109 protein-coding genes and 1 tRNA gene (1 of these 110 cut by a window edge) are annotated in these 114,217 nt (G+C 61.3%); 54 read left to right on the top strand and 56 right to left on the bottom strand.

Translation table 11 applies throughout. The features are described from left to right. A protein-coding gene (locus tag B1781_RS16680; RefSeq protein WP_078120742.1) for a PEP-CTERM/exosortase system-associated acyltransferase crosses the window boundary here: on the bottom strand, positions 1-582 show its 5' portion. It extends 150 nt beyond the left edge of the window; only the first 582 of its 732 coding nucleotides appear in the window; it begins with the start codon at positions 580-582; its stop codon lies beyond the left edge, outside the window. 163 nt (positions 583-745) lie between these two features. Between B1781_RS16680 and B1781_RS16675 the strand changes: the two genes are divergently transcribed. Further along, positions 746-1,627 carry a PEP-CTERM/exosortase system-associated acyltransferase gene (locus B1781_RS16675; protein WP_078120741.1) on the top strand — a complete coding sequence of 294 codons (882 nt, stop codon included), beginning with the start codon at positions 746-748 and terminating at the stop codon, positions 1,625-1,627. Here the strand turns inward: B1781_RS16675 and B1781_RS16670 are convergent. From B1781_RS16670 to B1781_RS16660, 3 genes are all read right to left on the bottom strand, one after another. After that, complete coding sequence (locus B1781_RS16670) at positions 1,596-3,116, bottom strand: fumarate hydratase (RefSeq protein WP_078120740.1); 1,521 nt, start codon at positions 3,114-3,116, stop codon at positions 1,596-1,598. The two genes, B1781_RS16675 and B1781_RS16670, sit on opposite strands and share 32 nt — an antisense overlap. A 93-nt stretch (positions 3,117-3,209) precedes the next feature. Continuing rightward, a complete protein-coding gene (gene odhB, locus B1781_RS16665) occupies positions 3,210-4,472 on the bottom strand; it encodes a 2-oxoglutarate dehydrogenase complex dihydrolipoyllysine-residue succinyltransferase (protein WP_078120739.1) in 1,263 nt (420 codons plus the stop codon). Positions 4,473-4,474: 2 nt separating this feature from the next. Beyond that, positions 4,475-7,333 (bottom strand): 2-oxoglutarate dehydrogenase E1 component, encoded by a 2,859-nt coding sequence (locus B1781_RS16660; RefSeq protein WP_078120738.1) that lies wholly within the window; start codon positions 7,331-7,333, stop codon positions 4,475-4,477. Positions 7,334-7,492: 159 nt separating this feature from the next. Here B1781_RS16660 and B1781_RS16655 point away from each other — a divergent pair, with 159 nt between their 5' ends. Further along, positions 7,493-7,789 carry a hypothetical protein gene (locus tag B1781_RS16655; RefSeq protein WP_125932141.1) on the top strand — a complete coding sequence of 99 codons (297 nt, stop codon included), beginning with the start codon at positions 7,493-7,495 and terminating at the stop codon, positions 7,787-7,789. A 43-nt stretch (positions 7,790-7,832) separates the two neighbouring features. On the opposite strand, the gene B1781_RS16650 is transcribed toward B1781_RS16655, so the two are convergent. The 5 genes from B1781_RS16650 to B1781_RS16630 all read right to left on the bottom strand — a co-directional run bounded on the left by B1781_RS16650 (position 7,833) and on the right by B1781_RS16630 (position 15,383). After that, positions 7,833-10,964 (bottom strand): efflux RND transporter permease subunit, encoded by a 3,132-nt coding sequence (locus tag B1781_RS16650; protein WP_164513433.1) that lies wholly within the window; start codon positions 10,962-10,964, stop codon positions 7,833-7,835. Further along, positions 10,957-12,156 carry an efflux RND transporter periplasmic adaptor subunit gene (locus B1781_RS16645; RefSeq protein ID WP_078120735.1) on the bottom strand — a complete coding sequence of 400 codons (1,200 nt, stop codon included), beginning with the start codon at positions 12,154-12,156 and terminating at the stop codon, positions 10,957-10,959. Before B1781_RS16645 ends, B1781_RS16650 begins: the two co-directional genes overlap by 8 nt. Beyond that, positions 12,153-13,529: a TolC family protein gene (locus B1781_RS16640; RefSeq protein ID WP_078120734.1), complete on the bottom strand. Its 1,377-nt coding sequence runs from the start codon at positions 13,527-13,529 to the stop codon at positions 12,153-12,155. Before B1781_RS16640 ends, B1781_RS16645 begins: the two co-directional genes overlap by 4 nt. A gap of 69 nt (positions 13,530-13,598) precedes the next feature. Then, the gene (locus B1781_RS16635; protein ID WP_078120733.1) at positions 13,599-14,345 is read right to left on the bottom strand and encodes a sulfite exporter TauE/SafE family protein; all 747 of its coding nucleotides are present in this window, start codon (positions 14,343-14,345) and stop codon (positions 13,599-13,601) included. Positions 14,346-14,405: 60 nt separating this feature from the next. Continuing rightward, entirely contained in the window at positions 14,406-15,383 is a 978-nt protein-coding gene (locus B1781_RS16630) for an AraC family transcriptional regulator (RefSeq protein WP_078120732.1), read from the bottom strand. A gap of 180 nt (positions 15,384-15,563) precedes the next feature. On the opposite strand from B1781_RS16630, the gene B1781_RS16625 reads away from it, so the two are divergent. From B1781_RS16625 to B1781_RS16615, 3 genes are read left to right on the top strand one after another with little or no spacing between them, the layout of a single operon-like run. Further along, positions 15,564-16,022 (top strand): (2Fe-2S)-binding protein, encoded by a 459-nt coding sequence (locus B1781_RS16625; protein WP_078120731.1) that lies wholly within the window; start codon positions 15,564-15,566, stop codon positions 16,020-16,022. A 10-nt stretch (positions 16,023-16,032) separates the two neighbouring features. Next, a complete protein-coding gene (locus B1781_RS16620) occupies positions 16,033-18,249 on the top strand; it encodes a xanthine dehydrogenase family protein molybdopterin-binding subunit (RefSeq protein WP_078122107.1) in 2,217 nt (738 codons plus the stop codon). A gap of 13 nt (positions 18,250-18,262) precedes the next feature. Then, on the top strand, positions 18,263-19,270 hold the full coding sequence (locus tag B1781_RS16615; protein WP_078120730.1) for an XdhC family protein: 1,008 nt from the start codon (positions 18,263-18,265) through the stop codon (positions 19,268-19,270). 127 nt (positions 19,271-19,397) lie between these two features. Here B1781_RS16615 and B1781_RS16610 read toward each other — a convergent pair whose 3' ends face one another. The 7 genes from B1781_RS16610 to flgA all read right to left on the bottom strand — a co-directional run bounded on the left by B1781_RS16610 (position 19,398) and on the right by flgA (position 28,169). Beyond that, a complete protein-coding gene (locus B1781_RS16610; protein ID WP_164513432.1) occupies positions 19,398-22,256 on the bottom strand; it encodes a WG repeat-containing protein in 2,859 nt (952 codons plus the stop codon). A 19-nt stretch (positions 22,257-22,275) separates the two neighbouring features. Further along, positions 22,276-23,565 (bottom strand): hypothetical protein, encoded by a 1,290-nt coding sequence (locus B1781_RS16605; protein WP_078120728.1) that lies wholly within the window; start codon positions 23,563-23,565, stop codon positions 22,276-22,278. A 40-nt stretch (positions 23,566-23,605) separates the two neighbouring features. Then, positions 23,606-25,894: an NHL repeat-containing protein gene (locus B1781_RS16600; RefSeq protein ID WP_078120727.1), complete on the bottom strand. Its 2,289-nt coding sequence runs from the start codon at positions 25,892-25,894 to the stop codon at positions 23,606-23,608. Positions 25,895-26,268: 374 nt separating this feature from the next. Then, positions 26,269-26,345: transfer RNA gene (locus B1781_RS16595), tRNA-Arg, on the bottom strand. Positions 26,346-26,472: 127 nt separating this feature from the next. Beyond that, complete coding sequence (locus B1781_RS16590) at positions 26,473-26,952, bottom strand: flagella synthesis protein FlgN (RefSeq protein WP_078120726.1); 480 nt, start codon at positions 26,950-26,952, stop codon at positions 26,473-26,475. Positions 26,953-26,962: 10 nt separating this feature from the next. Beyond that, complete coding sequence (gene flgM, locus B1781_RS16585) at positions 26,963-27,304, bottom strand: flagellar biosynthesis anti-sigma factor FlgM (RefSeq protein ID WP_125932140.1); 342 nt, start codon at positions 27,302-27,304, stop codon at positions 26,963-26,965. A gap of 148 nt (positions 27,305-27,452) precedes the next feature. Next, positions 27,453-28,169 carry a flagellar basal body P-ring formation chaperone FlgA gene (gene flgA, locus B1781_RS16580; RefSeq protein WP_164513431.1) on the bottom strand — a complete coding sequence of 239 codons (717 nt, stop codon included), beginning with the start codon at positions 28,167-28,169 and terminating at the stop codon, positions 27,453-27,455. A gap of 111 nt (positions 28,170-28,280) precedes the next feature. Between flgA and B1781_RS16575 the strand changes: the two genes are divergently transcribed. The 14 genes from B1781_RS16575 to B1781_RS23255 all read left to right on the top strand — a co-directional run bounded on the left by B1781_RS16575 (position 28,281) and on the right by B1781_RS23255 (position 40,756). Beyond that, positions 28,281-29,225, top strand: a complete 945-nt coding sequence (locus B1781_RS16575) for a chemotaxis protein CheV (protein ID WP_078120723.1) — start codon at positions 28,281-28,283, stop codon at positions 29,223-29,225. Between the two features lie 37 nt (positions 29,226-29,262). Further along, positions 29,263-30,084 carry a CheR family methyltransferase gene (locus B1781_RS16570; protein ID WP_164513430.1) on the top strand — a complete coding sequence of 274 codons (822 nt, stop codon included), beginning with the start codon at positions 29,263-29,265 and terminating at the stop codon, positions 30,082-30,084. Between the two features lie 204 nt (positions 30,085-30,288). Further along, a complete protein-coding gene (gene flgB / locus B1781_RS16565; protein WP_078120721.1) occupies positions 30,289-30,684 on the top strand; it encodes a flagellar basal body rod protein FlgB in 396 nt (131 codons plus the stop codon). Continuing rightward, positions 30,681-31,094, top strand: coding sequence for a flagellar basal body rod protein FlgC (flgC, locus tag B1781_RS16560; protein ID WP_078120720.1), 414 nt, complete (start codon positions 30,681-30,683; stop codon positions 31,092-31,094). Before flgB ends, flgC begins: the two co-directional genes overlap by 4 nt. Positions 31,095-31,100: 6 nt before the next feature. After that, positions 31,101-31,784, top strand: a complete 684-nt coding sequence (locus B1781_RS16555) for a flagellar hook assembly protein FlgD (RefSeq protein ID WP_078120719.1) — start codon at positions 31,101-31,103, stop codon at positions 31,782-31,784. 14 nt (positions 31,785-31,798) lie between these two features. Beyond that, positions 31,799-33,055, top strand: coding sequence for a flagellar hook protein FlgE (flgE, locus tag B1781_RS16550; protein WP_078120718.1), 1,257 nt, complete (start codon positions 31,799-31,801; stop codon positions 33,053-33,055). An 89-nt stretch (positions 33,056-33,144) separates the two neighbouring features. After that, positions 33,145-33,885, top strand: coding sequence for a flagellar basal body rod protein FlgF (locus tag B1781_RS16545; protein WP_078120717.1), 741 nt, complete (start codon positions 33,145-33,147; stop codon positions 33,883-33,885). Positions 33,886-33,997: 112 nt separating this feature from the next. Continuing rightward, on the top strand, positions 33,998-34,783 hold the full coding sequence (gene flgG, locus B1781_RS16540) for a flagellar basal-body rod protein FlgG (RefSeq protein WP_078120716.1): 786 nt from the start codon (positions 33,998-34,000) through the stop codon (positions 34,781-34,783). 30 nt (positions 34,784-34,813) lie between these two features. Continuing rightward, positions 34,814-35,512, top strand: coding sequence for a flagellar basal body L-ring protein FlgH (locus tag B1781_RS16535; RefSeq protein WP_078120715.1), 699 nt, complete (start codon positions 34,814-34,816; stop codon positions 35,510-35,512). 56 nt (positions 35,513-35,568) lie between these two features. After that, positions 35,569-36,657, top strand: a complete 1,089-nt coding sequence (locus tag B1781_RS16530; RefSeq protein ID WP_125932285.1) for a flagellar basal body P-ring protein FlgI — start codon at positions 35,569-35,571, stop codon at positions 36,655-36,657. An 8-nt stretch (positions 36,658-36,665) separates the two neighbouring features. After that, positions 36,666-37,595 (top strand): flagellar assembly peptidoglycan hydrolase FlgJ, encoded by a 930-nt coding sequence (gene flgJ / locus B1781_RS16525; RefSeq protein ID WP_078120713.1) that lies wholly within the window; start codon positions 36,666-36,668, stop codon positions 37,593-37,595. A gap of 26 nt (positions 37,596-37,621) precedes the next feature. Then, positions 37,622-39,571 (top strand): flagellar hook-associated protein FlgK, encoded by a 1,950-nt coding sequence (gene flgK / locus B1781_RS16520; protein WP_078120712.1) that lies wholly within the window; start codon positions 37,622-37,624, stop codon positions 39,569-39,571. 2 nt (positions 39,572-39,573) lie between these two features. Continuing rightward, positions 39,574-40,476 (top strand): flagellar hook-associated protein FlgL, encoded by a 903-nt coding sequence (gene flgL, locus B1781_RS16515; RefSeq protein WP_078120711.1) that lies wholly within the window; start codon positions 39,574-39,576, stop codon positions 40,474-40,476. Between the two features lie 115 nt (positions 40,477-40,591). After that, entirely contained in the window at positions 40,592-40,756 is a 165-nt protein-coding gene (locus tag B1781_RS23255) for a hypothetical protein (RefSeq protein WP_164513429.1), read from the top strand. Positions 40,757-40,828: 72 nt separating this feature from the next. On the opposite strand, the gene B1781_RS16510 is transcribed toward B1781_RS23255, so the two are convergent. Next, positions 40,829-42,775 carry an OmpA family protein gene (locus B1781_RS16510; RefSeq protein WP_078120710.1) on the bottom strand — a complete coding sequence of 649 codons (1,947 nt, stop codon included), beginning with the start codon at positions 42,773-42,775 and terminating at the stop codon, positions 40,829-40,831. A 318-nt stretch (positions 42,776-43,093) separates the two neighbouring features. On the opposite strand from B1781_RS16510, the gene B1781_RS16505 reads away from it, so the two are divergent. Together B1781_RS16505 and B1781_RS16500 are read left to right on the top strand one after the other, a co-directional pair. Beyond that, on the top strand, positions 43,094-44,674 hold the full coding sequence (locus B1781_RS16505) for a CHAD domain-containing protein (RefSeq protein ID WP_078120709.1): 1,581 nt from the start codon (positions 43,094-43,096) through the stop codon (positions 44,672-44,674). Continuing rightward, positions 44,671-45,444, top strand: coding sequence for a ParA family protein (locus B1781_RS16500; RefSeq protein WP_078120708.1), 774 nt, complete (start codon positions 44,671-44,673; stop codon positions 45,442-45,444). Before B1781_RS16505 ends, B1781_RS16500 begins: the two co-directional genes overlap by 4 nt. Positions 45,445-45,453: 9 nt before the next feature. Here B1781_RS16500 and B1781_RS16495 read toward each other — a convergent pair whose 3' ends face one another. From B1781_RS16495 to B1781_RS16485, 3 genes are all read right to left on the bottom strand, one after another. Further along, on the bottom strand, positions 45,454-47,154 hold the full coding sequence (locus tag B1781_RS16495) for a GMC family oxidoreductase (protein WP_078120707.1): 1,701 nt from the start codon (positions 47,152-47,154) through the stop codon (positions 45,454-45,456). Then, on the bottom strand, positions 47,151-47,774 hold the full coding sequence (locus B1781_RS16490) for a gluconate 2-dehydrogenase subunit 3 family protein (RefSeq protein ID WP_078120706.1): 624 nt from the start codon (positions 47,772-47,774) through the stop codon (positions 47,151-47,153). Before B1781_RS16490 ends, B1781_RS16495 begins: the two co-directional genes overlap by 4 nt. 146 nt (positions 47,775-47,920) lie before the next feature. Then, complete coding sequence (locus B1781_RS16485; RefSeq protein WP_078120705.1) at positions 47,921-49,978, bottom strand: FimV/HubP family polar landmark protein; 2,058 nt, start codon at positions 49,976-49,978, stop codon at positions 47,921-47,923. A 347-nt stretch (positions 49,979-50,325) separates the two neighbouring features. Here B1781_RS16485 and pseB point away from each other — a divergent pair, with 347 nt between their 5' ends. The 8 genes from pseB (at position 50,326) to B1781_RS16445 (ending at position 59,111) form a co-directional block, all read left to right on the top strand. Next, on the top strand, positions 50,326-51,324 hold the full coding sequence (pseB, locus tag B1781_RS16480; protein WP_078120704.1) for a UDP-N-acetylglucosamine 4,6-dehydratase (inverting): 999 nt from the start codon (positions 50,326-50,328) through the stop codon (positions 51,322-51,324). Then, on the top strand, positions 51,321-52,472 hold the full coding sequence (gene pseC / locus B1781_RS16475; RefSeq protein ID WP_078120703.1) for a UDP-4-amino-4,6-dideoxy-N-acetyl-beta-L-altrosamine transaminase: 1,152 nt from the start codon (positions 51,321-51,323) through the stop codon (positions 52,470-52,472). The genes pseB and pseC overlap by 4 nt, the downstream gene beginning before the upstream one ends. Positions 52,473-52,552: 80 nt before the next feature. Continuing rightward, positions 52,553-53,680, top strand: a complete 1,128-nt coding sequence (locus tag B1781_RS16470; protein WP_078120702.1) for an exo-alpha-sialidase — start codon at positions 52,553-52,555, stop codon at positions 53,678-53,680. Beyond that, a complete protein-coding gene (gene pseI, locus B1781_RS16465; protein WP_078120701.1) occupies positions 53,680-54,771 on the top strand; it encodes a pseudaminic acid synthase in 1,092 nt (363 codons plus the stop codon). Before B1781_RS16470 ends, pseI begins: the two co-directional genes overlap by 1 nt. Beyond that, positions 54,768-56,456, top strand: coding sequence for a cytidylyltransferase domain-containing protein (locus B1781_RS16460; protein ID WP_078120700.1), 1,689 nt, complete (start codon positions 54,768-54,770; stop codon positions 56,454-56,456). Before pseI ends, B1781_RS16460 begins: the two co-directional genes overlap by 4 nt. Next, positions 56,453-57,160 (top strand): HAD family hydrolase, encoded by a 708-nt coding sequence (locus tag B1781_RS16455; protein WP_078120699.1) that lies wholly within the window; start codon positions 56,453-56,455, stop codon positions 57,158-57,160. The genes B1781_RS16460 and B1781_RS16455 overlap by 4 nt, the downstream gene beginning before the upstream one ends. A 7-nt stretch (positions 57,161-57,167) precedes the next feature. Further along, a complete protein-coding gene (locus B1781_RS16450) occupies positions 57,168-57,971 on the top strand; it encodes an ATP-grasp domain-containing protein (protein ID WP_164513428.1) in 804 nt (267 codons plus the stop codon). A gap of 183 nt (positions 57,972-58,154) precedes the next feature. Further along, positions 58,155-59,111, top strand: coding sequence for a UDP-glucuronic acid decarboxylase family protein (locus tag B1781_RS16445; protein WP_078120697.1), 957 nt, complete (start codon positions 58,155-58,157; stop codon positions 59,109-59,111). A gap of 88 nt (positions 59,112-59,199) precedes the next feature. On the opposite strand, the gene B1781_RS16440 is transcribed toward B1781_RS16445, so the two are convergent. The 9 genes from B1781_RS16440 to fliW all read right to left on the bottom strand — a co-directional run bounded on the left by B1781_RS16440 (position 59,200) and on the right by fliW (position 69,714). Further along, positions 59,200-60,381 carry a glycosyltransferase gene (locus B1781_RS16440; RefSeq protein ID WP_078120696.1) on the bottom strand — a complete coding sequence of 394 codons (1,182 nt, stop codon included), beginning with the start codon at positions 60,379-60,381 and terminating at the stop codon, positions 59,200-59,202. 69 nt (positions 60,382-60,450) lie between these two features. Further along, positions 60,451-62,037 carry a class I SAM-dependent methyltransferase gene (locus tag B1781_RS16435; protein WP_164513427.1) on the bottom strand — a complete coding sequence of 529 codons (1,587 nt, stop codon included), beginning with the start codon at positions 62,035-62,037 and terminating at the stop codon, positions 60,451-60,453. Positions 62,038-62,154: 117 nt separating this feature from the next. Beyond that, on the bottom strand, positions 62,155-63,123 hold the full coding sequence (locus tag B1781_RS16430; RefSeq protein WP_078120694.1) for a glycosyltransferase family 2 protein: 969 nt from the start codon (positions 63,121-63,123) through the stop codon (positions 62,155-62,157). A gap of 10 nt (positions 63,124-63,133) precedes the next feature. Then, complete coding sequence (locus B1781_RS16425; RefSeq protein WP_078120693.1) at positions 63,134-64,165, bottom strand: glycosyltransferase family 2 protein; 1,032 nt, start codon at positions 64,163-64,165, stop codon at positions 63,134-63,136. 151 nt (positions 64,166-64,316) lie between these two features. Beyond that, complete coding sequence (locus B1781_RS16420; protein WP_078120692.1) at positions 64,317-65,252, bottom strand: radical SAM protein; 936 nt, start codon at positions 65,250-65,252, stop codon at positions 64,317-64,319. 39 nt (positions 65,253-65,291) lie between these two features. Continuing rightward, on the bottom strand, positions 65,292-66,656 hold the full coding sequence (locus tag B1781_RS16415) for a hypothetical protein (protein ID WP_078120691.1): 1,365 nt from the start codon (positions 66,654-66,656) through the stop codon (positions 65,292-65,294). Continuing rightward, positions 66,653-67,951, bottom strand: a complete 1,299-nt coding sequence (locus B1781_RS16410; protein ID WP_078120690.1) for a motility associated factor glycosyltransferase family protein — start codon at positions 67,949-67,951, stop codon at positions 66,653-66,655. Before B1781_RS16410 ends, B1781_RS16415 begins: the two co-directional genes overlap by 4 nt. Positions 67,952-68,167: 216 nt before the next feature. Continuing rightward, positions 68,168-68,983, bottom strand: a complete 816-nt coding sequence (locus tag B1781_RS16405; RefSeq protein WP_078120689.1) for a flagellin N-terminal helical domain-containing protein — start codon at positions 68,981-68,983, stop codon at positions 68,168-68,170. 266 nt (positions 68,984-69,249) lie between these two features. Further along, the gene (gene fliW, locus B1781_RS23250) at positions 69,250-69,714 is read right to left on the bottom strand and encodes a flagellar assembly protein FliW (RefSeq protein ID WP_164513426.1); all 465 of its coding nucleotides are present in this window, start codon (positions 69,712-69,714) and stop codon (positions 69,250-69,252) included. Positions 69,715-70,138: 424 nt separating this feature from the next. Here fliW and B1781_RS16395 point away from each other — a divergent pair, with 424 nt between their 5' ends. From B1781_RS16395 to B1781_RS16375, 5 genes are all read left to right on the top strand, one after another. Then, positions 70,139-70,939 (top strand): flagellin N-terminal helical domain-containing protein, encoded by an 801-nt coding sequence (locus B1781_RS16395; protein WP_078120687.1) that lies wholly within the window; start codon positions 70,139-70,141, stop codon positions 70,937-70,939. Positions 70,940-71,133: 194 nt separating this feature from the next. Beyond that, positions 71,134-71,499, top strand: coding sequence for a flagellar protein FlaG (locus B1781_RS16390; protein ID WP_078120686.1), 366 nt, complete (start codon positions 71,134-71,136; stop codon positions 71,497-71,499). A gap of 45 nt (positions 71,500-71,544) precedes the next feature. Further along, entirely contained in the window at positions 71,545-72,891 is a 1,347-nt protein-coding gene (fliD, locus tag B1781_RS16385) for a flagellar filament capping protein FliD (protein ID WP_078120685.1), read from the top strand. Positions 72,892-72,984: 93 nt separating this feature from the next. Then, positions 72,985-73,425: a flagellar export chaperone FliS gene (gene fliS, locus B1781_RS16380; RefSeq protein WP_078120684.1), complete on the top strand. Its 441-nt coding sequence runs from the start codon at positions 72,985-72,987 to the stop codon at positions 73,423-73,425. A gap of 3 nt (positions 73,426-73,428) precedes the next feature. After that, positions 73,429-73,740 carry a flagellar protein FliT gene (locus B1781_RS16375; protein ID WP_078120683.1) on the top strand — a complete coding sequence of 104 codons (312 nt, stop codon included), beginning with the start codon at positions 73,429-73,431 and terminating at the stop codon, positions 73,738-73,740. Positions 73,741-73,774: 34 nt separating this feature from the next. Here the strand turns inward: B1781_RS16375 and B1781_RS16370 are convergent, their stop codons facing one another. Further along, on the bottom strand, positions 73,775-74,584 hold the full coding sequence (locus tag B1781_RS16370; RefSeq protein WP_078120682.1) for a cytochrome C assembly family protein: 810 nt from the start codon (positions 74,582-74,584) through the stop codon (positions 73,775-73,777). Between the two features lie 89 nt (positions 74,585-74,673). On the opposite strand from B1781_RS16370, the gene ffh reads away from it, so the two are divergent. Together ffh and B1781_RS16360 are read left to right on the top strand one after the other, a co-directional pair. Further along, entirely contained in the window at positions 74,674-76,068 is a 1,395-nt protein-coding gene (gene ffh, locus B1781_RS16365) for a signal recognition particle protein (protein ID WP_078120681.1), read from the top strand. A 3-nt stretch (positions 76,069-76,071) separates the two neighbouring features. Continuing rightward, the gene (locus tag B1781_RS16360; protein ID WP_078120680.1) at positions 76,072-76,821 is read left to right on the top strand and encodes an OmpA family protein; all 750 of its coding nucleotides are present in this window, start codon (positions 76,072-76,074) and stop codon (positions 76,819-76,821) included. Between the two features lie 3 nt (positions 76,822-76,824). Here the strand turns inward: B1781_RS16360 and B1781_RS16355 are convergent, their stop codons facing one another. Then, positions 76,825-77,325 carry a DUF2452 domain-containing protein gene (locus B1781_RS16355; protein WP_078120679.1) on the bottom strand — a complete coding sequence of 167 codons (501 nt, stop codon included), beginning with the start codon at positions 77,323-77,325 and terminating at the stop codon, positions 76,825-76,827. A 137-nt stretch (positions 77,326-77,462) separates the two neighbouring features. Between B1781_RS16355 and rpsP the strand changes: the two genes are divergently transcribed. The 4 genes from rpsP to rplS all read left to right on the top strand — a co-directional run bounded on the left by rpsP (position 77,463) and on the right by rplS (position 79,440). Then, a complete protein-coding gene (gene rpsP, locus B1781_RS16350; RefSeq protein ID WP_078120678.1) occupies positions 77,463-77,717 on the top strand; it encodes a 30S ribosomal protein S16 in 255 nt (84 codons plus the stop codon). Between the two features lie 76 nt (positions 77,718-77,793). Then, entirely contained in the window at positions 77,794-78,315 is a 522-nt protein-coding gene (gene rimM, locus B1781_RS16345) for a ribosome maturation factor RimM (protein WP_078120677.1), read from the top strand. A 10-nt stretch (positions 78,316-78,325) separates the two neighbouring features. Next, a complete protein-coding gene (gene trmD, locus B1781_RS16340; RefSeq protein WP_078120676.1) occupies positions 78,326-79,063 on the top strand; it encodes a tRNA (guanosine(37)-N1)-methyltransferase TrmD in 738 nt (245 codons plus the stop codon). A gap of 20 nt (positions 79,064-79,083) precedes the next feature. After that, positions 79,084-79,440 (top strand): 50S ribosomal protein L19, encoded by a 357-nt coding sequence (rplS, locus tag B1781_RS16335; RefSeq protein ID WP_078120675.1) that lies wholly within the window; start codon positions 79,084-79,086, stop codon positions 79,438-79,440. A gap of 146 nt (positions 79,441-79,586) precedes the next feature. On the opposite strand, the gene B1781_RS16330 is transcribed toward rplS, so the two are convergent. From B1781_RS16330 to B1781_RS16280, 11 genes are all read right to left on the bottom strand, one after another. Then, a complete protein-coding gene (locus B1781_RS16330) occupies positions 79,587-80,354 on the bottom strand; it encodes a hypothetical protein (protein WP_078120674.1) in 768 nt (255 codons plus the stop codon). Positions 80,355-80,401: 47 nt separating this feature from the next. Continuing rightward, the gene (locus B1781_RS16325) at positions 80,402-81,685 is read right to left on the bottom strand and encodes a hypothetical protein (RefSeq protein ID WP_125932139.1); all 1,284 of its coding nucleotides are present in this window, start codon (positions 81,683-81,685) and stop codon (positions 80,402-80,404) included. A 161-nt stretch (positions 81,686-81,846) separates the two neighbouring features. Beyond that, the gene (locus B1781_RS16320; RefSeq protein ID WP_125932138.1) at positions 81,847-82,383 is read right to left on the bottom strand and encodes a hypothetical protein; all 537 of its coding nucleotides are present in this window, start codon (positions 82,381-82,383) and stop codon (positions 81,847-81,849) included. A gap of 165 nt (positions 82,384-82,548) precedes the next feature. Continuing rightward, entirely contained in the window at positions 82,549-83,673 is a 1,125-nt protein-coding gene (locus B1781_RS16315; RefSeq protein WP_334223757.1) for a glycoside hydrolase 5 family protein, read from the bottom strand. A gap of 348 nt (positions 83,674-84,021) precedes the next feature. Further along, complete coding sequence (locus B1781_RS16310) at positions 84,022-84,534, bottom strand: hypothetical protein (protein ID WP_125932136.1); 513 nt, start codon at positions 84,532-84,534, stop codon at positions 84,022-84,024. After that, positions 84,500-84,790 carry a hypothetical protein gene (locus B1781_RS16305; protein WP_078120670.1) on the bottom strand — a complete coding sequence of 97 codons (291 nt, stop codon included), beginning with the start codon at positions 84,788-84,790 and terminating at the stop codon, positions 84,500-84,502. Before B1781_RS16305 ends, B1781_RS16310 begins: the two co-directional genes overlap by 35 nt. 208 nt (positions 84,791-84,998) lie before the next feature. Beyond that, positions 84,999-85,385 carry a hypothetical protein gene (locus tag B1781_RS16300; protein ID WP_125932135.1) on the bottom strand — a complete coding sequence of 129 codons (387 nt, stop codon included), beginning with the start codon at positions 85,383-85,385 and terminating at the stop codon, positions 84,999-85,001. A gap of 114 nt (positions 85,386-85,499) precedes the next feature. Further along, on the bottom strand, positions 85,500-86,015 hold the full coding sequence (locus tag B1781_RS16295; RefSeq protein WP_125932134.1) for a hypothetical protein: 516 nt from the start codon (positions 86,013-86,015) through the stop codon (positions 85,500-85,502). 56 nt (positions 86,016-86,071) lie between these two features. Further along, positions 86,072-87,061, bottom strand: coding sequence for a CobW family GTP-binding protein (locus B1781_RS16290; RefSeq protein ID WP_078120667.1), 990 nt, complete (start codon positions 87,059-87,061; stop codon positions 86,072-86,074). Between the two features lie 7 nt (positions 87,062-87,068). After that, complete coding sequence (locus B1781_RS16285; protein ID WP_078120666.1) at positions 87,069-88,088, bottom strand: hypothetical protein; 1,020 nt, start codon at positions 88,086-88,088, stop codon at positions 87,069-87,071. After that, entirely contained in the window at positions 88,085-89,017 is a 933-nt protein-coding gene (locus B1781_RS16280; RefSeq protein ID WP_078120665.1) for a hypothetical protein, read from the bottom strand. The genes B1781_RS16285 and B1781_RS16280 overlap by 4 nt, the downstream gene beginning before the upstream one ends. 111 nt (positions 89,018-89,128) lie before the next feature. Here B1781_RS16280 and B1781_RS16275 point away from each other — a divergent pair, with 111 nt between their 5' ends. From B1781_RS16275 to B1781_RS16265, 3 genes are read left to right on the top strand one after another with little or no spacing between them, the layout of a single operon-like run. Continuing rightward, positions 89,129-90,376, top strand: coding sequence for a glycerate kinase type-2 family protein (locus B1781_RS16275; protein ID WP_078120664.1), 1,248 nt, complete (start codon positions 89,129-89,131; stop codon positions 90,374-90,376). 9 nt (positions 90,377-90,385) lie between these two features. Then, positions 90,386-91,195 (top strand): ferritin-like domain-containing protein, encoded by an 810-nt coding sequence (locus B1781_RS16270; RefSeq protein ID WP_078120663.1) that lies wholly within the window; start codon positions 90,386-90,388, stop codon positions 91,193-91,195. Next, positions 91,180-91,875 (top strand): hypothetical protein, encoded by a 696-nt coding sequence (locus B1781_RS16265; RefSeq protein ID WP_078120662.1) that lies wholly within the window; start codon positions 91,180-91,182, stop codon positions 91,873-91,875. The genes B1781_RS16270 and B1781_RS16265 overlap by 16 nt, the downstream gene beginning before the upstream one ends. Positions 91,876-91,914: 39 nt before the next feature. On the opposite strand, the gene B1781_RS16260 is transcribed toward B1781_RS16265, so the two are convergent. Together B1781_RS16260 and B1781_RS16255 are read right to left on the bottom strand one after the other, a co-directional pair. Then, complete coding sequence (locus tag B1781_RS16260; protein WP_078120661.1) at positions 91,915-92,283, bottom strand: VOC family protein; 369 nt, start codon at positions 92,281-92,283, stop codon at positions 91,915-91,917. Between the two features lie 18 nt (positions 92,284-92,301). Further along, entirely contained in the window at positions 92,302-93,141 is an 840-nt protein-coding gene (locus tag B1781_RS16255; protein ID WP_334223756.1) for a UDP-2,3-diacylglucosamine diphosphatase, read from the bottom strand. Between the two features lie 55 nt (positions 93,142-93,196). Here B1781_RS16255 and B1781_RS16250 point away from each other — a divergent pair, with 55 nt between their 5' ends. After that, a complete protein-coding gene (locus tag B1781_RS16250; protein WP_078120660.1) occupies positions 93,197-94,066 on the top strand; it encodes an AEC family transporter in 870 nt (289 codons plus the stop codon). Between the two features lie 39 nt (positions 94,067-94,105). Here the strand turns inward: B1781_RS16250 and B1781_RS16245 are convergent, their stop codons facing one another. From B1781_RS16245 to B1781_RS16235, 3 genes are all read right to left on the bottom strand, one after another. Then, the gene (locus B1781_RS16245; RefSeq protein WP_078120659.1) at positions 94,106-94,594 is read right to left on the bottom strand and encodes a peptidylprolyl isomerase; all 489 of its coding nucleotides are present in this window, start codon (positions 94,592-94,594) and stop codon (positions 94,106-94,108) included. A 47-nt stretch (positions 94,595-94,641) separates the two neighbouring features. Beyond that, a complete protein-coding gene (locus tag B1781_RS16240; protein WP_078120658.1) occupies positions 94,642-95,226 on the bottom strand; it encodes a peptidylprolyl isomerase in 585 nt (194 codons plus the stop codon). A 79-nt stretch (positions 95,227-95,305) separates the two neighbouring features. Beyond that, complete coding sequence (locus B1781_RS16235; RefSeq protein WP_078120657.1) at positions 95,306-96,553, bottom strand: diguanylate cyclase domain-containing protein; 1,248 nt, start codon at positions 96,551-96,553, stop codon at positions 95,306-95,308. A gap of 206 nt (positions 96,554-96,759) precedes the next feature. Here B1781_RS16235 and cysS point away from each other — a divergent pair, with 206 nt between their 5' ends. Genes cysS through B1781_RS16220 form a run of 3 tightly spaced genes read left to right on the top strand, consistent with a single transcriptional unit; the run spans position 96,760 to position 99,468 of the window. Beyond that, the gene (gene cysS, locus B1781_RS16230) at positions 96,760-98,145 is read left to right on the top strand and encodes a cysteine--tRNA ligase (RefSeq protein ID WP_078120656.1); all 1,386 of its coding nucleotides are present in this window, start codon (positions 96,760-96,762) and stop codon (positions 98,143-98,145) included. Then, on the top strand, positions 98,142-98,495 hold the full coding sequence (locus B1781_RS16225; RefSeq protein ID WP_078120655.1) for a hypothetical protein: 354 nt from the start codon (positions 98,142-98,144) through the stop codon (positions 98,493-98,495). Before cysS ends, B1781_RS16225 begins: the two co-directional genes overlap by 4 nt. Next, positions 98,488-99,468, top strand: coding sequence for a DUF3616 domain-containing protein (locus B1781_RS16220; protein ID WP_078120654.1), 981 nt, complete (start codon positions 98,488-98,490; stop codon positions 99,466-99,468). The genes B1781_RS16225 and B1781_RS16220 overlap by 8 nt, the downstream gene beginning before the upstream one ends. 7 nt (positions 99,469-99,475) lie before the next feature. Here the strand turns inward: B1781_RS16220 and B1781_RS16215 are convergent, their stop codons facing one another. From B1781_RS16215 to B1781_RS16195, 6 genes are all read right to left on the bottom strand, one after another. Then, entirely contained in the window at positions 99,476-100,345 is an 870-nt protein-coding gene (locus tag B1781_RS16215; protein ID WP_078120653.1) for a sulfurtransferase, read from the bottom strand. A 33-nt stretch (positions 100,346-100,378) separates the two neighbouring features. Further along, complete coding sequence (locus B1781_RS16210; RefSeq protein WP_078120652.1) at positions 100,379-100,843, bottom strand: EVE domain-containing protein; 465 nt, start codon at positions 100,841-100,843, stop codon at positions 100,379-100,381. A 221-nt stretch (positions 100,844-101,064) separates the two neighbouring features. Then, complete coding sequence (locus B1781_RS23460) at positions 101,065-101,193, bottom strand: hypothetical protein (RefSeq protein ID WP_334223755.1); 129 nt, start codon at positions 101,191-101,193, stop codon at positions 101,065-101,067. A 174-nt stretch (positions 101,194-101,367) separates the two neighbouring features. After that, positions 101,368-102,375: a small ribosomal subunit biogenesis GTPase RsgA gene (gene rsgA / locus B1781_RS16205; protein ID WP_078120651.1), complete on the bottom strand. Its 1,008-nt coding sequence runs from the start codon at positions 102,373-102,375 to the stop codon at positions 101,368-101,370. Positions 102,376-102,379: 4 nt separating this feature from the next. Further along, entirely contained in the window at positions 102,380-102,661 is a 282-nt protein-coding gene (locus tag B1781_RS16200) for a cytochrome c (RefSeq protein WP_125932132.1), read from the bottom strand. Positions 102,662-102,684: 23 nt separating this feature from the next. Continuing rightward, positions 102,685-103,932 carry a M48 family metallopeptidase gene (locus tag B1781_RS16195; protein WP_078120649.1) on the bottom strand — a complete coding sequence of 416 codons (1,248 nt, stop codon included), beginning with the start codon at positions 103,930-103,932 and terminating at the stop codon, positions 102,685-102,687. Between the two features lie 132 nt (positions 103,933-104,064). On the opposite strand from B1781_RS16195, the gene orn reads away from it, so the two are divergent. Both orn and B1781_RS16185 read left to right on the top strand, forming a co-directional pair. Next, on the top strand, positions 104,065-104,610 hold the full coding sequence (orn, locus tag B1781_RS16190; RefSeq protein WP_078120648.1) for an oligoribonuclease: 546 nt from the start codon (positions 104,065-104,067) through the stop codon (positions 104,608-104,610). Between the two features lie 68 nt (positions 104,611-104,678). Next, positions 104,679-105,590: a DMT family transporter gene (locus B1781_RS16185; RefSeq protein ID WP_078120647.1), complete on the top strand. Its 912-nt coding sequence runs from the start codon at positions 104,679-104,681 to the stop codon at positions 105,588-105,590. Here B1781_RS16185 and B1781_RS16180 read toward each other — a convergent pair. Together B1781_RS16180 and B1781_RS16175 are read right to left on the bottom strand one after the other, a co-directional pair. Further along, the gene (locus B1781_RS16180) at positions 105,584-106,048 is read right to left on the bottom strand and encodes a tetratricopeptide repeat protein (protein WP_078120646.1); all 465 of its coding nucleotides are present in this window, start codon (positions 106,046-106,048) and stop codon (positions 105,584-105,586) included. The two genes, B1781_RS16185 and B1781_RS16180, sit on opposite strands and share 7 nt — an antisense overlap. Positions 106,049-106,114: 66 nt before the next feature. Next, entirely contained in the window at positions 106,115-107,617 is a 1,503-nt protein-coding gene (locus B1781_RS16175) for a multiheme c-type cytochrome (protein ID WP_078120645.1), read from the bottom strand. A 337-nt stretch (positions 107,618-107,954) separates the two neighbouring features. Here B1781_RS16175 and B1781_RS16170 point away from each other — a divergent pair, with 337 nt between their 5' ends. Further along, complete coding sequence (locus B1781_RS16170; protein WP_078120644.1) at positions 107,955-108,668, top strand: Crp/Fnr family transcriptional regulator; 714 nt, start codon at positions 107,955-107,957, stop codon at positions 108,666-108,668. Positions 108,669-108,708: 40 nt separating this feature from the next. On the opposite strand, the gene queG is transcribed toward B1781_RS16170, so the two are convergent. Then, positions 108,709-109,785 (bottom strand): tRNA epoxyqueuosine(34) reductase QueG, encoded by a 1,077-nt coding sequence (queG, locus tag B1781_RS16165; RefSeq protein WP_078120643.1) that lies wholly within the window; start codon positions 109,783-109,785, stop codon positions 108,709-108,711. A 462-nt stretch (positions 109,786-110,247) separates the two neighbouring features. Between queG and B1781_RS16160 the strand changes: the two genes are divergently transcribed. The 4 genes from B1781_RS16160 (at position 110,248) to B1781_RS16145 (ending at position 114,172) form a co-directional block, all read left to right on the top strand. Then, positions 110,248-111,765 (top strand): NAD(P)H-hydrate dehydratase, encoded by a 1,518-nt coding sequence (locus tag B1781_RS16160; RefSeq protein WP_078120642.1) that lies wholly within the window; start codon positions 110,248-110,250, stop codon positions 111,763-111,765. Continuing rightward, the gene (gene tsaE, locus B1781_RS16155; RefSeq protein WP_078122104.1) at positions 111,762-112,244 is read left to right on the top strand and encodes a tRNA (adenosine(37)-N6)-threonylcarbamoyltransferase complex ATPase subunit type 1 TsaE; all 483 of its coding nucleotides are present in this window, start codon (positions 111,762-111,764) and stop codon (positions 112,242-112,244) included. The genes B1781_RS16160 and tsaE overlap by 4 nt, the downstream gene beginning before the upstream one ends. A 95-nt stretch (positions 112,245-112,339) precedes the next feature. Further along, positions 112,340-113,650: an N-acetylmuramoyl-L-alanine amidase gene (locus B1781_RS16150; protein ID WP_078120641.1), complete on the top strand. Its 1,311-nt coding sequence runs from the start codon at positions 112,340-112,342 to the stop codon at positions 113,648-113,650. 96 nt (positions 113,651-113,746) lie between these two features. Further along, complete coding sequence (locus tag B1781_RS16145; protein WP_334223754.1) at positions 113,747-114,172, top strand: DsrE family protein; 426 nt, start codon at positions 113,747-113,749, stop codon at positions 114,170-114,172. Positions 114,173-114,217 lie beyond the last annotated feature (45 nt).

The following is a 114,217-nucleotide window of genomic DNA, read 5'->3' as shown; positions in this document are numbered from 1 at the left end:
GCCGGCAAACCGTAGGTGTCGGGCCAGACGCGGTTCCATCATTGCGTAGACGCCTTCGGCACCTGCGGCCAGACCGACCGCCGAAGCCCCGAGGTACAGCCCCAGTGCAATGTGCGGGAATCGGCGTCGTTCGGTCTGCGTCCATTCGAACAATTGTTCACCCTGGCCTTCCGGGTCGAGCTGTTCTGAGGCACGCCGGCGGAACTCGCTATGGAGCGCCAGCCGCGAGATCTCTCCATAACTACCGACGCTCAGGCGGTCCGGCCGGAACGGCCCGTCGAACAAGGTGTCTCCGCAGTGTTCGACCATCGGGACCGGCGGGCGGTTGGGCGGCGACCGGTCCGTCATCACCATGCGCACGGTACCGGCGTACACCCCCGTTCTTTTGTGTTTGAGCAGGCAGTGCCGCGAGCAATCGTCATAGATGTCTTTTTCGAGCCCGTCGGGGAAACTGTTTGGATCTTCCCAACCAAGTTCGCGGCAATACACCTCATAACGCAACTTATAAACTTCTTTGCGTAATTCGTCGGTATCTGCCATGGTTATGGAAAAATACTCGCGGTAAGGCGAGACAAGATCCATCCTGGCAAGATTCCACAGCTTGGCGAGTTTTGGGATAGGATTCGCTAAATGCACTGAAATTAGACTTACAATAAAACTGCGTTTATTCCCTTTATAACGGACTTGAGGGCATGAACTTGAGTGCCGAGCCACGACGACAACAATTACGTGCGGAGCTATTTGAATGTTCGATGAGACGTTTCGCGTCTGCTTTGCGGATACCGCGTTCGGCGTGGCGTTGCATCAAAGGATTCGATATCAAGTCTTCTGCCTCGATAAGGGATTCGAAGACCCCGAGGCTTTTTCGGCGGCGCGCGAAACTGATGCCTGGGATGACCACTCGGCGCACTTCATCGTTCAGGACAAGAGTTCGCAGCAGTGGGTGGCGGCGACGCGGCTGGTGTTACCGCGACCTGATAGTCCCTTGCCCGTTGACAGTCTGGGCGCATTCGACCGGCACCTCCTTGATGATCCCAATACCAAGGTAGGCGAGATCTCGCGGTTTTGCATCATCAACAACCGTTCCCAGGTTGAAGTAAACGATTACCTTGAACCGGAACCGGACTCGTTGGATGCGTGGGGTATCGGAGCGATAGGCCGCCGCCAGCAGTTCGAGGTTACGCTGGGGATGATCCGCGCCGCCGGAATCTACGCCCTCAAGCGTGGCATCAATTACTGCATCATGCTGATCACCGATGCCTTCGCCCGCATGCTGCGTACCTTGGGTATCAAACTGAAGCAGGCGGGGCCGCCGACCGAGCACCGCGGCATGCGCACCGCCTATCTCGTCGATATGCGTGAAAGCGTGGTGCTGATGGCGCAGAAATCCACGGCAGTGAAGCGCTTCTTCCGCCGCTCCAAGCACGCCTACGTGCGCATCTCGTCAGTGGCCATGGACGATACGGTCGACTGCGTCAGCGAATACACGCCCGATCACTCGCTGTTCAATGAAACGATCTTCCGCGAATCGGTGCTGCTGCCCGCCGAGTCCGATTCGGACCTGCAGCCCAATCTCAATCTGAAGAAAGACAAGACTAACCCGCCTTTGTCAGTTCCTCGATCCTGATCCGCCATTCGGCCGGCCCGGTGTTGTGCACCGATTCACCGCTGCTGTCGACGGCGACAGTCACCGGCATATCGACCACGTCGAACTCGTAGATTGCTTCCATGCCGAGGTCTTCGAACGCAATGACCTTGGCCGAGCGAATCGCCTGTGACACCAGGTAGGCTGCGCCGCCAACCGCCATCAGATAGGCGGCCTTGTGCTTCTTGATCGCCTCGATCGCTACCGGGCCACGTTCGGCCTTGCCGACCATGCCGATCAATCCGGTCTTGGCGAGCATCATCTCGGTGAACTTGTCCATGCGTGTCGCCGTGGTCGGGCCGGCAGGACCGACCGCCTCGTTACGCACCGGATCGACCGGACCGACGTAATAGATCAGTCGATTGGTGAAGTCGACGCCGTCCGGCAAACCTTGGCCGCTATCTAACAGTTCCTGGATACGCTTGTGGGCGGCGTCGCGGCCGGTCAGCAGTTTGCCGTTGAGCAGCAGCCGGTCACCCGGCGCCCAACTACGCACCTCGTCGGCCGTCAGAGTGTCGAGGTTCACGCGTTTGGACTGTTCGCTGATCTCCCAGGTGACGTCCGGCCAGTCTTCGAGGCGTGGCGGCGTCAGCACAGCCGGGCCGCTGCCGTCGAGGTGAAACTCGACGTGGCGCGTGGCGGCACAGTTCGGGATCATGCCGATCGGCAGTGATGCGGCGTGGGTAGGGTATTCGGCGATCTTGATGTCGACCACCGTGGTCAGCCCGCCCAGGCCCTGCGCACCGATGCCCAGCGCATTGACCTTGTCGAAGATCTCGACGCGCAGTTCCTCGGTCGGGGTTTGCGGTCCGCGGGCCTTCAGTTCGTCCATGTCGATTGGTGCCATCAGCGACTCTTTTGCCAGCAGCATGGCCTTCTCGGCAGTGCCGCCGATGCCGATGCCGAGCACGCCGGGCGGACACCAGCCGGCGCCCATGGTCGGGAGCGTTTTGACCACCCAGTCGACCAGGCTGTCGCTCGGATTGAGAATCGTGAACTTCGACTTGTTTTCCGAGCCGCCACCCTTGGCGGCCAACGCGATGTCGACGCGGTCGCCGGGGACCAAATCGGTGTAGATGATCGCCGGCGTGTTGTCGCGGGTGTTCTTACGCGCGCCGATTGGCGGATCGACCATCGATGCACGCAGCTTGTTGTCGGGATGCAGGTAGGCACGACGCACGCCCTCGTTGATCATGTCGTTGAGGCTCATGTCGCCTTCGAAACGCACGTTCATACCCACCTTCAGAAAGGCGACCACGGCGCCCGTATCCTGACAAATCGGCCGGTGCCCTTCGGCGCACATGCGCGAGTTGGTCAGGATCTGCGCGAGTGCATCCTTGGCAGCCGGCGACTGCTCGCGATCATAGGCGCGACCCACTGCCTGGATATAGTCGAGCGGGTGGTAGTAAGAGATGAATTGCAGCGCATCGGCGACGCTCTGAATCAGGTCTTCCTGCTTGATCGTGGTCATAGGAGTCAACTCGTTGGTTTGCGTTCTACAACAGAAACGGGCGGGAGCAGGGTGCTCGCCGCCCGTTTGTTACCGGTCCATGCGCCGTGGCGATCAGACCTGCAGCAGCATGCGAGCGGGGTCTTCCATGCAGTTCTTGATCGTGACCAGGAACTGCACCGCCTCGCGGCCATCGATGATGCGGTGATCGTATGACAACGCCAGGTACATCATCGGACGGATGACGATCTCGCCGTTCTCGACCACCGGCCGGTCGACGATGTTGTGCATGCCGAGGATGGCGCTCTGCGGCGGATTGAGGATCGGCGTCGACAACATCGAACCGAACACCCCGCCGTTGGAAATCGTGAAGGTACCACCGGTCAGTTCATCGTAGCTCAGGCTGCCGTCTTTAGCCTTCTGGCCGAACGCCTTGATCGTACCTTCGATCTCGGCAAACGACATCTGATCAGCGTTGCGCAGGATGGGTACGACCAGGCCGCGCGGTGACCCGACGGCGACGCCGATATCGAAGTAGTTGTGGTACACGATATCGTTGCCGTCGACCGACGCGTTGACGACCGGGAACTTCTTAAGCGCCTCTACAGCTGCGCGCACAAAGAACGACATGAAGCCGAGGCGCACATCGTGGGCCTTCTCGAATGCGTCTTTGTGCTTGGCGCGCAGGTCCATTGCCTCTTTGAGGTTGACCTCGTTGAAGGTTGTCAGGATCGCCGCATTCTGCTGTGCTTCGAGCAGGCGTTCGGCGATGCGCGAACGCAGACGCGTCATGGGTACGCGCTTTTCCTGGCGCAGCCCGGCATCCTGTTCGCCACTGCTGGGTACCGATGCCCTGACGTCTGCGTCGTCCTCGGTCTGCTGCGCGCTGTCGAGGAAGGCCATGACGTCCGATTTCAGGATGCGTCCGTTCTTGCCGGTGCCCTTGATCTTGCTGGCATCGACGTTCAGTTCCTTGACCAGGCGGCGCACCGCCGGCGTCAGCACTTGGTCGCCGGCATCTTCACCGGCGGACGCTGCAGGCGAAGCTGCTGCCGGTGCAGGTTCTGCTGCTGCGGCAGTCTCTTCGACCTTGTCAGGCGATGTCGGCGGCTCGGTGACCGGCTCAACCGCTGCTTCGGCGCCGGCCTCGACGATCGCCAACAGTTCATCGGCAGTCACTACGGCGCCTTCGTCGACCTTGGCCTCACGCAATACGCCGGCTACCGGCGACGGGACTTCGAGTACGACCTTGTCGGTTTCCAGGTCGACGAGGTTTTCATCGCGTGCGATGGCCTCGCCGGGTTTTTTGTGCCAGGTAAGTACCGTCGCATCGCTGACGGATTCCGGCAATGTAGGTACACGTACTTCGGTCGACATATTCAGCCCCTTCGGTTCATTTTCGGATCGCGGCGCCCGGTCAGCGCATCGTCCACGAGTTTCTCTTGCTCTTCTTGGTGCACCTGGAAGTAACCGGTTGCCGGTGCAGCGGCAGACGGCCTGCCGACATAGATCAGTTCACGTTTGCCATTGTGCAGCGTATGGAAACGGTGCTTGATCTGATCCCATGCACCTTGGTTTTGCGGTTCTTCCTGACACCAGACAAACAACTTGGCGTTGGGATAACGTGCCACCATGGCCTCGAAGTCATCCCGCGGAAATGGATACAACTGCTCGACGCGAACCAGCGCAACGTGGTTCAGTTCACGCGTGCGGCGTGCCTGCAGCAAGTCGTAGTACACCTTGCCGGTACACAGCACTACCTGCGTAATCTGGCTTTCGTCGATCGGATCGATTTCGTCGATCACGTTTTCGAAGCGACCATGGGTCAACGAATCGAGCGATGAGGTTGCCAATGGATGACGCAGCAGGCTCTTCGGCGTCATCACTATCAGCGGATGACGGAACGGTCGCAGCATCTGGCGGCGTAGCAGGTGATAGATCTGCGCCGGCGTCGTCGGTACGCACACCTGGATGTTGTGCTCGGCGCACAATTGCATGTAGCGCTCGAGGCGGGCAGAGGAGTGTTCCGGCCCCTGGCCTTCATAGCCGTGCGGCAACAACATCACCAGCCCGCAGTAAAGGCCCCACTTGGCGCCGGCCGACGTGATGAACTGATCGATCACTACCTGGGCACCATTGGCGAAATCGCCGAACTGGCCTTCCCAGATCGTCAGCGCCTTCGGGTCGGCTGTGGCGTAGCCGTATTCGTAGGCAAGCACTGCTTCTTCGGACAGCACCGAGTCGATCACGGTGAAGTTCGGCTGACCTTTGTGTAGGTGGCGCAGCGGTATATAGCTGGCGCCGGTGTCCTGGTTACGCAGCATCGCGTGGCGATGGAAGAAGGTGCCGCGACGGCAGTCTTGTCCGGAGATACGAATCGGCACGCCCTGGTCGAGCAGCGTGGCGTAGGCCATGTTTTCGGCGAAACCCCAGTCGGCGAGCTTGTCGCCTTGTGCCATCAAGCGACGGTCTTCCATGATGCGTTTGACCCGCGGGTGCAGGTTGAAATCACCTGGCGGGGTGACGATCTGGCCGGCGAGCGCCTCGAAGCGTTCGGCATCGAATCCGGTATCGGCCGGATCCGTCCAACGTACGCCACGATACTTCGTCCAGTCGACGTGCAACGGGTTGTCGACCCTACACACCGTTGGGCGGCCAACGCAGTGACCGCGCTCGAACTCGGCGCGAATGTCTTCGACGTATTTCTGAGCTTCTGCCGGCGTGACCAGTTGGTCGGCGATCAGCTGATCGGCATAGGCTGCGCGCGTCGGCTGATGGTTGCGGATCTTCTGATACATCATCGGCTGCGTAACCGCCGGTTCGTCGGCCTCGTTGTGGCCGTGGCGACGGTACGAAATCAGGTCAATCACGACATCCTTGCGGAACCGGTTGCGGTAGTCGATCGCCATCCGGGTGACGAAGATAACCGCTTCCGGGTCATCGCCGTTCACATGGAAGATCGGTGCCTGAACCATCTTCGCCACGTCGGTGCAGTACGCGGTCGAGCGGCTGTCCAGCGTGTTGCTGGTGGTGAAACCGATCTGGTTGTTGATCACGATGTGCACGGTGCCGCCGACCGTATAGCCACGCGCCTGCGACATGTTGAACATTTCCATGTTCACGCCCTGTCCGGCGAAGGCCGCATCACCATGCAGGATGATCGGCAATACCTGTTCGCCTTTGCGGTCGCGCCGGCGTTGCTGGCGTGCGCGTACCGAGCCGTGGATAACCGGGCTGATGATCTCCAGGTGCGAGGGGTTGAAGCCGAGCGTGATGTGCACCAGGCCTCCGGGGGTGTCGACGTCGTTTGAGAAACCTTTGTGGTACTTCACGTCGCCCGACGACAGGATGCCTTCATCGATCGCCTGACGGCGCCCCTCGAACTCATCGAATATCTGCGCCGGCGGTTTGCCGATGATATTCGTCAGTACATTGAGGCGGCCGCGGTGCGCCATGCCGATCACGACTTCACGCGATCCGTCGCGGCCGGCGCGCTGAATCAGCTCGTCGAGCATCGGGATCAGAGACTCGCTGCCCTCAAGAGAGAAGCGCTTCTGGCCGACATAACGGGCATGCATGAACTTTTCGATGCCTTCCGCCGCGGTCAGCAGGTGCAGAATCCAGCGGCGCTGGTCGTCGTCCAGCTCCGGTTTGACACGGTAGAACTCGAGCCGCTGTTGAATCCAGCGTTTCTCTTCCGTGTTGGTGATATGCATGTACTCGGAACCAACGTTGCCGGTATAGGCTTCGCGCACCAGGTCGAGAATGTCTTTCAGCGGCAGCTGGTCGGGGGCGAACAGTGAACCGGTGTTGAACACCGCGTCCATGTCGTCTTGCGCGAGCCCGTAGTACGAGGGCTGCAGGTCGGGTAGCGGGAAGTTCTGTTTGAGATTCAGGGGGTCGAGGTTGGCATTCTGGTGGCCGCGTACGCGGTAGGCGTTGATCAGCCGCAGCACCTTGGCCTGGCGTTCGGCGGCAGCCGCAGATAGCCCGCTGCTGCACGGCATACGCGATTTGGCGTCGGTGGCCAGTTGAAGGAAGTCTTCCTGGACCCGACGGTGCGAGAAATCGGGCGTATCCCCGCCGTTGACCGGGGGCAGCTTCTCGAATGTTTTGCGCCAGTTTTCAGGAACACTGTTCGGATCTTCGAGGAACGCTTCGAACAGATCTTCGATAAAAGGCGCATTGGCGCCGTAAAACGCAGACGAGCGGCGTAGACGGTCGAGAAACTCGGACATTTTAGGACGACCACCCAAAGTTGTGGCAAAAAAGCGAAAATTCCCGGGTGACCGGGAGGTTACAAGGAGTCTAGCACAGCGATTTTCCGCCAATAGGTCGATAAATTTTTATTAGGACCATTGTCTGAACGGGGGGATACTGTTTTTTTTAAACAGATCATGGATTGGCCGGATTTCATTGCTAAAATCAGTCACATGGGAACTCAGGCGCCAATGTTGTTTGGAGGACGAGTGGACATTTTTTCGCTCGAGGCGGATTTGGCATTTTTTGAGGCCAGGCTATCGCTGGCCAGAGATACCGAAGACACCTGTTATCAGCGCGCGCAGATCAAGACCTACCAGACGTTGGGTAAACTGATCGGCGAGACGCTGGATACCTTGCGGCCGCAGAAACCGGCGAAGCCGAAAGCGACGCGGCGTCGCAAGCCTGCCGGCAAGGCCAAGGCCACCGGCTGAGCCGGTCGGCATAGCCTCTACATGCGGTGCGAGGCGCCGCGCTTCACCCTTTGTCGCCCAGTGGCGGTGACAACCCCAGCAGGTTGCGGATGTCGGCCCATATGGCATGCAGTGCCGGTATCAGCAACAGCACCACGAAGGTCGACGCGATCGTTCCGAAGCTCAGCGCAATCGCCATAGGCACCAGGAACAGCGCCTGTGTCGAGGTCTCGAACAACATCGGGAACAAGCCGGCGGTAGTGGTCAGTGAGGTCAGCACGATCGGACGAAAGCGGCCGCGGGCCGCGTCGCGTAATGCGTTGGCCGGGTCGATCGGTCGCAGCTCGTTGTAACGCAAAGTCAGCACCAATGCGCCGTTCACAACGAGTCCGCCCAACGCGATCATGCCGAATACGCTCACGGAGCTCAGGTCGAAACCCAACATGATGTGCCCGGCCACGGCGGCCGCGACCGAGTAGGGGATGGTCAACATGATGATCACCGCCTGGGCATAGCTGCGGAACAAGGCAGCGGTCAGTGCGAAGATGGCCAGCAGCGACCACATCAAGCCGTCAAGAATGCCGTTGAGTGCCTGCTCCCTGTCGCGGCGGCCACCGCTGAATCCCCATTCCAGGCCGGGAAAGCGCGCGCTTATTTCCGGCAGGATCTGAGATTCGAGCAGGTTGCGTATCACGCGGGTGTTGGCGGTCTTGCTGTCGAAGCTGCCTGTGACCGTCAGCGTGCGTTTTCCGCCTTCGCGATAGATGGCGTTGTACGCTTTGCCTTCGCTGAAGGTGGCCGCGACGCTTAACGGCATTTCCACCCCGTCGCGGCCGCGCACGATCAGTCGCCCGATATCTTCCACAGTTCGGCGGTTGGCGTGGGCCAGGCGCACCATCACTTTGAGTTCGTAGCCGTCGCGAATAAAGCGAAACGCTTCGGCCCCATAAAAGGCGTTGCGGATCTGTCGCCCCAACGAGGCTTCGGTCAGGCCGATTGCCCGGCCTTGAGGTGTCAGCTTGAACTCGATCTGACGCTTGCCTTCGCCGGTTCCGTCACTGATATCGACCACGCCGGATATCTGGCTTAGCTCATCGGCGAGTTCTCGCGCGGCGGCCTCCAGCAAAGGCGTTGAGACGTGCGACAGATTGATTCGCAGTCCTTGATTCCCGCCGGGCCCGACCAGGTATTCAAAGAACAGCGACTTGGCTTCCGGCAGGTCGCCCACTTCTTCTCGCCAGATACGCGTGAACTCTTCTTGGGTGAATGGGCGTTGATCGTCGGGAACCAGGTAGACGTTGACATCGCCGTAGCTCGCGCGTCGCCAGCCAGCACGGGTAAACCAGCTCTCGATATGTTCTTCTCGATTGCCGAGCCGGTCGACCGCGCGCAATGCAGCGGCTTCGATGCGCGCGACCACGGCGCGTGTTTCGTTGAGCGAGACATCCACCGGGAGCTCGACCTCTGCGTCGACCCGGTTTCCCGGGATCTGCGGATTCCATGACAGATCGATGCGCCCTGACTGGAACCAGATGACAACGATCGCCATCAGACCGCTGAACACGAGCACTGTCAGATAGCGTTCGCGGATCGCCAGGTTGAGCGTGCGCATGAACAGGCCATCGCGCAGATGATCGAGACTGTCCGCAATGCGATCGTGGAAACGCTTGGTTCGCTTGAAACGACCAACGAACGATTGCCATGCCGACGGCTTGGCACGTTGCGGCGAGTTCAGGTGCGCCGGCAAGACGAGCAGCGCCTCGATGACCGACACGGCGAACACCACGCTGGCGACGATCGGCAGGTGTCTGAGGTACTGGCCGGTCGAACCCGGCACGAAGATCAACGGTACGAACGCGATGATGTTGGTGCCGACAGCGTACAGCACGGGCACCACCATCTCGCGCACACCATCGGCAACGGCCTCGCGTATCGGCACGCCGATCTCGCGTTTGGCGAAGATGTTTTCGCCGACGATGATGGCATCGTCGACGACGATGCCCAAGGTCAGGATGAACGCGAACATCGAGATCATGTTCAGGGTCACATCGACTTCGGGCAGCAAGGCGAAACTGCCGATGAAGACGACCGGGATCGATACCGCAACCCAGAACGCCAGGCGTGCGTTCAGGAAGATGCCGAGCGTCAGCACCACCAGCGCCAGGCCGATAGCGCCGTTCTTCAATAGAATGTCGCGACGCTCGGCATAGCGTTCCGAGCGGTCATTGTGAATGCTGACCTCAATGCTGTCCGGCAGCTCGCGGTTCCATGCCTCAACCATCTCGCGCAGCTTTGCGGCGAGCACCACCGGGCGTTCCTTCTCTGTCTGATAGACATCGAGCCGGCTGCCCGGCCGGCCATTGAACTGAAACAGCAGGCCGGTACCGGCGAAGCCGTCGACCAGTCGGGCGATATCGCCCAGCACGACATTCGAGCCGTCGTCCAACACTTTGACCGGGATGGTGGCGAACTCCTGCGCGCGAATCCGTCGACCTTCGGTCCTCAACAAGATGGCACCGTCGTTGGTGTAGATCTGTCCGGCAGGTATATCGCGCGCGGAATCGCGCACGGTTCTGGCGATCTCCGCCAACGTCAGATCGAGTGCCCGCAGCTGCTGTTGATCGATATTGATGTTGATCTGTGGGTCACGACGACCGCGGATATCGATCTCGGAAACCCCGGGCAGCAGCTGGATTTCGCGCCGCAGTTTCTCGCTCAGTTCGAACATGTCGTTGGGCGAAATGTCGGCGGCGATGGCAATGCTGACGACATAGATGCCGTGTTCCCGCAGACTGACCTGCGGCGGTTCGATGTCGTCGGGAAACGAGGTGATGCGAGAAACGGCGCTTCGCACATCCTGCAACACTTCGGTCGGTTCCGCGTCATCGCTGAGTTCCGCCGTCACGCTGCCTGCCGCGACGTTCGCCGTCGACTCCACTTTCGCAATACCGCTGATGCCGGCGATCTCTTTTTCGATCGCGACTACGATCCCTTCTTCGACCTCTTTGGGGGTGGCGCCCGGGTAACGTACGGTGACCTGCACCGAATTCAGTGAGAAGTCCGGGGTGATCTCTTGGCGAATCTCCGAAAAGCCGAGGATGCCACCGAGGAGCAATGCAAACATCAACAGGTTGGCGGCGACGGGGTTGCCCGCCATCCAGGTCACCAGTGCAAAACGGCGATCCGGTTCAGTCATCCCTTGAGCCTTCGGACGCAGCGTCATCGAGCAACTCGCCGGTTTCCACGTCGACCTGTCTGGAGCGTACCTGCGCACCCGTGATCAAGCCGCCGATTCGACTGACGACGACGCGATCGCCGGGCTCTACAGTGTTTACGTCGAGCAGAAAGTGCTGCCCCGACTCCCAGCGTACCTCGGCCGCACGCACCTGCAGTCGGTCTTCGGCATCCACGACCCACACCTTTCGGTTGTCGCGCAAGGCGCGCCGCGGCACCTTGATCACCTGCGGCATGTCACCGGCCTCTATCGTCGCCTCGACATAGCTGCCCAACAGCAGCTTGTCGCGCGACTGCGCGTCGATCGGCACGGATGCGATGGCCCCGGCCAAGCGGGAGTCGGCAGCAAGATCGGCACGGATGCGGATGATTTCGCCAAGCACTTCGCCGTCGTGGGTCCGCACACGCACGGTGGAACCCGGTGCGCCGTTGCTGCGCGCCTTCAGGTAAGCGATCCTTGCGGGTAACGAACGCAGCTCGATCCAATACTCGTCGGCCCTGGCAACGCGTCCCACCAGTTCGCGCGCGGCAACGACTTCGCCGGTGACGCGGACGCGCTCGAGAACGATCACATCGTAGGGCAGGGACAGGGTCGTGCGTTGCAGGTCGAGTTCGGCCTGTTCGAGTTGATTGCGTGCCGCCTCGAGTTCCGCCTGGACCTGGCGCAATTGAGGTTGGCGCAGCGCGAGCGCCTCGGACTCGGCATCGAACTTGAGGCTGCCGCCGAGGCTGGCCAATTCCTCCTGCGCCACGACACGCCGGCCCTTCTCCAAGGCCATGTCGGCCTGCGCCTTGGCGATCTCGGCCTTGGCGGCGTCAACCGCGAGTTCGTAGTCGGCACGCTCGATCTGCAGCACCTGCGTGTTTGCGGCGATGTGGCCGCCGGGTTCGAAGTCCGGGTGCATCTGCACTATTCGCCCGCCTACCTGGGGGCGGATCTCCAGTTGCAGTGCGCTGCCCACGGTGCCTGCGGCTTCGAGCGTAAGCGGATAGGCATTGGGCGAGGAGTCGATGACATCGACCAACGGCGTCGGCGCGGTCGGTCGCTCGCGTTTGCTGGTCGGCGCCGTCTGCAACAGCTGCCAGCCGATAAACACAAAGCCGACGGCCAACGCAGCGAATACGACAAGGCGTGCGAGGGTCGTCGATTTCATGTCGGCTCCTGTGGCTGCGGACTGCCCAGCGCATGATGCAAGCGAAGCCGCGTGCGTGCCAGTTCCGCCTGCAAGGCCAGGTGATCACGCTGTTGTTGCTGCAGGCTGCGCAGTGCCTCGAGCACCGGCAGATAATCGCTGACGCCACGGCGGTAGCGGCGCTGGGTGGCATCGAGCAGGGCCTTCGCCGTCTGCAATCGCTGCAACGACAACTCGATGCGTTGTCGCAGGCTGGCTTCCTCGTGCAACAGGTCGTCGATGCCGAGAACGATCTCGATCCAGTCGCGCAGGTAGCGTTCGCCGGCGGCTACCAGGTCGGCACGACGCTCGGCAGCGATGGCGTGTTTGCTGCCACTGTCGAACAGGGTCAACGCGGCAGCAATCGCCGCCGATACGATGCGCTCGAAGTCACCCGACACGGTCCTGGCGATGGCGCTACCGGAAAGCGACAGTGTCGGCCATCGATCCGCCAGTGCCGCCGCAAAACGCGCATCGGCGGCTTCCAGGCGCGCGCGCTGCGCACGCAGATCGGCGCGTTCGTCGAGCAGGTCAACGGGTTGTAGCGGGGGAAATGTCGACACGATCGTCGGCAGGTTGTCATCGGTGTAGGGCAGCTCTTGGTCAGGTGTCGTGCTGGCGACACGCCGTAGTGCATTGCCGGCGAGCCGACGGTCGCGGTTGGCGACCGGGATATCCTGACGCAGGCCGGCCAGTTGGTCGCGCTGCTGCAATACATCGACGCTGGATGTCAGCCCCTGGGTGAAACGCAGCTCGATCAGGCGCAGCAGTTCCTGCGCAATGTCGATCTGCTTGTTCAACAGTATCAGGCGTTGCGTGGCTTCGGCATCGTCGATCGCAGCCAGGGCAAAATCCAGTGCGAGGTCGGAGCGGTTCTGCACGAGATCGGCTTCGGCGGCGGTTAGTTCGCGTTGCGCAGCGCGCACACGGTCGCCCAGCGCCCCGTTGATGTCGATCGGCAGGTCGGCATCGATGCCGACCGCTTGACGATCTGAGCCGTCGCCTGATTGATCTTCAATCGAGGCATTGGCGAAGCCGTCGACGGTCAGGCCGCGGTTGGCGCGTGCCTGATCGAGTCGCGCCCGGGCTGCGTCGCGCTCGGCCTGCAGGCGTCGCAGTTCGGCGTTGGCTGCCAGGGCCCGTTCGACAGCGTTGGCCAGATCATCCGCCAACGCACGCTGCCACCACGCGATGCGTTTGTCGCTGTTGTCGGGCGGCGCAAGCTCGATGCTGAAAGTTGCCTCGTCGCCCGGCTGCGGCAAAGCCGGGCGTTCCAGGCCGGAAGAGCAGGCGCCGAGCGCCACCACGACGATGATGGCCGTTGCCGGGAGGTGCAGATGTCGGCGCGGCGACAAGTCAGCGGGTCTCCATGGTTGTTCGGTGTTCTCGTTCTTGTGGCCTGCGCATCCGTTGCAGCCCTGCGATTACAGAAACAGCAATTTGATGATAAAGGCTGACAGCGCGACGTACAGCACCCGGCGGATCAGGGTTTCGCCGTGCGAAATCGTGGTATGTGCGCCCAGCCAGCCGCCGATCGAATTGCCGACCGCCAGGCCGAGGCCGGTCCACCACAGGAGTTCGAGTTGCGAGGCGAACACCGCCAGCGCGATCACGGTGTAGACCAGCACGATGAACACTTTGTGCATGTTCACCCGTACCAGGTCGAGCCCCATGACCTTGTGCAGGATCGGCATCAGGATGAATCCGACTCCGATCTGAATGAAGCCACCCCAGAAACCGGCACCGATCATCAGCACATGGCCCCACACCAGGTTTTTCGGCTGCTGCGCGGTATCGGTCGGCTTGACCTTGTCGTGCCCGGTGGCCATCAGGATCAGCACTGCGATCATCACCAGTGCGACCACGCGGTCGAACCATTCGCCCTGCAGTTTTACCCCGACCGAGGCGCCGCCCAGCGCACCGAGCGCCGCGGCCGCCGCCAGGCTCAGGCCCAGTTTGAAATCGGCATATCCGCGGCGCTTGAAGGTGGTCACCGCGGTGACGTTCTGCGCCAGGATGGCGATGCGGTTGGTGCCGTTGGCGACCGGGCCGGGGATGCCCATGAACAGCATGATGGGTACGGTCAGCAGCGAACCGCCGCCGGCCATGACGTTCAACCAGCCGGCGAGGATGCCGACCAGGGCGAGAATCAATATCTGCCAGATTTCCACGGGTGTTACTCAAAGACCTTCGATAGAGCGGAATGGGGTACGGGGATCGATCGTGCAGCGTCAGTCAGGGTCGTCTGCGATGCAACGCGTCTCTCCCTGTTCGTTGCGCAGCTGGGCGATATCGCGCGCCGGCGGTGCGCCGAACATGCGGCGGTACTCGCGGCTGAATTGTGAAGCACTTTCGTAGCCGACGCGATGCGCGGCGGAGGCGGCATCCTCGAGGTTGGCCAGCATCAGCCGGCGTGCCTCCTGCAGCCGCAGTTGCTTGTGATACTGCAACGGTGTCATGCCGGTCATCTGTTTGAAGTGCTGGTGCAACGACGACTTGCTCATGCCGGCCACATCGGTCAGCACGGTCATGCTGAACGGTTGATCGAGATGGTCCTTCAGCCAGCCGATGGCGCGCACGATCTGATGGCTGTGGCTATCGGCTGCGGCGGCCTGACGCAGTCTCGCACCGAGCGATCCGGTCAACACCCGGTACAGCAGTTCGCGTTCGACGATAGGTGCCAGTACCGGGATGTCGTCCGGCGTATCGAGCAAGCGCAGCAGACGCAGCGCCGCGTTCTGGATATCGACGTTCAGGCTATCGACCCCGATCGCACGACTGAGCGGCTCGCTGCGGTAAGACTGCGGCAGCGCCGCGGTCAGTTCACCGATCTTCAGCGGATCGATGTCGAGTGCCAGGCCGAGATACGGCCGTTGCGGACTGGCCTCACTGATCCGCGCGAGTATCGGCAGGTCGACCGACGAAACCAGGTAGTGGCGGGCGTCGTAGTCGTAGGCGTCGTCGGCGACCAGCAGGCGCTTGGCGCCCTGGGCGAGCATGGCGAACACCGAGCTGATGATCGAGCAACTCGGGGCGCCGGTCGATGAACCGCGAAACAAGTGCAGGCCGGCGATCGGCGTGTCGAAGGTGCCGTCGTGCGGACAGTGTCGCGCAATGATCTGCGCGAGTTCGGCACGCTGGCTTTCGTGGGTCTGCGCCTGGGCTGCCGGGAGGGGTGCCGGCGCGGGGCATGTGGCAAGGGTGGTCATGTCGGCAGCGTACCGGATTTACGATGCGGCGACGAGCGTTCGCCCCCGTTGTTGTGGAGGATCAGGCAATAAGTTCGCAGTTTTGGGTAGTTGCGTGGCGCGCGGTTCGGCACAGACTGGCCGTACCTTCCTGCCAGGCGATTTATCGTCTGTTACCCGACTGCAACCAGGAGTTGTCTGATGATCGGATTGACAGTGAACGGCGAACGGCGCGATGTCGACGTCGACCCGGATACCCCCCTGCTGTGGGTGTTGCGTGACAGCCTGCAGCTCACCGGCACCAAGTATGGCTGCGGCAAGGGCCTGTGCGGCGCCTGCACGGTGCACATGAACGGCTCGCCGGTGCGCTCCTGCTCGATACCGCTGTCGGCGGCCGCGGGTGCCGATATCACCACCATCGAGACCATCGCGAACGACCCGGTCGGCCAGGTCGTGCAGACCGCCTGGCGGGCGCGCGACGTCGTGCAATGCGGTTACTGCCAGTCGGGCCAGATCATGAGCGCGGTCGCGCTGCTCAAGCGCAACCGGCAACCGAGCGACAGCGATATCGACACCGCGATGAACGGCAACATCTGCCGCTGCGCGACCTATGTGCGGATCCGTGCCGCGATCCATGATGCCGCCAAGGCGCTGGGCTGAGGAGATCACGATGCGAGCCAAGACAACTTCGATCGAAAACGTCAGTCGCCGTCGCTTCCTGCAGGCAGGCGCAGGCTTGACTCTCGGTCTGTTCATGCCCGGCATCGTCGGCGCCGAGGTGCAGGCGGGGCCAGGCAAGGCAGGCAGCGCGGCGGTCGGCGACATGATCTTCGAACCCAACGCGTTCCTGCGCATCGGCAGCGACAACACCGTCACGGTGATCTCGAAACATCTCGAGATGGGGCAGGGTGCCTATACCGGCTTGGCGACGCTGGTCGCCGAAGAACTCGATGCCGACTGGTCTCAGATCCGCGTTGAGGGTGCGCCGGCCGATGCTGCACGTTACAACAACCTGTTCTGGGGGCAGGCGCAGGGCACCGGCGGCAGTACCGCGATGGCGAACTCCTGGGAGCAGATGCGCAAGGCAGGCGCCGCAGCGCGCGCGATGCTGATCGCTGCGGCCGCCAGCCTGTGGCAGGTGTCGGCAACACAGATCAGTGTGCGCGATGGCGTCGTGCAGCATGCGGCTTCGGGCAAGTCGGCAACGTTCGGCGAACTAGCCGAAGCGGCGGCCGGGCAGCCGGTGCCGAGCGAAGTCACGCTCAAGGCACCGCAAGACTTCCGCCTGATCGGCAAATCGGCGCCGCGTGTCGATAGCGACGCCAAGACCGACGGCACGGCGCAGTTCACCCAGGATGTGCAGCTGCCGGGCATGTTGGTCGCCGTGGTTGCCCATTCGCCGCGCTTCGGCGGCAGGGTCAAGGCGTTCGATGCCGCTAAAGCCAAGGGCATCAACGGCGTCGTCGATGTCGTGCAGATACCGCAAGGTGTTGCCGTATTGGCCAACGACACCTGGTCGGCGAAGAAAGGTCGCGATGCCTTGCAGATCGAGTGGGACGACAGCGGTGCCTTTGCACTCGGCAGCGACGCACTCATGGCGCAGTACCGTGAAACCGCCGAACAGCCGGGCCTCAACGCGCGCAACGATGGCGATATCGCTGCGGCGTTTTCCGCTGCTGCCGAAACCGTTGAGGCCGCGTTCGAGTTTCCGTATCTCGCGCATGCGGCGATGGAGCCGATGAACTGCGTGATGCAGCTGAGCGAGCAGGGATGTGAAATCTGGAATGGCGAGCAACTGCACACCGGCGATCAGCATGCCGTGGCTGCAGTGTTCGGCCTCAAACCCGAACAGGTCACGATTCATACCTTGTATGCCGGTGGCAGCTTCGGCCGTCGTGCCTGCAAGGATTCGGACTACCTGGTCGAGTCTGCGCAGATCGTCAAGGCTCATGGCGGCAGTGCGCCGGTCAAGCTGGTGTGGTTGCGCGAAGACGATATGCATGGCGGTTACTACCGACCGGCGTTCTATCACACCCTGAAGGCGTCGCTGGGCAAGGACGGTGAACTGACCGGCTGGCATCACCGGCTGGTCGGCCAATCGATCGTTACCGGCTCGCCGTTCGAGAAGATGTTGTTGAAGGACGGAATCGATGCGGTGTCGGTCGAGGGCGCATCGACCCTGCCTTACGCGATACCGAACCTGTGGGTCGATCTGCATTCACCGACCGATGTGGGTGTGCCGGTGCTGTGGTGGCGCTCGGTGGGCTCGTCACATACCGCGTTCTCGACCGAAGCGTTCTTCGACGAGGTTGCGCAAAAGGCCGGTAAGGACCCGGTCGAATGGCGGCTTGCGATGCTCGACAAGCATCCGCGCCATGCCGGGGTGTTGAAGCTGGCGGCCGAGAAGGCCGGTTGGGGAACGCCTTTGCCTGCTGCAGACGGTGTGCGTCGCGGTCGCGGTATCGCGGTGCACGAGTCGTTCAACAGCTTCGTTGCACAGGTTGCCGAGGTATCGGTCAAACCGGATGGCTCGGTCAGAGTCGATCGAATCGTGTCGGCAGTCGACTGCGGTATCGCGATCAACCCGGACAATGTGCGTGCCCAGGTCGAAGGTGGTGTCGGTTTTGCGTTGTCGTCCGTATTGCACGGTGCCATCACGCTCAAAGACGGCGTCGTCGAGCAGGACAACTTCGATAGCTATGCGCCGATCCGTATCGACGAGATGCCGCAGGTCGAGGTGCACATCATGCCGTCTGCCGAACCACCGACCGGCATCGGCGAACCCGGTGTGCCGCCGGTCGCGCCGGCTGTGGTCAATGCGATCGCGGCGGCAACCGGCAAACGTCTGTACAGCCTGCCGATCGATAGCGCTTCTTTGGCCGCCTGAGCGGAGCTCTGCAATGGATACGCTCGATTCACAGGTCCTGGATGCCACCCGCCGCTGGGCGGCCGAAGGGTGTCGCTTCGTGTTGGTCAGCGTCGTTCGCACCTGGGGTTCGGCGCCGCGCCAGCCCGGCGCATGGATGGCGATCGATCAACGCGGTCGCGTGCATGGTTCGGTCTCCGGCGGTTGTGTCGAAGAAGATCTGATTGCACGCATCCGCAGCGGCGAGTTCAGCGACGGAAGGACGCAGTTGATTCGATACGGCGTCACCCGCGATGAGGCGTTGCGTTTCGGTCTGCCATGCGGCGGTACGCTCGAACTGTTGATCGAAGCGGCACCGGATGTTGATCTGCTGGAAGCGATGAGCAAGCGCATCGCAAACGGCGAACGGCTGCAACGGCGTGTCGATCTGCTCAGCGGAGAGGTATCGCTGCAACCTGCCGACGGTCGATCGCGAACAACCTGGGATGGGCGCGTATTCAGCACACCGCATGGTCCGGCGCTACGCCTGCTGTTGGTTGGGGCGGGGCAGATCGCACGTTTCCTGGTGCCGATGGCACAGGCGCTCGGTTACCGGGTCACCGTCTGCGATCCACGTGAAGAATACACGTCGGAATGGGATGTGCCGGGATGCGAGTTGCTGCGCGCAATGCCGGACGACGTGATTATCGAACGCGGTCTGGATGCCGGTAGTGCGGTCGTTACCTTGACCCACGATCCCAAGCTCGACGACATGGCGCTGATCGAGGCTTTGCGCTCGCCGGCTTTCTTTGTCGGTGCACTGGGCTCGCGTAAGACCAATGCCACGCGGCGTGCGCGCTTGCGTGACTATTGCGAACTGTCGCAGCAGCAGGTCGATCGTTTGCATGGGCCGGTGGGGCTGCCGATCGGCAGCCATACTCCGCCCGAGATCGCGGTGTCGATCATCGCCGAGATCACGGCAGTCAAGAACTCAGTGAGTGATGGTATTGCGCAGTCTTCCGCCGGCGCCGAAGACGCCGTGCGATACCGGCTTGCGACCTAGCGCAATGCGTGTCGAATATCCCGCGTCGCCAGGCGGCGTTGTTTCGGCATTGCGCCCAGGCCGTCTGCTGAACCGTTGCTTTGTCGGGCCGTTCTCGAACGCATCGTCAGTAGGGGGTTGATCACCCTCAGTTCTCGGCCGGGCATTCAGTGATTTTGGCCTCTTCTTCCGGCCAGACGATGCGTTCATCGGCATCGATCACGACCGGATACTTGCCGCAGCGCCATGCACTGTGAAACAGCAGCTTGCCCGCCGCATCGATAGCGCCGTAGTTGCCGTGCTTGACGATGATGGCGCGTTGTTCGGAAAAACTGTCGGCACGCTCATAGTCGGCAGGGATCACGAGTGCGCCGGTCTTATCGACGAAGCCGTAGCGTGCTGTGCGGTCATCTTGACTGAACGGTTTGGCGACAGCGAGTCCACCGACCATGGGCTCAATCGTTTCGTAGGGCAGCAATGCGCTGCGCTTGCCGCTGCTGTCGATCAGTTGCACACCGGGATTGTCGTAGCTGCCAGCTGTAACCGTGACGGTGCCTTCGGAGAACGGTTTATCGATACGTCCCGGCAGCGTCACGCGCGGTTTCCAGTCGAAGCCGTAGTAGACGGTTTGGTCTTCACCCTTGTCGTTGCTTTCGACGCGGTAGAGCCAGTAGTCCGGGTTGTCATCGAGCGGGGAAAGCGGCATGTCGGCACTCGACACGCGCCCCGCGGTATCGATCAACACGTCTTCATCGGCAATGATCTCGCGGGAGATCGGCGAGCGGCTCAGGTCGTGGAACTTGAAAAAGCCCGGCTGTACCAGCCATTCGCCGTCTGTGCCCATCAACCCGACCTGTTCGTCCGTGGTCAGTTCGAACCACCCGTTGTCGGTATAACGGATGTTCTTGTAGATCGGCGGCAGCAGGATCTTGCCGTCGACCGACATCAGGCCGGTCCGGTACGCGCCCTGCGCGGTGATCAGCAACAGTCCGGTTTCGCGTTGCACCGATATCTTGTCATACCGGGGTGCGGACAGGACTTCGCCGGTCGGCGACAGCAAGCCGTAGAGGCTGTGGTTCCAGCCATCATTATTCTTTTCGTTCTGGCTGATCTTCCAACCGAGAAAGCTATTGTTCCACTTGAGTGCTTCCGGGGTACGGTCGTAGGTGGCGGGCACGACCCAGCTACCGAGTGTGTCGACCAATCCCCATTTATTGCCGTCTTCCGCCGGCTTGAGTCCAGCGTGTGTCTTGGAATAACCGAAGTAGCCGGGTTGCTCGATGGATTGGTACTGCTCGCCGGTGGCGAGGTTGAGTTCGATGCGCTCGCGCTCGCCGTTCTCACGGTCTTTGACAATGGCGGCCCGGTTGGCGGTGACCACGCCGGCGAAACGGAAACCTTCCGGGATCTCCCGTGTGTTGCCCTTGGCGCCGACCAGCAATTCCTTCTCACCGTTGCGCGCGCGTGCCACGCCCTTGACGAAGGGTTGAAGGCGCGTGAACGTCGGGGCAAGCAGCCAGTTGCCGGATGCATCGATGCTGCCGTAGCCGCCGGCCGTCTTCATTACCATCGGCCCATACACTTCGGGCAGTGTGCTGCCATATTCCAGGAGCAGCGGGTCGTAGCGCCATTCGTCCTTGTGGACGATGCGGTGATCGTAGGTAACGATGGCGACGTCACCATCTGCACCGACCAGCAGGGCCAGTGGCAGCGTCGGTGCCGCTTCGGCATCTGCATGCTGCTCAGGCTTGATCAGCATGGCCCAGTCGTAGGGCGCGGCAGCCTCACTGCTATCGCTGGATATGACGACGCCGGTGGGGTCGAAAAGGGTGAATGCCGTGGCTGTCGGTCGTTTGGCCGACGCCGCCGCCGTGTCCTGAATCAGCAGGTGATCGCCGACCTGGGCAACCTCGGGTATCGAGAAGGGCACCTGTTGAGGCGTGCCTTTGTCGTGGATGGCCCAGGTGGCCTCGCAGCCGATGAAGACTGTCCACGCTCCCAACTCGCGATGTTGCAATCGCGGGCATGGGTTGGGGAAGAGTCGCTGGCCGTCGGTTGCCAGCGCTTCGACGTGATGCGGCGCCTCGCGTCGGCGTGCAATGAAGTGTCCCGATGCGATCCGTTCGATACTCGCATAGTGCGCTGGGGCGGTGAATTCTCCCGTTTTGTCGATAAGGCCGAATCCGGCCTCGTTCTCGGCGATGGCCACGCCGTCGTGGAAAACGCCGAGCGATTTGAAGCGCGGTTTGACGACCCAGTTGCCTTCGAGGTCGGTGGCGCCATAGGCAAGACCACCTTGCTGGGTATCGGCACGCACCAGCAGTCCGTCACCGTAGTTCTGAAAATCGGACACGCCCGGCGGTAGATCGACCGTCTGTCCATCGATGTTGAAATAACTGGAGGAAGGTGGCTTGGTGACGATGAGCACGCCGAAGTCGCGTTTCCACTCGTCGATGTCGTAGTCTGCCGGAAACTTCTTGATGAGCTTGCCGGATCGATCGATCAGGCGGTGTTGATTGTAGCCTTCGTTGACGATTGCGACCCCGTCGACGAAGTCGCTGGCACCGGAAAACGTGGGCCGGATCGCCCAATTGCCATCGGTGTCGATGTATCCCCATTGGCTGTCGGCAGTGCTGGCGGCGGCGAGGCCCTGTTTGAAGTCTCTGGCATACGTGAACGCTGCCGGGATCTTCAGCTCGCCGCGCCGGTCGACATAACCCCAGTGGTCGTCGATCGAGACGGCCGCCAACCCTTCGGAGAAGTCGCGTACCTCGGAGTAGGCCGGTTCGACGGCGACATGGCCTGCGCGGTCGACGAAGCCCCAACTGCCGCGGATCTCAAACGCGGCCATTCCGTCTTGATAGGTATGCAGTTGGCTGATCGCCGAATCCTGCAACTTGCTGTCTTGTGCATGCGGCTGCTGGACGCTGCCGAGCAGCGCCAGCAGTAGCAGTGCCCGCGCCGGGCTACGCAGGCGCTCGATCCGGGTCACGAAACTTTGGTGCACGATGGAGCCTCCTTGCTGATCATTGTGTTGCATCGATTCGACACGCTGGAACGAAGCGCTGCCTGTGGCGGCGGGCGGCCGCGCGAATGACCAGCAACGCATCTTGTGCGCTCGGCGCATTCTCTATGCTGCGCGTATCGTCGCTGGACAGGCGAAATGGCCCGACGTCGGTCAGTTCGACCTGGGCACAATCAGCCGCCGTGGCGAGACACACGCGCAAAGCGACGCTGTCGTTGCCCGGTACAACGAAAAGATTGTTGCCGGATTGGGCCGCCGTGGCGATTCTGTTGTTGACGTCGTTGGTCAATGCCTCGAGGCCCGGTTGCTGTTCGGCGAGGACCGAACCTGCGTCATCGAGCCAGTCGAGGCGCTGAGCGACGGAAACTCCGCTACGACAATCGGCCCAGACATGCAGGTGCACCTGCGTTGCCTGTTCGGTATTCGCCGGGCGCTGGTCGAGCGTGCCGTAGGGGATGTCGTATTGCGTCGGCTTGCGATCGGTGTATTCGACGGTTCCGTCGCCATGCGACTTGATATCGACGATGTTGAGGCCCGATTCGGTGAGCCACTGTCGACCGGCATTGCCGACGGCTTGCGACGCGTCGCCCGTCGGATAGGCGCTCAGTGCGCCGAATGATGCGAGCCATGCGTCGTAGGACGCTTTGACCGCGGCGGCCACTGCGTCAGGCGACGTCGGGGCGTCCTGTTGTGCGAGGTCGATCTGGTAAGCCCATGCGCTGCGTGCCCAAAGGCGCTCGGTATCTTCGCGCAAAGTTGCCAGCAGCGGTTTGTAGGTCAGGCGTGGTTGAGGTGCGCCGGCGAGCTTGGCACGTGCGGTGCGCAGCGCCTCATCGCCAACAGCGGTGCAGGCGAGGAACAGCTCGTTGTTTGCAGGCCATCGCGGGTCGTGCAGTCGTTCGCCATATCTGCTTCGCCATTCGCCAAGCAGCTCGGCCGCATTGTCGCGCTTCGCGACCACGCCGCCATCGGCATCCAGCAGCTCCGCGCCGGTCGTGATCGAAAAACCTGTCTCGCAGTCGATTACGCGCGGGGCGTAGTTGTACCAGCCAAGTGCGGATTCATCGTCGGTCCAGGGTTCTCCCGAGAAGCGAGGATAACGGCTGGCGGATGCGAGCAGACCGTTCGGCAACGGCTGCAGCGCAGCCAGATGAACCGAATGGGCGGAGTCGCTGGCGTACATCGAATAGTACAGCCACTGCGTCATCTTCAAGTCGGCGTGAGCAACGGCTATGCTGCAACACAGGCCCAGGCCTGCGGCATGTTTCAAGGCATGGCGGAGGTATGTCATGGCGATACGATGCTGGCTGGTAGGGGTGTGATGTCGAGGGTTAGCGAACGGTATGTTCAGCGGTGCCGATTCGAACACCGCTGAGCTTGTGCGGCTGGCGCACGCGGATCACGCCGGAATGCAGCACGGTGATCAGCAGATCGCCTTGCGGCGTGATCGACAGGCCCTCCGGGTTTTCCAGGCTGCCGGGCAGCGGGCCTTCTGTGTTGCCGCTTACGCCAAGGGTACCCACGATGATGTCCACGTTGTTGTCGGCGTCGATACGCAGTACGACATTGGCCGACGCGTCGGTGACATAGGCATTGCCGAACGCATCGACCGCCAGGTGTTCAGTCCGCCCCGAAATCGCCGCACTGCGTACGAGATGGTTCTCGACGGGTTTGCCTTTGGCATCCAGGATGGTTTCGGCTTCGTCGGTATCGGCGGGCATCAGGCTGCCGGGGAAGCGGGCGATGCGCAGACCTTGCGCCGGCGTCCACACGTACAGATCGCCGTGCTCGCCGAGCACGTACAGCGAGCCATCCGGTCCGCTGCCGATGTCTTTGAGTTCACTGCGGAAGAAGGTTTGTTTTTCCGGTGGCAATGTCAGGTAGGCGTCTTGGATGCTGTTGGCATCGATGACGGTGCTGATCTCGTGGGTGTCGAGGTCGAGCTTGCGTACGACCTCGCCGACCGGACCACCGCCGATGTAGGGGCTGTTATCCAGAACATAGAGCGTGTTGCGGCCATCGAAAGCCAGGCGATAAGGGCGGAAGAAGCTCGCCCTTTCAAAATCGCCATCACGCCGATCGGGTGTGCCGGCGTTGCCGATCAACGTCGAGACTTCGCCATCCGGTGCGATGCGACGAATGCCGTTTTGATCGGCAACGAACACCTCACCTGCACGGCCGAACTCGATGTCTTGCGGGTAGTGGAAGCGGGCCACATTCGCGCCGCCGTCCACGTAGGTTTCACTTTCCGGCGCACGAATGCTGGCGGTGTCTTGGCCGAATTGGCGCAGGCGGTTCCCGTTCGCGTCGAATTGCACGATGGTGTTGTCGAGGCGTTGCACGACGAAGGTTTCGCCCTGCTTGTTCTGGATCGCCACGTCGCAGCTGCCGTGCAGCACGTGGCTGGCGTCCAAGTCGCGAACCCGATAGCCGGGGGCAAAACCGAGCACGTTGCGTACCTCGCCGTCGGGCAGTATCTGTTGCACGCTCTCTTCCTGGTTGGCGACGAACACGTTGCCGGCGCTGTCGACGGCGATGCTGCCGGGCTGGTTGAGCAGTGCGACGTCGGCCTTGCCTTCGACGCCGGCGTGCGGTTCGTCGGTCGAACGGCCGGCGGCGACCTTGGCTGTACCGTCGGGCGATACCTCGAAGACCAGGCCTTGCGTCTTGTCTGCAACGAGCAGCGTGCCGTCCGCTTTGACGGCCAGCCCGCCGATCGACTGGATGGACGCCCCCTCGCTGCGTGCCAAGGCGAGTTCGGCCGCAGCCCACGCGGGTAACTGTTCGCTCGGAATATCACCGTACATCGAGATGATTTCCTGTTTTTTCTCGGCGGACATCGACGTCACCACCCGGGTTGCGGTGTCTCCATCGATACGTGAGATGCCCCATTCGCCGGCAACGACCATGGTGCCGTCCGGCGCAGAGGCGATGAAGTCGATACCCGGAAAACGCGTGTCGGTCACTGCCGCGCTGTTCCCGCCGATCTGCGGCGCCTGTGAATCGCGCACCGGCCAGGTCGTTACGTAACCATTCGGCGACACGATGCGCACGGCCTCGTTGTAGTGGTCTGCCACCCAGATGCGGCCTTCGCCGTCGAGTGCGACATCCACCGGCCATCTGAAACGGGCCTGGGTACCGCGGCCATCGCTGTCGCCGTCTTCTCCCGGTTTGCCGGCAAGCAGGCTGACGGTGCCGTCAGGCGAGATGCTGCGAATCGCGTCGTTATATCGATCGGCCACATAGATCGTGCCGTTTGCTGACTGTGCCATGCCCATGGGAGATGAAAACAGGGCCCGGTCGGCCGGACCGTCGCGGTAGGCGCCGACTCCTGCTTGTCCGGCGAGCGTGGTCACGCGCAGATCTGGATCGACTTTGCGCAGCGTGTCTGCATATTCGTCGGCAATCAGCAGGCCGCCGTCATTGCTCGGTGCAAGTCGCAAAGGACCGGCGAAGCGCGCCGATTCGCCGACCCCGTCCACGTTGCCGTCTCCCCAGGGTATGCCGACGATCCATTCGAGCGTTCCGACGTCGTCGCCGTCGGATGCCGCAGCACCGCATGTAAGAGTTGTCAGAAAGGAAGCGAAGAGCAGCGCGAGTTTGCGCGAACGAAGATTCATCGAAAGCTTGTCCTTAGCTTGATTGCACACCGGTTCGGGTTGGCGGCACGTGTCGCTTGGCGACAAAATTGGCGAGGGCGCATTCTCGTGATGAGCTGTGGCCGTGTCAAACAGCCCGATACCCCGTCCACGCGAGGTGCGGCAGCCGGCCCCGGCTGGGGTACGACGCTCGATTTGCGCATGTGCCTGCAAATGCGGGGGATGCAATCGAACGGCTTGCGGACGCAGCGCGACCAGGCGAGCGAAAAGCAATGGTTCGTCATTGCAAACTCAATGATGCGAACCTGGTTTGCGGTGATGTCTGTCGCGTGCAACAGGGAACATCGCACGGCGATGTCGCCGGCCGGTGCTCCGCTGATAGATGGGGCGAGAGATGGTGCCCCCGAGAGGATTCGAACCTCTGACTTCACCCTTAGGAGGGGTGCGCTCTATCCAGCTGAGCTACGAGGGCAGAAACAGTCGTCGCTGCGCGAGCGCGATGTGCGCCGGCAACGGCCTGGTGACGTGCGAATGCGAATTCTACCCTGAGTGGGAAGGTTCTGAAACGGCCGCCCCGGAAAACGGGCGGCAATGCGTGGCTACGCCTTGCCGAAGTTGTAGCCGGCAGCCGGGCCGCGTTTGCGGCGCAAGGTGCTGTAGGTATCTTCTTGCGCATTACGTCCGGTCAGAATGCCGAGTGCCATGCGCGTCGAGCGCTGCCCCTGCACGGCGAGTTGGCCGTTGTAGTTGTTCAGCTCTGCAACCTGTGAGGCCAGCTCGACCAACATCGACCAGTCGCGCGACAGGGCCGCGTTGTTGACTGCATCGACGAGTTGCTGCCCCCCTTCGAGGCCTGGACCGAACCCGGCGGTCTGCTGCAATCGGTCGCGGGCATGAATGCCGTGCTCGATCTGCTTGAGCAACTCGAGTTTTTCGCGCACGACCTGGTCGAGCGCACCGGGATCGCGCCCGGTGAGTGCATCCTGCTCACGTCGCAGCACCGGTTCAATCGTCTGCAAACCATGCAGACTGGCTTGAACCGTGGCGGTAAACGCCTTTACGAGCTGCTCGCTATCCATTCAGTCTCCGTTAGGCCGATGCCGACGAGGGCCCCAAGCCTGCTTCAAACGTCAGTACCTTGTCTGCGACACGCGCAGGTTCGACTTCGAACGAACCGGTCGCCAGGGTACGTTGCACTTCCTGCACACGTTGCGTGTCGACAACCGGCAGGTTGGCGATCTGGCTTTCGAGTGCCTGAAGCTGCGACGCCGTGGTCGACAGATTCACTTGGCTGGAAGGGCTGCCGTTGCCACTGTTGGCGCTGGCGGTCTTTCCCGACGCGTTGTATGTACTGTTGGCTGCCTGGGTTTTGGCCGCATCGATCAGTTCCTGCGGCGGACGTCCCCGGTTTCCACTAATTTCAATGCCCATCTCGGTCACACCTATTTCACGAGTTCACGCTCAGGGTATCGTCCGACTTTTGACGGACTTAAAGCAGCCGGCGTAAGTTGTGAAGTTCATTCCGAAACCTGTCTGGATGACGGAACTTCTGTGCACCAGTTGGCAATCGGACGGGCAGTCAATTCATGACGCGAATCGTACCGGCCTGCGTAACCTCGCCGGTGACCACCCGGCCCGATGTCAGGTTTTTCACCCGGATGCGGTCACCGCGCCCCCCGTCGGCCAGGGCCTTGCCTTTCATCGCCACGTGCAGACCGCCGATATCGGCGATGATGTCGACCTGGCTGCCGCGCTTGACCAGCTTCTCGCGTTTCAGCAGCCCCGCATGTAGCGTCGAGCCGGCGCCGATCGAGCGTTTGGTGCGCAGACCGACCACATCTTTGATATCGGTGAAATACGCCTTATGCAGCCGCGAGATGTCGGTTTCGCTGAGCATCAGGTCGTCGGCATCCAGCACCTGGCCGCGTACCAGCGGGCGACGCGTCGTCACGACGTAGTCCATCAACGCGATCTGAACAGGAACGTAAATCTTCCACGGCGTACTGCCGGGGCAGCGCACGCCGACCACGCCGCGGCCACGATTGAGCCCGTTGGGCGAATCGTAGGTCTCCAGCGGCTCGTCGCATGCCGAGAGTTTGAGTCGGCTGTCGAGATCGCCGGCCTTGACTACCGGCGTGGTCGGAAACTCGTCGGCCTGCGCCAGCACGTGGGCCTCGGCCGCCGCACGGATCGCATCGTGCGATTCGTGTTTGCGCTCCGATGTGTGCGCCGCTGTGGCCAGCAAACAGCAGGCCGCAAGTAGCCAGGTGTCGAATTTCCGTCTTTTGGTTCTCATGCCGTGTGGGTGAGCAAAAGCCATGCCGGCAGCCGTTGGGAAGCTACCTAAAGCTTGGGTCTTTCACGCCGCTACGCACAGCATCGAATCATTCCGATCGCGGAGACCCCTATGGCAGGCGTACTTGATGGCGTTGATATGCGCACGAAGTTGGCAGGACACAACCGTCTTGAACTGCTGCTTTTCCGCTTGGGAGGCCGCCAGCGCTTCGGTATCAACGTATTCAAGGTGCAGGAGGTCATTCAGTGCCCTCCGCTGACTGAAATTCCGCAGTCGAATCCGGTGATCCTCGGCATCGCCAACATGCGCGGTCGTACGATCGCCATCATCGACCTATCGCGCGCCATCGGCGCCGCACCGATTGGCGATCATCGCGAAAAATTCGTCATCGTCACCGAGTACAACCGCAAGGTGCAGGGGTTCCTGGTCGATTCCGTCGATCGCATCGTCAACATGAACTGGGAAGAGATCCTGCCGCCGCCCAAGGGCGCCGCGCACGGCACCTACATGACGGCGGTGACCCAGGTCGACAACGAGCTGATCGAGATCATCGACGTCGAGAAGGTGTTGAAAGAGGTCGTCGGCGGCCAGGAAGAGGTGTCGGACGGCATCATCAAGGAACGCGCCGAGGACATGCCCGCGCAGCATGTATTAATGGTCGATGACTCGAGCGTGGCGCGCAAGCAGGTGACCCGTGTGCTCGAACAGATGGGTGTGGAATTCACCACCGCCAACGACGGTCAACAGGCGCTCGAGTTGCTGCTGCAGTGGCTCGACGAAGGCAAAGACGTCGAAAACTGGCTGTCGCTGGTGATCTCCGATGTCGAGATGCCGCGCATGGACGGCTATTCGCTGACCAAGGCGATCCGCGAGCATCCGCAGTTGCGTCACTTGCATGTGATCCTGCATACCTCATTGAGCGGTGTGTTCAACAAGTCGATGGTGCAGAAAGTCGGCGCGAACGATTTCCTGCCCAAGTGGGAACCTGATACCTTGGCGATGATGGTGCAGGAATTCCTGCAGCGACATGCAGACGCCCGCGCCAAAAACGCTTGATCGCGCCGCCGGTGGCAGCAGGTCCGCAGAGGGAGCCGTGACCAATACCTTAAAGCCGACTGAATACGCTGCGATTCACGATTTTCTCGAGAATCAGGCGGGCATCCGCCTTGGTGCCGGCAAGGAATACCTCGTCGTCAGCCGACTCGGCCGCTTGCTGCCGACTTTCGGTCTGAACGGCTACGGTGAACTGGTCAGCAAGCTGACCTCGCTCGGCAACACGCGGGTGCAGACCGCGGTAGTCGACGCCATGACCACCAACGAAACCTTCTGGTTTCGCGATGCGGCGCATTTTCGCGTACTGATCGACGGCATCATCGCCGAGAGCAAACCCAGTCGTTTGCGTATCTGGTCGGCTGCTGCGTCAACCGGCCAGGAGGCTTACACAACGGCGATCTGTCTGCAGGACGGCATGAAGGACGGTCGCGTTTCGCGCACGCTGAACTACGAGATCGTCGGTACCGATATTTCGCCGACCGCACTGCAGGAGGCGCAGGGCGCCAGCTATTGTGGCGTTTCGGCATCGCGTGGACTGACCGACGATCAGCGTCGCCGCTATTTCCGCGACCAGGGCGGTTGTATCGAGGTGTTGCCCGAGTATCGCCAGCGCGTGAGTTTCCGGCCGTTTAACCTGCTCAAGCCGTTCGACATCCTCGGTAAGTTCGATATCGTCTTCTGCCGCAACGTGCTGATCTATTTCTCCCAGGAACGCAAGCGCGACATCGTCTCGCGCATCGCCCGTTCGCTGAACCCCGGCGGTCATCTCTTCCTCGGTTCGACCGAGTCGATGAGTGGTAACGAAGACCTGTTCGAGATGCGCAGCATCTCGGGTGGACTCGTCTACCGCGTCCGTTCCTGACGCGGCATTTTCCCCTGCCGGCAACGGCACAACGCTTGCCGCGCGGTTTGCCGATTGGGCGGCAAGCGGATCGGCAATGGCTTGCCGCACGACCTTCTCCTTATCCCCGGACTTGTTTCTAAGTCCTTGAATTAAATCGGTCTGTGTCGTTTGGCACGCGTTCTGCTGTAAATCGCTCGGAACACCGTTTTACAGGCCGTCTACATGAGTTTCGACAACATCTTTGGCATCCACGAAGAAGCGCTGCGGTTACGCGCACGCCGTTCGGAGGTGCTCGCTTCCAACCTCGCCAACGCCGATACGCCCGGTTACAAGGCGCGCGATTTCGATTTCGCCGCCATGCTGCGCAACGAGGTACAGCAGCCGGTTCGTCTGGCGGCAACCCAGACGGGACACATTAAGGCGGACCAGGGTGTGGTCGCGTCAACCCAGATGGGTTACCGCATTCCGCACCAGTCGTCGCTCGACGGCAACACGGTCGAAGCAGAGCGCGAACAGGCCGAGTTCAGTGAAAACGCGATGCGCTATCAGGCCAGCCTGCGTTTTCTTGATGGCCGCATCAAAGGCCTGATGATGGCAATCAAAGGTACCAGTCAATGAGTAGTTTCAAGATTTTCGATATCGCCGGCTCCGGCATGAATGCTCAGAGCCTGCGTTTGAACGTTGTCGCCAGCAACATGGCCAACGTCGATGCGGTCTCGAGTAGTCTCGAAGAGACCTACCGCGCACGTCAGCCGGTGTTCAAGGCGGTGCTCGACCAAGTCAATACACGCAATCCGTCAGTCGGTGTGCAGATGGCCGGCATCGTTGAGAGCAAGGCGCCGTTGGTACGCGAGTTCGCACCGGAACATGCGCTGGCCGACGAGCAGGGTTACATCTACCGGCCGAACGTCAACGTGATGGAAGAGATGGCGAACATGATCTCTGCATCGCGCGCCTATCAGAACAATGTCGAGGTGCTCAACTCCACCCGGCAGATGTTGACCGCGACCATCAACCTCGGGAGGTAAGCGGACATGAGTACGATCACCGCACAGGAAGACGTCTTCGCCAGTCTGGGACTGACTTCCAACACCACGCAGGCGCGCGGCACCAACGATGCGACCGAACTGGGACTCAACACCTTTCTGAAGCTGATGGTTACCCAGCTCAACAACCAGGACCCGTTCAAACCGATGGAGAACGGCGATTTCCTTGGCCAGATTGCGCAGTTCGGTTCGGTCACCGGCCTGGAGCAGCTCAATCAGAACTTCGAATCGCTGGCCGCATCGATCACCTCCGGCCAGGCACTGCAGGCCGGCTCGTTGGTCGGGCGCGAGGTGCTGGCACCGGTCGATAGCGGTTACCTGTCTACCGGCAGCACCGTCCGTGGCCAGGTCGAACTGGCGCAGAGCAGCCCCGAGGTCACGCTGCGTGTCACCGATTCGGTCGGTCAGCTGGTGCGCGAGATGCCGCTGGGCAGCGCGCCCTCCGGCGCGTTGGAATTCAACTGGGACGGCCTGACCGACGCAGGCACCTATGCCAACCCCGGCATCTATCACTTCAGCGTGCAGGCGATGCAGAACGGTGAACCGGTCAACCTCGAGACCAAACTCTTCGCCAAGGTCGACAGCGTGAACCTCAGTGGCAGCAACGGGCTGACGCTGAACCTCGATGGCCTGGGTCCGATCGCCTTCAACAACGTACAACAGATTTTCTAACGGGAGTCGCCGACATGCCTTTTCGTATTGCACTCAGTGGTCTCAACGCTGCCTCCACTGACCTGGAAGTAACCGGCAACAACATCGCCAACTCGGCGACCAACGGTTTCAAGGAGTCGCGCGCGGAATTCGCCGACGTTTACGCCAGCGCGATCCAGGACACCTCGGCCAACGCCGCGGGGCAGGGCGTGCGCGTCGCACGCGTCGCGCAGCAGTTCAGCCAGGGTACGATCGACTTCACGTCGAACAACCTCGACCTGGCGATCAGCGGTCAGGGCTTTTTCGTGCTCGAGGCGCCTGACGGCTCTCAGGCCTATACGCGTTCCGGCGCCTACAGCGTCGACCGCGACGGCTACGTGATCAACCACGCCAACGATCGTTTGCAGGTATACGGTGCGACCACCGGCGTCGGTGGCGTCACCACCTTCAACACCGGCGTGCTGCAGGACCTGCAGTTGCCGACCACGCCGAGCGCGCCGGCGCCGACCACGTCGGTCAGTGAGGTGGTCAACCTCGATTCGACCCAGGCGGTGCCGACGACCGCGTTCAACCCGGCCGATCCGGCGAGCTACAACAACTCGACCTCGACCACGGTGTACGACTCACTGGGCAACGCGCATACCGCCACCATGTATTTCGCAAAGACCGGAGCGAACGCATGGAGCCAGTACCTGTATGTCGACGGTACCAACGTGCCGCCTTCCGGCCAGGCTTCGGGAACGCCGTTTACCTTGACCTTCAACTCGACCGGTGGTCTGGCGACCGTCAATGGTGGGGCAGCGACCAATGTCACGGCCGATCCCTACAACCCGGGTAACGGTGCAGCCAACATCACGATGGACCTGGAGTTCGCCGGCACCACGCAGTATGGCTCGTCATTCGCGGTCAACAACCTGACGCAGGACGGTTACACGTCGGGACGCCTCGCGGGCGTGGATATCGATACCGAGGGCGTCGTGTTCGCCCGCTATACCAACGGTCAATCGTCGGCACTGGGCAAGGTCGCGCTGGCCAAGTTCAACAACCAGCAGGGCCTGCGCCAGATCGGCGATACCAACTGGGCCGAGAGTTTCTCCTCGGGCACGCCGCAGTTGGGCGAGGCCGGAACCTCGAGCTTCGGCCAGATCCAGTCCGGCGCACTGGAATCGTCGAACGTGGATATCGCCGCGCAGCTCGTCAATCTGATTACGGCACAGCGCAACTTCCAGGCGAATGCCGAGGTGATCTCGACCGCCGACACGATCACCCAGACCGTCATCAACATCCGATAACACCGTGAATCGGCCGGGCAGGCATAGCGGATCGCATTGAGCATCCGCCATGCATCCCCGGCCGGTTGCCTAAGCAAGAGGACAACGACATGGACCGTATGCTGTATGTCGCCATGAGTGGCGCGAAAGAGACGCTGATCGCGCAGGGCAATGCCAGCAACAACATGGCAAACGCCAATACCACCGGTTTCCTCGCCGACCTTAACCAGTTTCGCAGCATGCCGGTGTTCGGTCCGGGTCATCCGACCCGCGTGTATGCCTTGGATGAGCGTCCCGAGACCGACTTCGATCACGGCAGCATGCAATACACCGGCAATGACCTGGATGTCGCGGTCAAAGACGGTGGCTGGCTGGCGGTGCAGGCACCGGACGGCAACGAGGCCTACAGTCGCCGCGGTGACCTGCGGGTCGATGAGAACGGTCTGCTGGTAACCGGCAACAACTTGCCGGTGATGGGCAACGGTGGGCCGATTGCGCTGCCGCCGTACGAGCAGATCGACATCGGTGCCGACGGTACCGTTTCGATCCGTCCGCAAGGCGCCGGCGCCGATCAGTTGGCGGTCATCGATCGCATCAAGCTGGTTGCACCGCAGTTCGACCAAATGAAGAAGGGCGAAGACGGCCTGTTCCGCATGGCCGATGGCGCGGTGGCCGAGGCCGATCCCGCGCAACGTGTTGTTTCTGGGGCGCTTGTCGCCAGCAACGTGAACGTGGTCAACGAGATGGTCGACATGATCGAGCTGTCCCGTCGCTTCGAACTGCAGGTCAAGATGATGAGCACCGCCGACGATAACTCGCGTTCAGCCGCTTCGATCGTGCGTCCGACCTAAAGCTGGCAAGAGAATTGCTGAACACTTGGTAAGTGGATCAACGCGTCAATAGTTTGAATGTCATGACGGTCGCCGCCAGGCACCGTCACCAAGCACAACAAGGTTAAACACTATGTATCCCGCACTCTGGATCGCCAAGACAGGACTCGATGCCGAGCAGACCCGTATGTCGGTCATCTCGAACAACCTGGCCAACGTCAATACCACGGGCTTCAAACGCGATCGTGCGGTGTTCGAGGATCTCATCTATCAGAACATCCGCCAGGCGGGCGCCAACTCGACCGAAGATACAACGCTGCCTTCAGGTCTCTACCTGGGTACCGGCGTACGCACGGTGGCTACGCAGAAGCTGCACACGCAGGGCAACATTGTCCAGACCAACAACAGCTTCGATATCGCGGTTCAGGGCAACGGCTTTTTTCAGATCACTCATCCGGACGGCAGCATCGTCTATACGCGCGACGGTTCGTTCGGCCTGGATTCCACCGGGCAGTTGGTAACCCAGAACGGCTACCTGCTCGACCCAGCGATCACCGTACCTGCCAACACGCTGAGTGTGACGGTGGGATCGGACGGCACGGTATCGGCGATGGTCGCCGGCAACAATGCACCGACCCAGATCGGCAACATCACGCTCGCGCAGTTCGTCAACCCGACCGGCCTCGAGGCGATCGGTGACAACCTGTACCGCGAATCGGCAGCGAGCGGCGCTGCACAGGTCGACACGCCCGGAACCAATGGTACGGGCACCTTGATTCAGGGGTCGTTGGAAAGCTCCAACGTCAACGTCGTCGAAGAGCTGGTCAACATGATCGAGACCCAGCGCGCCTATGAAATGAACAGCAAGGCGATCTCGACCACCGACGAGATGCTGAGCTACGTCAGCCAGGTGCTGTAAGCCGTCGGCACCAAGGTGAAGGAACGGACCATGAAACATTTCACTGACAAGACGCATAAGCCGCTTCGCCGATTGGCGCTGCTGGTGTTGCTGGCAGTGATTGCGACGGCGTTGACGGGATGCAACTCGAAACCGAAACGTGATCCTGATTTCGCCGCCGTTGAGCCGGTCGACATACCGCCGGCGCCGCAAGGCAATGGTTCGATCTACCAGGCGGGTTTTGAACGTAGCTGGTTCGAGAATGTCCGTGCGCGCCGCGTCGGCGACATCCTGGTGGTCAACCTGGTTGAAGACACCGAAGCGAAGCACGCCAACAAGGGTGGGGTATCGCGTAGCAACAACACCAGCATCACCAACCCAACGGTGTTCGGCAAGCAACTGGGCTTCGATCTGGGCTCGAGCCTGGAATCCAATACCAGCTTTGAAGGCGATGCCGACAACACGCAGGAACATCAGTTCTCCGGTTCGCTATCGGTCATGGTTACCGAGGTCTTGACCAACGGCTACATGCGCGTTCGCGGTGAGAAGCGCGTCGGCATGACCGGCGGCAACGAATACGTCCGGGTGTCGGGCATCGTGCGTCCGGAAGACATCAACGTCGACAACTCGATCGACTCCACCAAGATCGCCGACGCCACTCTGGTTTACATGGGTGACGGTACGACGACGATGGCGACCACCATGGGTTGGTTGGCCAAGTTCTTCATCTCCGGCCTGATGCCTTTCTAACGAGAACAATCATGCGGCGTTTCAGCTTCAACAAATTAGGTAATGCAACGATCGCCATGATCAGCGTGGTGCTTGCCATGCTGTTGACGGCACCGGTGCAGGCCGAGCGCATCAAAGACCTGGCGACGATCCAGGGTGTACGCAACAACCAGCTGCTTGGTTATGGCCTGGTGGTCGGCCTGGATGGCAGTGGTGACAAGGTGTCGTCATCGCCGTTCACGCAGCAGAGTCTGCGCAGCATGCTGACCCAGCTGGGCATCGTCGTGCCGCCCAACGTCAACCTCAACCCGAAGAACGTCGCCGCGGTGACGGTACATGCCGATCTGCCGCCGTTCTCCAAGCCGGGTCAGCAGATCGACGTCACCGTATCGTCGATCGGCGATGCCAAGAGCCTGCGTGGCGGCAGCCTGTTGATGACCCCGCTCAAAGGTATCGATGGCCAAGTGTATGCCGTCGCCCAGGGCAACCTGGTCGTCGGTGGTCTGTCGAGCGAAGGCGCCGACGGTTCGAAGGTCACGATCAACATTCCGAGCTCCGGTCGCGTACCGGGCGGTGCCACCGTCGAGCGCAGTGTGCCGACACCGTTCGGCCAGGACGCGATGCTGACCTTGAATCTCAAGCAGAGTGACTTCACCACCGTGCAGCGCGTCACCGAGGCGATCAACAAGACCATCGGTGCCGGTACCGCGATGGCGGTCGATGCGACCTCGGTCAAGGTCAATGCACCGAAGAATCCGGGCCAACGTGTCGGTTTCGTGTCGATGATCGAGAATCTGCAGGTCGATCCTGCCGACGCGATCGCGCGCGTCATCGTCAACTCACGCACCGGCACGGTCGTAATCAACAGCACGGTTCGGGTCAGTCCGGCCGCTGTGTCGCACGGCAGCCTGACGGTCACGATCAGCGAGAACCCACAGGTTTCGCAACCCAATCCTTTGGCCAACGGCCAGACCGTGGTCACGCCGCAATCCGATGTGGCGGTCAGTGAAAGCGGCAGCCGTATGTTCGTGTTCGATCCGGGTGTCACGCTCGATACCGTGGTACGTGCGGTCAACCAGGTCGGTGCCGGTCCGAGCGATCTGGTGGCGATCCTCGAGGCGCTCAAACAAGCGGGTGCCCTGCATGCCGATCTGGTGGTGATCTGAGGTCGGTTATGGAACTGGATATGTCCCAGGTCTATACCGATTTCTCGGGCCTCGCGGCGCTCAAGGCCCGTGCCCGCGAAGATCAGGATGCCGCGCTGGATCAGGTCTCGCGCCAGTTCGAATCCCTGTTCCTGCAGATGATGCTCAAGAGCATGCGCGACGCGAGCTTCGGCGGCGGCATGCTCGATAGCAAGCAAAGCGAGTTCTATCGCGAGATGTACGACAAACAGATCGCGATGGAGATGTCCGATACGCAAGGCATTGGCCTGGCCGATGTGATCAAGCGCCAGCTTGGTGGCGGCATCTCGCCGGCCTACAAGGATCTGAAGCCCGAAGACTACGTCGGCATGCCGATCGTTGCGACGCCGATGACGGCCGAGGCGATCGATCATGCGGACGGCGTACGTAAATCGTCGCGCGCTGAGTCGGTAAACCTGGATGGTTCACCCGAGTCGTTCCTTGGTGAACTGTGGCCGGCAGCCGAGCAGGCAGCCGCGAGACTGAACCTGGCCCCCGAGGCATTGCTGGCACAGGCCGCACTCGAAACCGGTTGGGGCAAGCACGTGATGCGACATGGTGCCGGTGACAGCAGTCACAACCTGTTCGGCATCAAGGCAGATTCGCGCTGGCAGGGCGACAAGGTGCGCGTCAGCACGCTCGAATACCGCGATGGCGTTGCGCTCAACACGCGCGCCAACTTCCGCGCCTACGAATCTTACGAGCAGAGCTTTTCCGACTACGTCGATTTTCTGCAGCGCAATCCACGTTACCGCGAGGCGCTGAGCAAGACCGACGATCCGCAGGCCTACTTCGGCGCGTTGCAGGAAGCCGGGTATGCGACCGACCCGTCGTATGCCGACAAGATCCTGCGCATACTCGACAGCGATGCCATGCAGCGCGCAAAACAATCGGTCACGGGAGGCGCGGTATCCATCTGACCTGACGGTGGATTGGCGATAATACGATGGCAAGCATCATCAATACCGGCATCAGCGCGCTCAACGCCTTCAAGCGGCAGATGGAGACGACGGGGCACAACATTGCCAACGTCAACACCGAGGGTTACAGCCGGCAGACGGTTGAACTGGGTACGCGCACGCCGGAGAGCACGCCGCAGGGCTACATTGGCTCGGGTGTCGACATCAATGCGATCAACCGCAACTATGATACCTACCTCGCACAACGCGTACGTGACTATGCGGCTTCGTTTGAAGAGTTCTCGGTCTACCAGGAACGTGCGATGCAGATCGACGACGTGGTCGCCGATGCTGCAGCCGGCCTGGACAGCAAACTGCAGGAGTTCTTCGATGCGGTGCAGGACGTAGCCGACGATCCGACCTCGATTCCGGCACGCACCGTGATGCTGAACCAGGCGAACCAGCTCGCCGAGCGCTTCCATACGCTCGACCGCTGGTTCGAAGACATGCGCAACCAGGTCAACAGCGATTTCGAATACCAGGTGCAGGAGATCAACTCCCTGTCCAAATCGCTGGCCGATGTGAACGGGCGCATCCGCGCGATGAGCAAAGCGACCGGCAATGCGCCGAACGACGTGCTCGATGAACGCGACAAGCTGATCGACGACCTGAGCCGTTACACCAATGTCTCGACGGTCGAGCAATCCGACGGCACCTACAACGTGTTCGTCGGCACCGGGCAGGCGTTGGTCGTCGGTACCGAATACAACACGCTGGGCGTCACCAACAACCCGCAAGCGGCCGATCAGAAAGAGATCGTGATCCAGCAGGCCGGCGGTGTGACGGTCAACATCACCAACCAGATGACCGGCGGTTCGCTCGGCGGCCTGGTGCGCTTCCGCAGCGAGGTACTCGACCCGGCACAGAACCAACTGGGACTGGTCGCGGTCGGCCTGTCGGATTTCTTCAACAGCGAACACCAAACCGGCCTGGATCTCGACGGCGATCTTGGCGGCAATTTCTTCTCGACTGCGTCGCCCCAGGTGTATGCCGATCCGGGCAATACCGGCACGATCACCGCCAGCATCACCGATGTGTCGCAGCTGACCGGTCATGAATATCGCCTCGACTTCGACGGCACCAACTGGTCGATGACCGACCTGGATACCGGTTCGGCGGTCACGCTCAGCGGTACCGGCACCGCGGTCGACCCGCTGGTGGGCGACGGTGTGAGCATCGTTATCGGCACTGCCGGAGCCGCCGGCGACAGCTACATGTTGCGCCCGACGCGCGGCGCCTCGGCCGGCTTCAACGTGCTGGTCAGCAATGAGCGCGATATCGCTGCAGCGGATGTGGTGCGCTCGGCCAACGGTGCGGCCAATGCCGGCACCGGGTCGATCAGTGCCGGTGCACTGACCGAACGTACCGGCAATACCAAGCTGGCCTCGCCGATCACCTTGAGCTATCAGGCCGGCAACCAGTTGGCGATCACGGCAGGACCGGCCGGTACCCAGTTCGTCGATGCCAACGGCACGGCGCTGGGTGCGACCGCGACATTCACCGCCGGCCAGACCTACCGTGTACAGATTCCCGGGCTGGGCATCTTCGATGTCGAGATGACCGGCTCACCGACCGTCGGCGATACCTTCACGTTGAGTGACAACACCGGCGGCGTTGGCGACAACCGCAATGCCCGTCGGCTGGCGGACATTCAGACCGCGAACCTGATGAGCAACGGCACCGCGAGCATTTCCGATACCTACAGTTCATTGGTTGCGGATGTCGGCACCAAGACTCACCAGGCGTCGACCAATGCTGCCGTGCAGGAACGCCTGTTGACCCAGGCCGAAGAGGCCAAGTCGGAGGTTTCCGGCGTCAACCTCGATGAAGAGGCAGCCGACCTTGTACGTTTTCAGCAGGCCTATCAGGCAGCCGCGCAGGTGATCAACGTGGCCAACACGCTGTTTGACACCCTGCTGGGTGCGGTGAGGAGGTAATCATGCGCATCTCGACGTCGCAGATTTTTCAGCAGAGCGTTGACGCGATGCTCGCCAAGCAGCGCGAGCTCGCCAAGACCGAGTTGCAGGTCGCCAATGGCAAACGCATTCTGAACCCGTCGGACGATCCGTCCGCCTCGGTGCGCATTCTCGATCTGAAAGAAACCCAGGACCGCCTCACCCAGTTCCAACGCAATGCTGACGCGGCAACGGCCAAGCTCGCGCAGGAAGAGACGGCGCTCGACGGCATCGAGAGCCTGTTGCAGCGCGTGAGGGAACTGGCGGTGCAGGGCGCCAACGGCACGCTGGGCGCGACCGACCGGCAATCGATCGCCGCCGAGGTGCGCGAGCACATTGCAGGCTATCTGCAGATCGCCAACACGCAGGATGCCAACGGCGAATACATCTTCGCCGGCTTCAAGACACTGACCGAACCGTTCAGCCACGATGGTGTCGGCAACTTCACCTACAACGGCGACAATGGCCAGCGCAAGCTGCAGATCGGTGAGACCCGCGAGGTCGCCATCGGCGATCCCGGTGAGATCTTCGAAGGTTTCGCCGCCTCAGCCGGCGGTACGACCAACATCGGCGAGGTGTTCTACAACCTGGCGACCACGCTGGAGGCCGGCAACCCTTATCCAGAGGCGCTGACCGACATCGATACCGCGCTCGAACAGGTTTTCAACACCCGCGCCAAAGTGGGTGCGCGCATGAACGCGATCGATGAACAGAAGGCGTCCAACGATGCCTTCGACCTGGCGGTCACCGAGGTGCGCTCGTCACTCGAGGATCTCGACTACGCCGAGGCGATCAGCCGCTTCAATCAGCAGTTGACCGCGCTGCAGGCGTCACAGCAGGCGTTCATGAAGGTTCAGGATCTGAGCCTGTTTAACTTCCTGCGCTGAGCGTTTGCCGCAGCGGCGCGCCGCCTCGCACATTTCATCAGCCTTGATGCGGGTTTAGCCGCCGAGCTTCTTCTACACTGAAATAGAGTTCAGGCAAGCGGGCAGGAGGCGAGCGATGACGGCTTACGAAAGGCAGATTCACGACACCGAGGCCTACTACGACCGGCAGATGGCCCTGGTTGAGTGCGACGATGTCGAGATTCTCTCATCGACGATGCGCGACAGTCGTCTGCACGAAGTGTTGCACAATCCCTACGACGAAGGGATCGATGAAGGGTGACGGGTGGTGACGTCACGCAAAAGCGCAGCCGAGAGGCTGCGCTTTTTTTCTGCAGGCCTATAACCGCAGCGCTTACTGACGGTTGAGTTCGACGCGTCGGTTCTGGGCCTTGCCTTCCGGCGTTTCGTTGTCGGCCATCGGCTGCTCTTCGCCGAAACCCTGGGCCGTGAGGTTCTGCGGCGTGACGCCTTGGGTCACCAGGTATTTGACGACGCTCTGTGCGCGACGTTGCGACAGGTCCTTGTTGTAGGCGTCGTCACCGTCACTGTCGGTGTGCCCGGCAACCATCACCTTGACGTCCGGATTGGCGACCAGTGTTTTCGAGACGCCGTCGAGAATCGACAGCGATTCCGAGGTCAGTTCGTCGGAATCGGTCTTGAAGTTCACACCGCGCAACACGATGCGCGCGTCATTCTCGCAGCCAAGCGCATCGACCGTGGTACCGGGGCGTGAGTTTGGGCACAGGTCGGATGCATCGGCCACGCCGTCACTGTCACTGTCACCATTGCCGTTGTCGCCGGTCGGCTGCGGCGCTTCGCTCGGTTCGTCGACGACCGGGGGCGGTGGTATCAATGCGGGCGGGTAAGGGTAGTAACCGTCGTAGCTGTGACCGTAGCCGCGTCCGTAGCCGTAACCATCGCCGTAGCCGTAGCCGCGCATATCGGCGTCGGCGCGCCCGCGCATGGCGAAGCTGAAGTCGAGCTCGCCAGCGGCATCGCCGGCACCGTCACCCCAGCCGCTACCGTAGCTGTCACCCCAGCCGCTGCCGTAGCCATCGTTCCAGCCGCTACCGCCCGGCCACCAGTTGTTGCCCCAACCGTTGCCCCAGCTATTGCCCCACGGCATCCAGTTGTTGCCCCAGCCGCCGTAGCTCGGCCCCCAGCCGTTGCCCCAGCCACTGTTCCACGGTCCACCCCAACCGCTGTTCCAAGGTCCGCCCCAACCACCGTAGGGGTAGCCCGCGCCGCCGTAGGGTGCATGACCCCACGGCGCGTAGCCGGGTGCCAAATAGGTCTGCGGTACCGGCATCTGCGACTCAGGCAGCTGCATCTCCGGCGGATTTGCCGGCAGTGCGTAGGGTTCGGCGAACGGCGCCGCCTGCAGACCTTCGGGGCGCTGCGCAATCCACGCCGGCGCCGGCGGCCGCTCGGGCATCTCGCGTGCCTGCGGCGGCTCCGGCCGCTCGGGCCGTTCCGGTCTGGCTGGCCGTTCTTCGGGTTGCGGGGGTTGCGGCCGCTCGGGCGTCACATGCGGGATGCCGGCTCGCGGTTGTGTCGCCCAATCGGGTTTCTCCGGTTTCGGCGGCAACTCGCTACGCTGTGGCGGTTGGGGCCGTTCTGGCCTGGCCGGTGCCTGCGCGCGTTGTTGCGCTACCCATTCAGGTGCTTCCGGTTGCTGTGGCTTGTCGCCCGCTGCCGGCGGCTGCGGGGGTTGCGGCATGGCGGGCGGCTGCATCTGCTCGCGCTGCTTCGCCACCCATTCCGGGGTTTCCGGCTTTTGTGGTTTGTCACCGAATGCCGGCGGTTGTGGGCGCTCAGGCGCGGCCGGCGGCTCGAGTACCCAATCCGGTCTCTGCGCCGGTTGCTGAGCCCCCGGCGCGTCAGGTGCCCGCATCTGCGAACGATGCTGTTTCACCCAATCCGGCAGCGGCTGCTTCTGCGGACGTTCCGGTGGCGTGGGAGGTGTCGGGCTTTCGATCTGGGCGCGGTGCGGTTTGACCCAATCCGGCAGTTCCGGGGCGTCCGGACGCGCCGGCGGTTGCGGTGCTTCGGGTTTTTGCGGGACTGCGCTGGGTGCGGCGGTCGCCGGCGCCTCGGTGATGCCCAGTTGCGCACGACGTTCGATCACCCAATCCGGCAATCCGGGTGCCTGCATCGGTTGGCCCTGTGTCCAGGGCGGCATAGCGGTCGGGGGATGCTGAGGATACTGATACGGCTGCGGCGAGTTGGTTTCCGCTTGGAGCAGCGGGGCCGTCAGCACAGCCACCAGCGAACTGGCGATCAGTGTCGGTTTGAACATCGTCTTCTCCTGTTGTGCATCGTCGAAATCGATCCGGCGTCGCAGCGGACGCCGCAGCTGTTTACCTTTGCTGCCCGATACTGCGTGGACACAAGCGGTTGGACTGTCCAGAATTTACATCATCATTTAATCAAACGCTAATATTTGTTGTTCGCAGCGGGAGGCGCCCGTTCACCACGACCCCGCGTTTGCCTTCAATTGTCACGTGGCCCGGGTATCGATGATAGCGGCGAGTCGTGTACGCTGTCTGATTGTGTCCATCGCGAATCCATTTCGTCGCCACCTTCCCGATAACAACGTTGTGCCAAACCCTGACGCATGAATGACCCAAGCCCACGCGGTTTCCTGCTGCCTCACGATTTTCGTCTTCCACGCCTGATCAAACAGCTCGGCGGCGAGTCTCACTGCCTGGTCGACGATTCTGCCCGTTTTTCGCTGACCTTCTATGACAGTTTCGACTGGCGCCTGCACGCGGCCGGATTGCGTTTGAGCCGAATCAGCACGGTGCAAGGCAGCCTGCTGCGCCTGCGCTCGTCCGATGGCGTCGATGTCGTCGAGCCCGTTGAGTTGATCGGCGAACCGGCGTGGCCGGCCGAATTGCCCGAAGGTGACCTGAAGAACAGGGTGCTGCGTCTGCTGGATATGCGCGTGCTGTTGCCGTTGGCGACCATCGACGGCGAAGTCACCGAGATGCGCCTGCTGAATGACGACGCGAAGACCGTGGTACGACTGCAGAATCTGCAGTTGCACAGCACAGCGCCCGAGATCAAGGAACCGCGGGCGCTGTGGCCGCGCCTGCGACTGCTGTCGCTCAAGGGTTACGAGGGCGACTTCGATGCCTTGGCGGAAAAACTCGCCAACGAGTTCGAATGGCCATCGGCGCCGGAGTGCCTGTTCGACGAGGCGATGGCGTCGGTGGGGCGTGAGGCCGGCGACTACAGTTCCAAGCTCAAGCTGTCGCTGCGCGCCGAGCAGATGGCGATCAAGGCGGTGCGCAAGATTCTGCTAACCCTGCTCGATACGCTGGAACGCAACATCCCCGGTGCGCGCGCCGATCTCGACTCGGAGTTTCTGCACGACCTGCGCGTTGCGACGCGCCGTACGCGCTCGGCACTGTCACAGATCAAGCGCGTATTGCCGGATGCGGTGGTCGCCGAGTACAAGACACGCTTCGCCTGGGTCGGCCAGATCACCGGCCCGGTGCGCGACCTCGACGTCTTTCTGCTCGAACTACCGCACTACCGTGCCAGTCTGCCGACCGTGATGGCCGGTGACCTCGACGCCTTGGAAGAACACCTCAGAGCGGCCCATCAGACCGAGCAGGCGAGACTCAAACGCAAGTTGGGTTCGGCCGAGATGAAGACCCTGCTCGATGATTGGCGCAATGTGCTCGAGGGCGATCTCCCGCTCGACCAGGCGGGCTGGTTCGCCGACCTGCCGATCGGCCAGGTCGCGTCGCAGCGTATCTGGAAGATGTACCGCAAGACGCTCAAGGCAGGGCGTGCCGTGACCCCCGACGATCCACCCGAGGCAATGCACGAGTTGCGCAAGGACTGCAAAAAGCTGCGCTACCTGATCGAGTTCTTCCGCAGCCTGTACGACGCCAAGGATGTCAAAGCGATCATCCGCGTACTCAAGGATCTGCTCGACAATCTCGGCGACTACCAGGACCTGGTGGTGCAGGCCGACAAGCTCAGGGCGTTCGCCGCCGAGCTGAACCAGGATGACCCCGGGCACCTGCCGACCGTGCTCGCCATCGGCGGTCTGATTGCGGACCTTCTGCGTCGCCAGCAGTTGGCGCATGAGCGTTTCGCCGAGCGTTTCGAGCATTTCGATTCGAAGGAAAACCGGGCGCGTTGCAAACGCCTGTTCAAGGAACAGGCGGAGGTGCTCGGATGAAAATTTTCGGTGTCTACAACATCAAGGGCGGGGTCGGCAAAACGGCCACCGCGGTCAACCTGGCGCATCTGGCGGCATCGAGCGGTCTGCGCACCGTGATCTGGGATCTCGACCCACAGGCGGCAGCCACCTATTACCTGCGTGTAAAACCGAAAGTGAAGGGCACCACCAAGGTGCTCAAAGGAAAGCGCGATCTCGACGAGGTGTTGAAGGGATCGGATTATCCGAACCTGGACCTGCTGCCGTCGGATTTCTCTTACCGCAACATGGATCTGCTGTTGGGTGAGAGCAAGAAACCGATCGTGCGCCTGCTCAAGCTGCTGCGTCCGCTGTCGGAAAAATACGACCTCGTGATACTCGATTGTCCGCCGAGCATCTCGCTGGTGTCGGAAAACATCTTTCGTGCCGCCGACGCCTTGTTGTTGCCGACCATACCCACGACCTTGTCGTTGCGCACATTGACCCAGGTACTCGACTTCATCGAAGGCCACCAGCTCAAGGTGCCGGCGTATGCGTTCTACTCAATGGTCGATCGGCGCAAGCGCATGCATCAGGATGTGATTGCAGCCGCCGGTGATCCACGTTGCACGGTACTCGATGCGGCAATCCCTTACGCGACGGAAGTCGAGCGCATGGGTTTGGAGCGTCGCCCGGTAACCGACTATGCGCCGCGCTCGCCGGCCGGTCGCGCCTACCAGTCACTGTGGGATGAGCTGAAAACCCACGTCAGCGGTTTGCGGCCGTCGCTCAGCTTTCAATCGCCGATCTGAATTGGCGACTCAGGCTGTCGAATCGCTCCGCGCTCCACCCAGTTGGGCGACGATGCGATCGGCGACGCGGAAGCTGTTGGCATAGATCGTAAACGTGTAGGGCACGCTGCCACCGGTGGGCATGAAGCTGCCGTCGCTGACGAACAGGTTGTCGACCTCGTGACTGCGGCAATCGGCGTCCAGCACGGAGGTGGCGGCATCGTTACCGAAACGGCAGCCGCCGGCCTGCAGGTTGGGTGGTGGTGAGGAACCGACCGATGAGCTGATGCGCCGGGCGCCGAGTTCGCGCAGCAGCCGTTCACCTTTCTCAGCGAGCGCGCGGCCGATGTGCAGGTCGTGCGGATGTGCGCCGACGCGGATCTTGGCCACTGCCTTTCCCCAGCGATCCTTAACCGCATTGTCGAGAGACACGTAACAGTCGTCGGTCGGCAACCAGTCGTTGAAGACCTCGAAGTTGAGCGTGCGGTCGGTGCGAAACCAGGTCTCGAGCTGGCGTTTCAGCGGTTTTCCCCAGACCAGTTCGCCGTCGCGCCACTTGGCGTTCTGTGCGCGCGTGACGGCGTTTGGATGATCCCACAGGAACTCGACAATGCCGCCTTTCACGCGGCCGAGCCGCGGATCATCAAAGCTGTACCAGTCGTCGAGTGCGCGATTGACGAACGGTCCGACAACGCGCAGTTGATCGACCTTTTCGGCTGTGTAGTCGGCGAACGCGAAGTCGCCGCTACCGGCACCGCCCGCGGAGAACAGCAGGTTGCGCCCGACTTGGGCGTTGCGATTGCCCAGGCCGTGCGGGTGTTTCGCTCCGGTCGACGCCAGCAGCAGGCGGCTGCTCTCGATGGCCTGGCAGGCGACGACATAGATGCGTGCATCGACTCTTATTATTTTGCCTGCGCGATCGAAATAATCGACCGAGGTGATGCGTCCATCGTTGCCGGTACTGATACGGAATACCTTGGCGTGTGGACGTATCTCGCAGCGACCGGTGGCGACCGCATGATCGAGCAGGGCGGCGCGTGCGCTGCCTTTGGCGCCGCTCGAACAGCCGAAGCTGCCGCAGAAACCCGAGTATTCACAGGAACGTCGCTGCATCGCCGGTTGCGACAGGATGGCGCGCGGTACGCGCAGCGCATGAATGCCGAGCTTGTCGGCCGCTTTGTCTATGTCGGCCGATATCGGGTGTTCCGCGACCGGTGGATAAGGGAAGTCGGGTGACGAGCGCAGTGATTCGCCGGCCTGCGGTTCTGCCTTGCCGGAGACGCCGACCAGGCGTTCCACCTTGTCGTAATACGGTTCGAGATCGACGTACTCGATCGGCCAGTCGGCGATATTCGCGCCATCGATGGGCCCGAATGTGCTCAGCAGTTTGAAGTCGAACGGTTTGAGGCGGTGAAAGTAACCGCTCATGAAGTTGCTCGAACCACCGACGCAGTTGCCGTTCCAAAAGTTCCAACCGGATTCGACGGAGGTCTCGGCGCGCCAACGATCGTCGTCGCCCTGCGATTCGATCACGTGCTGCTCATCGGCCAACGAAGGCGTGTAGACATTGCGCCTGCAGCACGCCAGTTCATCCTTGGTGAAGTGCTGTTCTTTCAGCCACGGCCCCTTCTCGAGCACGACGACTGAAAACCCGGCTTGCGCGAGCTGATGCGCGATCGGACCGGCACCCGCGCCACTGCCGACGATGCAGACATCGAAATCGCGACTCATAGCGGCAGCTCGGAGTAGATGGTATTGCGATCTGGCAGGGGAAAGCCGGGCACGTATTGCAGCCAGCGCCAGCCGATACCGTCAGGGTTGCCGCCGTAGGCCGGCGCCGTCAGCAATGCTTCGAACAGGTAGGTGAGCAGCGTCGACAACCAGTTCTCGCCGGCCTCGCTGGCGGCGATCCTGCGCAGCATCGATTCTTTGTCATCGAAACCGAGTTCGCTGAACGTCTTGTGGTGCGTGTCGTGCGAAAGCTGGTTCAACCAGATAACGCCCTGGGTGACGAACGCACGCTCGTCGCTGTCGACGTGCGGGTCGTTGACGACGAAGCGCAGATAGCCGACAGCGTTGATCTCTTTGGCGCCGGGGCTGTCGGTTTCACTTGGCAGCAGATGCGCTGTGACGGCATCGAGCGTCGGCCAGGGGTCTGGAGACGAGGGCGCCTGGCCCGAATCCTCTTGGGCCGACGACCTGGCTGTCGCGCCGGCGTTGAACAACACGGCCAGTGAGCCGCCGGCTGCGCGTAGCAGAAACTGGCGTCGGCTGAGCAATTGTTCGCGCAATTCGGCCAGCGCCGGAAAGGCCGGTGACCCGGTGTGACAGTCTGGCGGTCGGCGGATCATTGCGGCGCGCCTGCCGTGTCGGTGCGCGCAAGCGTCGGCGAGAGGTTCGGTTGTGGCTCAAGCCGAAACGATCGAACGGTGCATTGCCTTATCGCGTTCATGCACCGATGGTAGCAGGCGGGCCGGTCTACGTGCCCAGGGCAATGTCAATCGATCTGCTTGAGTAGGTCTTCGATCTGCGTGCGATGGGCGGGTGAGCGCGCACCGTGCAACGCCTGCTTGAGCATATCGCGTGCGCCGTCCTGGTCGCCGATCTCGAGGTAGGCGCGGGCGAGGTCGAGGCTCATGGCGAAGGTTTCGTCTTCGACACCGTCGTCCACCGGTTCCATGTGTACGTGTTGCTGCTGATCGAACTGATCGGCGTCGGCGCCGTTCAGTCGATCGTCGATCTCGGTGAGGATGCTCGGGATGTCGAGGTCGTCTTCTTCATCGATGCGCTCGTCGTTGGCGCTGTGCTTGTCCGACACCTCGGCTTCGCCGCCAAGATCGGCGACCCACGACGCGATGTCGTCATCATCGGGTTGATCCGTCTGCGCGGTCTGTGGCGCGGGATGATCTTCCAACAGTTTGCTTTCGTCGATGATTTCCTGCAGCAGCGAATCGGCGACCTCGACCGTTTCTTCGGTATCGTCGAGCATGTCCGAGATATCCAGCTCGGCCAACGGCAGCGTCGATGTCGTGAAATCCGATGGACTGCCGCCGGCGGCCGGTTGCAGTCTCGGATCGTCCATCGTCGGGCTGGAGGTGGCCGCCGTGTTCTGAGTGTAGGGTCGCGGTGGCGCATTGCTGATCTCCGGCAGTTGCGCCATCGGTACCCCGGCAGCTGCCGTCGGGCGGCGCATCCACAGAATTAAAGCGGTTGCGCCGAGCAAGCCGAGTATCACCCAGACGACCCACAGATACCGGTCGTACAGCGTGCTATCGCTGGCGCGCGCCGGTGTCGGCATGCGCTCTATCGTGGTGATCGGCATCGCCGTCGGGGTGGGGGTCACCGAGGCAACAACCGGAACCACGTCATCGTCCGCTGGCGCAAGTGGTACTTCGAGTTCGGCGGTCGTGATGTTGGCGACATCCGTTGCCGGCACTTCGCTGGGGGCGGGGGCCGTCGTCGGCTCGTCGGTGGCGCGACCGGCCAGTTCCGATTCCAGCGCCACGATCTGCTCATCCTTCAAATCGATCAGCTTCTGCATGCGCGCCAGCTCTTCTTCCAGGCGCGCCAAACGGGTTTCTATAGCGCCGGTGTTCAGGCGATTGCTTTCGATCTCTTCCATGGTCGCAAGCAGCTGGTGTTCCAGCGCCTGTTCACCGCTGACCGAATCCTTGGTGACGATGCGCAAGGTAGCACTTTCGTCGCTTGGCGCTTCGTTGTTCTGCGCCGTGTCGGTCTTGCTGGGTGTGCGCTCAGTCGTGCTGACGTCGGCCTCGCCCTGCAGAACGCGACGAGAAGTCGCGACGTCCGGCTGTTTGATGCGCGTCTGTTCGGCAAAGGTCTTGCGCGCGCTGGACGGATCGGTTTGTTCGATGAACTCGCGCGTCGGGATGTCGAGCGTCACGCCGGCGCGCAGCTTGTTCATGTCGCCATCGATGAAGGCATGCGGGTTGGCGCGAACCAGGGCCACAGCCATCTGATGGGTGGTGATACCACGTGGCTTGGTCTTCTGGGCGATCGGCCACAGCGTCTCGCCGCGCTGCACGCTGCCGTAGCGGCGCGCGCCCGAAAGATTCGCAGAATTCTCGGTTTGCGGCGGGCGCGATGCCTGCGCTCGGGCCGGTGGTTTGGATGCCGTTCGACTGACCTCGGCCGGCTGCGCGTAGTTGACCGGGTCGAGAAGCACACTGTATTGCTTGACCAGGCGACCGCCGGGCCAGCTCATCTGCAGAGGAAAGTCGACGAACGGTTCGGAAACCGGCACTGGGGTACGCGCCCGAGCGACCCAGCGGCCTCCCGTTTGCACGATATCGAACTGCATCTGCCGATGGATCGGCAGGTAGGCGATGCCGAGGCGGTCGAAGTGTTCTTGGTTGGCGATGCGCAGGCGCAGGTCGAGATGCTCACCCGGCGTGATGCCGACCAGGTCGATCTCCAGGTTCAGGGGCTGGTTCAGGTACGACAGTACCTTCGCCCGACCGAGTGAGGCGGCATGGCCGACGTTGGTGAAGACGAGCGCGGCGATCAGTGCTATTCCAACAAGAGGATGCTTCATTCTGTGTGGATAACTTTCTTTTTTCGTTTATCGGCCGCCTCTCGGCGCCAAGAGTCGTGGTTGCAAGGTTATCGGCAGGTTGTTGAAAGTCTGATGTATTTTAAATCGTGTTGGAGTGCGACATTGATCGCAGCGCAGCGGCCGTTGGCGTGGAGTGCCGCCGGTTGGGCTCAGCGCCGCGTGGCGCGCGAATCCAGCGGCATTTGCTTCCGTCTTCAGGGTATTCCCGGTATCTTCGGCGTTTCCAGCTATATTTCGTGTTAAATCAATTATATTGCAGCGTCCGGATGCGTCGTCGCGACGCCTTTGCGGCGTCAGCGGCGCGACACAGGAGAGCGTAAACCAACATGTTCGATGACCGGGCGATTCTGGTGACCGGGGGCACGGGTTCTTTCGGTCAGGCCTTCGTCAAGACGCTACTCGACAACTACTCGCCCCGCCGGGTCGTGGTTTTCTCCCGCGACGAACTCAAGCAGTACGAAATGAACCAGAAATTCGCCGGACCGATGATGCGCTATTTCATCGGTGACGTGCGCGACGCCGAGCGTCTCGCCCAGGCGATGCGGGATATCGATTTCGTGGTGCATGCGGCGGCGCTCAAACACGTGCCGGCCGCCGAGTACAACCCGATGGAGTGCATCAAGACCAACATCCACGGGGCACAGAACGTGATCGAAGCGGCGTTGCAGAACAACGTCGAGAAGGTCATCGCGCTGTCGACCGACAAGGCGGCCAACCCGATCAACCTGTACGGCGCGACCAAGCTGGCATCCGACAAGCTGTTCGTCGCGGCCAACAACATCGTCGGCAAGCGCATCACCCGGTTTTCGGTCGTGCGCTATGGCAACGTGGTGTGTTCGCGCGGTTCGGTCGTGCCGTTCTTCAAATCGCTGCTCGACAAGGGCGTGGATCAACTGCCGATCACCGACGAGCGCATGACGCGGTTCTGGATCACGCTGCAGCAGGGTGTGGACTTCGTCGTCAAGAGCTTCGAGCGGATGCACGGCGGCGAGATCTTCGTGCCCAAGATCCCGTCGGTGCGCATCGTCGATCTGGCCGAGTCGATGGCGCCGGGACTGCCGCACGAGATCATCGGCATTCGTCCGGGCGAGAAGCTGCACGAAGTGATGTGCCCGTCGGACGATTCGCACCTGACGCTGGGGTTCGACGATCACTACGTGATCCAACCGAGCATTCGCATGTCGCATAAAGCGCCTTACTCGGTGAACGCGCTGGGCGAGAAGGGCAGGCCGGTGGCCCATGGTTTCGCCTACAGCTCGGATACCAATGACCACTTTCTCAGCATCGATGAATTGACGCGGCTGAACGCGCAGTTTCTCGCATGATTCCCTACGGCCGACAGGACGTCGACGAAAACGACATCGAGGCCGTGGTCGATGTGTTGCGCAGCGACTGGCTAACACAGGGGCCGGTTGTGCCCATGTTCGAGCAGGCGATCGCCGACTACTGCTGCGCGCGCCGCGCGGTCGCGGTATCCAGCGGCACGGCCGGTCTGCACCTCGCTTATCTCGCCGCCGGTCTTGGTCCCGGTAGCCTGTTGTGGACCAGCCCGATCACATTCGTCGCGTCAGCCAATGCTGCCCTGTATTGTGGCGCCGAGGTCGACTTTGTCGACGTCGAAGCGGACACGGCCAATATGTCGGTGCAGGCACTCGAGGCGAAACTCGAGGCTGCCGAGCGCAACGGTCGCCTGCCGGACGTGGTCGTGCCGGTGCATTTTGCCGGTCTTCCCTGCGACCTGGAGAGTATTGACGAGCTCGCGCAACGGTTCGGTTTTACCGTTATCGAAGACGCATCGCATGCCTTGGGTGCGCGCTACTGCAGCCGGCCGGTCGGCAACGGTCGCTTCGCCGACATGGCGGTATTCAGCTTTCATCCGGTAAAGAACATCACCACCGGTGAAGGCGGCATCGTAACCACCAACGACGACGCCCTGGCCGAGCGAATGACGAGATTGCGCAGTCACGGTATCGAAAAGACACCGCCGTTATTGTCCGACGACAATGCAGGTGGCTGGTACTACGAACAGCAGGCGTTGGGATTCAACTATCGTCTGACCGACATGCAGGCCGCCTTGGGGCTGAGTCAGTTGCAGCGCCTGGATCAGTTCATCGAAGACAGGGCCAGGCTGGTTAAGCGCTATGACGAGGCGTTTGCCGATTGTGCTCTGCGTGTCGTCGGCAGCCCGAGCGATGCGCTGTCCACTGCCCACCATCTCTACGTGGTTCGTGTCGATGGCGGCGAGGCCGTCAGACGACAACTCTACGATCATCTGCACGCGAACGAGGTGATGGCGCAGGTGCACTATATCCCGGTTCATCTGCAACCTTACTACCGCGACAAGGGTTTCGGCCCGGGCGATTTTCCGCACGCCGAGGCCTATTACGCGGGCGCGCTGAGCCTGCCGTTGTTTCCCACATTGACCGACGAGCAGCAGGACAAGGTGATCCGACTCGTCAAACAGATCGTGTGAGCACGCGTGCGGCACGATGGTCAGGCAACGATGGCGGCGACTGAACCGCCAGCTATCCGCAAGGGTTTGACGCATTTTCGATGAAGGTTTTGCAGCACAAGGTTTTGTACCGGGCGATGCGGTTTCATGCAGCCTTTCCCAGCATCGTGCGCTTCAGCGACGACAATCTCTTGCTGGCGTTTCGCCGCGCCCGCAATGGCCTGTGGCTGGTGCCCGAGGATCGCAAGCACGAAATGGATCCGATCAACCGCATGGATCACATCGACAGCCGCTCGCATATCGCCTTGATGGAACTTGATCCCAGCGGAGAACATCCGGTCGGCGACCTCGACCTGATGCCGTGTGACCCGGAAGCGGGCGATCAGGATCCTTCGCTGCTGCTGGTGGAAAACGATCGTGTTTTTCTGGCGTCGATGTCGTGGTATCCGTTGCCGTCCGACGTCACCGAGATGCTGTTGGCCAAGAAACCGCCGGATGAACGCCATCCGGGTTGCCGCTACCTGTTCTGGGGTGGTCACACCGGCCTGCGCGAGCGTGAGCCCGGACGCTGGTTGGCGCACCATCGCTACCTGCAACCGGATGGCGGTTTCGGCGGCCCGCTGCGCGAGGGATCGTTGAAGATCCTGGTCGGCCCGATCCGCGGTCAGGCGTTACGCCGCGGTGACGAAATTCTGTTGCCCGTCTACAGCGGTGTCGAGACCGGGTGCGCCTTGTTCGTCAGCGGTGACCAGGGTAATACCTGGCACTACACAGGCCGCATCGCGGTCGATCCCGAGCAGCAGGTGACCTATCAGGAACCGGCCCTGTGCGAAGATGGGCAGGGCGGTTTGGTGTGCTTCATGCGCACCGCCGATGCAGATGGTCGACTGGCGACCAGCCGCTCGGACGACGGCATCACCTGGCAACCCGCTGTGCTGCACGACCTGGTCGGTCATCCCTTTCATCCGCTGGTGCTCAACGATGGCCGCGTGCTGCTCAGCTACGGTTACCGCGATGAGCCCTATGGTATCCGTGTGCGCCTGCTCGATAGCCCGGCATCCAACCCGGACGATGTGCAAGAGATCGTCATTCGCGATGACGGCCTGTGTGCCGACCTGGGTTATCCGTGGGCGGTGCAGCTTCGCGATGGCCGAGTATTGCTGGCGTACTACTGGACCGATGAGGAAGGTACGCGCCAGATCATCGGTACCTGGCTGGAACTGGATTGATGAGCCCGACTGAAAAGTTCGCCGTTGAGCCGGTGATGCTGGCGGGCAAGCTCTGCGGCCCCGGGCAGCCGCCGCTGCTGATTGCGGAGCTGTCGGGAAACCATGGCGGCGACATCGAGCGCGCGCTGGCGCTGGTGGATGCCGCGGTTGCGGCGGGCGCCGACCTGGTCAAGATCCAAACGTATCGGCCGGATACGATCACCGTCGATCATGACGGCCCCGAGTTCAGGATCGAGTCGGGTCTGTGGCAGGGCCGAACGCTGTACGAACTGTACGCAGAGGCGCATACGCCATGGGAGTGGCACGAGGCGTTGTTCGCGCGGGCGCGTGCTCACGGCGTGCCGATGTTCAGCTCGCCGTTCGACCCGACCGCGGTCGATCTGTTGGAGTCGCTCGATTGTCCGGCCTACAAGATTGCGTCGTTTGAACTGGTCGATCATGGTTTGATCGAGCGCGTTGCCGCCACCGGCAAGCCGATGGTGTTGTCGACCGGCATTGCATCGCTGGATGAGATCGACGAGGCGGTCTCGGTACTCAAGCGCTATCCGAAGACACCGTTCATCCTGTTGCACTGTACCAGCGGCTACCCGACACCGATCGCCGAGGCCGATCTGGCGACCATCCCGATGCTGATGGAGCGTTATCGCGTGCCGGTCGGGCTGTCCGATCACACGCTGGGCATAGCCGTACCGATCGCGGCCGTGGCGCTCGGTGCCTGTCTGGTGGAAAAGCACTTCACGCTGGATCGCGCTGATGGCGCGGTCGATGCCGCGTTTTCGCTCGACCCGGATGAGTTCTCGAACATGGCGCGCGCTTGCCGCGAGGCGGCGCTGGCGATCGGCCAGCCGCGCCGCGAGATGGCGCCGGTAGAGCATTCGCAAAAGGCTTTCCGGCGTTCGTTGTATGCGGTCGCCGATATCCCGGCCGGCTCGGTGATCACCGACGCGCAGGTGCGCTCGGTGCGGCCCGGTCTCGGTCTGCATCCGCGCGAGTTGCAGCGGGTACTCGGCTGCCGCGCACGGGTTGCGATCAAGAAGGGTACGCCGATCGCGTGGGAACTGCTCGACGAGGTCGGCGGGGCCGGCGAATGAGCGGGACAACGGAAAAAGCCGTTGCCTTTGTCGTCACGCGCCTCAGCTCTTCGCGCCTGCCACGCAAACAGCTACGTTCGATCGGCGATGTGTCCGTGCTCGATCGCATCATGTCTGAGCTCGCCGAAGTCGAGGCAGTGGACCAGGTCGTGCTGGCCACCGTCGCCGAGCCAGACAACGAACCCCTGAGAGTGCTTGCCGAAGAACGTGGCTGGACGCTGTTCTGGTACGAGGGCGAGGTCGATGACGTGGTCGGACGATTGCACAACGCCGCGCAAAGCTTCGCAGCCGAGATCTGCTTGCTGATCAGCGCCGACTGTCCGCTGGTGCATGGTCCGTCGGTCGGCGAACTGGTCGCGGCGATGCGTGCTGAGCCACAGGCCGACTATGTCGGCATGTTGCCCGACGAACGCGGCAGGGTCAGCCTGCTCGAAGGCGTGCATGTGGCGCGCAGCCGGGCGTGGCATCGTGCCGATGCGATGTCCGATCGTCCCGAGTTGCGCGAGCATCAGTTTCCCGTCATCTATCAGCGACCGGATGCCTTCACCCGGCTGGATGTGCGACTGAGTACGGCCGTGTACGGCGAGCCGCATCGCCTGAGTATCGACACCTGGGCGGATCTCGAATTCATGCACACGCTGCATGAGCGCTTGAAATCCGAAGGCAAGGTATTCGATCTGCCGGCGGTGGTCGGACTGCTCGAAGCGGAGCCGCTGCTCAGATCGCTCAACAGCCACGTGCATCAGCGCCGCCTGGTGGAAACGGTGCACAAAGTGCTATTCATTGTCGATGCCGGTGGTCCTTTCGGCTACGGACACCTGATGCGTTGCCGGGAGCTCGCGGGGCAGGTCGTCGAGCGTCTCGGCTGGCCGGTGACCTTCGTGTTGGACGATGAACATGCAGCGCAGTCCGTCGAGGCCTGCGGTTTTCGCGTGCTGTGGGGCGCGCTTGGTCGACAGGCGACGGTCGCGCCCCGCAGTCGTAGTTCGGTAGCGTTCAGCGAGCTTGCGCATGGTCACGATCTTGTCGTGGTCGACCTGTCGGCGCGCAGGGATCTGCAGCCGGGCTGGCGTGAACGCTTGACGGCAGATTGTCCGGTCGTCGTCATCGATCGTGAGGACAGCACTGCGGCAGAGGCCGACCTGATCGTGTGCCCCGGCATTACGGGGCGGCCGGCGCAATCCGCTTTGTCGATGCCGCCGGTCGCCTCCGGTTTGGAGTTCGCCATTATTCGCCGCGAGATCCGCCGTTACATCGGTCTGGACATCGACAAGGACATCGATGTGCTGGTGTATCTGCACGATGAGGTGGAACGAGACGCGGTATCGCGCTTGGCGGCAGCGCAAGGTTGGACTGCGGTGGTATTGACCGGTTTTCGCGAGGGCTTTCCCGAACTGCTGGCAAGAAGCAAGGTGTTCTTGAGTGGTTACGGGCAGACTTTTTACGAGGCCTTGGCGCTGCGCACCTTTCCGGTTGCCTGGCCATTGTCGGCGCTGCACCGCGCCGATGCCGAGGCCTTCTACGCGGCCGTTGCATTGCCCAAATACATCGTTGCCGATGTCGGCGGCCTGGCATCGGTATTACAGGGAGCGCTCAACGAACGCCTGGCCGACGCCCCGAAGCTGACCGACGGTACACCGGCGATCGTCCAGCGGCTTGCCGAGTTGCGCAAAACCTGGGCATGACGTTGCTACATACCATCAAGGGCATCGTGTTCGACCTGGACGACACCCTGTATCCGCAGGTGAGCTTCAAGCGCAGCGGCTTTCGTGCCGTGGCATCCCGGCTTGCCGAGCGGGCCTTGGCGGACTACGAAACCGTACTGGCGACGCTCGAAGACGTTCTGCAGCAGAATGGACCTTCGTACGGCAAGATGTTCGATGACGCCCTGCAGCGACTGGGTATCGAGCAGGTCGCCGCAGCTGACTTGATCGAGGTCTTCCGCACCCATGTGCCGCAGATCGAACTGTATACGGGCGTCGACGATTTGTTGATGAAACTGCGTGCGAGCAAACGCGTGGGCCTGTTGACCGATGGCTTGGCGCAGGTTCAACGCAACAAGGTCGCTGCCCTTGGATTGGATGCCGGCATGGATGCATTGTTGTTCAGCGATGAACTAGCGACGCAGAAACCGGATGAACGATTGTTCGCATGGTTCGAGCAACACTTCGATCTTGCGGCATCACAGCTGCTATACGTCGGTGACAATCCGGCCAAGGACTTCTACGGCGCGCGCAGACGCGGTTGGCGGACGTTGCGGGTGCTGACTGGCGAGCATGCAACAGCCACTCCGCCCGGTGATCGTTACTCCGCAGACGACACGTTGGACAAGGTAACCGAACTGTGCGTGTGGCTCGATGGAGCGGTTGCATCGCGACCTTGGCGGTGAGCGCGTTGTGAATCTGTTGATCCCCAGTGTCGGCAACAAACGTTATCTCGCGCGTCGGATGCGCGATGCCATGCAATCGCGAGGTGGCAAACTGATTGTTGCCGACATGGATTCCAATGCCCCGGCAGTCGAGTTCGCGGATGCGTTCGTAACGCTGCCGCCTTTCGGTCATGCAGCCTACTGGTCAGACGTCGATGCCGCGCTCGAAGACCTGGATATCGTTGCCGTGCTGCCTGTCAGGGAAGCAGAGCTTGCAGGCTGGGCAGAGCGAGCCGACAACAACGCGCTCGATGCGCGGTTGTTGCTGTCTGATATGTCGGCCCTGGGCTGCTGTCACGACAAGTTTGCACTCTACCGGCGTGCGGCAGAGGTCGGTGTCGATTGTCCGGCGTGGCTGCCTTGGTCGGGCAACGGAGACGAGATCGAATCGTTGGGATTTCCCGCCGTGATCAAGCCCAGGTTCGGCGCCGGCTCCAGAGACGTTACGATCGTTCGCAGCCTTGCGGAGCTCCCTGCCGCGACGCGAGGTCTGTTGGCGCAGCGCATGGTCGATGGCCCTGAAGTCAGCGTCGATTGCTATGTAGACGATCAAGGCATACCGCAGGCGTTCTGCGCGCGTCGCCGCGATCGGGTGGTCGCGGGGGAGTGTATCGAGGGAACCGTCATCGATGCGCCGCACCTGGTGGCGGCATGCAAACGGTTGGCGAACGCCATGCTGTTTCGCGGTATCGTCAATATGCAGTTCATCGACAGCGAAGATGGCCCGCTGTTGATCGACGTGAATCCGCGCGTACCGGGGGTATCGCGATAACCGAGGCCGCGGGCTATCCATTCCTCGATTGGACGATACAATGCCTTCTAAACGAACCGGGCTTGCGTGGGTAGGGCGTCGGTCGTTGACGGCAGCTGGTTCAATGCATCCCGGCACTGAACAGCGCTTATTGCGATAACAACAATAACGCCGCCGCTTGCGGCAACGACTCTAACGGAAACTATGCGTAACTATTCGACGACAAAGCGTGTTCTGGTAACCGGTGGTGCGGGTTTTCTCGGCTCTCATCTTTGCGGGCGATTGCTGGAGAAAGGATACGACGTACTGTGCCTGGACAATATGTACACCGGCACCAAAGAGAATATCGCGCACATGCTCGGCGAGACGCGGTTTGAGTTCATGCGTCACGATGTGACGTTCCCGCTGTATGTCGAGGTCGACGAGATCTTCAACCTGGCATGCCCGGCGTCACCGATCCACTACCAGTTCGATCCAGTGCAGACGACCAAAACCAGCGTGCATGGGGCGATTAATATGTTGGGTCTGGCCAAGCGGGTGAAAGCGCGCATTCTGCAGGCGTCGACCAGCGAAGTGTATGGCGATCCGGAAGTGCATCCGCAAGAGGAATCGTACTGGGGCAGGGTCAACCCGATCGGCGAGCGCGCTTGTTACGATGAGGGCAAGCGCTGCGCAGAAACGCTGTTTTTCGATTATCACCGCCAGCACGGCCTCGAGATCAAGGTTGCGCGGATATTCAACACCTATGGTCCGCGGATGCACCCCAACGATGGCCGGGTGGTCAGTAACTTCATCGTTCAGGCGCTGAAGAACGAACCGATCACCCTGTACGGCGATGGCATGCAGACAAGGTCGTTCTGCTACGTCGACGATCTGGTCGACGGCTTGATACGCCTGATGGCGTCGCCCGCCGACGTTATCGGACCGATCAACCTGGGTAATCCGGTCGAGTACACAGTGAAGCAATTGGCGGAGAAGATAATTGAATTGACCGGATCGTCATCGACGATGGCGTTTCGTCCCTTGCCGTCCGATGATCCCAGGCAGCGTCAGCCCAATATCGGCCGTGCCAAAGAGCTGCTCGATTGGGAACCGACCACCGAGCTGGAAGAAGGCCTGAAAAAGACGATCGACTATTTCGAGAACGCCTTCTCTGCGTAGGAGGGTACAGCCAATGCGCGCCCTCAGCAGAGGCGGCTCAGTTTCGGATGACGGCTGCAATCCGGCGCAGCCACCAAGGTAACGCAGATCAGTCCGGTAGTTCGGTGTGATATTCCGAGCGACTCGGCTGGTGTCGCAGCGAGTGCGTCGTGATCGTGCAAGTGTCGGGATCGGCCAGGTTCAGCGAGGCATCGCGATAGCCCGCGAATCGTTGCAGTGCATCGAGAAAACAGGCGCGAGATGCAGCGTTGTCGCCGAGCCGATGAAGCGCCACGCCCAGATTGTTTGCCCCTTCCGCGGTCGGCCTGAGGGATTCGGCGCTGCGCAGGTAGTCCACCGCACGTTCGGCATCGCCATTGGTCAGCAACAGTAGGGTTGCGCGATAGAAGAACTGTCGCCATGACTCCGCAACGGGGAAGGGTCCGTCGGGCTCGAGGACGATGTCGTTTGCGCCGACCTCCGATTGAATCCTGTCCAGCATCTGCGCGGCCGCTCCGTAGTCTTCACGAAACATGGCCATCGACAACAGAATCCAATGCGCAACGGCAGGTGCACAGCCTTGCGCGTGGCAGCCGGCACGAACATTCTCATAGTCGTGTTTACGCAGTACCGATCGAACCGCGGCGCGTTGCCTGCCAAGGTCACGAGAGACACTGTCGGGGTATGCATGCATGCGATAGCCGGGTTCGTCGAGATAGGCAAGACGGGCACCGTTGGCGACGCTGCGTAGCAATACGTCATAGCTCTCGGGGCCGAACACGGTGCGATCATAGCCACCGGCTTGCCTGAAGGCGTCCACACGAAAACCGAGCTGCGTATCGCCCGGCAGGTAGTTGCGCTCGAACAGGCGCCAGGCATACGGTGTAGAGCGGAGGAACGCAGGCGGGCGAAGCGATCTGAGAAACTTGCCCGAGCGCCCATCGTAGAGTTCGATGGTGTCGGAGACCACGTCTGCACCGGCATCGAGTGCCTGTTCGACACGTTGTGCGCGGCCGTGAATCCACTCATCGTCGGCATCGAGCCAAGCGGCATAGGGTGTATCCACGGCGTCCAGTCCGGCCTGTCGTGCAGCGCCCACGCCGCCCGGCGCTTCGCACTCGACAACCTCGAGCAGGCCGTCGCCAACGGAGCGTGCGAGTTCAACGGTGTTGTCGGTTGAATTGTCGTCGACCAGACAGATGGGGATGCGCTCATCGACGCAGGACGATACCGCGCGGCGGATCGTCTCGGCGGCGTTGCGCGCCGCGATCAAAACAGTCAAGCGTGCCATATCGCGTTTGCTGCCGGACGAGCGGTTCGCGATTGAATGCCTGCAGCGCGCATCGCGAGCACCGTCAATCTATGCCGAGATCGCGCTGTGTTCGTTGAGTAACTCCAATGCCTGTGAACGGAACAGCGGATCGACGAAGCCGTTGGCTTGGATACTCGCAGCGAGGGCTTCGACGTCGACACAATGGGCGACAGCATCGGCCATGGCGCTCCCAGCCTTGTCGAACGCGCCGCCAACCAGGTAGTGCAATGCGCGCTGCAGGTGCATGTCTGCCACCTGTGCCACCGACGCGTCACGTTGCGTGGTGTCGATCTTCAACCAGGCGATCGATATCTGGGTGCCGGGCGCGATCGCGCCACGTGTACCGTGTAGTCGGATCTGTGGAAAGAAGCATGTCGCGTCCTGCGGCAGGAAGGTTCGCCAGCTTACCGTCTGCCAAGTGGCATCTGCGGGCACGTCGTTGTCACCGAAACCGAGCACGCCATCATACAGATTGAGCTGCGCAGCGCCGTCAGTACGCAGACAGGCGTGCAGTTCGATCTCTTTGTCGCGCCAAGCGTCGATACTGTCGATTGGCATCTGGATGCCGATGTCCGTTGTCCCTTTCGGGTTCAGTACCGAGATCGTCAGGCCGCAGCGCGCGTCGCGGCTCAGATAGAGTTCCGGGTCGCCGTTCACGCTGGCGATCGTCCACGCGGTCGCATCCGTTTGCAGGGCGGAGATCTCGCCGAGTGAGATCGGCGCTGTCGGTGTCGCTGCGCTAGTGAAATCCACGACGGCGAGTTCGTCGCCGTTACCGGCCTTCAGCGCAGGTGCAGGCGTGGCGCCGGCAATGAATTCGACATGGTGTTCGACCAGCACGGAGGGTGATGTGTCCAGCCCCAGATCACGTTTGGCGACATTGACCGCCCAATCGGGAAAGTAGGCCGGTACGGCCGTGATCGGTACCTGTTCGACATCGATCACGTCGAACCTGTCGCCTTCAGCTTTCTGCACGGCCCACACGCCGAGATAGGGTTTCACTGTACCGAAGTTTTCGTACACCGCTTTGGTGACACCGGGATGCCAGGGAGAGGGTTCCATCGCCGCATCCTGTTCTTTCAGCTTGTCGAGCAGCGTGGTGTCGCAGTCTTTGTATTGCACTTCGAGATCGTCACCGCAGATGATGCCGCCGGGTTTGATCAGCCGTTTCGCATTGGCCATGTCGGTCGTGCAGATCGAGTAACAATGGGCGCCGTCGATATAGATCAGGTCGAAGTGCTCGTGGGGCAGGGAAGGCAATACCTTTTGGCTGTCGCCGATGATCGGCACCACCAGGTCTTGCGAATCGGTGGCCTTGATGTTGTGCCGGAAGATCGAAAAGAACACGTCGTCCTGTGGACCGAGCTTGAACCACATATCCACGCACAGCACCTCGCCCAAGCCGTGGTTGTGGGTGTTGATGCCTTCTACCCATGCGAGCGCAGAAGCCCCGGCGCGTGCGCCTATCTCGAGGATGCGCACCGGGCCATCGTCGTCACGCTTCTTCAGGTAGTCGACCAACAATTCGAGCAGCACCACGTTGCGCGACGGTGAGTTCGCGAAAACCGGAAGGTGCTGTGGAAAGAACGGCTTGCCTTCCTCGAACTGTTCGATGACTGAGAAATCGATGACCACGTTGATGAGTTCTCCCGTTACTACTGCTTCAGGCCGCGTTTGCGATGCGCAGCGTTGATTGCCTGTTAGGTAGTGATCGGTACATATCCAAATTTGTTTAAACACAGCGCGCCCCGGTCAGGCGCGTTCGGCCTCGCGCGGTTCGCCGATGCCGCTCTGCTCGTGCTGCGAGAGCATGGATTGCGCCTTGCCGTGCAGCGGGTTGATCGCCACGCAGGATCGCAGATGATCGATATCCCGGGTCAGTTCGAACAGGTGAAAATGGGCGCCGGCCACGAGGTGCGGGTACGGGCAGCTTTCGACAAGGGCCTGAAATCCGTGCGCAGCCTGGGTCGGGTCGTCGCGTTTGCAGGCGGAGGCCTCGTTGTATCGAACCTCCCAGTTCGGCCCGTGCGCCTGGGGCTGGAAGGTTTCAAGTTCGGCGACACGGTACAGCCCGTCGCGGCAGAAGCCTGCCCATTTGTCGCGAAACAATTGGCTGTCTGCCTGGTAGGCGACCGCCGGTGCGCTCAGCGTGGAATAGTAGCCCGCCATGTCGTGAACCACCGACAGCTGCGGGGTCACCGCGACCTTGAGGCCTTGCTGCCAGGCGCTGACACAAAGATCGAGGTCGTGTTGGTACTTGGCGTAGCGGGTATCAAAGCGCAGCCCGGTGCCCGGCCGGATGCCGACCACGGCACTGCTGACGGCAGGTATGTAGCGCGCCTTGCCGAACGGCTCGCGCATCAGTTCGGTGCTGCCGTCGTCGTGGATCAAGGCCCCGCTGTGATTGATCTCGCCCGAGCGATAGGTGTGCGTGCAGCCGATCACGGCGGCATCCATCTCCTGCGCTGTCGATAACAGGGTGTTCAACCAGTCGGGCGTGTCGATCAGCACGTCGTCGTCGATGAAGAACACCCATTGATCGTCGGCATAATCGAGGACGGCATTCATCGTCTCGGCATGCTGGAAATCGGCGTCGTAACCGTTATCGAGGATGATGAGATCGGTATTGGCGAGATTCGTCGCCTTGATGCCGGCAATGAGCGCCTTGGCCGACGGACGGTAGGCGTCCGGGGTGCAAAGGGCGATCAGCTTATCGTTCATTCATGGATTCCTAACGTGATCCGAGTTGGCAGTGCGCGCAGTCGAAGCCGTGCGTGCAGGCCTTGTGATCTGCGGTGCTGTTTGGCGTTTTCTCGCGCAGGATCTCGCGCGCTGCACGGTGGCATGGATTGAGTGCGAGGCAGCTCGACAATGCAGACAGATCCTCGGTGAGCGTGTACAGGTGATAGTTCGCGCCGCTGCGCATCGACTCGTCGAAACAGTTGCGCGCGATATCGGCAAACACCGCCTGTGCCGCTTCGCGGTCGACGGACTTCAGCAGCGAAGCCTTGCGATACAGATTGCGCCAGTAGTTCGAGCCGGGCTGATAATCACGCAGGTGCGACAGCTCCGGTCGGTCCATCAGCGTCGGTAGCAGGTGGCGCCACTTGTTGGCGAAGAACACGCTGTCGGCCTGCAGTCGCTGCACGAAGTTCTCATGACGTTCACCGGTCGAACCTGCATGGTGCATGATCTTCAGATCGAGCAAGCAGATCACGGGCCTGTCCCGTTCCCACGCCTGCAGACAGATGTCGAGATCCTGCTGATACTTCAGGTAACCGGTATCGAAATGGTAGTGCTTGGGGTTGTGTACCAGCATCAGTGCGCTGCACAATGAGGGCACATAGGCGGCACCTGCGTGGTTGGGCGCATAGTGATGCTGCGCGCCGATGATCGGCGCGACCATGCCGCTCTGATCGATCCAATAGCCTTCGTGATTGGTCTCGCCGTTGTCCCAGACGTGGCGGCAGCTGGCGATGTCGGCGCCGGTTGCCTGCGTCGCACTTTCCAGCTGATCGATCCAGTCGTAGGTCGTGATCTCGATATCGTCGTCGAGAAAGATCACGGATTGGCCGCGCTTGGCCGCGACCTCGAGCGCACGGTTCATCACGACGGGATGACTGAAGCCGGTGTTGTAGTTGTTGTCGATCAGCCAGAATTCCGCCTTGGAAAGATCGGTGGCTTTGATCGAACCCATCGCCCGCCGCGTGGTGAAACGGTCGCGGTCGGGTGAACACATGACGATCAAGTAGGGTTTTGGCATGTTTCGGTTTTCTATTGCGAATCCATAACGGCGTAGCGTCTGCTGCTGGGCAGGAGCGTGCACCAGCGGTCGACGGCTTGTGAAACCCCAGCGGTCGCCCGCGGCATCGAACGGTTATCGATGAAGGTTCGGGGTTCGTGCCATCTCAAGGTCAACGCGCCGCTTCGGTCGACAGGTATTGGGTGGCGTAGCGTTCGGCCTCGTGCACTTCGTCGAGCACCAGCACCGGACGGTCTTTGACCTTCGGTCGATAGATCGCGGCATGCGTCGGGCTGCACTTTTCATGAGTGTCGCCGATCGCCTTGACCGGATCTTCGCGCATCGGGATACCGCAACGGTGGCAGTGCCATCTGACCTGATCGGCAAATGCCTCGGGGCCCTTGCGCCACCAATCGTCAGTCACCTCGACCCCCAGGTCCGGCCAATCGGGATTGTCGGCGTGCAGCATGGCCTGTGCGCCGGCGATCTCGCAGAAATAACCGCGCACCTTGCCGCGTACCACGCAGACCATTGCCGACCAGTTACGGTTGATGTCGCAGCCGCGGATCTTTTCCCAGCGCTGGTTTTCATCCGGGTAGTGATCGATCAAGGCGGCGAACGGCGGGGTGTGCAGTGCATCTTCGTCGAGGCCCTTCAATCGGGGTTCGCTCTCGGGCCAGTCGCGCACGAACTCGTCCCAGGCCTCTTGATCCATGTGGACATTCAGATTCGACACCTCGGGGTTGAAGGTGTCGCGGCAGATGGCGCCTTTACCGCGCGGGTGGTTGCACCATAACCCACGGCGTTCGAAGGGGATGTACTTCTTCATGATCGCGCACAGTTCCTCGAACTGTGGATGGATCGCGGGATTGCCGCCGAACATGCCGACCACGCCGAAGTAGTTGCGCAAGGAGCTCACTGCCTGCTCGAACTGTTCGAGCGTGATCATCCCGGGCTTGCCGCGCAGGTTGCTTCCCTGGGTGCAGCCGAAGCACGCCTGGTCGCAGGCGCGTGTCACCCAGATCTGCAGGATACCGCCATGCCAGATAAACGGTCTTTCGTTGCCGGGGTACACCATCGATTGAATGACTTCATCAGCGAGATTCATCAAATTGGGCCTTCTAAGTCCTTGATACAAAAAGTCAGTTTAGCTGTCGTTATCTAGTTTAGCCGGTTCGGAGTAACTGGCCAGTTGCGAAAAATCGCTTATTTCTTCGACACAACGCTGCAACGTTTCGAACGTCATCCAGGCGTCGGGTACATGCCAGTAACCGATCGGGAAGAACGGTTTCGTACGGTATCGCTCCGAGATTGCGGCGACGGTATCCGAGGCCTGATCGCGTTGGCCGTGGATTGCCTGGGCGATCGCGTACGCCGGTTTCCAGAAGTGCGGCATGGCGTCCTGATCCAGGTCGCGCTGCATCAACCTGCAGCCGGTTGCGGTATCGCCGGAGCGGATCAGCAGCCAGCCGATGGCGCAGTACCAACTGTGCTTTCCCGGCAGTTCGGTGTACGCGGCGTCGATCTCAGCCTCGGCCTTCGCGGCATCGCCTCGCGCGGCGGCGAGGCAGCCGGCGAATACCTGTCCCCAGATCCAGGTGCGGTCGCGCGTTTCATCTTCGCGCAGGCAATCGGCAAAAAACGCGGTGCCTTTGCCTTTCAGGTAGCCGATCCAACCCATCCAGCCGAAACGATCGGTCATGCTCTCGTCGGCTTTGTAGGCCTCTTCGACCGCGGTGCGTGCGTTTGCCCAGTCCTCAAGGTGGGCGAGGGCGAAACCGACGTCGGCGATGCCGGTGGCACCGGTGCGACCCTGCTCGATGTCTTCCTGCATCAACTGCAATGCGGTGGGCCAATCGCCACGTTCGGCCTTGAACCATCCCAGTTGGATGTTGCCGTCGCGCAACGCGGCACAAGCTTGGTAGGCAGCCGCGATTTCGGCGCGCGACTGCGGCATATTGGCATCGGACGCCTTGCCCAGAGCAATAGCGCGGATGTAGGAACCGGCAGCCGTCAGGCGGCCTTCGCTTTCATCGAGTGCAATCAGCGTGGCGGCATCATCGAACTGCTCGAACAGGTAGACCTGGCTGGCGTAGTAGGTGGCCAGGCCTTGCGCTTGCGGAAACTCGCGGTAGATCGAACGCAGCTCGGCAGCGATTCTTTCGGTATCACCGGCATCGCCGGTCGGTTTGGGTATCGCGCGCAGCCGTTGCAACAGGTCGACGTTCAGCAACGTCGGGCTGAACTCGGCCTCTTCCAGGGTCTGCGGCAACTCGTACTGCAGACAATCGGCGAGGCCGATACTGTCATCGCGTTGTCTGGCCGCCAGCATGGTGTTGATGCACAGCAGCGCCTTCTGCTGCGCATTGGGACTCATGCGTTGCAGTTGTATCGCCAGCAGGTCGATGAAGCGCTCGAGATGGGTGTTGGCACGTCCGATCTCTGCGCAACGCAGACCGCGCAAGGTCTCGTAGTAGTCGTTGTAGAACACGCACTCGCTGCCCAGAATCACGCCGCTGTATCCTCGAGATAGGTCGTGCCCTGGATATGAGCGCCGTCGCGACTTGCATTGATGAAGCGAATAGCGGAATTGCGCCCGATGTAATGCTCCAGCCCGAGTCGGTAACCGTTGAAGCTGGTCATCGTTGGAATGCGTTTACCGTGACCGTCCATCGCCGATGCGCCGGCCTGTGATGCGGCGGCATAGAAATCGGCTGGCGCCTCGGTGTTCGCGTGGATCTTACCGCCGGGGAAACCGAAATCCGCACCGAACAGGTAAATGGTTTGCGCACCGATCTTTGCCGCGAGGTCGACCGCAGGATGCGACACCGATCCTGCGACGAACAGCTCGCCCTTGGGGAAGCGCGCTTTCACGTCGTGATAGATCGACTCGAAGGTATAGCTGGTGAGCCGTCTGCCCGGCCACAGCTTGAGGATGTCGTTGTGTACCAGCGGCGTATACACCAGCCGTGCGTCACGGCATGGTTCGAGATCGATCTGAAAGTAGCGCAGGATTGTTTCGCGGTTGTCGTCGACACTGACCACGATGTCCGGCGTGATGCCTTCATCGAGCAGGGGTTTCAGTGCACCGTCCACGGCGATCACCATGCCCTCGGTGCGATGTCGCTTGATCCAGCCGGCGGTTTTGGCGAGCGTCGGGCCCGCAATGGCGACAAATGCCGTGCTGCCGGGTTGGGTGTCGAACAGTTCCTGCACGTCGCCGTCTTGTTCAACGAAGGTGAGATTCTGTTCGATCTGGCGCTTGCGCAACGGCTCGAGCTGGCGGTGGCGTTCACGCTCGAAAGGCAGGATCAGTTCGCTGACGAGCATATCGTGCAGCTTGGCGTTGTCGGGTGTGCTCAGCTTCAGGCACGGCGGTATGACGGCGAACGGCAGCAGGACCTTGTTTTGCGTCGCGCCATCGACCAGGGTCACACGTGAATCCTGCAGCCAGCCACGATGATCGAGGCAGTGCAGCAGAACATGCAACACGCCGGTGTTCAATACGATCACATATAGTGTCTTGAGCTGCGGTCGTTGCAGCAGTTCGCGGATCAGGTCGGCACCACCGATACCGTAGACCGCGGCATGCTCGCTGTCTTGCGGGATCATGCCGGCCTGCATCTGTGCTTCGGCGTCGGAGTCGTAGGCGCTCCACAGCCGTGCGCCGGCGATGACCAGGGTGGGGTGGTTACCCGTCTCGTCCCACTGCATGTCTTGCGGCGGCGGCGAGGCCAGAATCTTTTCCGCGAGCTGTGGCCAACGACTGCGGAGGAGGGCGATGTTTTCCGCGGCGATATCGCTCATATCGGTCGCGACTTCAGGCCAGCAATGTGCGTGAAAGCTGAATGGGATTCGTGCATCTTGAGCGGAGCATAGTGCCTGCGTTGCCCGACGCCAAGTGAAAGGACTTGTTTGAGGTGGCTGGACGACGGCCCGAAAGCCGCCGCCCACCCTTTGGCGAAAAGTTGCGTGAGGTCAACCGTACCGGCCCGTCGCAACAGGCCGGTTCTTACCTCATGCTTATCCCAACAGTTGCAGAACGTTCTGCGGGATCTGGTTGGCTTGTGCCAGCATGGCCGTACCTGCCTGCTGCAGAATCTGCGCACGCGTCAGGTTGGCCGTTTCTGCGGCAAAGTCTGCATCGCGGACGCGTGAGCGCGCGGCGCTCTGGTTCTCGACCACGTTGGCGATGTTGCGGATTGTCGATTCCAATCGGTTCTGCGTGGCACCGATATCGGCGCGTGCCGATGAAATGGTATCGAGGTCGGCATCGATCTTGGCGAGTGCGCCGGTCGCACCGCCTGCCGTGGTGATCGTATCGGCCAGTGACGTCAGGCTGGTGATGTCGGCCAGCGTGATAGAGATCTGGTTGTCTGTAGCGTCTTTGAAGCCGACCTGCAGGGTGATCGTGGCGCCGCCGTTCAATACATCGGTGCCGTTGAATTCAGTCGACGTGGTGATTCGCGAGATCTCTGCAGACAATGCCACGAATTCCTGGTTCAGCGATGCCTTGTCGGTGGTGTTGACCGTGCCGTTCGCCGCTTGTACCGCGAGTTCGCGCATACGCTGCAGGGCGTTGGTGATCTCGTCCATTGCGCCTTCCGTGGTCTGCAGCATCGAGATGCCGTCGTTGGCGTTGCGCATCGCCTGCTCCAAGCCGCGAACCTGCGACGTGATGCGTTCGGCGATAGCCAGGCCGGCAGCGTCGTCCTTGGCGCGGTTGATGCGCAATCCGGAAGACAGGCGTTCGACCGACGTCATCAGGCTGGACTGCGAGTTGTTCAATGCGCGCTGCGAGTTCAGCGACATCATGTTGGTATTAATCACTTGTGGCATGTTGCATTCCTCATTGCCAAATTTAGTTTGATTCGGCGCAGGCTCTTGTCGGTTCTTGCCATCAGCGCGCTGTTAGTGAATCAGCAAAATAGATGCCAGGTTGAAAGATGCCTTGTTTTACGGCGTATTCTTGCAACCGGGCACGAAAAAGCCCGCAATGGGTGTCTTTGCGGGCTGATTCGGCGTACCTGGCATTGTGTGCTTCGCTCAGTGTGGCAAGCCTTTGCCGTTGTCGGCTGCCGGCCGGACGGCAGGGCTTTGCCGCATCAACGGGCTTCGAATACGACACCGCCGCGAATCTGCTGCAGGGGTTTCTGCAGGCCAACGCGGGTATGGGCATTGATGATGATCGGCGCCATCAGGTTCGCGGTAATACCGCGCTGCGGCTGCTCGGGATTATCGGAGATCGTGACCAGCATCAGAATGTCTTCAGGGGTTTCGATCGCCAGCGTATCGGCTTCGTCATCGGTGAGCTCGATGCGGTAGTCGATGTTGCAGGCCTCGGCCGGCACCATCGGGAAACGGATGTAGGGGTCTTCGGTCGATTGAAGGTAATAAACCGTCGACGCGCCTTCTTCGTGGAACAGCTTGAAGACGTGCAGGTCTTCAAAACCGGCGAGGCCTTCCGGGAAGTTCAGCAGGCTCGCCTTGTCGACGACCTGTTTGCCATACAGGGTTTCGATCTCGACATACTCGTCGTGCGCGTGTTGTACCGCATTGCTCATAGCCATTTCGATATGCTCCTTTGCATACAGTCGTTCGATGGACGGCAGGTACGAACAGGGCTTGCACGATCTTGCCGACACAATCCAGGTGCCGAGAGTTTTGCATGATGTGTGCCATGTGAATCGGCAACGCGAGGCGGGGTGCGGCGCTTGGTCGTTGCATCCATATAAATAGAGGAATTTAGCGAATTGAAGCCGAGCGTCGTCTTGCCGATAGCCATTCGACGCTGCGGCAACACGCGGCAACAGAGCGGCTTTCAGGCGGCAAAGATTTGCCGAATTGGGGATTCCAAGTATTAAAGAAAGCTGATCTAGCGCCGTTAAGCAGCGTGAAAGCGGTAAATGCAGGGATGGGCCCAGCATATCCGCTCACGATAAGTGACTGGTTCGCCTTTTTATAAGGCCGTGCCGGTTGCTAGGAGCTTACAAAATGGCACAGGTAATCAATACCAACGTATTCTCTCTGAACTCTCAGCGTTCCCTGATGAACTCGCAAGCGAGCATGAAGACCTCTCTCGAGCGTCTTTCTTCAGGTCTCCGTATCAACCACGCTAAAGACGACGCTGCCGGCCTTGCAATCGCCGAGCGTATGACCTCTCAGATCCGCGGCCTCAGCCAGGCCATGCGTAACGTCAACGACGGTGTCTCGATGATCCAGACCGCTGACGGCGCGATGGAAGAGATCTCGAACTCGCTGCAGCGTATGCGTGAACTCGCCGTTCAGGCCTCTACCGGTACCGTCAACACCACCGACAAGGGCTCGCTGAACTCTGAATATGCGGCTCTGGCTGCATCGATCGGTGAGATCACCTCGCGTACCAGCTTCAACAACGTGACCCTGCTGGACGGCGCCTCGATCACCGTACAGAGCGGTTACAAGAGTGGCGAGACCACCGCAGTGAACCTGACCGACGTCAGCTCGCTGACCGCCCTGAGTGACGACATCAGCACCGGTGCATCGGCTGCGATCACCAAGCTGGACGCTGACCTCGACACCATCTCGTCGGCCCGCGCTACCGCTGGTGCCGCGCAGAGCCGTCTGGAAAGCACCTCGCGCAACCTGGCGAACATCGTCGAGAACGTGAGTGCTGCCCGTTCGGGTATCCGTGACGCCGATTTTGCCGCAGAAACGGCAAACCTGACGCGTACGCAGATCCTGCAGCAGGCCGGTGCAGCCATGTTGGCCCAGGCCAACCAGCTGCCGCAGAACGTCCTGTCGCTGCTGCGTTAAGCGGGTTGAGGCTGTTGCCTCCTGATCCGGGTGTCTGACACCCGGATCGCCCGGAGGCAGCCGGCGGTGGACGTGAAGCAAGGCGTCTGACCGTCGAGCGATGTCGGGTCATAAAGGCTCTGCCTAGCCCGGCAATTGATCGCTCAACGGTTTGGCCGTTCGCCGAAACCGCCCCCAGCGTGAGGGGTAGAACAATGATCAATGACATTGGGACAATCAAGGCAGTGGCACCCGCTGCTGTGCCGTCCGAATCCACCAAGCCGGTGGAGCGTGTCGCACCTGTCGGTGGAACCCGGAAAGAGGATCCTGCTGAGCGAGGCGAAAAGGCAAAAGAAGCTGCCGAGAGCCTCGACCAGGTCGTCTCCGAGCTCAACACTCTGGCACACGATCTGCATCGTGAACTGCGTTTCTCTGTCGACAACGAAAGCGGCGAGACCGTCGTCAAGGTCGTGGACAGTGCAACCGAAGAGGTCGTGCGGCAGATTCCGAGCGAAGAAGTGGTTCGCCTGCGCAAGCGACTTGCAGAAGCGGCAGGGGTGATTTTTCAAGGCTCTGCCTGAGTTTAGCAACGATTCCTTCCGTAACCGGAAGGTGGAGAAAGGACGATGGCAATCACCGCAGCGGGCGTAGGCTCAGGGCTGGATATCGAGAACATCGTGACCCAGCTGATGTCGCTCGAGCGTCGGCCCATCGACACCTTGGAGAGCAAGATTTCCGACACACGTGCGGAAATCTCGGCGTACGGCAACCTCAAGAGCGTGTTGTCGACGTTCCAGGACAAAATGAAGGAACTAAGTTCCTTTGATGCATTCCGCAAATTTACGTCCGTTTCGTCCGACGAGGATGTGCTCACCGCATCCACGACGTCCAGCGCCGCTTCTGGCAGCTACAGCATCGACGTCACCCGCCTGGCACAGAATCACAAGCTGGGTTCCAACGAATCTCTCGACACCGCGACCTTCGGTGGCGGCGCCGGCGATGCGCTGACGCTGACCGTTGCCGGCAATTCGACGACGGTCGACCTGTCGTCGGCCAAGACCTTGTCGCAGGTACGCGATGCAATCAATTCTGCGTCCGACAACCCGGGCGTGCAGGCGACCATCCTCAATACCGGGGGTGGCAACCAGCGCCTGATCCTGACCGCCAGTGAGTCGGGCTACGACAATCGCGTCGAGCTTTCTTACGGTGGCTCAATCGGTGCCGGCACCTTCGGTTTCGCCACGGCCAACAAGGACGCGCTCGGCGCGACCCTGACGGACCTGACTGAGCTCGATGCCGCGTTCAGCGTTGACGGATACGCGTTGACCGCGTCGAGTAACAACGTCAGTGACGCGATCGACGGCATCACCTTCGAACTCAAAGGCATCGGTTCATCCACGCTCACCCTCGAGCGCGACACGGAATCGATCGAGGCATCGGCCAAGGCCTTTGTCGATGCCTACAACGAGGTCATCAATACGGTCGGCGATATTCGCGGCGATGGTCTGTCGAGCAGCTCGGTGCTGACCGGCGTGGCACGCGCGATGCGCTCGGTACTCAACACGGCACCGGCAGGATTGACCACGGCATTCGGCAGCCTGTCGGAACTGGGTATCACGACCAACGCCAAGACCGGCGAGCTCGAATTCAACAGCGACGATTTCAACGATGCGCTGAATGCCGACTTTGCCGGTGTCGCCGAATTGTTCGCCCACGACGACCAGGGCTTTGCGTTTCGTATGGAGTCGATGATGGACTACTACCTCGATGGCGACGGGCCGGTCGAGGGGCGGGTAGACAGTCTTAACGACCGGATTCGCAGCATGGAGAACCGGGTCGACACGCTCGAGGGTCGCATGATCCTCAAGGAACAGGCGTTGCGATCGCAGTACGCCGCGCTCGACAGTTTAATCGGTACTTTACAATCCACCGGTAACTTCTTGACCTCCAGTCTGTCTTCGGGCTCGTCGTAAGTTTCGCGCCCGATTGTGATCGGAAATCCCTCAATTTCCGCGGTCCGCGGCCGTTAGGTAGGGTGTTGGCAAACCATCCCGGAAACAGCACGAATGAGCTACGGCAAGAAGCGTTCAGGAATCGAACAATACGGCAAGGTCGCTGCGGAGTCTGAAGTCGCGTACGCGAGCCCGCACCGCCTTGTACAGATGCTGATGGAGGGCGCACTCGACAAGATTGCGACCGCCAAAGGCTGTATCGAGCGAAAGGATCTCGAAGGCAAGAGCCGCCACATCACCTGGGCCATGTCGATCGTCAACGGTCTGCGTAGCAGCCTCGACATGGAAAGCGGCGGTGAGATCGCCGCCAATCTCGACGACCTCTACACCTACATCAGCCGCCGCTTGGTCGATGCCTCGGTGCAGAACGATCCGCAGCCGCTGGCCGAAAGCATCGACCTGCTGCTCGAGATCAAAGGCGCATGGGACGCGATGCCCGAAGACGTACGTCAGATGCGCGGCAGTAAGTTGTCTGCCGATCAGGCGGCGACCTGATCGATGAGCGTTTCGCGTCACCAACTTCTCGACGACGCCTTGGCGATGAGCCGGCGTATGGCGCAGGCCGGCGAGCAGGGTGACTGGGATCAGGTCATTGCACTTGAGCCCGAGCGGCGCTCGCTGCTCGAAAAGGCCTTTGCCACCCACGCGCCGGTCGACGAACTGGTGGCTGAGCGGGTGCGTACCATACTGGAACTGGACAAGAGCCTGATGGAGCGCAGCATCGAGGCACGCGAGGCGATCGCGGTCGAGCTGAGTCAATCCAACAAGGCACGCAAGGCGAACAACGCCTACCAGGCAGCCGGGCGCTAAGCGCGCCTGCAACGTCTCTACCTGCGATCGCAGGTCAGCGTTTCAGAATCAGTTCGATGACGGCCTTGCTGCCGAAATACGCCAGCATCAGCACGGCAAAGCCAACCAGTGTCCAGCGGATCGCGGTGCGTCCGCGCCAGCCGAAACGATAGCGTCCCCACAACAACACGGCGAAGGCGAACCAGGCGACGATCGACAGTACGGTCTTGTGTACCAGGTGCTGGGCGAACATGTCTTCGAGGTAGACGAAGCCGGTGACCAGGCTGACGCTGAGCAGCACGAAGCCGAGGCTGATCATCTCGAACAGCAGTGACTCCATGGTCTGCAACGGCGGCAGTGCGCGGATGAAGCCGCCAGGGTGGTGGCGGCGCAGGTGGTTGTCCTGCACCGCGAGCAGAATGGCCTGCACGCTGGCCAGCGTCAGCAGGCTGTAGGCCAGCATCGAGGTCAGCACGTGCACCCGCAGGTCCCAGCCGACGTGCTCGCCGAGCAGGTGATTGCCGTGAAAACGCAGATCGAGCAGCACCGTGATTGCGGCAATCGGCAGGGCGACGATCGCCAGGTTCTCGACCGGCTTGCTCAGTGCCGAGACCAGCAGCAGGCCGGCCACCGTCCATGCCGCCAGCGATACGGCGTTGAAGAAGCTCAGGTTGAGCCCGCCGCTGGTGAACAGCTCCTGGTACAGCAGGATGGCGTGCAGCAGCAGCGCGGCAAACCCCAGGCCGATGCCCAGGCCGCGTGGCGGACGCCACGCGCCTTCGGCGCCGAACAGTCGCAGGCCGGTACTCAGGCCGCCAATGAAATACAACACCGCGGCGGGGAAGGCGATCAGGTTAATGTTCATTCGAGCGCAAATCATGGCATAACGCTTCGTGCCCTGCATCCGTATAATGTTGACGCCATCAGGGATTCAACCCGCCATAGATCAAGATCATGTTTGCCAGTCTCTCGGACCGCTTGAGCGGTGTACTGCAGAAAGTCCGCGGCCAGGGCCGCATCAGTGAAGACAACATCAAGGACACCTTGCGCGAAGTGCGCATGGCGTTGTTGGAGGCCGATGTTGCATTGCCGGTCGTCAAGACATTTGTCGACCAGGTGCGCGAGAAGGCGCTCGGCGAAGAGGTGCTGCGCAGCCTGACGCCGGGTCAGGTGCTGGTCAAGATCGTCAACGATGAACTTGTCCATGTCATGGGCGAGGCCAACGAGCAGCTCAACCTGGCCGCACAGCCGCCGGCGGTGATCCTGATGGCCGGCCTGCAGGGCTCGGGTAAGACGACCAGCGTCGGCAAGCTGGCCCGGCTGCTCAAAGAGCGCGACAAGAAGAAGGTCATGGTGGTCAGCGCCGACGTGTACCGTCCGGCCGCTATCGACCAGCTGCAGACGCTGGCCGGTGAGGTCGATGCCGAGTTCTTTCCGTCGACTGCCGATCAAAAACCGTTGGCGATTGCACGCTCGGCGATCTCGGCGGCGCGCAAGGGTTACTTCGATGTGCTGATCGTCGATACCGCCGGCCGCCTGCACATCGACCAGGACATGATGTCCGAGATCCAGGAGTTGCACGGCGAACTAAAACCGGTCGAGACCCTGTTCGTGGTCGATGCGATGACCGGTCAGGATGCGGCCAATACCGCCAAGGCGTTCAACGACGCACTGCCGCTGACCGGCGTGATCCTGACCAAGACCGACGGTGACGCACGCGGCGGCGCGGCGCTGTCGATCCGCCAGATCACCGGCAAGCCGATCAAGTTCCTCGGTGTCGGCGAGAAGACCACGGCGCTCGAACCGTTCCACCCCGACCGTGTCGCCTCGCGCATCCTGGGCATGGGCGACGTGTTGTCGCTGGTCGAGGAAGTCACCGCTAAGGTTGACCAGGATAAGGCCGCTAAGCTGGCGAAGAAGATTACCAAGGGCGAAGGATTCACCCTGGTGGACTTCAAAGAACAGATGGAGCAGATGGCCAACATGGGGGGCATGGCCGGGCTGCTGGACAAGCTGCCGGGCATGAACCAGGTGCCCGACGCGGTCAAGGCCCAGGTCGGCGACAAAGAGGTCAAGAAACTGATCGCGATCGTCAACTCGATGACCCCGCAGGAACGCGCCTTTCCGGCCGTGATCAAGGGGTCGCGCAAGAAACGCATCGCGGCCGGTTCCGGCACCCAGGTGCAGGACGTGAACAAGCTGCTCAAACAGTTCACGCAGATGCAGAAGATGATGAAAAAGATGAAAGGCGGCGGCCTGGCGAAAATGATGCGCGGCATGAAAGGGAAGATGCCGGGCGGGTTCCCGGGTGGTGGCATGCCGCCTGGGGGTGGAGGATTCCCTTTTTAAGCAATGGCATGCAGGCTTGGTCGAATAATCATTGGCTTGGTGTGTTGTGCGGGTCTGTCCCTGCCGGTTGCGGCACAGGCCCCATGCGACGCGCTGATCGAGCAAAACCACGCCCAGCTCGAGGCGATGCAGCGCTATGCCGAGTCGTTCCAGCAGAGTCTTGAGGAACTGAGTGCCGCGCTGGCGCAGGCCGACCGGCGCAATGCCGAACAGACCGCGCTGATCGAACGCCTCGAGGCCGAACTGCGCAAGCTGCGCGCGCGTGATCCGACGGAGCACGACCGCCAGCGCCGTGAGTTCTTCGTCGCGCTACGCCGCGAGCTGCCGTTGTCGACGCTCTACGAGGTATCGCCCGACCGGCTCATCATCGCCAGCGATCCGGTGTTCATTTTCGGCAAGGGCGAACTCGGTGCCGAGGGGCAGGAGCGCCTGAGCCCCCTGATGCAGACCTTTCGCAGCCTGGTAGAGCAGTTGCCCAAGTCTTTTCCCTGGCGCATCCGGGTCGAAGGCCACAGCGACAGCCGGCCGCTGCGCACCAATCCCAAGTTCGACAACAACTGGGAGCTGTCGGTGGCGCGCTCGGTCAGCATGCTGCAATTCATGGTCGAGCAGGGATTCCCTGAAGACCGTCTGTCGGCGGTTGGCCTGGCAGATACGCATCTGCGCGACCCGGGCGACAGCAAGGCCGCCCATCGGCGCAATCGGCGTATCGAGGTCCACCTGATCTACGAGCCGTTCCCGGCCGCCGAATAACCGTCAATCGGGCTTGGGATCGGCCGCGGCCAACAGGCGGGTGACCAGCGCGCGGCTGTCGTCGTGCGCGTCGAGCCGCTCGGCCGGCGTCCAGCTCATGTCATTTTCCAACCGGTACGAACCGCGGAACGGTTTGGGTGGTTTGCCGCCCCAATCCGTGGGCGAGAGCATTGAGAACGCGAGGCTGCCGTCGGCCTCTTCGTAAAGGTGGTAGATGTGACCGGGGATGCGGCGGAAAGCGCACCGCGCGTGGTGCAGGCGCTGGTCATCGCGTGCCTGTTCGAGGATATCGCGCGCCTGTGCCTGCAGGGCCTTGACCTGATCGGCGATCACCTGCAGCTGGGCGCCGAGGCGGTTGGAGACCATCTGATCCGCCTGATCGATCTCGCGCGCCAGGTCGACCAGGCCGAAACTCGGCGCCAGTCGGCTCACGGGATAGGGCGCGCTGTGGTCGGCCCCCTGGTGAATCGTCGGCTTTTTCGGATCGTCGCCGTCGGCGCTCATCCGTCACCCCGGCAAAACCCTGATTTTCGGACAATTAGAGTCTTCACAACGCGCAATTTTTCAGTAGAATACGCCGTTTCTCTCGGGGCCGCCCTGCGGAACCGGGCTAACAGACGTTGAATTAAGGCTAACAGAAAATGGTATCGATTCGTCTTTCAAGATCGGGTGCGAAAAAGCGTCCTTTCTATCATCTCGTCGCCGCTGACTCGCGCCGTGCGCGTGGCGGTCGTTATATCGAGCGTCTGGGTTTCTACAACCCGGTTGCCGTCGAGGGTGAAGAAGGTCTGCGCATCGATCTGAGCCGCGTTGATCATTGGGTATCGGTCGGTGCCCAACTGAGCGATCGCGCGCGGAAGCTGGTCGACAGCTACCGTCAGACCGCGCAGGGCTGATCAGCCGGAAGATTCTTTCCGTGCCGGCCCGCTTGGGAGTGTTCCCGTGAGCGACGAGGTCAGCAGGGAAAATGGGATGCGAACCGAGGGTGACGAGCAGCGCTTCGTCACCCTCGGTCGCGTTTCCGGGGCACATGGCATCCAGGGCTGGATCAAGGTTCATTCCGATACCAGCCCGCGCGAGAACATCGTGGAGTACTCGCCTTGGTATCTCGAGCGCAACGGTGTGCGCAGCAAGGTCAAGGTGAAGGCCGGGCGCCGGCAGGGCAAGGCGATGGTCGCCAAGCTCGAAGGCTGCAACGATCGCGACGCGGCCGAGGCATTGACCGGTGCCGATATCCGGGTGCTGCGTTCGCAGCTGCCGGAGACGGATAGTCCGGGCGAATATTACTGGGCCGATCTCGTGGGCCTGACGGTGGTCACCGTCGACGGCCAGGAGCTGGGAACCATCGACCAGCTGTTCGAGACCGGGTCGAACGACGTCATCGTCGTAAAAGGGGATCGGGAACGCCTGGTGCCCTACATCTGGGAGCAGGTGGTGAAGGATGTCGATCTCGACGCCGGCGTGATGCGGGTGGACTGGGATCCGGATTTTTAGGGGCGGGGCGATGCGTTTCGACGTGGTCAGCCTGTTTCCCGAGATGTTCGACGCCTTGCGCGTAGGCGTCACCGGCCGCGCTCTCGAGCGTGGTCTGGCCGAGATGGTGTTGTGGAATCCGCGGGATTACACGCACGATCTGCATCGCACGGTCGATGATCGACCCTACGGCGGTGGGCCGGGCATGGTGATGATGGTCGAACCGTTGCGCGCGGCGCTGGCCGAGGCCAAGACTGCAGCGCCGGACAGCAAGGTGGTCTACCTGAGTCCGCAGGGTCGACGGTTTGACCAGGCGACGGCCAGATCGCTGGCGGACGAGCCCGGCCTGGTGTTGTTGGCGGGCCGTTACGAGGGCATCGACGAACGCCTGATCGAGGCATACGTCGATGATGAGGTCTCGATCGGCGACTACGTGTTGTCCGGTGGCGAGTTGCCGGCGATGGTGTTGATGGATGCGGTGATCCGCTTGTTGCCCGGTGCGCTGGGTCATGCCGATTCCGCCGAGCAGGATTCGTATGTGGATGGCCTGTTGGATTGTCCGCATTACACGCGCCCCGAGGAGATCGAAGGGCGAACGGTGCCGGAGGTGTTGAAATCCGGTAACCACGAACTGATTCGTCGCTGGCGTTTGCAGCAGTCCCTAGGCCGGACGTGGCTGCGCAGGCCCGACCTTCTCGAAGGTCGAGAGCTCAACAGCGAAGAACGTGAATTACTTGACGAATTTATCCGTGCCCAGGCGGGCACCTGAGGTATAGGAGCACAGCGGCGATGAGCAATATCATCCAGGAACTCGAAAAAGAACAGATGGGCAAAGAACTGCCGGATTTCGGTCCTGGCGATACCGTGATTGTGCAGGTAGAGGTCGTTGAAGGTCAGCGCAAGCGCCTGCAGGCCTTCGAAGGTGTCTGCATCGCCAAGCGCAACCGCGGCCTGAACTCTTCGTTCACCGTGCGCAAGATTTCGCACGGCGAAGGCGTCGAGCGTGTCTTCCAGTCGTACAGCCCGAGCGTTGCCGAAGTGCAGGTCAAGCGTCGTGGCGACGTCCGCCGCGCCAAGCTGTACTACCTGCGCGGCCTGACCGGCAAGGCAGCCCGTATCAAGGAAAAGATCAAGTCCGCTTCCTGATCTTTACCGCTCGCTGGTTCGAAAAAGCCGTTGCGTTCGCGCAACGGCTTTTTTGTTGGTTCGCTTACAGGGACCGGCGCTTCATTGCGTTGTGAAACAGCATGCCGTCGTTAGTTGACTCGTCGTAGCCGTGGCATTGCTTTCTTTCAGCATGGGCCGAGACTGAGAGCCGATCCAATGGCCTGGAGTATCGCGTTGACGATTTCGACCGTTACCCTGGCCGAGTTAAACACGATGTCCATCAGAAACAGGAAGACCACGCCCAGGTACCCGAGGTAGCTGAATCCCATGTAGTCGTTGTAGATGATGGTGTAGAACCAGTTCTGGCCGAACAGGTAGAACGATGTCATTACAATGGTTGCGAGCAGCAGCAAGCCGGCAGGTAGCAGCAGATGGCGGCTTGCGGCGGGTTTCACGAAGCTGACCAGCAGCAACACCAGGAACACCGCGGTGTTGGAACCGAGAAAGATGCGCACATCGCTTCTCAGCTTGCCGACGATCTCGACATACTTTCCCCTGACGATGTCGCCCAGTCGCTGCTGTGCCACTTTGAGGTTTGAAATCTTCTCTTTCCATGACGTGGCAATGTTCTGCGCGATGGCCTTCTTTTTCTCGCAGTCGTAACCGCAGGCCGCCGCCAGTACCTGCGCGATTTTCTTCGGTAGTTCCTCATCCAGCCATTGCTGCAGCCGTTGCTCGTCGTAGCCGAGCTTTCCGGCCAGCGCCTTCGCCTTGTCGGCGATGCCCGATTCTTTGCTCGCAAGGTAGCGTTCACGCACCTCTTTATCGATCTGCAATTTGATGAAACCCTTGGCCGACTGCTCGACGGTTTCGGGCGCAGAAAACGTGAGCGCGAGCAACGCGCCGAAGACAATGGCGCCGGTCAGTCCGATTAACTGCAGTATCCTTATCATGGCATTGGACCCGGATGATTGGTTTGCGTGCCCTTCAATCCTTCCTTTCAATCGCCAGTCGTGCTGCCGTCTGTCGCCACCAGCAAACAGACCGGCGCATCTGCGTTCTTTGATGCACTTGCGAAACAGACGGCATTACCCGAGTCGGAAAGGTAGGCGAATTCACCCGTCGTGAAGTAGGGGTTCGGCAATCGGCCGACGATGGATGTCATCGACGGATCGGTGATCGATGCATTGAATAAGGCAATCTTGGCGTCGAGGTCAAAGATTGATTCGACGTACCGGTTCATGGCCGGCCCGGCAATGCCTGCCAGAATCGATCCGCCGTAATTTCGCAACCACGCACGCGGGGGCTCTTCGAATGTCGTGCCACGAACCTTAGCGGCAAAATCGACCGGTGGCACATCGACGAGCGTGAGCGCATCGCGGTAGTAAATGAACCCTGCATTACTCGACATGTTGGGTTTGAAGAACATGCGCCTTACCCAATGCGGCCATTGGGCGGGGAGTGTCGGGTCGTCCGAACCCTGGTCCAATTCGGAATAGAAGCTATGCATGCCGCGCAATTCATGTGCAATTGGCTTTTTCAGACTTTTTTCCGCCGGACTCAGGGGGGCAAGTTGAGCGGTGGTTGTCGCGGATTGGCGTACAAGTACAGATAGCGTGTCGAGGCTTTCGCTGACCAATGTCGTGAAGATCATTTTGGATAGCAGTGTGTCCGCCGTTTCGAGTTTACGTCGCAGCGCATCGATCGTGTCGTGAAGCTCAGCGCCGGCTTGCTCCGCCTGGCCATTGCGAGCTGTCAGTATGGTGTTCAGCATCAACAGTCGATGTCCATGCTTCAGGTGTCGGTAGGCGATGGGTAATTCGTCGTCGAGGCCGGCTTTCTGGAGTGTCGCAAAGTCATTGAGCGCGAGGAACGCGCGATAGCGATCGAGCAGCGTCTTGTTTGATTCGATGACCGTGGCAAACTCATCGGTAGCACCGAATAATTTCGCCTGGCAGCCGTCGTCGCTCGTTCGGCAGAACAGCTCGCCCTCAGGGATTGCAAGGATCTCTGAGGGATCGCTGTCGTGAGGCGACAGTGGATCGACTGAACCGGCCCGCAGGGTGCTGGCAAGCCTTTGTTTGCCCAGTTCGAGTGGATCCTGTGCCGGTGGGGCGTGCAGACCCAGCAGATAGAGATACGCCTGCGACGATGTCTGCGGTTCGGCCATCTGTATGAGGGTCGCCACCTCAGGTTCCAGCGGATCATCGATCTGCAGCAGGACAATGGCCAGCGCGATGCAGATCAACAGAAAGAATACGATTTTGCTTATTTTTCTCAACATGGAATCCTTCCGCCCACATGGCCACATTTTTATACCATGCGATACCGGCTGGGGTCGACGCGAGGCAAGAAGGGGAGCGGTGCAATCAATCGCGTCGTCAGGCGCGGCGTCTTTCTACGTGCTGCCTGAGTATCGAGCAACCCGATGTCGTCAGACGGCGCTCAGGAGCCTTTGGCGAAGGATTGTAGACGTGAGATGCGTGGCGGTTCGTCGCCGATTCTGAACTCGTTATAGATCACGCCGATGTCTTTGGCGATACAGGTTTTGGAAAAGTCCGCGCCCATGTCGAACAGATACATATGGCATTTATAGGTACCGGCCGGTACCTGGATCTCCTCAATGCCTTCATAGCGGATGATGGTCTCGCCGGTGCGCCATGAATCCCCCGGTGTGGCGGGAAACTTGAAGATCAGTGATTCTTGTGCCTTGGGTTGTTCAGGTAGGTCGGTTTCGAAATAGTCGATGGCTTCGACTTGACCACTTTCGCTGTTGCGCACCCAGTAGGTCTCCCCATATTCGATCAGGCGGTACCAAGTTACGCCGGCGTTGGTTCGGATTTCGCTGATGCGGTTGGTCACGCTGTCGTTGGGGTCGCCGCTCGTTTCATAGTGCCACGTATCGCCGACATGCAGATCGAATAAGGCATCGGCATTCGCCGTCATCGGTAACAGTAGTAAGACAAGAGCGGTTCGCGTCATGTTTCACCTGTGATGTGGGGCGCCGCATGGATGATCGGGTTTCAAACAAGAAAGACGACGTGCGGACGCTGGCGAATTGTTCTTGTGGCCGGCCGAGTCGGCGTTGGCGTCGGCGGTCTGCGACAGTCTAGCAGGTGTCTTGCACTACGGCCGCCGTGCGGCGGTTCATTGGGCCGTAACGTTGAAGGGGAGGTTGGCGGTAGCGGCTTTGTGGCTCGCATCGCGCACTGTCACGAACAATCGATAGGCCCCCGCCTTGCCCGGCGCGACGAATTGCGCTCCCGTACTGTCCGCCTGTTGGAATATGACGGGAATCCGCTCTGGCGGTGTTTCTTCGTCTCCACCTTTGCGAAGGTCGGTTGCCTCGGCGAACAGCTGCCAATTGGCGCGCAGCTCGGAGTTGTTCAATGACGCAGCATCGATGCCTGCCGACACCGTGTCTCCGGGCCTGAACTCGTCGGCAGAGATGCCGATGCCGCGGATCGTTGGTGCCTTCATCTCGGGCGGTTGTCCCCAAGCCGTGGCGAGTGCATCGGTCATTTCCGTCATAGTGCCGTCACGCAACAGCAGACCGTGCCAGGTCGCTGTCTGCTCTTGTTTGGCGCCCCATAAAAAGGCGAATACCCCCTTGATCTGGGGTTGGTGTTGCAGGAATCCCAGCGCATCGCGGAAGAAGTCGGCCTTGCTTCTGCTGCTCAGTTCCACCGGTGCGCCCCATGGTTTCTGGCCAGCCTGCCATTGCCCGAGGGGGCCGAGTTCGGTAATGACCACGGGTTTGTCGATACCTGCCGACTGCAGGCGTTCCGGCAGGTTGAATATGGCGCCGCCGTAGACATTGAGCCCCAGCATGTCCACCTGCTTGCAGCAGGCGGCCAACCAGCGGTACTCCTGCGGCCCCGAGTCGGCCACGACCATGATGGTGGGATGGTCGGGGTCTTCGGCCTTGATGGCGGCCGCGATCCGGTCGACCACACCCCAGACAAAGCGCGGGTCGTCGAGACCGGTCTCGACTTCGTTGCCGATGTTCCAGGCCAGCAGCGCGGGATGTTTTTTGTGACGGTTGACGTATGCCACCAGGTCGCGGGTGATCTCGTCGACGACCTGTGGATCGTGCAGATCGGCGCCGTGTCGCGGGTGCGGTATCCACAACCCCATGACGACCTTCAAGCCCAGGCGGTGCGCTTCGTCGAGCACCCAGGTATCGGCCTGTCGATAGACCTTGACGGCGTTGGCACCGGCGGCGGCAAGATCTTCCAACGAGGCCTGATCGGCTTCGAAGGCTGCTCCCATCCATTGTTCGTCCGTACCTGCTGCGTGTGCGCTGGCGATCGTCAGCAGCAGACAGAAAGCGATCGATCGCCAGTGAGGCGCGTTCGTTCGACGAGCATGGTTATGTTGTGGAGACGAAGCGTGTCGTGTGAAAAAGGTTGGCATGATACTGCTCCGGTCGATCGTCGCTTCTGCATCGGTTTTGAAAGGCATCGCCGACCTGCGGGTCAGCGTGGCCGTTCAATCGGGTCAATAGACCACGATCCCGCCGCATCGTTCGTGATGTGGCCGACCAAAACGACGGTGCATGTCGACTTCGAACTATTCGCGCCACCCCTGTCACACTGCGGTTGTCTCAACCGGCAACGTTCACCAGTTGTCAGCGGATGGGGGTAGCGGTCTTTTGGGGCCGTAAAGCAGCAGGGAGAACATCAAGGCCACGATGCCACCCATTGCAGCACCGACGATGCTGCTCCAGAGCAGTTGGCCACCCTCTGCAAAAAAGTGACCTTGGCCGCCAATGACAAAATGGAACAGCGCCATGTTCACCGGTGCGCCGATGACAATACCGCCGACGACCAGGGCGCCTGTCGAGAACCAGTTGTTGGCGAGCAGAAACCGATACAGCGGATAACCGAACAAGATGGTCGCGCCGTAACTGACGGGAGCGCCGATAGCGAACACGACGAACATCAATTTCAACGCCTCAGCAAGGCCGTGAAAGCCGAAACCGCCGGCGAACAACAGGCCGATAAAGAACAGCAGCGGCGCCGCGAGCGGGGCCAGCAGAACCGATAGTTGTGCGCTGCGTGCTGGCATCGGGTTTATGGGCATATTCGGGCTGTGCTCATCTGATGAAAGGAAATTGCTCGTCTTGATCATCGATGTCCCCATCCACGTAGCCGCTTAGCACAAGGCCGATGAGGAAGCCGAAGAAGTTCATCACACCGAGTTCGATGGTAAACCCATCGACCACGGCCCAGACCATCAGAGCGATGCCGAGCGGGCGGAATGTCGGTTTCAGATTGAACCACATGGCTGCCCCGGCAAGGGCAAAGAGAACCGACCAGGCAGAAAGATCGTCAACGCTGGCGATAACGCCGCCCCAGAACACGAAGAATCCAACTAAGCGCGCCACGGCGGAAGTCTCCCGATACGCAGGTCGGCGGGGTAGTGTGATGGTGGCCGGCAATGCGGCGACGTGGTGACCATCGGATTTCCTTATTGTTCGCCGTTCGACAGTAGGCTGGTTTGGCGTGTGTCCATGGAACGAACAATTTACCAGCCCCTGTCGGCACCAACAATCACTGCAGGGTGTTCGAGAACAGGATGACTCTTCGTGTGACCTAGGCGCGATGCGGGCGCGTGAACCAAGTCGAAAGGATCAGCGCGGCGGTCAACGAAGGGAGCGCGAACGCCATCAGCGAATACAGATCGCTGAAAACGGAGCCGGGGTTGCCCAGCACAAAAAGCTGAAGGAACGCGGCCGTCATGCCGCTCGTGCACACCAGTGCGATTGTCGCCATGCGCGCCAGCGTGGTTTGAGTGAGCGCGTGGACAATGCCGGCTGTGATGGCTGGGATGAGCCCAAGCGGATAGGCGAATACCAGTGTGAACAGGGCCAGCTCCTTGAACCGGGATGCATTGATATCTTCGGTGGTCAACGATATCCCAGCGATGACGACCAGCGCACCGATGAAAGGCCCGGTCAGCGCGTACAGAACAATCAGCACCCATGGGCGCCGGTACACGGAGGGTGCCGCGTCACGCTCAACGATACCTTGGTCTGGCTTTTCTGATGAGGTATTCATGGTGTGTGGAAGACGTGCCGATCCTGGTCGTTCAACCTACGGAATGTTGCACCAGCTTCGTCCCGCGGGTGTTCTCAATAGTGCAATCATCGTGGCCAATACGATGGATTCGATAATCGATACATAGAAGGCCGCATTGAACGCAAAGCCGTTGTCCATGATGTCGAATAATTCGAACGCAACGACAACGACAATCAGGACAGCTGGTGTCAGGTGGGCTTTAGCGTCCCGTTGCCTGATCGGATTGAACAACAGCCAGCCGAGTACCAGCGTGAGCGTACATTGAAGCGCAAAGTATTCGATCCCGTCCGAGAAATCTAATCTGGCGAAACCGAGTTCCAGCACGGCCAAGGTTAAGCCCGCCGCACAGAACAATGCGACGAGTGCGTAGCAGGCGATGATTGCCAAGGGTGGGCGAACGTTGTCGACGCTCTCGCTTTGCGGCGGCTTGTAGATTTGATCGAAGTCCATTGTCGAAGGGTTGCCGGGAAACGTTTGATCGATGCAGCACCCATCGACCGACATAAGCCAAGCTTGAATGATCGCCGTCAATACCAGCTTGAATCATCAGGCGCTAGTGTATGTCGCTTGCGGCCATCGGATCGCCATCATGGCGCAGCGTCGGCATCGATGTTCCTCATCCCTTTATCTATTGCGTTCACATCGATGCGATCGGCATCGATGACTTCGAAGCGGTTGTTGCTATCGGAAGGAGCAGACGCAGGCTGCCATGCACCCTGGTTATAACCTTGCCAGCCATGATCGGTACGGAACACGCCTTTCTTGCGTTCCACACCGAGGCCGTCGAGAAACCGCGTGAGCTTTCCGCTCGACCATGGATGTTGCGCGTTCATGACCCAGCCGGCGCGGTAGTAGCCGTCTGCCTGCCCTTCGAGCAGCAACCATTCACTGTCGACTTGCGGAGCATGTTGGTGGTCGTGTTCGTTGGCGGTCTCGACAAGGAACGCGTGGGCCTCGGGAAACGCGGCACGGCGTTCGGATGCGCGCGCCAGGTCGAGCCACTGGGGATCGAATTGGCCGTGGTCGGTGTAGCCGATCTTGCTCTTGGCCGGATCAAGGGTGTTGGCGAAGCCCTCGAATCTCGACTTGTCGACATCGGAATACAGGTCGACCTTGTTGGCGACCAGCACGTCGGCAAGGTGTATCTGGTCCTGAAAGGTCGGATGCTCAATGTGCCGAGCCGAAGCGAGATGGCGTGCGTCGATGATGCAGATCGTGGCGCGTACATCGAGCACCTGTTGATACAGCGGGCCGGTCAGTGTGCTCAGCACCTGCGCTGGGTGGCCGAGGCCGCTCGGTTCGATCAGGATGCGGTCGGGTCTGTGTTGTCGGATCAGGCGGTTTAGACCGGTCGTGAACGCTGGCGCGCTGACGCAACACAGACAGCCGCCGGCGACCTCTTGCACGACCACACCCTCGTCGCCGAGCAGCGCGCCATCGATACCGACATCGCCGAATTCGTTGACCAGCACCGCCCAGCGTTCATTGGCTGGGTGATGGTCGAGCAGATGACGTACCGACGTTGTCTTGCCGACGCCGAGAAACCCGGTGATCAGGTTGACGGGTATCAGCGCCATGCGGCTATTACTCGCTGCCCGTCGACTCTTCTTTGAAGTAGTAGTCGTAGTTGTTGTGCAGGTGACTGGTCAGTTCCCAGGCCTCGTTGTACGACAAGCCGCTGTTCTCGGGGAAGATCACTTTGACGTACAGGCCGTCCGGTTTCTCCGTTGACAGACGCGACAAGACGTTATCGAGTTGCTTGCGACTGACCGACTGGAAGGCCCCGTCGCCGCCTTCACGCCATGACAGGCGATAACCGCCGTTTTCCTTCCAATAGCGCACTTCGATCAGGTAGCGGCCGGCCGGGCTGCGCGCTGGGCGTACCAGCTTGTCGTATTTGACCTTGAGCTTGTCGTAGTCGTCGTTGAGCACCAGGTAGCGTCGTTCCATCTCCTGCTGCGAGAGTTGCGCCGCCTCGATGGTGTCGCGCTGTTCGTCGAGCGTCTGCTGCAGGCGTTCGCTCTGCGCCTGGCTTGCATCGTAGCGGGTACGCAGTTCGGCCAGGTTTTCTTCCAGCGTGGTTATGCTGCGCTCCGCTGTGCTGAGTTTGAGCTGCTTGTCGTCCAGCGTGGCCCGGGTCTGTTCCAGTTGCGCCTGCCGCTTTTTGACATCCGCCTCCAGTTGCTCGCGCAACAGGCTGAGACGGGCTGCCTGCTTGGTCAGGTCATCGCGTTGATTGGTGAGGCCGGTGATTGCACGCAGCTGTTCGGCGATCAGCTGTTCGCTTTCCAGTCCTTTGTCCTGTAATCGCATGATTTCGAGCTGCATGCTTTGCAGCCGCTCTTCGGCCTGGTGCAGCGCGACCGACAGATTGTCTTTTTCTTCGCCGGTAGCGCGCGCCAGTTCGGCGGCGATGCGCTCGGCTTCCATCGTCGCGCGCAGCTGGGTAACCAGCTCCATGTTGCGCACCAGGAGCACCACCATCGAGATCAGGAAGATCATGACCACCACGGTCATGATGTCGGTGAACGAAGGCCAGAAGCCTTCCTGCAGCTCGGTGCCGCCGTTGTTCAGCCGAAGGTCGGTAAAGCCATCGTGACTCATTCGTCTTCCCGCAGACGGAAGCCGAGGCGCAGCTGGCGCACGATGACGTCGAGGCGCTCATCGAAGGTTTCAATCTTGTCGCGGTAGATCTCGAGGGTGTCGGCGATCTGATCCTGCATCGACTCGAAGCCGAGCTGCGATTTCTGCAGCTGGTCGACCAGGCCCTGAATCGAGCGCAGCAAGCCGGTGAATTCGTACAGCACGTTGTCGGTCTGTACCTGGAACTTGGGCATCAGGTAGTTCGTCGTGACCTGTTCGACGCCACTGATCAGGTTGGTCTGCGCATCGGTCAGGCGTTGATAGATATAACCGAAGAATACGTAGCACACGATAGCGGTGATCGTGGTGGACAGCGCCGTCGACATGCCGTGAATGACCATGCCCATGCCGGTCGCACTGATGGCGTTTTCCAACACGTCGGACGCGCCGATCAGGGCCATCGACAGCGATACGATGGTGCCGAACACGCCGGTGAGGATCAGGATATTGTTGATGAAGCGCGGCAGGCCGTTGCGCGTGCTTTCGCTGGCGACCAGGGTGGCCGCCAGGGCATTCTGGTTGATCGGCGTGCGCGCCTCGCTCAGACGGCGCATCGTGATGTAGCGGCGAGCGATGATCGTGCCGGTGTTCACGCCCTTGAGCGGCTCGGCATCGGCGTGTTTTTCCAGGTTGCGCACGAAGCGTTCGAGCGCACCTTCTTCACGCATATAGCCGACGAGAATGCCGACGGCGCGCAACAACCCGACCAGAAACAACGCCAGGATCGCGCCGTTGATCACCCAGCCGGTTGCGGTAAGCTGATCCTTGAAATAGACGGTGTTGATCAGGTCGAGTTTCCACACGATCAACGCGGCGGCGGCCGCGGCTATCAGAATCAGGCGGAGCAGGGTGTTTCGGCTGTAGTGGCGCCGCAGGTTGATGCTTTCCAACTGGATAACCTCGTAGGGGTTAGGATGAGACCCCGGGCAAACGGTTTCGCACCGCTGAAAACCGGCCCGATACTATCATGAGGCCTTGGTCGAGTTGTATTCGGAGCGCTGATGGCAGCCAAAGATGTGAAACGGATAAGGGAAGCGCTGCTGGCGGCGTTCGAGGCCGCTGTGAGCGTGGTCGAAGGCGACAATGTCACCGCCAACTGGCTGCGCAGCCATCCACAGAGTGCGCCGATGGCCGTCATTGCCTTGGGCAAGGCGGCAGCCGCGATGGCCTATGGGGCGCAGCAGGTACTCGGCGACAATTGCCACAGCGGGCTGGTCGTCACCAAGACCGGCCATGCCGGCGGCTATGCACTCGATCCCGCGATCTTTCGCGTGTGTGAAGGTGCGCACCCGATGCCCGATGAGAGCAGCCTTGCTGGCGGCGAGGTCCTGGTGGACTACGTGGCCGGACTGCCGCAAGACCTCCCGGTGCTGGTGCTGATTTCCGGCGGGGCATCAGCGATCGTCGAGGTGCTGCGACCGGGCGTAACGCTCGGCGACCTGGCGCGCGTCAACCGTTGGTTGCTCGGCAACGGTCTGCCGATCGCCCAGGTCAATGCGGTCAGGCGTCGTCTGTCACAGCTAAAAGGCGGCGGGCTGGCCGAATTGCTTGCCGGACACCCGGTGACGGGTCTGCTGATCTCGGACGTCGAGGGTGACGACCCCGCGGTGATCGGATCCGGACCGCTGGTACCGCCGGAGACCTACGATCTGCCGCCGGGCCTGCCGGATTGGATGACCAAGCTGCTGCCATCGGCGGGCGACCCGCCTGCGGGAGACGGCGCAAGACCTGATGTTGAGGTGATCGCCACGCTCGATCACGCCCTGGCAGCGGCCGAGCGGGTACTGCGTGGGCGAGGGCTGTCGGTCGAACGCTATGCCGATCACGTCGACGGCGACATCGAAGATGTCGCGCGGCACATCGCGCAAGCCGTGCAGGCGGTTCCGGATACGGTGCATCTGTGGGGCGGCGAGGTGACCGTGATGCTGCCGGACCGCCCCGGGCGCGGCGGGCGCAACCAGCAGCTCGCTTTGCACCTTGCGCAGGCTGTTGCCGGCGACATCCCGGCGGTTGCCCTGTGTGCCGGCACCGACGGCACCGACGGTCCGACCGAGGATGCCGGTGGACTGGTGGACAACCAGACCGTCTCGCGGGGCCGAACGGATGAGCTGTCGGTCGCGGATTGCCTCAGGCGCGCCGACGCCGGTACCTTTCTGGAAAACACCGGCGATCTGATTTGCACCGGTCCGACCGGCACCAACGTGACCGATCTGGTCATGATCTGGCGTGCGGGGACCGGCGCCGCGTAGAATCGGCGGATGCCCGAAAACCTCTTTGCCGCTGCCGCCGCTTGCGTCAGCGAAACCGATGTCGATCAGAAACTCGCGATGGCCAAGGCCTTGCGCGACGACTGGTGCGTGGGACAGCTGGGGCGTGACGGTGAGGCACCGGCGGTCGATATCCGGGTCGCCGGTCGTCCCGCCAAGCCGGTGCTGGTGCCGCCCTCGCAACTTGCGCAGCGTCGCATCGGCAGCCCTGAGGGGCAGGCGGCGCTGGTGCATGCGGTCGCGCACATCGAGTTCAATGCCATCAACCTAGCCTGCGATGCGGTGTACCGCTTTCGCGATATGCCCGACAGCTACTACGGCGACTGGTTGCAGGTGGCCGCCGAAGAGGCTTATCACTTCAGCCTGGTGCGGGATCGTCTAGGGCAGCTCGGCTACCGTTACGGCGATTTCCCGGCCCACAATGGACTGTGGGACCTGGCGATGAAGACGGCCGATGACGTGTTGCTCCGCATGGCGCTGGTACCACGCGTGACCGAGGCCCGCGGTCTGGACGTTACCCCCGGCATGATGGAACGATTCGCGTCGATCGGTGACCAACAGACGGTTGACGTGCTCAGCATCATCCTGCGTGACGAGGTCGGTCACGTCGAAGCGGGTACACGCTGGTTCCGTTATCTGTGCGAGCAGCGGGGACTGGACCCGGAAGACACCTATTTCGACTTGCTCGAGCAGCATGTCGGCGGGGCGATACGCTGCCCGCTACACAAGAGCGCCCGCCTGCAGGCGGGTTTCACTGAATCTGAGCTGGGACGCCTGGAGGCGTTATGCAAAAAATCCTGATCACCGTGTCGATGTTGCTGGCCGCTGTGAGTGCGGGCGCCGAGCAGGCGTCGCTGCTCGTCTACCAGGTCTGGGAGAAGGGCTCTGAACCCTACATCAGTCGTGTACTGGTGACGCCGGACTACGTGCGTCTCGATGAAGGCAGCGGCGCCAACGGCTACACCCTGTTCGATCGGCAGCAGGAGATTCTGTACAACGTCTCGGTCGACGACCAGGCGATTCTCGTCATGAATCCCACAGCCGACGTGCCTGACAAGCAGCCCGGCCTGATACTGCAGGAAGAGATTAAAGCGGACGAGAAAGCACCGGCGGTTGCCGGCCAACAGCCGAACAATGTCAGGCTGTTGGCCAACGGGGAAGAATGCGGCCATCTCGTGGTAATCGAGGGTGTGATGCAGGACGCCATCGACGGACTCAGTGAGTTGAAAGGCGTACTGGCCCGCATCCAGGCAGCAACGCTGCAAGCCATGCCGCTTGAAATGCGCACGCCGTGCGATATGGCGACCAACGTCTACGAATCCGATTGGACGCTGCGCTTCGGGCTGCCTTTGCACGAGCGCAGTGAAGGTCGCAGCCAGTCGCTGGTCGATTTTTCCGACAGCTTCGAAGTGGACGCGCAGACGTTCGAACTGCCGGCGAATTTCAGCCGGCGCTCGATGTTCTCGGCAACCGGCGTCTGATCGCGGGCAAGCAGCGCGGCGCTTTGCCCGGTATTGCTGTCATGTCGCTGTGTGACAGACCGCCTCGATGTTGTGGCCATCCGGGTCGATGACGAATGCACCGTAGTAATTGGGGTGATAGATCGCGCGGATGCCGGGTGGTCCGTTGTCTTTGCCTCCGGCATCCAGAGCCGCTGCATAAAATGCATCGACCTGGTCGCGCGTATCGGCAAGGAAGGCGATATGCATTGGATTGTGTGGCTGTTCGTGCTCGCCGAACCAGAATTCCGGTTTGCCGCTTCTGCCGTAACCGACCCAGCCCTCCACCTCGGCGATTTTCACAATGCCCAGCGGGGCGAGTGCCTTCGCATAGAAGGTGTCGCTGGTGCTCTTGTCTGAGATCGCGAAGCCGATGTGGTCGATGATCATGTCTTGATTCCTGTGCGTCTACGGTTTGTACGTGTCGGCAGCCAGTTCGACGGGCTGCAATTGCACACCGTCGTCAAGCCACAAGGTCGTGTGGTCGGTGTGCCATTCGGGCAGCACCAGGCGAGTTGCTGACTGTCCGTCGGCCAAGGCGTGTTGGTGTGTTGCCGGGCGGTGGGTATGGCCGTGGATCAGCTGCGCGACGCGATGTTTGCGCAGGTAACGCACGACGGTGTCGTCGTTGACGTCCATGATGTCGGCCGCCTTCATCGAGGTCTTCTGTTTGCTGCGTCGGCGGTATTCGGCAGCGATCCGGCGGCGCTCCTCGAGCGGCTTGCGCAGCATGATCCACTGAAACAGCGGGTTGCGGAAACGGCGTCGCGCCTTCTGGTAATCGACATCGTCGGTGCACAGCAGATCGCCGTGCATCAGTAGCGTCGGCTGGCCGGCCACCTGGGTGACGAACGTGTCGGGCAGCAGGTGCGCACCGCAGTCACGCATCAGGCGTTTGCCCATCAGAAAATCCCGGTTGCCGCGTTGAATGAAGATGCCGACGCCGCGCGCGCCGAGCGCGCGCAGCGCATTGCGCACGCGGGTGGCGGTTTCCGCGTCGTCGTCGTCACCGATCCACGCGTCGAACAGGTCACCGAGGATAAACACCCGGTCGCCGCTGTGCGGCTGCTCGGCGCAGAACTGCTCGAACAGAGCCAACGTCTCGGGCCGTTCGCTCGACAGATGCAGATCAGAAATGAACCATTGCTTAGCCATGGAGCCGGATTGTAACGCCTGGCGTGCGCCGTCGTCGGGGAAGGCCGGGTGACTTTGCGTCGACGCACGCTTTGCCAGTGCGTCATCCGCCATTGTGCCGGCGCTGAACGGCCTTTATTCTCCAGTGTTTGTTTGCCGTTGTCGTCTTATGTTCCAGGTCTTCGAAATTGTCTTTCCGATCTTCGCGATCGTGCTGCTCGGTTATCTGTACGCGCGACGACACGGACCGGACATGGCCTCGGCCAACCGGCTCAACCTCGAGATCTTCACGCCTGCGCTGATCTTTTCGGTGCTCTCGGGCGAGGGCTTCGAACTGTCGCGTTATGCCGAGTTGGCGATCGCCGCAGTGATCGTGGTGCTCGGCTCAGGCCTGCTGGTTTGGCCGGTGAGTCGCCTGCTCGGGTACCGCACCAAGGTGTTCCTGCCGCCGATGATGTTCAATAACTCCGGCAACATGGGGCTGCCGCTGGCGCTGTTCGCTTTTGGTGAGGCCGCACTTCCCGCGGCGATGATCCTGTTCCTGGTCGAGAACACGCTGCACTTCACGGTCGGCAACGCGATCCTGACCGGTCACGTCAATCCGCTCAAGTTGCTGCGCATGCCGATGCTGGTGGCGACGCTCGCCGGCCTGGTCGTCGCCGTCATGCAGTGGCGGGTGCCCGGCCCGTTGCACGAGGCGATCGGCCTGGTCGGTCAGATCGCGATCCCCTTGATGCTGTTTGCATTGGGGGTGCGTATGACGGGCGTGGACCTGTCGGATTGGCGTATCGGCCTGGCCGGTGCGGTGCTGTGTCCGCTCAGCGGCCTGCTGATGGCGTGGTTGGCGGTGCAGGTGATTTCGTTGCCGCAGCTGCAGGTGTCGCAGCTCATCGTGTTCGCTGCGTTGCCACCGGCGGTGCTCAACTTCATGCTGGCCGAGCGCTATGGTGTCGAGCCACGCAAGGTGGCGGCGGTGGTCTTGCTGGGGAATCTCGCCAGCCTGGCGGTAGTGCCGGCGGTGCTTTTCTACGCGCTGTGAGCGTTTCCCGGCGAGGTGCCGGGAAACGGAGGGCAGGGCTTATTCGCTGAGCTCGGCCTTTTCGATGACGACCGGATCGACCGGTACGTCTGAATGACCGGCGCGATTGGTGGTTTCGACTCCCTTGATCTTGTCGACGACATCCATGCCGCTGGTCACCTTGCCGAACACGCAGTAACCCCAGCCGTCCTGACCGGGGTGGTCGAGAAAACCGTTGTCTTTGACGTTGATGAAGAACTGGGCGGTGGCCGAATGTGGGGCCATGGTACGCGCCATGGCGATGCTGCCGGTCACGTTGCTCAGGCCGTTGTTGGCCTCGTTCTCGATCGGCTCGCGGGTGGCTTTCTGCATCATGTCGGGCATGAAACCGCCGCCCTGGATCATAAAGTTGCTGATCACACGGTGAAATATCGTGCCGTCGAAGTGCCCGTCGCGGACATACTGTTCGAAGTTCTCGCAGGTCTTCGGCGCTTTCTCGTGGTCGAGTTCGATAACGATGTCGCCCATGCTGGTTTTCAGGGTAATCATGTACAAGCTCCTGGTATGAGGCTGTGTTCGAAGGTGCCGCTAAGGGCTTATTGCCCGGCGGGGGTATCGGCCTGGATGAGCGAAACGGACTCGATCAGAATCGTCTCGCGCGGAACGTCCCGGTAACCGCCGACGACACCGGTACGCGTTTCCGCGATGGTGTCGACAACATCCATGCCCTCGGTCACTCGACCGAACACGGCGTAACCCCAGCCATCGAAGCTGGGGTAGTCGAGGTTCGGATTGTCTTTATGGTTGATGAAAAACTGGGCAGTCGCCGAGTGCGGGTCGGAGGTGCGCGCCATTGCAATGGTGCCGCGCTCGTTCTTCAGGCCGTTCTTGGCCTCGTTCTCGACAGGTTCGCGCGGGGTCTTCTGCTGCATGTCCGGCGTGAAACCGCCGCCCTGGATCATGAAGTCCTCGATCACCCGGTGAAAGATAACGCCATTGTAAAATCCCGCGTTCACGTACTCGAGAAAGTTCGCGACGGTCTTGGGGGCCTTTTCGGCATCCAGTTCAATCACGATATCGCCTTTGTTGGTCTTCATCAGCACGCTTTGCGGTTGCGCAGAAGCGCAGGCTGAGAACAACAGAACGAAAGCGCCGATCGCCGAAAGCAGCGTGGATTTCATAGGGTTACCTGGAAAGCGACTAGGGGCCGATAGTGTAGCCGCGAGCGGCCGACGACAAAACCCCGTATTTACGGTCGGCTCAGCGGCGGGTGCCCGAACCGTCGTGAATGATCAGCCCGGGTTGGGTGCCGTGTACTTCGAAGCAGTTGTGGCCGCGATTCTTTGCCCGGTACATGGCGCGGTCTGCCTTGTGCAGTATGTCGTCGGCGAATCGGCCATGCCGTGGCGCCAGGCAAACCCCGATGCTGAGTCCGATTGGGGTCTCGATGCCTTCGTGCACGAACGCCGGCTCGAACGCTTCGATGATGTGGCGTGCGACCTGCACGGCCTCTTCCTGGTCGCCGATACCGTTGAGCAAGCCGACGAATTCATCGCCGCCCATGCGGGCTATGCTGTCGACGCCACGAATGCGGCCACGGATGCGCGCCGCGGCCATCATCAGCAAGTTGTCGCCGTAGTTGTGTCCGTGGTCGTCGTTCACCTTCTTAAAACCATCCAGGTCCATGTACAGAATGGCGAACGGTTTGCGCTGCTCGAGCAGTTCATCGATCTTTTGCGTCATGGCGGTGCGGTTGAGCAGCCCGGTCAATCCGTCGTGCATCGCCATGCGGCGCAGATCGTCGACGTTGTCGCTGACCCGGTTGGCGATCCGCGAGCTGGCGCGGTACATCGCGACGCCGATACTGATGCCGCCGAGCAGACCGAGGATCACGGCGATGACACTGTGGCGCAAGGTGTCCTGGTAGGCCTGGTTGGCTTCGGCGACCGCGGCTTGCGCGGCGTCGGTCTGCAGTTCGCGCAACTCGGCAAAGGCTTGGTGGCCGACCACGTGCACTGCTCTGAGCTGATCGATGAAGATCTGCCGCGCGGCAGCGAATTCGCCGCGCTGCGCCAGGTCGGCGACGCGGTCGTGCAGGGCGGCTATTTCGTAGATCACGGCATCCTGCTTGGCCAGTGCCGCTCTTTCGGCATCCGTCTCGAGCCGGGCGCGAATCTTGTTGCGCCCATCGCCGACGCGGAAGCCGGCGTTGAGGAAGGCCAGATAGACCTCGTCCTGCGCAAAGGGGTCGGTTTCGAGAATCAGTTGCTGCAGGGCTTCGCTGCGCTGGAAGGAAGCGATCTGGGTCTCGGTGATCAGGGCGATCTTGTGGTTGTACTGCTCCATCACCGACTGCAGGTGACGGTGCGCGTTGCGAACGCGGACCGCGCCGTAGGTCACGGCGGCAGCCAGCAGCGAGAAGGCAACCAGGTAAGCGAGCAGCGTCGCCGCGCGCAACCGCTTGAGGTTGTGCTCGGTCTGCGCCTCAAAGACCGTTTGTTCGCTCATCGCACGTTGATCCCTGTCTCGTGCTACGCCCCACTACTGCTACCTGCAGGGGCTGCGGTCATTTGCCAATGGTTCCGCATCGGCCATGCACAAATTGCCGGCAAGGCGACGGAACCGCCCGTGCGGGGGAGGCCCCCGCTGTACCGTCAGTTCGGTTAGTATGCACGCCTGCGAGCAGAAACACGACGATATTGGTTCCCGAAGTGATGCTGACCATCTACAACGATCTCAACCGCCGAAAAGAAGTCTTTGAGCCGATCACGCCGGGTCACGTCAATATGTACGTGTGCGGCATGACGGTGTACGACCTGTGCCACCTGGGCCACGCACGTGTCATGGTGGTGTTCGATGTGGTCGCCCGTTACCTGCGGTCGCTCGGGTTCGATGTGACCTATGTGCGCAACATCACGGATATCGACGACAAGATCATTGCCCGCGCCAACGAGCGCGGTGAGCCGTTCCATGCGTTGACCGAGCGTTTCATCGAGGCGATGCACCAGGATTCGGCGGCGCTGGGCGTGTTGCCGCCAGACCAGGAGCCGCGGGCCACCGAGCACCTGCCGGACATCATCGACATGATCACCCGCCTGATCGAGCGCGAGCACGCCTATGTCGCTGATAACGGCGATGTTTATTACAACGTTAAGAGCTTTGCCGGGTACGGCAAACTGTCCGGGAAATCGATCGACGACCTGCAGGCCGGGGCCCGGGTCGAACCGGGCGAGGTCAAACGCGACCCACTCGATTTCGCCTTATGGAAGGCGGCCAAGCCGGGCGAGCCGTCATGGTCGTCGCCGTGGGGCGATGGTCGACCGGGCTGGCATATCGAATGCTCTGCAATGTCGACCAAATCGCTCGGTGATACCTTCGATATCCACGGCGGCGGCGCGGATCTGACCTTTCCGCACCACGAGAACGAGATCGCCCAATCCGAGGGCGCAACCGGGCATCCGTTCGTCAAGTACTGGATGCACAACGGTTTCGTGCGCATCAACGACGAGAAGATGTCGAAGTCGCTGGGTAACTTCTTTACGGTGCGCGAGATCCTCGAACGTTATCGCCCGGAAGAGGTTCGCTATTTCATCCTCACCAGCCAATACCGCAGCCCGCTGAACTACGGCGACGAGCAACTGGACAATGCGCGTGGGGCGTTGACGCGCTTCTACACGGCGTTGCGCGGGTTGCCGTCATCCGAGCCGGCGACGGACGAACCGCTGGCGGCCAAGTTCCACGCCGCGATGGAAGATGATTTCAACACGCCCGAAGCGCTCGCGGCGATGTTTGAGCTGGCACGCGAGATCAACCGGGTGCGCAGCGAAGACGAGTCGCGCGCTGCCGCGCTCGGCGCCCTGTTGCGCCAGCTCGGTGAGCTGTTGGGCATTCTGCAGGACGACCCGGAAAGCTACCTGCGCGGCGGCGACACGCCGGCCGATGGCTTGAGCGATGCCGAGATCGAAGAGATGATCGAGCGCCGCGCGCAGGCCAAGCAGGAAAAGAACTGGGCAGAGGCAGATGCAATCCGCGCCAAGCTGAAAGAAGCCGGCATCATACTTGAAGATGTCGCAGGTGGTACCACGTGGCGACGTTCATGAACGGTGCGCGCGCCCATCGCACCCTGCGGGTGTTCTATCGCGACTACAAAAACAACGTGACGATCTCGTCTGCACAGCCGGAATCGTTGCAGGCCAGCCGTATCGTGCCGCTCGCCGACCAGTTACTGAACTCGGAAGACAACTTTCTTGGCATCGTCGATGGCAATGATGTGATCCTGCAATGTTACGTGGCCGACGACCCGGCCGATCTGGTACTCGAGATGGTGTACCCGGAAGCGACCGGCTGCCTGCGCCTGACATTGCCGCGCGATCAGGTTCTCGATCGTCTCGACAAGTTGCCCGAGCAGTTCGATGAGTCGTTGATGGCGGGGGCGCAATACATTGACTGACGGCACCGCGCCAATCACCTGGACCGAGCCCGACCGGCAACGCGTCAGTGACGTGCTGCCGGTGCGCCTGAATGGCGGCATAGATGCCGGCATGGACCTGAGCGGTGTTGTCGTGGTGGGAGATTTCCTCGCGCTGGGCGGCGATGAAGGCCATCGACTGCAGATATTGAAATGCTCCGAAGCGCCCGACGAATGGTGCCTGCAGCATAAGTTGTCACTGGCCAAGGATGACCAGGAAACGGATATCGAGGCCCTGACCTACGGCGACGGCAAGCTGTACGTCATGGGCTCGCATTCGCATCGCCGCAAGCGACTGAAACCCGAGCTGTCGGTCAACAAGAATCTAGAACGCCTGCAGATGATCGATGAGGAACCGCTGCGCAATCGGCTCTACAAGATCAGCTTCGACCCGAAGAAGGGCAAGCTGGGGGTAAGCGATCATATCGATTTGACCAAGCGCTTGCGCAAAGACCCGATCCTCAAGCGCTTCGTCGGCATCCCGAGCAAAGAAAACGGTATCGATATCGAAGGTCTGGCGTTCGCCGACGGGCACTTGTATCTCGGCTTTCGCGGCCCCGTACTGCGCGACAATTACGTGCCGGTGATGCTGCTCGACTACGAGCACCCCAAGCGATACGAACTGCGTTTCGTGCAGCTTGCAGGGCAGGGTATTCGTGACCTGGTGGCGCTGAAGAAGGGGCTGTTGATTCTCTCTGGCCCGGTCAACGATGCACCGGGTCCGTTCGTCTTGTGGTGGTGGGACGGCAGCGACCAGATCCCCGGCAAAGACCGCGAAGTGGTGGCGGCGCAGATCATCGGTCCGGTATCCACGCCGGGTGGCGCCAAGGCCGAGGGGCTCGGCCTGTTGCGGCAGTCGGACAACGACGCCGAGATACTCGTGATCTACGAAACCAACACCGCGGCGCAGGCGGTCCGCATGCGTGTCGATCTCGGTGAGCTGACGCCGGGCTAGCGGGGGATCACACGTCGACCGCGACGGGTCGGGCGGGATCGCGAATCCATTCACTCCACGAACCGGCGTAGAGCCTGGCATCGCGCAGACCGGCGATCTCCATCGCCAGCAGGTTGTGACATGCGGTCACGCCGGATCCACACATCGCCACCAGGCTGCGCGGATCGCGTTCGCCTACCAACGACACGTACATCGCGCGCAGTTCGTCAGCCGACTTGAAGGTGCCGCGCTCGGTGAGATGTTGTTGCAGGGGCAGGTTGACTGCGCCGGGGATATGCCCGGCGACCGGATCGATCGGCTCGGCTTCGCCGCGGAAACGTACCGCGGTGCGCGCATCGATCAACAGCCAGTCGTCACCGCCTGACTGCAACTGGGCTTCGATATCCCGGGTGTTCACCAGCATGTCGCCGCGCGGGTTGCCGGGATAGGCAGCGACAGCGGTGATGCTCGGTCGTTGCGCGTCTGCCGGCAGGCCGGCGTCGTTCCACGCCTGCCAGCCACCGTCCAACACGGCCACCTCGGCATGGCCGAGCCAACGCAGCAACCACCAAAGACGTACCGCCATGGTGCCGCCGCTGTCGTCGTAGACGACCACCTGTGACGTCGGTGTGATGCCTTGTCGACCCAACCAGTCGCACAGTCGGCCCGTATCGGGCAGGGGGTGACGGCCGCTGCTCGGGGTGATGGGGCTCGAAAGGTCATGATCGAGGTGCGCGTAACGCGCGCCGGTGATATGCGATTGTGTATAGGCGCTAGCGCCGCGCCCGGTATCGCCGAGGTCGAACCGGCAATCCACCACGATACACAGCGGATCGCTGAGACGCGCCGCGAGCGTGCGCATATCAACAAGCGTCGTCAACTTCTGCTGCGCGTTCATGTCCTTGCGGGTTCGTCTCAGACTAGCTGCGGCCTATTCAAGGCTCAGCAGCAGATCCCAGTGTTTCTTGGTCAACGGCATGATCGACAGGCGATTGCCCTTGCGTAACAACGGCAGGTCAGCCAGTTTCGGATCGTCGCGCTCTTTGAGTTCACGCAGCGAGATGTTGCGTTTGAGGTGCCGCTTGTACTTGACGTCGACCATGTACCAGCGCGGATTGTCCGGGTCGCTCTTGGGGTCGTAGTACTTGGCATCCGGATCGAACGCCGTGTGGTCGGGGTAACCTTCGCGAACAACCTCCATCACACCGACGATACCCGGTTCGTCGCAGTTGGAGTGATAAAAGAACACCTGATCGCCTTTCTTCATGTCGTCGCGCATCATGTTGCGTGCCTGGTAGTTGCGCACGCCATCCCAGTGTTCGGTTTTCTTCGGCATGGCCTTGAGGTGATCGATGCCGAAGACATCGGGCTCGGATTTCATCAGCCAGTAATTCATGTTGTTTCGCACTGCTCCAGTTTTTTGTGTGGCCGGGTACACACTGCAGTCTCGGCCAACTATCCAGCCGGTGTTATTCGGCTGGTGCGATATGCGCGCTAGTGTACAAGGACAGCCTAACGGCGAGCCAGTTGACGGTCGGCTCAGCCAGGCTGTTGGCCGTCGGCTACGGTAAACCAGATGACAATCAGCATCCAGGTCAGCAGGCTCGGAATGGTGATCTACATGCCGATCTCGTAGATCTTTAACATGACGCTCTGGCTGGCCCATGCCTTTTGCTTTTTGCGTCGGTATCGCGGCGACACGAGATACATCAGTCCGCCCAACAGGTACGCAACAACGTCGCTCATCGTGTTGGTCGGCGACCCGGCTTGGCGGCCGACACCGACGATGCGTCATAGTCGAGCACCGAGAACTCGATAGGGTGCGCCCCTTTGAGTTTCATTTTGTGTGCACGTCCTGTTGCTGGATGAACTGCCGACCGCGCCGAACCGGATCCACTGCGGTAGCCTCGTTTGCCGGCATCAGCCGCCGGCGGCGCTGGCCTGCATCATGTGCTGATAGCTGGCGAGCCTGTCTGGCGCGATCTCGCCCTGTTCGACGGCGGCCTGGATGGCGCAGCCCGGTTCGTTGAGATGGGTGCAGTTGTGAAAACGGCACTGACCCAGATAGGGAACGAACTCGCGAAACCCTCGTTCGAGCTCCTGGCGTGACAGGCTACCCAGTCGAAAGCTGCGCACCCCCGGCGAATCGATCAACTCACCGCCGCTTTCGAGTTGGTACAGGGTTGCGGCGGAGGTCGTGTGTTTGCCCAGGCCGGTGGCGTCGGACAGGCGCCCTTCGAGCACGTCTTCGTCGGGTATCAATGCGTTGATCAACGATGACTTGCCCACACCCGATTGGCCGACCAGTATGCTGGTCTCTCCGCGCAGCCTTTCGAGCAGCGGATCGAGACCGTGCTCGGTCTTGGCGCTGATCTGCACAACCGGGTAACCGATGTCGCGATATAACGCATATTGGCCGGCAAAGGCGATACGCGCCTCGGCGTCGAGCAGGTCGATCTTGTTCAGACAGATCAGTCCGTTCACGCCGACGCGTTCGGCGGCGACCAGGTACTGGTCGAGCAGGTATCCGGCCGGTTCCGGATAGGTGGCGAGGACCACGACGAGCTGCGTGATATTCGCCGCAATGGCTTTTTCCTGGCCGTTGAAGGCGGGGCGCGACAGCGCCGTGCTGCGTGGCTCGACCGCGACCACAACGCCTTCGCCGTTGGCCGTTGGCTGCCAGATCACATTGTCGCCGCACACGACCTCGCCGAGGTTGGCGCGGAACATTCCCCAGATGAGGCGACCGTCGTCGCTACGGATCAGAAGGCTGCGGCCGTGCCGGACGACGACGCGTCCGGCACGTTGCTGTTCGGCGCCGGCGGCAGCGAGGTTTTTCTCGGCCTGCCTGCCGGCTCGTTGTCGACGTTTTTCCTGGATTTTCGCAATGCGCGCTTTCTGCTGGTCGCTGAGCCTTCTGCGCGCCATGGAGTTATTTTGCGAACTTGTAGTAGCTGGTGTTCAGGTGGTCGACGAGCAGCGACAGGTCGTCTGGAAATAGTTTGGTGCCGAGGTTGGCGTCGCAGCGCGCCACCTGGCTTTCGAGTGCCGCCATCGAGGTCACGCGACGATCTTCGCGCGTGTACACGCCGGTATCGTGGCATCCCATACATTTGTTGTCGTGGTAGGCCTTGGCGTCGAATTCAGCGGATTGAGCGCCAAGCGCGAGCGCCAGCAGCGAAATCATCAACGAAACACGGGTAATCGTAGACATCCAGATCACTCCTCAGGATAGGGTCAGGTTGCCAGTTTAGAGGACAGGTGCGCGATGCGCACGGGTGCCGGTGGGTGACTGTGATAGAACGCAGAATACAGTGGGTCGGGCGTCAACGTACTGGCGTTGTCGCGGTACATCTTGACCAGTCCGCTGATCAGATGGCTGGGATCGGTCTGCTGCGCGGCGAAGGTGTCTGCCTCGAACTCGTGGCGTCGCGAAAGCCGCGCCATCAGCGGGCCGACGAACACGGTGAAAGCCGGTAGCACGAACATGAACAGCACCAGCGCCATCTCCGGCGAGGTGCGTTGCACGCCGAGCCCGCTGTAGAACCAGGGCTGCTGCGCAAGCCAGCCGAGCAGACCCAGTCCGGCCAACGACAGCGCTGACGAAATCAGCAGCATCTTGGTGATGTGGTGACGCTTGAAATGCCCCAGTTCATGCGCGAGCACCGCCTCGATTTCATCCACGTCGAGGCCGTCGAGCAAGGTATCGAAGAACACGATGCGCTTGTTGGCGCCGAAGCCGGTGAAATAGGCGTTGCCGTGCGCCGAGCGACGCGACCCATCCATCACGAACATGCCGTTGCTCTTGAAACCGCAGCGTGCGAGCAGGGATTCCAAGCGTTGGCGCAGGGTCGAATCCTCGAGCGGTTTGAAGGTATTGAATATCGGGGCTATCCATACTGGGTAGGCCCAGGTGATAAACAGGGTGAATCCCATCCAGACGACCCACGCCCAGAACCACCAATAGCTGCCCGCACGTGCCATCAGCCACAGGATGATGGCGACCAGCGGTATGCCCAGCATCAGCGTCAGCACGATCGCCAACAGCTTGTCCTTGGCAAACCCGCCCGGAGTGGTGCGATTGAAACCGAAGCGCGCCTCGATGACGAAGGTCGACCAGATCGACAAGGGCAGTTCGATCGCGGCGCCGATGAAGATCGTGGCCAGGATCAACGCCACGCCATGCCATGGCGACGACAGGCCGAGACCGGACAGCGCGGTATCCAGCAGATCGAGGCCGCCGCCGAGTGTCCAGAACAGCAGCAGCAGGGTTGTCAGCAGCAGATCCCAGCGTTGAATGGCGAGACGCGCCAGCGTGTATTCGGCGGCCGTGCGGTGCTGATCGAGCGATATCTTGCCGCTGAACGCCTCGGGGACTGCTGCCGAATGCGACCTCACATAGGCCGCCTGGCGTCCGCTTAGCCACAACTGCAGCCCGAGGCCGGCGGCGACGACGATCAGAAAAATCAGCGTAAATGTTTCCATGCACCGAATTCTACGCCACTATTTTGGCGCAGGTGTGAAGCTCCAACGCACAGCGCGACAAACGCTGTGCGCGCCGCGGGGCAAAGCCGCTAGAATCAGAATTTTGAACGCCCTCACCAAGGAGTTAGCAGCATGCCGGTTGCCGATACCAATCTGATCTGGATCGACCTCGAAATGACGGGGCTCGACCCGCAGAACGATCAGATCATCGAAATCGCCACGGTGGTCACCGACTCCGAACTCAACGAACTCGCCGAGGGACCGGTGTTCGCCATCCATCAGCCGGACGAGATACTCAATGGCATGGACGAATGGAACACCAAGCAGCACGGTGGGTCCGGACTCACCGAACGGGTGCGTAACAGCAGTATCAGTACGGCAGCGGCCGAAAGTGAAACCGTGACCTTTCTGCAGCAATGGGTCGGGCAGGGTGCTTCACCGATGTGCGGCAACTCGATCTGTCAGGATCGGCGTTTCATGGCACGCCTGATGCCCACGCTCGAGGCGTATTTCCATTACCGAAATCTCGACGTATCCAGCCTTAAGGAGCTGGCCAAGCGGTGGGCGCCCGAGGTGTACAAGGGGTTTTCGAAAGACTCTTCGCATCTCGCGCTGGACGATATCCGCGATTCGATCGCCGAGTTGCGTTACTACCGGGAACGCTTTCTGAAGTTTTGATTGCAGATAGCCATGACCGGTCGATGCCGTCAGTTGCCCGATGATCCAATGAGCCGCTGACAGACCTCGTGCGTCGACTCTTTGATCATCCCCGTGTGTTGTTGGCTTGCTGTGCCTTGTTCTGGGCCGGCAACTTCGTCCTTGCGCGGGCAATGCACGAATCGATTCCGCCGATCGCCTTGGCGTTCTGGCGTTGGGCGGGGGCCTGCGCGTTGATATTGCCCTTTGCATGGCGTCCGCTGCGTGCGCAATGGCCGCTGATCAGGGCGCATTTTTGGCACATGCTGATACTCGCCGTACTCGGCGTGTCGGGCTACAACACGCTGGTCTATTGGGGGCTGCAGACGACGACCGCCACCAGCAGCGTGCTGATCCAATCGACCCTGCCGGTGCAGATACTGTTTCTCAACTGGTTGATCTTTCGCGCGCCGTTTCATGCACTCGAGCTGTTCTCGGTGCTGTTGTCGCTGTCCGGCGTCGTCGTGATCATCACTGGCGGCGATATCACCGATTGGCTGCGCGGCGAATGGGGCAGCGGCGACCTGTGGATACTGACTGCGGTGCTGGTGTGGGCTGCATACACCGTGCTGCTGCGCTGGCGGCCGGCGGGACTCGATCCCATGGCCTTCCTCGGCTTCATCTTGATCGCGGGTTGGCTGGTGCTGGTGCCGTTTTATCTTGCCGAGCGCCATCTGCTCGGGCCGATGCAATGGAACCTGCCGGTCGCCGCGACGGTGCTCTACGTCGCTGCATTTCCGTCTGCGCTGGCCTATATCTTCTGGAACCGGGGCGTTGCGGCCATCGGTGCGAATGCGGCCGGGCACATCATCCACCTGATGCCGGTGTTCGGCACCTTGATGGCGGTAATGTTCCTCGGTGAGCGCTTCACCAGTCACCACGCCCTGGGTGCGGCGCTGGTGGCCGCAGGAATTGCGCTGACCTGGCGCAGAGAAAAAGCGCCGCCCGGCGGCGCTCAGTGAGTAGTTGAACCTATCGGCGGGTGGTTAGCGGCCATGCCGCCGTCTCGCTTGTCGATCCATTCAATCACGCGATCGATGTCTTCCGGGTTGCTGACACCACGCTGTTTGGCTTCGACGAACGCGGCGCGTGCCGGTCCGTGTTGCCCCATATGCAGGTAGGCCATGCCCATACCCACGAACGTGCCGGTGCCTTCGTCGCCCAGGGTTATGGCGCGTTGAAAACTCTTGATGGCGGCCGGGTATTGCTGGCTGATCAGCTGCATGCCCCCGAGGTGAGAGAAGGTTTCCGCCGAGTCAGGATGCTGTTTCGCCAGATCCTGGTAGATAGTCAGTGCACCCTGGATATCGCCCTGTGCCGCGAGATTCTCGCCATCGGTCAGACTGGCTGCGAACGTCAGGTTGGCCCAGCTCAACGTCAGGGTGAGGATGGCGATCAGTAAAACAATAAAGTGACGCATCGTTGTTCGGTCTCAGATAAAAAAACGGCGTACCCGGTTCCCCGGATACGCCGCTACCCATCCCGGCTACTTCAGGCTGCCCTTGCCGTAGCGCTCTTCGAATCCCTTACGAACTTTGTCGATCTGATCCTTGCTCATACCGTCGAAGTACCATGAGTGACCATCGATCGGCTTGAAGTACTTGGCGAGCATCTCGTCGGCAAACTTCTCGTTGCCGTCTTTCTTGTGCACGACCTCTTTGAGTTCCGGAATCCACTTGAAGTAGGTGTGCTTGGCCACTTCGTACAGGCCGTGCCACCAGGTGTAGTCCGGGCCGTTCATCGAGGCGCCGTGACGTGCCCGCCGACCTTCGTGGTGCCAGATCTCCCACCAGGTCCATTCGATCTGCTCGTCGAATGGGCTCTTCGAGATATAGCCGTTCTCTTTCAACTCGGTCATGACGGCCGCGATCGGCTTGGCGAACTTGTCGTTGTACAGGTCGACCACATCATCGAACTGCTTGTAGTGACCTTCGATCACGCCTTCGCTGTGGCACGCGGCACAGACCTCGGCCATCTTTTCGCGACGGTCTTTCCAGGTCAGCACCTCGACCACCTTGGCACCCTCGGCCCAGTCCGGCGAAGAACCGACCTTCGGCAGTTCCGGATTGTCGCCCGGAATGTCTTTTTCCTGGCCGTTGTCGAGGCGCACCAAGTTGATCTTCTGTGAGATCGGTGGACGCAACGTCCACGAGATGCGGTCACCGACGTTGTGGGTTTTCGGTTGGTCACCGGCGCGGCTCATGTGGCAGGTCGCGCAGGTCGGTGCGGCCGAATAGTCGACACCGGCAACCCACTTGTCGGATTCGAGATTCATCTCGTCGACCTTGGCGCGGTAGATGATGCCGTGCTTCGACTCGTTGTAGACCTCGATCTGCGGATGGTCGGGGCCGACATGGCACTTACCGCAGGTATCCGGCGTACGGGCCTGGGCCTTGGAGAAGCGGTGGCGACCGTGACAGGCGGTGCACGAGCCTTCCGAACCATCCGGGTTCAAACGACCGATGCCGGTGTTCGGCCAGGTCGTCGGGATCGGCTTGCCGTCTTTACCGACCTCGATCTTGGCGCCGTGACATTGCCGACAGCCGGCGTTGACCGCGGCCGGCCCGCCGACCACTTCACCCAGCAGGTTGTCGAGCGATGCGAGGATGCGGCCGGCGTGCGAGTGGTGCGAGCCGTCCATTTCCTCGAATTCGGTGGTGTGGCAGCGCGAGCAGTCTTTCGGACTGACGATGATCGAGATCAGCTGCTTTTTGTGCATGAAGGCGTCTTTGTCGCCTTTCTCGGCCTTGTGGCAATCCAGACAGTTGACGCCTGATTGGCCGTGTTGGCTGTTGTTCCATTCCTGGGTCAGACCAGGGTTCTCGGTCCAGTGACATTCGACACATTCCTGGCCGGCAGGATCCCCCCAGTCCTTGCCGATTTCACCAGCCGGACGCGCGGCAAACACGGTGCCGGCAGCGAGAAGCAGGGTGAAAGTCAGCAGACGACGGACGACGCGGCAGCCAGCCGCGCTCTTCGCTTGGCTCATCGTAGACTCCTCCAAAATGCGGGTCTGGGTTGGGTCAGGTAGGACTACCCTGAACGCTTATTCTTGGTTTCTACAGGCGAACACTGCGCGGCTTTCGGCTGTACGGCGACAAAATACCCACTTCTCTTGTGGGTAAACCTTGAGGCGCCTCAAGAATTGAATTCGGAAGCGGGTGATTACCGGCAATCTCGCACAGCATTGATCTGCATCAAGAACGGTCGGCGGTGTCACTGGATTTAAGTCAAGGTGCCGCTTTTTGGCGTTATTGATAATTCTCAATAGGCAGGTAGCGAGCGGGGAGCAGGAGGCCCGTCGCTTCGAATCTTCAGGAGCATCAATGCATTCCACCGGAGTTCCCATCGACGTCGACATGATGGAAGGCCTTACCTTGTTCAACGGTCTGGGGCGGGAGCGTGTCGAGGCGCTGGCCGATGGTGGTTGGACCGTCGAGCATGCCCGATCGGTTCGCGTGATCGGTCGCGGCGATCATATCGATGGCCTGTACGGCGTGTTTGACGGCCGCTTGAAGCTTTATATGTTGTCGTGCAACGGCGACGAGCGTGTGCTGCGCGTACTGCGCCCGGGCGACACCTTTGGCGAGGCGATCATGTTCAACGCGATCCCGAGCCCGGTGTATGTCGAAACCCTGTCACCGGCGCGTCTCGGCTACTTTCCGCGTGAACTCATCAACGAGGCGTTGGCCAGCGACCCGGAATTCACCAACTCCATGCTGCGCGGCATGAGCGTGATGATGCGCGAACTGATCCAGGACCTTGAAACCTGCTGTATGCAGACAGCGATGCAGCGCACCGTGTCTTACCTGCTGCGCGAGGCCTCGGCAGCGCCTTCGCCGAACCTCGAAGTGAACCTGCCGGCCCCCAAGGCGGTTGTCGCCAGCACCTTGAACATCTCGGCGGAAACTTTTTCGCGCGAGCTGCATCGCCTGCAGGGCGAAGGCTTTATCGAAATCAATCGTCGTACCATCTATCTGCGTGATCCAGAGGCGCTGCAGACTATGGTGGACGGCTTGTCGCCTGAAACTTCGCACTGAACAACGAGCAGTGTTGTTCGATCGAAAGCACAAGGTGCAATCACGCTGATCGTTTTGCCCGCTGTTGATCGAGCGCCCAGCGCAGGTGTTCGCAGACCATCGGCTGCGTTTCGTATTCCAACCGACGTTCGAGCGCGCTGACGATTCCCGGGTCGAAGTCGGCGTTGCCGAGTGCGACGGCGATATTGCGTGACCAGCGGTGATACCCGATGCGACGGATGGCGGAGCCCTCCGTATGGCGCATGAACGCAGCTTCGTCCCACGCGAACAATGTCAGCAGGTCGGTACGATCCAGTCCGTGGCGCGGGCGAAAATCGCCTTCGTCGGTAGGTGAGGCGAAGCGATTCCATGGACAGACCTGCTGACAGTCGTCACAGCCATAGATTCGATTGCCGATGCCGCGGCGCAGCGCCAGGGGGATCGCGCCGTCGAGTTCGATCGTCAGGTACGAAATACAACGGCGGGCATCGACCTGGTACGGCGCCACGATTGCCTGGGTGGGACACACGTCGATACAGGCCTGACAGGTGCCGCAGTGTGCTTCGCCTGCCGCATCTGTCGGCAGCGGCAGGTCGGTATACAACTCGCCGAGAAAAAACCAAGAGCCGGCATCGCGATTGATCAGGTTGCTGTGTTTGCCGATCCAGCCGAGTCCGGCTTTCTCCGCCAGCGCTTTTTCCATAACCGGCGCGGAGTCCACGAATGCGCGATAACCGAAGGGGCCGACGTGCGCTTCGATCTTGTGCGCAAGCTTTTGCAGGCGATTGCGCAACACCTTGTGGTAATCGCGACCCAGTGCATAGCGCGAGATGAATGCTTGCACCGGGTCGTCGAGAATCGCACGTGGATCGGGTTCGTTCGGCAGGTAATCCATGCGTACAGAAATCACCCGCATCGTTCCCGGTACCAGCTCTGCTGGTCGGATTCGCTTGCTGCCGTGGCGCTGCATGTAGTCCATGTCGCCGTGAAAACCGTTCGCCAGCCATCTGTGCAGGTGACCTTCCGCCTCATCGAGATGGGTGTCGGTGATGCCGACCTGTTGGAAGCCAAGTTCCTTGCCCCACTGTTTGATTTGCGTCGCCAACGCCGGCAGATCGATGTCGCTGCATTCGGTCATAACTTCACCGGGCCGATACGCCGCCGGCGGTTGCCGTTGCGATAGGTGGGCAGCAGCCGATCATGTGGCGGCGGATGACAACAGTTCCAGATAAATGCCGCACTGAGCCGGATGTCCTGTCGTAGCTATCGCTGCTTTCACCAACGATGACGGTATCAACGCCCGCGAGGCCGCTGCGCTTGGCCCGATCTTCTCGAGGCATATCGTTGCTCCGTCGTGTGAAGTTCACTGACCGCCACGCAGGGCGGAAGTCGCATTGTAGCGTCGCTCGCCCCATACCGCCGGTCCGTGGCCGGCGTTTGGAGCGCCAAGCGTGACGCGCGGGCAGTACGACGCCAAACGATCGCCTATAGGGTGGGCTGCGCTTGGCCCTTAGCGCGCCGGAAATTGTTGAATTTGCGCTCTGCCTGGGGTCTTATCGCGCTTTAATAACTATTATTCCGACGAACGGTGCCGTTGCTTATGACCTTTCGTACCCTTCCGCCAACCGATGAACTGCCGCGCGCCCTGTACACGGCCGAACAGGTGCGGGGTTTCGATCGCATCGCGATCGAGCAGTTCGATATACCCGGCGAGACGCTGATGGAGCGCGCCGGTGCGGCCGCCTTTGAACTGCTGCGCAAGAAGTGGCCCGATGCGAAACGCATCGCGATTCTGGTTGGCACCGGCAACAATGGTGGCGACGGTTTCGTCGTTGCGCGGCTGGCCAAGAAGGCCGGCCTCCAGGTTCAGGTACTGCAGCTCGGTGACCCGGCGCGCCTGCAGGGGGATGCGCTGACCAACGCCAAGCGTTGGGAAGAGCTCGACGGCGATTGGCAGGCCTACGCAATGATCTCGCCCGACGTCGATGTGATCGTCGATGCCATGTTCGGCACGGGTCTCGAGCGCCCGGTGGCCGGGCGTTGGGCCGAAGCCATCGAGACCATCAACAGTCATCGTTCGCCGTGTCTGGCCATCGATATCCCGTCGGGCCTGCATTCGGATAGCGGCATGGTAATGGGCACCGCGGTGCGTGCTGCGGCAACGATCAGCTTCATCGGCCTCAAGCTGGGCTTGTTCAGTGGCGACGGCCCCGATCACGTGGGCGACGTCGTGTTCGCCGGTCTGGACGTGCCGGCCAAGGTATTTGCCACCAGCGTGCTGACGGCACGCCGCGTCGACTGGCCGAAACTCGGCGCGCTGCTGCCGCCGCGTCGCCACAACGTACACAAAGGTAATTTCGGCCATGTGCTGATCATCGGCGGCAATCGCGGCATGGGCGGCGCCGCGCGGATGGCGGCCGAAGCGGCGCTGCGCGTCGGCAGCGGCCTGGTCAGCCTGGCGACCCGTCCGGAACACGTCGGGGCGGTGCTGGCGGCGCGCCCCGAGATCATGGTCAACGGTGTCGAAGGTTCCGTGGGTGTGTTGCCGTTGCTGCGTCAGGCAGACGTGATTGCGATCGGACCGGGCCTGGGGCGCGACGACTGGGCCCAGGCACTGTGGCGCGCCGCGCTCGATTCCGACCGTCCTTTGGTCGTCGATGCCGATGCCTTGCACCTGCTGGCCGCCAAGCCGCGTCGGCGTAACGATTGGGTGCTGACGCCGCATCCGGGGGAGGCGGCAGCGCTGCTGGGTATGCGAACCGCGGACGTCAATGCCGCGCGCCTGCATGCGGTCGATCAAATGCAGCAGCGCTTCGGCGGCAGCGTAGTGCTCAAGGGGGTCGGCAGCCTGATCGCGAGCGAAGGTGCGGCGCCGCCGGCGTTGTGCAGCGACGGTAACCCGGGGATGGCCAGTGGCGGTATGGGCGATGTGCTGACCGGCGTCATCGCCGGCCTGCTCGCGCAAGGGCTTTCGGTGCGCGATGCGGCCGAAGCCGGGGTGTGCGTGCATGCCGCGGCAGCCGACTGGACGGCCGGCGTGGCCGGTGAGCGAGGCTTGCTGGCGACCGATCTTTTCGAACCGCTGCGCGTGCTGATCAACGATCGGTGGCGTTCTTGACGGGGCGAACGTTCCATCCGCAAGACGAGATCTCACAGGAGGCCGTCGGCGCGGCGCTTGCCAGGTCTTGGCGAGACGAGCGGGTTCTGATCTATCTCTCAGGCGATCTGGGCGCCGGCAAAACCACGCTGACGCGCGGTTTCGTGCGTGGTTTGGGCCTAAAGGGTGCGGTTAAAAGTCCGACATACACTCTGATCGAGCCGTATGACATTGATGGAAAAAAGGTTTATCACCTCGACCTGTACCGCTTGGGCGACCCGGGTGAACTCGAATATCTGGGGCTGCGCGAGTTGCTGGAAGAGCCGGCAGCCGTGCTGATCGAATGGCCCGAGCGGGGAAGCGGCTGGTTGCCGCCGGCCGATCTCGACGTGCGGATCGCCCATGAAGCTCAGGGGCGGGCTATCACGATTGAGGCGCGCAGCGAGACCGGCGAGCAGATGCTGTCGAGGCTAGCGGATATACCTATGGAAGCGCTCTAGAAAGTTCTCATATCTGACAGATTTAACTAGGAAAATCAGATTTGATATGCTAGCTTGAGTGCATCGGCTCAGGGCAGTCCGGACCTCTGAACCCCATGAAGAAGCTACTGACTTTTCTGACACTGCTGTTATTCGCCCCCTCGCTGCTTGCCACGCAAGTGGCCGGCGTGCGCCTGTGGACGGCACCCGACCACACCCGCCTGGTGTTCGACACCAGCAGCCGTGCGGTGCACAAGGTATTCGCGCTCAAAGACCCCGACCGCCTGGTGATCGATTTCGCCGATGCGGCGCTGGCGGATGATTTTTCGGTCAACGAGGTCAAAGACAAGCACCTCGACGGCATGCGACACGCGGCCCGTCCTGACGGCAGCCTGCGTGTGGTGCTCGACCTCAAGCAGGCGGTGCGGCCGAAAACCTTCCTGCTCAAACCAAACGATACCTACGGCCACCGGCTGGTGGTCGACCTGTACCCCTCGGATGCCGGTGCTGCCGCTGAGCCACGTGTCGCCAAGACGACCAAGGACATCGGCCGCGGACGCGACATCGTCGTCGCGATCGACGCCGGCCACGGTGGCGAAGATCCCGGGGCGGCAGGCCGCAAATACAGCACCAAGGAAAAGAAGGTCACGCTCGAGATCGCCAAGCGGCTGAAGAAGCTGATCGATTCGCAGCCCGGCATGAAGGGCGAGCTGACGCGCACCGGCGACTACTACGTCGGTCTGCGCCAGCGTATGGTGCTGGCGCGCGAGATGCGCGCCGATCTGTTCGTGTCGATCCACGCCGATGCATTCCGCGACAAGCGCGTGCGGGGCTCGTCGGTATACGTTTTGTCGAACCGTGGCGCATCGTCTGAGGCCGCGCGCTGGCTGGCAGAAAAAGAGAACTCTTCCGACCTGGTCGGGGGTGTCAGCCTCGAAGACAAGGATCCGGTATTGGCGTCGGTGTTGCTCGACCTGTCTCAATCGGCGACGCGTCATGCCAGCCTGAGTGCGGCGTCGAAGGTGTATGCGCAGCTGCGTGCGATGGGCAAGGTGCATGGTCGGCGGGTGCAGCAGGCCGGCTTCATGGTGCTGAAGTCGCCCGATATCCCGTCGATGCTGGTCGAAACGGGCTTTATCTCCAACCCGACCGAAGAGACCAATCTGCGCGATCCGAAGCATCAGGAGCGCATCGCCAAGGCTGTCCTCAAGGGGGTGCAGACGTTTTTCGACGAAGCGCCGCCACCCGGAACGCTGCTGGCGGAACGTCAGAACAAGTCGCTCAAGCACGTGATCGAGCGCGGCGACACCCTGTCGCAGATCGCCAGTCGCTACCAGGTCAGCCTGAGCTCGCTGCGGCGAGAGAACGACCTGCGCAACGACAATCACATCCAGGTCGGTCAGGTTCTGGTGATCCCGGGCACCTGATCTCTCACAACTCGGGAATAACGTCTCGGGAACCGCGTCTATTTAGGGGCAAGCGGGGATTACACCCGCATAACCTCAAAAGAGATGGAGATAAAAATGCGGTTCCTACTGTTCCCACTGCTGATGTTGGTGGCGGCCAGCGCGTACGCGGCTGACGCCCATCGTATCGTTCTGCACGTCGACGAAGCCGACGCAGCACGCCAAAACCTGGTCCTCAACAACGCCTCAAATATCAATAAGTACTATCTGGACAAGGGCGAAGAGGTCGAAGTCGAGATTGTTGCCTACGGTCCGGGACTGACCATGCTGGTGCCCGGCAAGTCGCCGGTCGGCGATCGAGTCACCTCGATCAAGCAGAATTACGACAACGTCAGTTTCAAAGCGTGCTCCAACACGCTGGCCAAGATGTCGGCCAAAGCCGGCAAAGACGTCAAGCTCATGGCCGAGGCCGAGATGGTCCCGTCCGGCGTGATCCATCTGGTCGAACGCCAGGAGCAGGGCTGGTCTTACATCAGGCCCTAATGATTTTCCTCTGAAGATATGGAAGGGTTCGCCCGCGCTTGCGCG

It is taken from the genome of Thiosocius teredinicola, assembly GCF_002009425.1.
GTDB lineage: Bacteria > Pseudomonadota > Gammaproteobacteria > Chromatiales > Chromatiaceae > Thiosocius > Thiosocius teredinicola.
This window is presented reverse-complemented; position numbering and strand designations above follow the sequence as displayed.

Excerpts from the sequence above, each read along its gene's own strand:
- B1781_RS16470 (WP_078120702.1), top strand. The coding sequence starts at position 52,553 with ATGAAGGTTTTGCAGCACAAGGTTTTGTACCGGGCGATGCGGTTTCAT.
- fliS (WP_078120684.1), top strand. The coding sequence starts at position 72,985 with ATGAGCTACGGCAAGAAGCGTTCAGGAATCGAACAATACGGCAAGGTC.
- B1781_RS16600 (WP_078120727.1), bottom strand. The coding sequence starts at position 25,894 with ATGAATCTTCGTTCGCGCAAACTCGCGCTGCTCTTCGCTTCCTTTCTG.
- flgK (WP_078120712.1), top strand. The coding sequence starts at position 37,622 with ATGGCAAGCATCATCAATACCGGCATCAGCGCGCTCAACGCCTTCAAG.
- B1781_RS16425 (WP_078120693.1), bottom strand. The coding sequence starts at position 64,165 with ATGCCAAAACCCTACTTGATCGTCATGTGTTCACCCGACCGCGACCGT.
- B1781_RS16240 (WP_078120658.1), bottom strand. The coding sequence starts at position 95,226 with ATGAAATCCACGCTGCTTTCGGCGATCGGCGCTTTCGTTCTGTTGTTC.
- B1781_RS16235 (WP_078120657.1), bottom strand. The coding sequence starts at position 96,553 with ATGAGCGAACAAACGGTCTTTGAGGCGCAGACCGAGCACAACCTCAAG.
- B1781_RS16405 (WP_078120689.1), bottom strand. The coding sequence starts at position 68,983 with ATGCCACAAGTGATTAATACCAACATGATGTCGCTGAACTCGCAGCGC.
- pseI (WP_078120701.1), top strand. The coding sequence starts at position 53,680 with ATGAGCCCGACTGAAAAGTTCGCCGTTGAGCCGGTGATGCTGGCGGGC.
- B1781_RS16420 (WP_078120692.1), bottom strand. The coding sequence starts at position 65,252 with ATGAATCTCGCTGATGAAGTCATTCAATCGATGGTGTACCCCGGCAAC.
- fliD (WP_078120685.1), top strand. The coding sequence starts at position 71,545 with ATGGCAATCACCGCAGCGGGCGTAGGCTCAGGGCTGGATATCGAGAAC.
- B1781_RS16495 (WP_078120707.1), bottom strand. The coding sequence starts at position 47,154 with ATGAGTCGCGATTTCGATGTCTGCATCGTCGGCAGTGGCGCGGGTGCC.
- B1781_RS16310 (WP_125932136.1), bottom strand. The coding sequence starts at position 84,534 with ATGATCAAGACGAGCAATTTCCTTTCATCAGATGAGCACAGCCCGAAT.
- B1781_RS16290 (WP_078120667.1), bottom strand. The coding sequence starts at position 87,061 with ATGGCGCTGATACCCGTCAACCTGATCACCGGGTTTCTCGGCGTCGGC.
- B1781_RS16625 (WP_078120731.1), top strand. The coding sequence starts at position 15,564 with ATGATCGGATTGACAGTGAACGGCGAACGGCGCGATGTCGACGTCGAC.
- B1781_RS16575 (WP_078120723.1), top strand. The coding sequence starts at position 28,281 with ATGGCAGGCGTACTTGATGGCGTTGATATGCGCACGAAGTTGGCAGGA.
- B1781_RS16675 (WP_078120741.1), top strand. The coding sequence starts at position 746 with ATGTTCGATGAGACGTTTCGCGTCTGCTTTGCGGATACCGCGTTCGGC.
- B1781_RS16250 (WP_078120660.1), top strand. The coding sequence starts at position 93,197 with ATGTTCCAGGTCTTCGAAATTGTCTTTCCGATCTTCGCGATCGTGCTG.
- B1781_RS16270 (WP_078120663.1), top strand. The coding sequence starts at position 90,386 with ATGCCCGAAAACCTCTTTGCCGCTGCCGCCGCTTGCGTCAGCGAAACC.
- B1781_RS16210 (WP_078120652.1), bottom strand. The coding sequence starts at position 100,843 with ATGAATTACTGGCTGATGAAATCCGAGCCCGATGTCTTCGGCATCGAT.
- B1781_RS16590 (WP_078120726.1), bottom strand. The coding sequence starts at position 26,952 with ATGGATAGCGAGCAGCTCGTAAAGGCGTTTACCGCCACGGTTCAAGCC.
- flgG (WP_078120716.1), top strand. The coding sequence starts at position 33,998 with ATGTATCCCGCACTCTGGATCGCCAAGACAGGACTCGATGCCGAGCAG.
- B1781_RS16255 (WP_334223756.1), bottom strand. The coding sequence starts at position 93,141 with ATGGCGGATGACGCACTGGCAAAGCGTGCGTCGACGCAAAGTCACCCG.
- rplS (WP_078120675.1), top strand. The coding sequence starts at position 79,084 with ATGAGCAATATCATCCAGGAACTCGAAAAAGAACAGATGGGCAAAGAA.
- pseB (WP_078120704.1), top strand. The coding sequence starts at position 50,326 with ATGTTCGATGACCGGGCGATTCTGGTGACCGGGGGCACGGGTTCTTTC.
- B1781_RS16535 (WP_078120715.1), top strand. The coding sequence starts at position 34,814 with ATGAAACATTTCACTGACAAGACGCATAAGCCGCTTCGCCGATTGGCG.
- orn (WP_078120648.1), top strand. The coding sequence starts at position 104,065 with ATGCCGGTTGCCGATACCAATCTGATCTGGATCGACCTCGAAATGACG.
- B1781_RS16390 (WP_078120686.1), top strand. The coding sequence starts at position 71,134 with ATGATCAATGACATTGGGACAATCAAGGCAGTGGCACCCGCTGCTGTG.
- B1781_RS16530 (WP_125932285.1), top strand. The coding sequence starts at position 35,569 with ATGATCAGCGTGGTGCTTGCCATGCTGTTGACGGCACCGGTGCAGGCC.
- B1781_RS16395 (WP_078120687.1), top strand. The coding sequence starts at position 70,139 with ATGGCACAGGTAATCAATACCAACGTATTCTCTCTGAACTCTCAGCGT.
- B1781_RS16460 (WP_078120700.1), top strand. The coding sequence starts at position 54,768 with ATGAGCGGGACAACGGAAAAAGCCGTTGCCTTTGTCGTCACGCGCCTC.
- B1781_RS23460 (WP_334223755.1), bottom strand. The coding sequence starts at position 101,193 with ATGAGCGACGTTGTTGCGTACCTGTTGGGCGGACTGATGTATCTCGTG.
- flgJ (WP_078120713.1), top strand. The coding sequence starts at position 36,666 with ATGGAACTGGATATGTCCCAGGTCTATACCGATTTCTCGGGCCTCGCG.
- B1781_RS16545 (WP_078120717.1), top strand. The coding sequence starts at position 33,145 with ATGGACCGTATGCTGTATGTCGCCATGAGTGGCGCGAAAGAGACGCTG.
- B1781_RS23255 (WP_164513429.1), top strand. The coding sequence starts at position 40,592 with ATGACGGCTTACGAAAGGCAGATTCACGACACCGAGGCCTACTACGAC.
- B1781_RS16605 (WP_078120728.1), bottom strand. The coding sequence starts at position 23,565 with ATGACATACCTCCGCCATGCCTTGAAACATGCCGCAGGCCTGGGCCTG.
- flgB (WP_078120721.1), top strand. The coding sequence starts at position 30,289 with ATGAGTTTCGACAACATCTTTGGCATCCACGAAGAAGCGCTGCGGTTA.
- B1781_RS16510 (WP_078120710.1), bottom strand. The coding sequence starts at position 42,775 with ATGTTCAAACCGACACTGATCGCCAGTTCGCTGGTGGCTGTGCTGACG.
- rsgA (WP_078120651.1), bottom strand. The coding sequence starts at position 102,375 with ATGGCGCGCAGAAGGCTCAGCGACCAGCAGAAAGCGCGCATTGCGAAA.
- trmD (WP_078120676.1), top strand. The coding sequence starts at position 78,326 with ATGCGTTTCGACGTGGTCAGCCTGTTTCCCGAGATGTTCGACGCCTTG.
- B1781_RS16615 (WP_078120730.1), top strand. The coding sequence starts at position 18,263 with ATGGATACGCTCGATTCACAGGTCCTGGATGCCACCCGCCGCTGGGCG.
- flgC (WP_078120720.1), top strand. The coding sequence starts at position 30,681 with ATGAGTAGTTTCAAGATTTTCGATATCGCCGGCTCCGGCATGAATGCT.
- rpsP (WP_078120678.1), top strand. The coding sequence starts at position 77,463 with ATGGTATCGATTCGTCTTTCAAGATCGGGTGCGAAAAAGCGTCCTTTC.
- B1781_RS16325 (WP_125932139.1), bottom strand. The coding sequence starts at position 81,685 with ATGTTGAGAAAAATAAGCAAAATCGTATTCTTTCTGTTGATCTGCATC.
- flgL (WP_078120711.1), top strand. The coding sequence starts at position 39,574 with ATGCGCATCTCGACGTCGCAGATTTTTCAGCAGAGCGTTGACGCGATG.
- B1781_RS16180 (WP_078120646.1), bottom strand. The coding sequence starts at position 106,048 with ATGCGTCACTTTATTGTTTTACTGATCGCCATCCTCACCCTGACGTTG.
- B1781_RS16505 (WP_078120709.1), top strand. The coding sequence starts at position 43,094 with ATGAATGACCCAAGCCCACGCGGTTTCCTGCTGCCTCACGATTTTCGT.
- flgA (WP_164513431.1), bottom strand. The coding sequence starts at position 28,169 with ATGAGAACCAAAAGACGGAAATTCGACACCTGGCTACTTGCGGCCTGC.
- B1781_RS16370 (WP_078120682.1), bottom strand. The coding sequence starts at position 74,584 with ATGAACATTAACCTGATCGCCTTCCCCGCCGCGGTGTTGTATTTCATT.
- B1781_RS16215 (WP_078120653.1), bottom strand. The coding sequence starts at position 100,345 with ATGAACGCGCAGCAGAAGTTGACGACGCTTGTTGATATGCGCACGCTC.
- odhB (WP_078120739.1), bottom strand. The coding sequence starts at position 4,472 with ATGTCGACCGAAGTACGTGTACCTACATTGCCGGAATCCGTCAGCGAT.
- B1781_RS16320 (WP_125932138.1), bottom strand. The coding sequence starts at position 82,383 with ATGACGCGAACCGCTCTTGTCTTACTACTGTTACCGATGACGGCGAAT.
- B1781_RS16170 (WP_078120644.1), top strand. The coding sequence starts at position 107,955 with ATGCATTCCACCGGAGTTCCCATCGACGTCGACATGATGGAAGGCCTT.
- B1781_RS16315 (WP_334223757.1), bottom strand. The coding sequence starts at position 83,673 with ATGGGAGCAGCCTTCGAAGCCGATCAGGCCTCGTTGGAAGATCTTGCC.
- B1781_RS16260 (WP_078120661.1), bottom strand. The coding sequence starts at position 92,283 with ATGATCATCGACCACATCGGCTTCGCGATCTCAGACAAGAGCACCAGC.
- fliW (WP_164513426.1), bottom strand. The coding sequence starts at position 69,714 with ATGGCTATGAGCAATGCGGTACAACACGCGCACGACGAGTATGTCGAG.
- B1781_RS16430 (WP_078120694.1), bottom strand. The coding sequence starts at position 63,123 with ATGAACGATAAGCTGATCGCCCTTTGCACCCCGGACGCCTACCGTCCG.
- flgE (WP_078120718.1), top strand. The coding sequence starts at position 31,799 with ATGCCTTTTCGTATTGCACTCAGTGGTCTCAACGCTGCCTCCACTGAC.
- B1781_RS16275 (WP_078120664.1), top strand. The coding sequence starts at position 89,129 with ATGGCAGCCAAAGATGTGAAACGGATAAGGGAAGCGCTGCTGGCGGCG.
- B1781_RS16200 (WP_125932132.1), bottom strand. The coding sequence starts at position 102,661 with ATGTCTACGATTACCCGTGTTTCGTTGATGATTTCGCTGCTGGCGCTC.
- B1781_RS16330 (WP_078120674.1), bottom strand. The coding sequence starts at position 80,354 with ATGATAAGGATACTGCAGTTAATCGGACTGACCGGCGCCATTGTCTTC.
- cysS (WP_078120656.1), top strand. The coding sequence starts at position 96,760 with ATGCTGACCATCTACAACGATCTCAACCGCCGAAAAGAAGTCTTTGAG.
- B1781_RS16620 (WP_078122107.1), top strand. The coding sequence starts at position 16,033 with ATGCGAGCCAAGACAACTTCGATCGAAAACGTCAGTCGCCGTCGCTTC.
- B1781_RS16145 (WP_334223754.1), top strand. The coding sequence starts at position 113,747 with ATGCGGTTCCTACTGTTCCCACTGCTGATGTTGGTGGCGGCCAGCGCG.
- B1781_RS16490 (WP_078120706.1), bottom strand. The coding sequence starts at position 47,774 with ATGATCCGCCGACCGCCAGACTGTCACACCGGGTCACCGGCCTTTCCG.
- B1781_RS16360 (WP_078120680.1), top strand. The coding sequence starts at position 76,072 with ATGGCATGCAGGCTTGGTCGAATAATCATTGGCTTGGTGTGTTGTGCG.
- B1781_RS16445 (WP_078120697.1), top strand. The coding sequence starts at position 58,155 with ATGCGTAACTATTCGACGACAAAGCGTGTTCTGGTAACCGGTGGTGCG.
- rimM (WP_078120677.1), top strand. The coding sequence starts at position 77,794 with ATGCGAACCGAGGGTGACGAGCAGCGCTTCGTCACCCTCGGTCGCGTT.
- B1781_RS16245 (WP_078120659.1), bottom strand. The coding sequence starts at position 94,594 with ATGATTACCCTGAAAACCAGCATGGGCGACATCGTTATCGAACTCGAC.
- B1781_RS16660 (WP_078120738.1), bottom strand. The coding sequence starts at position 7,333 with ATGTCCGAGTTTCTCGACCGTCTACGCCGCTCGTCTGCGTTTTACGGC.
- B1781_RS16645 (WP_078120735.1), bottom strand. The coding sequence starts at position 12,156 with ATGAAATCGACGACCCTCGCACGCCTTGTCGTATTCGCTGCGTTGGCC.
- B1781_RS16160 (WP_078120642.1), top strand. The coding sequence starts at position 110,248 with ATGACCTTTCGTACCCTTCCGCCAACCGATGAACTGCCGCGCGCCCTG.
- B1781_RS16410 (WP_078120690.1), bottom strand. The coding sequence starts at position 67,951 with ATGAGCGATATCGCCGCGGAAAACATCGCCCTCCTCCGCAGTCGTTGG.
- B1781_RS16650 (WP_164513433.1), bottom strand. The coding sequence starts at position 10,964 with ATGACTGAACCGGATCGCCGTTTTGCACTGGTGACCTGGATGGCGGGC.
- B1781_RS16440 (WP_078120696.1), bottom strand. The coding sequence starts at position 60,381 with ATGGCACGCTTGACTGTTTTGATCGCGGCGCGCAACGCCGCCGAGACG.
- ffh (WP_078120681.1), top strand. The coding sequence starts at position 74,674 with ATGTTTGCCAGTCTCTCGGACCGCTTGAGCGGTGTACTGCAGAAAGTC.
- B1781_RS16175 (WP_078120645.1), bottom strand. The coding sequence starts at position 107,617 with ATGAGCCAAGCGAAGAGCGCGGCTGGCTGCCGCGTCGTCCGTCGTCTG.
- B1781_RS16500 (WP_078120708.1), top strand. The coding sequence starts at position 44,671 with ATGAAAATTTTCGGTGTCTACAACATCAAGGGCGGGGTCGGCAAAACG.
- pseC (WP_078120703.1), top strand. The coding sequence starts at position 51,321 with ATGATTCCCTACGGCCGACAGGACGTCGACGAAAACGACATCGAGGCC.
- B1781_RS16195 (WP_078120649.1), bottom strand. The coding sequence starts at position 103,932 with ATGGAAACATTTACGCTGATTTTTCTGATCGTCGTCGCCGCCGGCCTC.
- B1781_RS16355 (WP_078120679.1), bottom strand. The coding sequence starts at position 77,325 with ATGAGCGCCGACGGCGACGATCCGAAAAAGCCGACGATTCACCAGGGG.
- B1781_RS16265 (WP_078120662.1), top strand. The coding sequence starts at position 91,180 with ATGCAAAAAATCCTGATCACCGTGTCGATGTTGCTGGCCGCTGTGAGT.
- B1781_RS16455 (WP_078120699.1), top strand. The coding sequence starts at position 56,453 with ATGACGTTGCTACATACCATCAAGGGCATCGTGTTCGACCTGGACGAC.
- B1781_RS16285 (WP_078120666.1), bottom strand. The coding sequence starts at position 88,088 with ATGAGTCACGATGGCTTTACCGACCTTCGGCTGAACAACGGCGGCACC.
- B1781_RS16150 (WP_078120641.1), top strand. The coding sequence starts at position 112,340 with ATGAAGAAGCTACTGACTTTTCTGACACTGCTGTTATTCGCCCCCTCG.
- B1781_RS16655 (WP_125932141.1), top strand. The coding sequence starts at position 7,493 with ATGGATTGGCCGGATTTCATTGCTAAAATCAGTCACATGGGAACTCAG.
- B1781_RS16225 (WP_078120655.1), top strand. The coding sequence starts at position 98,142 with ATGAACGGTGCGCGCGCCCATCGCACCCTGCGGGTGTTCTATCGCGAC.
- flgM (WP_125932140.1), bottom strand. The coding sequence starts at position 27,304 with ATGGGCATTGAAATTAGTGGAAACCGGGGACGTCCGCCGCAGGAACTG.
- B1781_RS16670 (WP_078120740.1), bottom strand. The coding sequence starts at position 3,116 with ATGACCACGATCAAGCAGGAAGACCTGATTCAGAGCGTCGCCGATGCG.
- B1781_RS16485 (WP_078120705.1), bottom strand. The coding sequence starts at position 49,978 with ATGAAGCATCCTCTTGTTGGAATAGCACTGATCGCCGCGCTCGTCTTC.
- queG (WP_078120643.1), bottom strand. The coding sequence starts at position 109,785 with ATGACCGAATGCAGCGACATCGATCTGCCGGCGTTGGCGACGCAAATC.
- B1781_RS16555 (WP_078120719.1), top strand. The coding sequence starts at position 31,101 with ATGAGTACGATCACCGCACAGGAAGACGTCTTCGCCAGTCTGGGACTG.
- B1781_RS16630 (WP_078120732.1), bottom strand. The coding sequence starts at position 15,383 with ATGACCACCCTTGCCACATGCCCCGCGCCGGCACCCCTCCCGGCAGCC.
- B1781_RS16375 (WP_078120683.1), top strand. The coding sequence starts at position 73,429 with ATGAGCGTTTCGCGTCACCAACTTCTCGACGACGCCTTGGCGATGAGC.